At 66.7% G+C, this 113,383-nt stretch carries 102 protein-coding genes (1 of these 102 running past the window's edge); 54 read left to right on the top strand and 48 right to left on the bottom strand.

The genetic code is table 11. The annotated features are described in order from the left end of the window. Positions 1-169: 169 nt before the first annotated feature. The 4 genes from BJP62_RS13775 to BJP62_RS13760 all read right to left on the bottom strand — a co-directional run bounded on the left by BJP62_RS13775 (position 170) and on the right by BJP62_RS13760 (position 4,292). Complete coding sequence (locus BJP62_RS13775) at positions 170-727, bottom strand: YqgE/AlgH family protein (RefSeq protein WP_083300926.1); 558 nt, start codon at positions 725-727, stop codon at positions 170-172. Between the two features lie 103 nt (positions 728-830). Beyond that, positions 831-1,862, bottom strand: a complete 1,032-nt coding sequence (gene fba / locus BJP62_RS13770; protein WP_070530456.1) for a class II fructose-bisphosphate aldolase — start codon at positions 1,860-1,862, stop codon at positions 831-833. A 221-nt stretch (positions 1,863-2,083) separates the two neighbouring features. Continuing rightward, positions 2,084-2,968, bottom strand: coding sequence for a hypothetical protein (locus tag BJP62_RS13765; protein WP_070530454.1), 885 nt, complete (start codon positions 2,966-2,968; stop codon positions 2,084-2,086). Positions 2,969-3,071: 103 nt separating this feature from the next. Beyond that, entirely contained in the window at positions 3,072-4,292 is a 1,221-nt protein-coding gene (locus BJP62_RS13760) for a carbohydrate-binding protein (RefSeq protein ID WP_070530453.1), read from the bottom strand. Positions 4,293-4,551: 259 nt separating this feature from the next. Here BJP62_RS13760 and BJP62_RS13755 point away from each other — a divergent pair, with 259 nt between their 5' ends. From BJP62_RS13755 to BJP62_RS18120, 5 genes are all read left to right on the top strand, one after another. After that, positions 4,552-5,766 (top strand): MFS transporter, encoded by a 1,215-nt coding sequence (locus tag BJP62_RS13755; protein ID WP_070530452.1) that lies wholly within the window; start codon positions 4,552-4,554, stop codon positions 5,764-5,766. Between the two features lie 106 nt (positions 5,767-5,872). Beyond that, on the top strand, positions 5,873-6,907 hold the full coding sequence (locus BJP62_RS13750) for a hypothetical protein (RefSeq protein ID WP_070530450.1): 1,035 nt from the start codon (positions 5,873-5,875) through the stop codon (positions 6,905-6,907). A 32-nt stretch (positions 6,908-6,939) separates the two neighbouring features. Next, complete coding sequence (locus tag BJP62_RS13745) at positions 6,940-7,458, top strand: GNAT family N-acetyltransferase (protein ID WP_070530448.1); 519 nt, start codon at positions 6,940-6,942, stop codon at positions 7,456-7,458. 132 nt (positions 7,459-7,590) lie between these two features. Further along, a complete protein-coding gene (locus BJP62_RS13740; protein WP_070530446.1) occupies positions 7,591-7,923 on the top strand; it encodes a hypothetical protein in 333 nt (110 codons plus the stop codon). Positions 7,924-8,162: 239 nt separating this feature from the next. Next, the gene (locus tag BJP62_RS18120; RefSeq protein ID WP_083300925.1) at positions 8,163-8,867 is read left to right on the top strand and encodes an HNH endonuclease; all 705 of its coding nucleotides are present in this window, start codon (positions 8,163-8,165) and stop codon (positions 8,865-8,867) included. Here the strand turns inward: BJP62_RS18120 and BJP62_RS13735 are convergent. The 3 genes from BJP62_RS13735 to BJP62_RS18730 are packed head-to-tail and all read right to left on the bottom strand — an operon-like array spanning position 8,860 to position 14,073. Further along, the gene (locus BJP62_RS13735; protein ID WP_070530444.1) at positions 8,860-10,053 is read right to left on the bottom strand and encodes an AGE family epimerase/isomerase; all 1,194 of its coding nucleotides are present in this window, start codon (positions 10,051-10,053) and stop codon (positions 8,860-8,862) included. The genes BJP62_RS18120 and BJP62_RS13735 overlap by 8 nt on opposite strands. A 4-nt stretch (positions 10,054-10,057) precedes the next feature. Further along, the gene (locus tag BJP62_RS13730) at positions 10,058-11,038 is read right to left on the bottom strand and encodes a LacI family DNA-binding transcriptional regulator (RefSeq protein ID WP_070530442.1); all 981 of its coding nucleotides are present in this window, start codon (positions 11,036-11,038) and stop codon (positions 10,058-10,060) included. Then, positions 11,035-14,073 carry a hypothetical protein gene (locus BJP62_RS18730; RefSeq protein WP_070530440.1) on the bottom strand — a complete coding sequence of 1,013 codons (3,039 nt, stop codon included), beginning with the start codon at positions 14,071-14,073 and terminating at the stop codon, positions 11,035-11,037. The genes BJP62_RS13730 and BJP62_RS18730 overlap by 4 nt, the downstream gene beginning before the upstream one ends. Before the next feature lie 210 nt (positions 14,074-14,283). Here BJP62_RS18730 and BJP62_RS18725 point away from each other — a divergent pair, with 210 nt between their 5' ends. Beyond that, complete coding sequence (locus BJP62_RS18725; protein WP_070530439.1) at positions 14,284-16,452, top strand: glycosyl hydrolase family 18 protein; 2,169 nt, start codon at positions 14,284-14,286, stop codon at positions 16,450-16,452. A 175-nt stretch (positions 16,453-16,627) separates the two neighbouring features. Then, positions 16,628-17,887 carry a carbohydrate-binding protein gene (locus BJP62_RS13715; protein ID WP_070530437.1) on the top strand — a complete coding sequence of 420 codons (1,260 nt, stop codon included), beginning with the start codon at positions 16,628-16,630 and terminating at the stop codon, positions 17,885-17,887. A 141-nt stretch (positions 17,888-18,028) separates the two neighbouring features. Here BJP62_RS13715 and BJP62_RS13710 read toward each other — a convergent pair whose 3' ends face one another. Genes BJP62_RS13710 through BJP62_RS13700 form a run of 3 tightly spaced genes read right to left on the bottom strand, consistent with a single transcriptional unit; the run spans position 18,029 to position 21,482 of the window. After that, complete coding sequence (locus BJP62_RS13710) at positions 18,029-19,519, bottom strand: ATP-binding protein (RefSeq protein WP_070530435.1); 1,491 nt, start codon at positions 19,517-19,519, stop codon at positions 18,029-18,031. Further along, the gene (locus tag BJP62_RS13705; protein ID WP_070530433.1) at positions 19,519-20,220 is read right to left on the bottom strand and encodes a response regulator; all 702 of its coding nucleotides are present in this window, start codon (positions 20,218-20,220) and stop codon (positions 19,519-19,521) included. Before BJP62_RS13705 ends, BJP62_RS13710 begins: the two co-directional genes overlap by 1 nt. Next, a complete protein-coding gene (locus tag BJP62_RS13700) occupies positions 20,217-21,482 on the bottom strand; it encodes an ABC transporter substrate-binding protein (RefSeq protein WP_083300922.1) in 1,266 nt (421 codons plus the stop codon). The genes BJP62_RS13705 and BJP62_RS13700 overlap by 4 nt, the downstream gene beginning before the upstream one ends. A 356-nt stretch (positions 21,483-21,838) precedes the next feature. On the opposite strand from BJP62_RS13700, the gene BJP62_RS13695 reads away from it, so the two are divergent. From BJP62_RS13695 to BJP62_RS13680, 4 genes are all read left to right on the top strand, one after another. Then, positions 21,839-23,089: an ABC transporter substrate-binding protein gene (locus BJP62_RS13695; protein ID WP_070530432.1), complete on the top strand. Its 1,251-nt coding sequence runs from the start codon at positions 21,839-21,841 to the stop codon at positions 23,087-23,089. Between the two features lie 248 nt (positions 23,090-23,337). Then, the gene (locus tag BJP62_RS13690; RefSeq protein WP_070530430.1) at positions 23,338-24,252 is read left to right on the top strand and encodes a carbohydrate ABC transporter permease; all 915 of its coding nucleotides are present in this window, start codon (positions 23,338-23,340) and stop codon (positions 24,250-24,252) included. A 10-nt stretch (positions 24,253-24,262) separates the two neighbouring features. Continuing rightward, a complete protein-coding gene (locus tag BJP62_RS13685) occupies positions 24,263-25,102 on the top strand; it encodes a carbohydrate ABC transporter permease (RefSeq protein ID WP_070530428.1) in 840 nt (279 codons plus the stop codon). Positions 25,103-25,259: 157 nt separating this feature from the next. Beyond that, the gene (locus tag BJP62_RS13680) at positions 25,260-26,393 is read left to right on the top strand and encodes an ABC transporter ATP-binding protein (protein ID WP_070530426.1); all 1,134 of its coding nucleotides are present in this window, start codon (positions 25,260-25,262) and stop codon (positions 26,391-26,393) included. Positions 26,394-26,487: 94 nt separating this feature from the next. Here the strand turns inward: BJP62_RS13680 and BJP62_RS13675 are convergent, their stop codons facing one another. The 5 genes from BJP62_RS13675 to BJP62_RS13655 form a co-directional block, all read right to left on the bottom strand. Next, positions 26,488-26,898 carry a GNAT family N-acetyltransferase gene (locus BJP62_RS13675; RefSeq protein ID WP_205700904.1) on the bottom strand — a complete coding sequence of 137 codons (411 nt, stop codon included), beginning with the start codon at positions 26,896-26,898 and terminating at the stop codon, positions 26,488-26,490. Positions 26,899-26,973: 75 nt separating this feature from the next. Further along, positions 26,974-27,324 carry a DUF6404 family protein gene (locus BJP62_RS13670; protein ID WP_070530425.1) on the bottom strand — a complete coding sequence of 117 codons (351 nt, stop codon included), beginning with the start codon at positions 27,322-27,324 and terminating at the stop codon, positions 26,974-26,976. A gap of 20 nt (positions 27,325-27,344) precedes the next feature. Beyond that, on the bottom strand, positions 27,345-27,650 hold the full coding sequence (locus BJP62_RS13665; RefSeq protein WP_070530423.1) for a hypothetical protein: 306 nt from the start codon (positions 27,648-27,650) through the stop codon (positions 27,345-27,347). After that, a complete protein-coding gene (locus tag BJP62_RS13660) occupies positions 27,647-28,030 on the bottom strand; it encodes a phage holin family protein (protein WP_070530418.1) in 384 nt (127 codons plus the stop codon). The genes BJP62_RS13665 and BJP62_RS13660 overlap by 4 nt, the downstream gene beginning before the upstream one ends. Positions 28,031-28,250: 220 nt before the next feature. Next, positions 28,251-28,568, bottom strand: a complete 318-nt coding sequence (locus BJP62_RS13655) for a YqjD family protein (protein ID WP_070530417.1) — start codon at positions 28,566-28,568, stop codon at positions 28,251-28,253. 305 nt (positions 28,569-28,873) lie between these two features. Here BJP62_RS13655 and BJP62_RS13650 point away from each other — a divergent pair, with 305 nt between their 5' ends. Together BJP62_RS13650 and BJP62_RS13645 are read left to right on the top strand one after the other, a co-directional pair. Further along, positions 28,874-31,708 (top strand): valine--tRNA ligase, encoded by a 2,835-nt coding sequence (locus BJP62_RS13650; RefSeq protein ID WP_070530415.1) that lies wholly within the window; start codon positions 28,874-28,876, stop codon positions 31,706-31,708. 99 nt (positions 31,709-31,807) lie between these two features. After that, on the top strand, positions 31,808-32,299 hold the full coding sequence (locus tag BJP62_RS13645) for an outer membrane protein assembly factor BamE (protein WP_070530413.1): 492 nt from the start codon (positions 31,808-31,810) through the stop codon (positions 32,297-32,299). Here the strand turns inward: BJP62_RS13645 and BJP62_RS13640 are convergent, their stop codons facing one another. Both BJP62_RS13640 and BJP62_RS13635 read right to left on the bottom strand, forming a co-directional pair. Beyond that, positions 32,300-32,839 (bottom strand): carbohydrate-binding protein, encoded by a 540-nt coding sequence (locus BJP62_RS13640; RefSeq protein ID WP_145927210.1) that lies wholly within the window; start codon positions 32,837-32,839, stop codon positions 32,300-32,302. It lies immediately after the preceding gene. Between the two features lie 70 nt (positions 32,840-32,909). Next, complete coding sequence (locus tag BJP62_RS13635; RefSeq protein ID WP_070530410.1) at positions 32,910-33,191, bottom strand: hypothetical protein; 282 nt, start codon at positions 33,189-33,191, stop codon at positions 32,910-32,912. A 103-nt stretch (positions 33,192-33,294) separates the two neighbouring features. Between BJP62_RS13635 and gcvA the strand changes: the two genes are divergently transcribed. Beyond that, on the top strand, positions 33,295-34,218 hold the full coding sequence (gene gcvA, locus BJP62_RS13630; RefSeq protein ID WP_070530408.1) for a transcriptional regulator GcvA: 924 nt from the start codon (positions 33,295-33,297) through the stop codon (positions 34,216-34,218). Next, entirely contained in the window at positions 34,215-34,667 is a 453-nt protein-coding gene (locus BJP62_RS13625) for an MEKHLA domain-containing protein (protein WP_070530406.1), read from the top strand. Before gcvA ends, BJP62_RS13625 begins: the two co-directional genes overlap by 4 nt. Positions 34,668-34,672: 5 nt before the next feature. On the opposite strand, the gene BJP62_RS13620 is transcribed toward BJP62_RS13625, so the two are convergent. Further along, the gene (locus tag BJP62_RS13620) at positions 34,673-35,767 is read right to left on the bottom strand and encodes an AI-2E family transporter (RefSeq protein ID WP_070530404.1); all 1,095 of its coding nucleotides are present in this window, start codon (positions 35,765-35,767) and stop codon (positions 34,673-34,675) included. A gap of 207 nt (positions 35,768-35,974) precedes the next feature. Here BJP62_RS13620 and BJP62_RS13615 point away from each other — a divergent pair, with 207 nt between their 5' ends. Together BJP62_RS13615 and BJP62_RS13610 are read left to right on the top strand one after the other, a co-directional pair. Then, the gene (locus tag BJP62_RS13615) at positions 35,975-37,594 is read left to right on the top strand and encodes a methyl-accepting chemotaxis protein (protein ID WP_070530403.1); all 1,620 of its coding nucleotides are present in this window, start codon (positions 35,975-35,977) and stop codon (positions 37,592-37,594) included. 111 nt (positions 37,595-37,705) lie between these two features. Continuing rightward, on the top strand, positions 37,706-39,361 hold the full coding sequence (locus BJP62_RS13610; RefSeq protein ID WP_070530401.1) for a DUF2813 domain-containing protein: 1,656 nt from the start codon (positions 37,706-37,708) through the stop codon (positions 39,359-39,361). Here the strand turns inward: BJP62_RS13610 and BJP62_RS19075 are convergent. Both BJP62_RS19075 and BJP62_RS19070 read right to left on the bottom strand, forming a co-directional pair. Continuing rightward, entirely contained in the window at positions 39,331-39,786 is a 456-nt protein-coding gene (locus tag BJP62_RS19075) for a helix-turn-helix transcriptional regulator (protein WP_236943609.1), read from the bottom strand. The genes BJP62_RS13610 and BJP62_RS19075 overlap by 31 nt on opposite strands. Before the next feature lie 27 nt (positions 39,787-39,813). Beyond that, the gene (locus tag BJP62_RS19070; RefSeq protein WP_236943608.1) at positions 39,814-40,038 is read right to left on the bottom strand and encodes a hypothetical protein; all 225 of its coding nucleotides are present in this window, start codon (positions 40,036-40,038) and stop codon (positions 39,814-39,816) included. Between the two features lie 142 nt (positions 40,039-40,180). On the opposite strand from BJP62_RS19070, the gene BJP62_RS13600 reads away from it, so the two are divergent. From BJP62_RS13600 to BJP62_RS13590, 3 genes are all read left to right on the top strand, one after another. Next, positions 40,181-41,170 (top strand): phytanoyl-CoA dioxygenase family protein, encoded by a 990-nt coding sequence (locus tag BJP62_RS13600; RefSeq protein WP_070530399.1) that lies wholly within the window; start codon positions 40,181-40,183, stop codon positions 41,168-41,170. Positions 41,171-41,280: 110 nt separating this feature from the next. Then, positions 41,281-41,955, top strand: coding sequence for a glycine zipper 2TM domain-containing protein (locus BJP62_RS19220; protein WP_070530394.1), 675 nt, complete (start codon positions 41,281-41,283; stop codon positions 41,953-41,955). Positions 41,956-42,089: 134 nt separating this feature from the next. Then, positions 42,090-43,625 (top strand): BCCT family transporter, encoded by a 1,536-nt coding sequence (locus tag BJP62_RS13590; protein WP_070530392.1) that lies wholly within the window; start codon positions 42,090-42,092, stop codon positions 43,623-43,625. 49 nt (positions 43,626-43,674) lie between these two features. Here BJP62_RS13590 and BJP62_RS13585 read toward each other — a convergent pair whose 3' ends face one another. Beyond that, positions 43,675-43,965, bottom strand: a complete 291-nt coding sequence (locus BJP62_RS13585; protein ID WP_070530390.1) for a hypothetical protein — start codon at positions 43,963-43,965, stop codon at positions 43,675-43,677. 196 nt (positions 43,966-44,161) lie between these two features. On the opposite strand from BJP62_RS13585, the gene glmS reads away from it, so the two are divergent. Then, positions 44,162-45,988 carry a glutamine--fructose-6-phosphate transaminase (isomerizing) gene (glmS, locus tag BJP62_RS13580; RefSeq protein WP_070530388.1) on the top strand — a complete coding sequence of 609 codons (1,827 nt, stop codon included), beginning with the start codon at positions 44,162-44,164 and terminating at the stop codon, positions 45,986-45,988. Positions 45,989-46,096: 108 nt separating this feature from the next. Here glmS and BJP62_RS13575 read toward each other — a convergent pair whose 3' ends face one another. From BJP62_RS13575 to BJP62_RS13560, 4 genes are all read right to left on the bottom strand, one after another. Further along, complete coding sequence (locus BJP62_RS13575) at positions 46,097-47,194, bottom strand: DUF3616 domain-containing protein (RefSeq protein WP_070530386.1); 1,098 nt, start codon at positions 47,192-47,194, stop codon at positions 46,097-46,099. 9 nt (positions 47,195-47,203) lie between these two features. Beyond that, entirely contained in the window at positions 47,204-47,941 is a 738-nt protein-coding gene (locus tag BJP62_RS13570; protein ID WP_070530384.1) for a sporulation protein, read from the bottom strand. Between the two features lie 253 nt (positions 47,942-48,194). Beyond that, positions 48,195-49,412, bottom strand: coding sequence for a serine/threonine transporter SstT (gene sstT, locus BJP62_RS13565; protein ID WP_070530383.1), 1,218 nt, complete (start codon positions 49,410-49,412; stop codon positions 48,195-48,197). Between the two features lie 174 nt (positions 49,413-49,586). After that, a complete protein-coding gene (locus BJP62_RS13560) occupies positions 49,587-50,177 on the bottom strand; it encodes a TetR/AcrR family transcriptional regulator (RefSeq protein WP_168163838.1) in 591 nt (196 codons plus the stop codon). A 215-nt stretch (positions 50,178-50,392) separates the two neighbouring features. Here BJP62_RS13560 and BJP62_RS13555 point away from each other — a divergent pair, with 215 nt between their 5' ends. The 3 genes from BJP62_RS13555 to adeC are packed head-to-tail and all read left to right on the top strand — an operon-like array spanning position 50,393 to position 56,188. Then, complete coding sequence (locus BJP62_RS13555; RefSeq protein WP_070530379.1) at positions 50,393-51,568, top strand: efflux RND transporter periplasmic adaptor subunit; 1,176 nt, start codon at positions 50,393-50,395, stop codon at positions 51,566-51,568. 14 nt (positions 51,569-51,582) lie between these two features. Further along, positions 51,583-54,741 (top strand): efflux RND transporter permease subunit, encoded by a 3,159-nt coding sequence (locus BJP62_RS13550; RefSeq protein ID WP_070530377.1) that lies wholly within the window; start codon positions 51,583-51,585, stop codon positions 54,739-54,741. Next, the gene (gene adeC, locus BJP62_RS13545) at positions 54,734-56,188 is read left to right on the top strand and encodes an AdeC/AdeK/OprM family multidrug efflux complex outer membrane factor (RefSeq protein ID WP_070530375.1); all 1,455 of its coding nucleotides are present in this window, start codon (positions 54,734-54,736) and stop codon (positions 56,186-56,188) included. Before BJP62_RS13550 ends, adeC begins: the two co-directional genes overlap by 8 nt. 763 nt (positions 56,189-56,951) lie before the next feature. Here adeC and BJP62_RS13540 read toward each other — a convergent pair. Next, positions 56,952-57,773: a ChaN family lipoprotein gene (locus BJP62_RS13540; RefSeq protein WP_070532745.1), complete on the bottom strand. Its 822-nt coding sequence runs from the start codon at positions 57,771-57,773 to the stop codon at positions 56,952-56,954. 82 nt (positions 57,774-57,855) lie between these two features. Here BJP62_RS13540 and BJP62_RS13535 point away from each other — a divergent pair, with 82 nt between their 5' ends. The 7 genes from BJP62_RS13535 to BJP62_RS13505 all read left to right on the top strand — a co-directional run bounded on the left by BJP62_RS13535 (position 57,856) and on the right by BJP62_RS13505 (position 68,333). After that, on the top strand, positions 57,856-58,449 hold the full coding sequence (locus BJP62_RS13535) for a YigZ family protein (RefSeq protein ID WP_070530373.1): 594 nt from the start codon (positions 57,856-57,858) through the stop codon (positions 58,447-58,449). Positions 58,450-58,610: 161 nt separating this feature from the next. Continuing rightward, on the top strand, positions 58,611-59,618 hold the full coding sequence (locus BJP62_RS13530) for a lipopolysaccharide assembly protein LapB (protein WP_070530372.1): 1,008 nt from the start codon (positions 58,611-58,613) through the stop codon (positions 59,616-59,618). Positions 59,619-59,787: 169 nt separating this feature from the next. Beyond that, positions 59,788-61,017, top strand: coding sequence for a nucleoside recognition domain-containing protein (locus BJP62_RS13525; protein ID WP_070530370.1), 1,230 nt, complete (start codon positions 59,788-59,790; stop codon positions 61,015-61,017). Positions 61,018-61,123: 106 nt separating this feature from the next. Beyond that, a complete protein-coding gene (locus BJP62_RS13520; protein WP_070530368.1) occupies positions 61,124-62,131 on the top strand; it encodes a tetratricopeptide repeat protein in 1,008 nt (335 codons plus the stop codon). 163 nt (positions 62,132-62,294) lie between these two features. Beyond that, positions 62,295-66,176, top strand: a complete 3,882-nt coding sequence (locus tag BJP62_RS13515) for an FAD/FMN-binding oxidoreductase (protein WP_070530366.1) — start codon at positions 62,295-62,297, stop codon at positions 66,174-66,176. A gap of 97 nt (positions 66,177-66,273) precedes the next feature. Then, positions 66,274-66,699, top strand: a complete 426-nt coding sequence (locus BJP62_RS13510) for an HIT family protein (RefSeq protein ID WP_070530365.1) — start codon at positions 66,274-66,276, stop codon at positions 66,697-66,699. Between the two features lie 8 nt (positions 66,700-66,707). Beyond that, positions 66,708-68,333 carry a hypothetical protein gene (locus BJP62_RS13505; protein WP_070530363.1) on the top strand — a complete coding sequence of 542 codons (1,626 nt, stop codon included), beginning with the start codon at positions 66,708-66,710 and terminating at the stop codon, positions 68,331-68,333. 45 nt (positions 68,334-68,378) lie between these two features. Here the strand turns inward: BJP62_RS13505 and BJP62_RS13500 are convergent, their stop codons facing one another. The 6 genes from BJP62_RS13500 to BJP62_RS13475 all read right to left on the bottom strand — a co-directional run bounded on the left by BJP62_RS13500 (position 68,379) and on the right by BJP62_RS13475 (position 73,174). After that, on the bottom strand, positions 68,379-69,137 hold the full coding sequence (locus tag BJP62_RS13500) for a 3',5'-cyclic-nucleotide phosphodiesterase (RefSeq protein ID WP_070530358.1): 759 nt from the start codon (positions 69,135-69,137) through the stop codon (positions 68,379-68,381). 269 nt (positions 69,138-69,406) lie between these two features. Next, positions 69,407-70,015 carry an FHA domain-containing protein gene (locus BJP62_RS13495; RefSeq protein ID WP_070530356.1) on the bottom strand — a complete coding sequence of 203 codons (609 nt, stop codon included), beginning with the start codon at positions 70,013-70,015 and terminating at the stop codon, positions 69,407-69,409. A 36-nt stretch (positions 70,016-70,051) separates the two neighbouring features. Continuing rightward, the gene (locus tag BJP62_RS13490; RefSeq protein ID WP_205700903.1) at positions 70,052-70,867 is read right to left on the bottom strand and encodes a Stp1/IreP family PP2C-type Ser/Thr phosphatase; all 816 of its coding nucleotides are present in this window, start codon (positions 70,865-70,867) and stop codon (positions 70,052-70,054) included. A gap of 177 nt (positions 70,868-71,044) precedes the next feature. Continuing rightward, positions 71,045-71,737, bottom strand: a complete 693-nt coding sequence (gene mtgA / locus BJP62_RS13485) for a monofunctional biosynthetic peptidoglycan transglycosylase (RefSeq protein WP_070532742.1) — start codon at positions 71,735-71,737, stop codon at positions 71,045-71,047. A gap of 35 nt (positions 71,738-71,772) precedes the next feature. Next, on the bottom strand, positions 71,773-72,657 hold the full coding sequence (gene aroE / locus BJP62_RS13480) for a shikimate dehydrogenase (protein ID WP_070530353.1): 885 nt from the start codon (positions 72,655-72,657) through the stop codon (positions 71,773-71,775). Between the two features lie 64 nt (positions 72,658-72,721). Continuing rightward, positions 72,722-73,174, bottom strand: coding sequence for a rhodanese-like domain-containing protein (locus tag BJP62_RS13475; protein ID WP_070530352.1), 453 nt, complete (start codon positions 73,172-73,174; stop codon positions 72,722-72,724). Between the two features lie 311 nt (positions 73,175-73,485). Here BJP62_RS13475 and glnA point away from each other — a divergent pair, with 311 nt between their 5' ends. The 10 genes from glnA (at position 73,486) to ntrC (ending at position 83,074) form a co-directional block, all read left to right on the top strand. After that, on the top strand, positions 73,486-74,895 hold the full coding sequence (gene glnA, locus BJP62_RS13470; RefSeq protein WP_070530351.1) for a glutamate--ammonia ligase: 1,410 nt from the start codon (positions 73,486-73,488) through the stop codon (positions 74,893-74,895). A 126-nt stretch (positions 74,896-75,021) separates the two neighbouring features. Beyond that, positions 75,022-76,047: an IS110 family transposase gene (locus tag BJP62_RS13465; protein WP_070530350.1), complete on the top strand. Its 1,026-nt coding sequence runs from the start codon at positions 75,022-75,024 to the stop codon at positions 76,045-76,047. A gap of 406 nt (positions 76,048-76,453) precedes the next feature. After that, positions 76,454-76,798, top strand: coding sequence for a hypothetical protein (locus BJP62_RS13460; RefSeq protein ID WP_070530349.1), 345 nt, complete (start codon positions 76,454-76,456; stop codon positions 76,796-76,798). A 110-nt stretch (positions 76,799-76,908) separates the two neighbouring features. Beyond that, positions 76,909-77,385: an SgcJ/EcaC family oxidoreductase gene (locus tag BJP62_RS13455; protein ID WP_070530348.1), complete on the top strand. Its 477-nt coding sequence runs from the start codon at positions 76,909-76,911 to the stop codon at positions 77,383-77,385. A 109-nt stretch (positions 77,386-77,494) separates the two neighbouring features. Next, positions 77,495-78,973, top strand: coding sequence for a diguanylate cyclase (locus BJP62_RS13450; protein ID WP_070530346.1), 1,479 nt, complete (start codon positions 77,495-77,497; stop codon positions 78,971-78,973). Between the two features lie 34 nt (positions 78,974-79,007). After that, on the top strand, positions 79,008-79,631 hold the full coding sequence (locus tag BJP62_RS13445; protein WP_070530345.1) for an HAD family phosphatase: 624 nt from the start codon (positions 79,008-79,010) through the stop codon (positions 79,629-79,631). A gap of 23 nt (positions 79,632-79,654) precedes the next feature. Beyond that, complete coding sequence (locus BJP62_RS13440) at positions 79,655-79,939, top strand: SelT/SelW/SelH family protein (protein WP_070532739.1); 285 nt, start codon at positions 79,655-79,657, stop codon at positions 79,937-79,939. A gap of 32 nt (positions 79,940-79,971) precedes the next feature. Further along, positions 79,972-80,454, top strand: coding sequence for a DUF4124 domain-containing protein (locus tag BJP62_RS13435; RefSeq protein ID WP_070530343.1), 483 nt, complete (start codon positions 79,972-79,974; stop codon positions 80,452-80,454). Positions 80,455-80,606: 152 nt separating this feature from the next. After that, positions 80,607-81,677, top strand: a complete 1,071-nt coding sequence (glnL, locus tag BJP62_RS13430; protein WP_070530341.1) for a nitrogen regulation protein NR(II) — start codon at positions 80,607-80,609, stop codon at positions 81,675-81,677. After that, a complete protein-coding gene (ntrC, locus tag BJP62_RS13425) occupies positions 81,674-83,074 on the top strand; it encodes a nitrogen regulation protein NR(I) (RefSeq protein WP_070530339.1) in 1,401 nt (466 codons plus the stop codon). Before glnL ends, ntrC begins: the two co-directional genes overlap by 4 nt. Before the next feature lie 240 nt (positions 83,075-83,314). Here the strand turns inward: ntrC and tal are convergent, their stop codons facing one another. From tal to phoB, 3 genes are all read right to left on the bottom strand, one after another. Beyond that, positions 83,315-84,394: a transaldolase gene (gene tal, locus BJP62_RS13420; protein WP_070530337.1), complete on the bottom strand. Its 1,080-nt coding sequence runs from the start codon at positions 84,392-84,394 to the stop codon at positions 83,315-83,317. Positions 84,395-84,574: 180 nt separating this feature from the next. Then, positions 84,575-85,867, bottom strand: coding sequence for a phosphate regulon sensor histidine kinase PhoR (gene phoR, locus BJP62_RS13415; protein WP_070530336.1), 1,293 nt, complete (start codon positions 85,865-85,867; stop codon positions 84,575-84,577). A gap of 101 nt (positions 85,868-85,968) precedes the next feature. Continuing rightward, positions 85,969-86,661 carry a phosphate regulon transcriptional regulator PhoB gene (phoB, locus tag BJP62_RS13410; RefSeq protein ID WP_374749754.1) on the bottom strand — a complete coding sequence of 231 codons (693 nt, stop codon included), beginning with the start codon at positions 86,659-86,661 and terminating at the stop codon, positions 85,969-85,971. 163 nt (positions 86,662-86,824) lie between these two features. Between phoB and BJP62_RS13405 the strand changes: the two genes are divergently transcribed. The 5 genes from BJP62_RS13405 to BJP62_RS13385 all read left to right on the top strand — a co-directional run bounded on the left by BJP62_RS13405 (position 86,825) and on the right by BJP62_RS13385 (position 91,089). Continuing rightward, positions 86,825-87,259 (top strand): gamma-butyrobetaine hydroxylase-like domain-containing protein, encoded by a 435-nt coding sequence (locus BJP62_RS13405; RefSeq protein WP_083300917.1) that lies wholly within the window; start codon positions 86,825-86,827, stop codon positions 87,257-87,259. 20 nt (positions 87,260-87,279) lie between these two features. Beyond that, entirely contained in the window at positions 87,280-88,017 is a 738-nt protein-coding gene (ubiE, locus tag BJP62_RS13400) for a bifunctional demethylmenaquinone methyltransferase/2-methoxy-6-polyprenyl-1,4-benzoquinol methylase UbiE (RefSeq protein ID WP_070530332.1), read from the top strand. A 292-nt stretch (positions 88,018-88,309) separates the two neighbouring features. Beyond that, positions 88,310-88,873, top strand: coding sequence for an SCP2 domain-containing protein (locus tag BJP62_RS13395; RefSeq protein ID WP_070530330.1), 564 nt, complete (start codon positions 88,310-88,312; stop codon positions 88,871-88,873). Next, on the top strand, positions 88,873-90,387 hold the full coding sequence (gene ubiB / locus BJP62_RS13390) for a ubiquinone biosynthesis regulatory protein kinase UbiB (RefSeq protein WP_070530329.1): 1,515 nt from the start codon (positions 88,873-88,875) through the stop codon (positions 90,385-90,387). Before BJP62_RS13395 ends, ubiB begins: the two co-directional genes overlap by 1 nt. 21 nt (positions 90,388-90,408) lie before the next feature. After that, positions 90,409-91,089 (top strand): DUF502 domain-containing protein, encoded by a 681-nt coding sequence (locus BJP62_RS13385; RefSeq protein ID WP_070530327.1) that lies wholly within the window; start codon positions 90,409-90,411, stop codon positions 91,087-91,089. Positions 91,090-91,255: 166 nt separating this feature from the next. Here BJP62_RS13385 and BJP62_RS18720 read toward each other — a convergent pair whose 3' ends face one another. After that, a complete protein-coding gene (locus tag BJP62_RS18720) occupies positions 91,256-91,405 on the bottom strand; it encodes a hypothetical protein (protein ID WP_168163837.1) in 150 nt (49 codons plus the stop codon). Between the two features lie 171 nt (positions 91,406-91,576). Then, positions 91,577-94,387 carry a chitinase C-terminal domain-containing protein gene (locus tag BJP62_RS13380; protein ID WP_083300916.1) on the bottom strand — a complete coding sequence of 937 codons (2,811 nt, stop codon included), beginning with the start codon at positions 94,385-94,387 and terminating at the stop codon, positions 91,577-91,579. Positions 94,388-94,791: 404 nt separating this feature from the next. Between BJP62_RS13380 and BJP62_RS18495 the strand changes: the two genes are divergently transcribed. Then, positions 94,792-95,025, top strand: coding sequence for a hypothetical protein (locus BJP62_RS18495; RefSeq protein WP_145927207.1), 234 nt, complete (start codon positions 94,792-94,794; stop codon positions 95,023-95,025). A 33-nt stretch (positions 95,026-95,058) separates the two neighbouring features. After that, on the top strand, positions 95,059-95,655 hold the full coding sequence (locus tag BJP62_RS13375; RefSeq protein ID WP_070530326.1) for a 6-carboxytetrahydropterin synthase: 597 nt from the start codon (positions 95,059-95,061) through the stop codon (positions 95,653-95,655). Between the two features lie 43 nt (positions 95,656-95,698). On the opposite strand, the gene BJP62_RS13370 is transcribed toward BJP62_RS13375, so the two are convergent. The 6 genes from BJP62_RS13370 to BJP62_RS13345 all read right to left on the bottom strand — a co-directional run bounded on the left by BJP62_RS13370 (position 95,699) and on the right by BJP62_RS13345 (position 102,231). Beyond that, the gene (locus BJP62_RS13370; RefSeq protein WP_070530324.1) at positions 95,699-96,808 is read right to left on the bottom strand and encodes a VanZ family protein; all 1,110 of its coding nucleotides are present in this window, start codon (positions 96,806-96,808) and stop codon (positions 95,699-95,701) included. A 36-nt stretch (positions 96,809-96,844) separates the two neighbouring features. Further along, on the bottom strand, positions 96,845-97,903 hold the full coding sequence (locus BJP62_RS13365; protein WP_070530323.1) for a spermidine/putrescine ABC transporter substrate-binding protein: 1,059 nt from the start codon (positions 97,901-97,903) through the stop codon (positions 96,845-96,847). 248 nt (positions 97,904-98,151) lie between these two features. Next, positions 98,152-99,150, bottom strand: a complete 999-nt coding sequence (locus BJP62_RS13360) for a spermidine/putrescine ABC transporter substrate-binding protein (protein ID WP_308417866.1) — start codon at positions 99,148-99,150, stop codon at positions 98,152-98,154. A gap of 208 nt (positions 99,151-99,358) precedes the next feature. Then, on the bottom strand, positions 99,359-100,138 hold the full coding sequence (locus BJP62_RS13355; RefSeq protein ID WP_070532730.1) for an ABC transporter permease: 780 nt from the start codon (positions 100,136-100,138) through the stop codon (positions 99,359-99,361). Between the two features lie 65 nt (positions 100,139-100,203). Further along, complete coding sequence (locus tag BJP62_RS13350; RefSeq protein ID WP_070530321.1) at positions 100,204-101,130, bottom strand: ABC transporter permease; 927 nt, start codon at positions 101,128-101,130, stop codon at positions 100,204-100,206. 12 nt (positions 101,131-101,142) lie between these two features. Then, positions 101,143-102,231 (bottom strand): ABC transporter ATP-binding protein, encoded by a 1,089-nt coding sequence (locus BJP62_RS13345; RefSeq protein ID WP_070530320.1) that lies wholly within the window; start codon positions 102,229-102,231, stop codon positions 101,143-101,145. Between the two features lie 184 nt (positions 102,232-102,415). On the opposite strand from BJP62_RS13345, the gene BJP62_RS13340 reads away from it, so the two are divergent. The 6 genes from BJP62_RS13340 (at position 102,416) to BJP62_RS13315 (ending at position 107,349) form a co-directional block, all read left to right on the top strand. After that, positions 102,416-103,735, top strand: coding sequence for a deoxyguanosinetriphosphate triphosphohydrolase (locus BJP62_RS13340; RefSeq protein ID WP_070530318.1), 1,320 nt, complete (start codon positions 102,416-102,418; stop codon positions 103,733-103,735). Positions 103,736-103,985: 250 nt separating this feature from the next. After that, positions 103,986-104,564, top strand: coding sequence for a hypothetical protein (locus BJP62_RS13335; protein ID WP_070530316.1), 579 nt, complete (start codon positions 103,986-103,988; stop codon positions 104,562-104,564). A 46-nt stretch (positions 104,565-104,610) separates the two neighbouring features. Then, positions 104,611-105,366 (top strand): DeoR/GlpR family DNA-binding transcription regulator, encoded by a 756-nt coding sequence (locus BJP62_RS13330; RefSeq protein WP_070530314.1) that lies wholly within the window; start codon positions 104,611-104,613, stop codon positions 105,364-105,366. Then, positions 105,359-106,399 (top strand): oxidoreductase, encoded by a 1,041-nt coding sequence (locus BJP62_RS13325; protein ID WP_070530312.1) that lies wholly within the window; start codon positions 105,359-105,361, stop codon positions 106,397-106,399. Before BJP62_RS13330 ends, BJP62_RS13325 begins: the two co-directional genes overlap by 8 nt. Then, positions 106,396-106,920, top strand: a complete 525-nt coding sequence (locus BJP62_RS13320) for a heme-degrading domain-containing protein (protein WP_070530310.1) — start codon at positions 106,396-106,398, stop codon at positions 106,918-106,920. The genes BJP62_RS13325 and BJP62_RS13320 overlap by 4 nt, the downstream gene beginning before the upstream one ends. Before the next feature lie 177 nt (positions 106,921-107,097). After that, positions 107,098-107,349: a DUF2798 domain-containing protein gene (locus tag BJP62_RS13315; protein ID WP_070530308.1), complete on the top strand. Its 252-nt coding sequence runs from the start codon at positions 107,098-107,100 to the stop codon at positions 107,347-107,349. Positions 107,350-107,455: 106 nt separating this feature from the next. Here the strand turns inward: BJP62_RS13315 and BJP62_RS13310 are convergent, their stop codons facing one another. From BJP62_RS13310 to glyS, 5 genes are all read right to left on the bottom strand, one after another. Further along, complete coding sequence (locus BJP62_RS13310) at positions 107,456-110,119, bottom strand: family 20 glycosylhydrolase (RefSeq protein WP_070530306.1); 2,664 nt, start codon at positions 110,117-110,119, stop codon at positions 107,456-107,458. A 184-nt stretch (positions 110,120-110,303) separates the two neighbouring features. Further along, the gene (locus BJP62_RS13305; RefSeq protein WP_083300915.1) at positions 110,304-110,990 is read right to left on the bottom strand and encodes a M48 family metallopeptidase; all 687 of its coding nucleotides are present in this window, start codon (positions 110,988-110,990) and stop codon (positions 110,304-110,306) included. Next, positions 110,987-111,715 carry a 1-acyl-sn-glycerol-3-phosphate acyltransferase gene (locus tag BJP62_RS13300; protein WP_070530304.1) on the bottom strand — a complete coding sequence of 243 codons (729 nt, stop codon included), beginning with the start codon at positions 111,713-111,715 and terminating at the stop codon, positions 110,987-110,989. Before BJP62_RS13300 ends, BJP62_RS13305 begins: the two co-directional genes overlap by 4 nt. Positions 111,716-111,931: 216 nt before the next feature. Continuing rightward, positions 111,932-112,471, bottom strand: a complete 540-nt coding sequence (gene gmhB, locus BJP62_RS13295; protein WP_070530302.1) for a D-glycero-beta-D-manno-heptose 1,7-bisphosphate 7-phosphatase — start codon at positions 112,469-112,471, stop codon at positions 111,932-111,934. A 64-nt stretch (positions 112,472-112,535) separates the two neighbouring features. Then, a protein-coding gene (glyS, locus tag BJP62_RS13290; RefSeq protein WP_070532724.1) for a glycine--tRNA ligase subunit beta crosses the window boundary here: on the bottom strand, positions 112,536-113,383 show its 3' portion. The gene runs 1,228 nt beyond the window's last position; only the last 848 of its 2,076 coding nucleotides appear in the window; its start codon lies beyond the right edge, outside the window; the stop codon is at positions 112,536-112,538.

Raw genomic sequence — 113,383 nt, 5'->3', positions numbered from 1 at the left:
CTCATCCGGACGGGCCGGTCGGACTCAAAATTCGTCGAGCCGACGTAGCGAGCGGGCGAAGGGCAAGGCGCAGCAGCGCAGCAACCGGAATGGGCATATGGCCCATGAGGATTGCGAGCAGCGCACGACGCGGGCCATTCGTCCGCGCAGTAGTCGGATCGGCGAATTTTCATGCGTGCCCGGCTTCGTCTGACAGCATCGCCACATCGATGCCCAGCAGTTTCAGCGCAGCGTCGTAGCGCTCCTCGGCCGGCAGGCCGAAGATGATTTCCGGATCGGCTTCGACCGAAATCCAGCTGTTCTGCGCCATCTCGGCCTCGAGCTGGCCGGCTTCCCAGCCGGCATAGCCGAGCGTGACGAACATTTTTTCCGGGCCGCCGCCTTCGCCGACGGCGAGCAGGATGTCCTTCGAGGTCGTCAGGCCGATCTCGTCCGACACCGACAGCGTCGACTGCCACTCGCCGAGCGGCGTGTGCAGCACGAAGCCGCGGTCGGTCTGCACCGGGCCGCCGAAGCACACCGGCAGTTCGGCGACATCCGGGCGGTGCAGCTCGACCTCGATCTGCTCGAACAGCGTCGTCAGCGACATGCCGACCGGGCGGTTGACGATCACGCCCATCGCGCCCTTGTCGTTGTGGTCGCAGACGTAGGTCAGCGTCCGGGCAAAGATCGGGTCTGCCAGCGAGGGCATCGCGATGAGGAAATGGCGGGACAGGTCGAGGCTCATGCTGTCGATTATCGCACAGCACGTAAGGACACGCAGTCCGCAAGCGGCGAATGGCCGCCGCGCCGGCGCGGGCTTGCACCCGCGCTGCGCTATCCGGCGACGGTCAGGCGGCCAGCTGGATCACGTTGTGCTTTTGCAGAAATCGCGACGCCTGGCCGGCCGCGCCGAAGGCGACGTAGCGGTCTTCGCAAACCTTGCGCATTGCGGCGATTGCCGGCTTGAGGTAGGCGCGCGGGTCGAAATCGGCCGGATTCAACGCGAAGTGCTTGCGGATCGCGCCGGTCATCGCCAGCCGCAGGTCGGTGTCGATATTGATCTTGCGGACGCCGAAATAGATCGCTTTCTGGATTTCCTCGACCGGCACGCCCCAGGTCGGCTTCAGCTCGCCGCCGAACTCGCGCACTTCGGCGAGCAGCTCCTGCGGCACGCTCGAGCTGCCGTGCATCACCAGATGAGTGTTCGGAATCGCGATATGGATCGCGCGGACGCGGTCGATCGCCAGCACGTCGCCGGTCGGCGGCCTGGAGAACTTGTACGCGCCGTGGCTGGTGCCGATGGCGATCGCCAGTGCGTCGACGCCGGTCGCGGCGACGAAGTCGCGCGCCTGCTTCGGGTCGGTCAGCAATTCGTCGTGCGAGAGCTTGCGGTCGGCGCCGACGCCGTCCTCGGCTTCGCCCATGCCGGTGTCGAGGCGGCCCAGGCAACCGAGCTCGCCTTCGACCGAGACGCCGCAGGCGTGGGCCATTTCGACGACCTGGCGGGTGACGCCGACGTTGTAGTCGTAGTCGGCCGGGGTCTTGCCGTCGGCCATCAGCGAGCCATCCATCATCACGCTCGAGAAACCGAGCTTGATCGCGGTCATGCACACGGCCGGGCTGACGCCGTGGTCCTGGTGCATCACGATCGGCAGATTCGGGTAGCTGGCGACGGCGCCCTCGATCAGTTGCTTGAGGAAGGTCTCGCCGGCGTACTTGCGGGCACCGGCGCTCGCCTGCAGGATCACCGGGCTGTCGGTCGCGGCGGCGGCCTGCAGGATCGCCTGCACCTGTTCGAGGTTGTTGACGTTGAACGCCGGGACGCCGTAACCGTTTTCGGCGGCGTGATCGAGCAGGGGGCGTAATGCGACGAGGGGCATGGGGTCTCTCCGGTGGCGGCGGCTGGCGCCGTGTTGCATTGCATCACACGCACTTTAGCCTTCCGTCCGCCGCGCTCCCAATCGGGATATTCGGCATTCGGGATACGCCCATTCGGGAAAGCACTGAAACCAGTCGTTGGGTTTACGACCGGTTTCTCCGCGAGAAAATCCCCGTCTGATCAATGCCTTGCCGCGGCCACGCCGCGACCGGAGCAGACCAGCTACTGCGCCCTTGCCGGCATCACCTCGTAGCGCGCACCGCCCATGCCGTCGGCGGTGAAGGCGATATCGACCGGGAAGGTCTTGCCGCAGGCGGCGAACTGCCATGTCTCCTGCCAGTGGCCGGTGATCAGCTTGTAGCGCACCGGCGGCTTGAATCCGAGCGTCAGGTACTGCGCGCCGGCGAGCGGCGCGGCAATGCGCACGTCCTTGAGCGCCAGGTTCTCGTCGATGCACTTGGCCTTGCGCGCCGCCGCTTCGAGCTGCTGGCCCAGCGTTGCATCGCGGATCACGTCGCGGCGCAGCTTGAGCGAGGTCAGCGAGTCGGTGGCCTTGAGCGGCACCAGCCAGTCCTTCTTGTCGGCCTTTTCGAACCACATCGCCACTTCCTCGCGCGGCACGCCGTTGACGCTGCCGGCGAGCTCCTGCGCCACCGCCTGCACCGCTTCGGGCTGGCCGGCCTCGGCCGCGCGCCACAGCCATTCGGCCGCGCGACGGTCATCGCTGCGCGCCGACATCGGCCGCGCCGCCAGCGCCTTGTAGCGCTCCGGGTCCAGCTTGCCGTCGGGCTGCACCAGCCCGGCGGTCACCCGCGCCGCGAGCGTCGCCGACAGCAGCAGCTGCGCATCGACATTGTCCTTTTCGGCCAGCGGCGTCAGCAGCCGGATGGCCGCGTTGCTGTCGGCCTGCGTACCGAGGCCGCGCTGGTAGAGCTGCGCCAGTTGCAGCCGCGTCCAGTCGCTTGCGCTGCCGTCCTTGACGTCGGCGCTGGCCGACGCGAACGCCAAGGCGTAATCCTGCTTGGCCAGCGCTGCTTCGATGACGCTTTCGGCGGCCTGCGCCGTGACGCTCGCGCAGCACAGTGCCGCGATGATCCATTTCTTCATGCCCCATCCTTGCTCGGCGACCGCGGGAGCGGTCCGATGAAAAACGCCGGTCCGGGCGCCCGTTCAAGGCGTCGGACCGGCGTCGATCATAACCGAGCCGCTCCTACTGCGTGACCAGCGGCAGAGAGACGCGCATCGGCGCCGGATAGACGCGACCGTCGGCGTAGGTGATCTTCACGTCGATGCTGTTGTTGCCGTCGGGCAGCGGCGGCAGGATGACCGCGCCGTAGCGCTTGCCGTCGAGATCGTGCCGGACGCGCAGGATCCGGTGGACGACGACGCACTGGTTGCTCGGATTGCCCCAGTCGCACGGCTCCATCTCCGCGGAAGCATCGAACACTTCGCCATCGAAATACGGCTGGCCGTTGATCGTCACGGTCACCCGCTTCATCCATGCATCCGGGTGGTCGACCCGCTGCTGCAGGTAGACGGACGTCGGCCGCTTCTGGTCGTCGAACAGCAGGTCGATGATCGGCCGCTGGCCGGGAATGGCCATGAAGTCGCCCTGCGCTTTCAGTTGCTCGTCGATCCCGCCGGCGATCTCGACCTCGACCGGCTCGCTCAGCCGGCAGTCGCCGGTGTTGAGCGGCGTGATGCTGCACAGTTCGACGCGGAAACGGTGCTTGCCGGTCCACAGGCCGCGGAAGGTGTTGGCGTGGCGATAGAACGGCGGCTGGTGCACCGCCAGCCACTCGGGATTGCCGCCGGCGATCGCGTAACCGTCGTCGTAGACGTGCCAGTCCTGCGGGGTCTGCCAGTTGGTCGACTGCCAGTTGAAGCTGACGCTGTCGCCGCTGACGACCGGCGCCTCCAGCACCGCCAGATTGGTCGGCACGGGCGCCGGCGTCGGTGTGAGCTGGCAATCGCCGGGGATCGACGGATACGGTGTCGGTGCCGGGACCGGCGTCACCGAACCGGTCTTCTCCCACGCGCCCCATTCGCTGCCGCCCGGCACCTCGTTCTGCGTCCACCACTTGGCGCGGTAGCGGTGGCCGGCATGCACCACTTCGTCGCCCTGCTGGTAGACGTTGCTGGCCGACCATTCGAGCCCGCGGTTCTCGAGCCGCCATGCGCCGCTGGTCCCGCCGGGCGGATCGTTCTGGGTCCACCAGTTGGCGACGTAGACCTTCCACTGATAGCTGACACGCGCGCCGGCCTGGTAGGCGACATCCGGATACCAGTTGGCCTGGACCGGTGCCGGTGCCGGCGCAGCGAGCGGCACCGGCGTCGTCTGGCCGGGGGGCGGTGGCGAACACGCCAGCGCCGGCGGTGCGCCGAGCATCAAGGCCAGTAACGCCGGCGACACTAGCGATTGCGGTTTCATTTCGTCTCCTCGTTGTTATCCGGCCGTCATGGCCGCAATCAATCTCGGATGGCGGAAATCCGCAGCGCAAAAAAAAGCCGGCGCGCGGCCGGCGCGGGCCGAGGGACGGCGGCGGCCGGATCGCGGACCATCGCGCAAGGGCGGCGACGCCGCGGCCGGCGGGCACTTTGCCGACCTTGTCGCACGGCACGGGCGGACCATTGCGCCGGGCCGGTCAGGTTTAGAATCCGCGCTTTGAAACGCCCGCTTTCCCTTTTCCATGACCGACGCTCCGCCGCTGCTGCGCAACCGCAACTTCCTCTTCGTCTGGCTGGCCAGCATCCTCGGCAACCTCGCGCTCGCCGTGGCGATGCTCGCCGAGACCTGGTACGTGGTCAAAACGCTCGGCGCCAAGGAGCAGCTCGGGCTGGTGATGATCGCCGGCTCGGTACCGCGGATCGCGCTGATGGCGATCGGCGGCGTCGTCGCCGACCGGATGCGCCGCAGCCGGATCATCTCGTACTCGCTCGGCCTGCGCGTGATCGCCGTGCTGTCGCTGGTCGTCCTGCTGCACCTGGGCATGCTCGACATCTGGGCGATGACGCTGTTCGCCTTCGCCTACGGCGCGCTCGACGCGTTCTTCTGGCCGGCGCGCGATGCGCTGCTGCCAGGCATCGTCGCCGAGCGCGACCTGATGCGCGCCAACTCGATCATGCTCACCACCAACCAGATCGGCCTCGTCTTCGGCCCGGTGCTCGGCGGCGTCCTGCTGGCCACGCTCAGCTACGAATGGGTGTTCACGCTGACCGCCGCGCTGCTTGCCGCCGGCGTGTCCTTCACCGTGCTGGTGCGCGAGGCGCCGGTGATACCGCACGGCGTGCGCCGCCATGTGCTGACCGAGCTGAAGGAAGGACTGCAGTACGCGCTCAAGACACCGGCGCTGCGCTCGCTGATGATCATCTATGCGATCGCCAACCTGCTGTTCATGGGGCCGCTGGGCCTCGGCATCCCGATCGTCGTCACCGACCATCTCGACGGCCAGGCCAGCACGCTGTCCTACCTGCAGAGCGCGATGGCCGCCGGCATGGTCGTCGGCGGCACCGTGCTGACGCTGTTTCCGCCGACGAAGAAGCGGCTGATGATCATCGTCGTCGTGATCGTGCTCGAAGGCATCGTGCTCGGCGCGCAGGCGTTCACCGGCTGGGTGCCGCTGGCGATCGCGCTGCAGTTTGCGCTCGGCATGGGCGTGGTCGCCAACAACGTGCCGATGATGTCGGTGCTGCAGCAGTACACCGAGCGCAGCAAGATCGGCCGGGTGATGAGCCTGAACACCATCGCGTCGATGGGGCTCTCGCCGATCTCGTACGCAATGGTGACCGCGCTGCTGGCGCTGCACGTCGACATCCGCATCATCATGCCGGCGTTCGGCCTGACCATGGCCGTGCTGATGATCGTCATCGCCGCGCGCACGCCAACGGTACGGACGCTCGACTGACGGCCCGACGGCATGGCCGCGCGGGCGCCGGCGGCAGGCATGCTGCACTGACGCCGGCCGGCGCAGTGGGTATGCTGACCGTTTTCTGTCACGGAACGCTTAACCCATGTATACCGACGACGATCTGGCCGATGCCGTTTCGGCCGGCATCCTGAGCGACGAAACGGTCGCCGCCTTCCGCGACCACGTTGCCGCCCGCCGGCAGACGCCGGTGGCCGACGAGGAACAGTTCCGGCTGATCACCGGCTTCAACGACATCTTCGTCGTCATCGCCTGCGTGCTGTTGCTGGTGTCGGTGTCGTGGATCGGCGGCGCCGCCGCGCCTGTGCTCGGCTCGCTCGCCGCCGCGGCCACCGCGTGGGGGCTGGCCGAGTACTTCGTGCGCCAGCGGCGGATGGCGCTGCCGGCGATCGTGCTGCTGCTCGCGTTTGCCGGCAGCGTGTTCTCGGCCGGATTGAACCTCGCCGTCCCGGCGCTTGCCGGCAATACCGTCGAAGGGATGATGCGCCACGCGCCGGCCACCGCCGTCGCCCTGGCCAGCCTGCTCACCGGCGTGGCAACGTGGCTGCACTGGCGGCGCTTTCAGGTGCCGATCACCATCGCCTGCGTCGCCGCGGCTGCGGTCGGCTGCGTGCTGTCGCTGCTCGGCACCGTACTGCCCGACACCGGCCACTGGTTCACGCCGATGCTGCTGCTTGCCGGCGTTGCCGTCTTCGCCTTCGCGATGCGCTGGGACGCCAGCGACACCACCCGCCAGACCCGCCGTTCCGACGTCGCCTTCTGGCTGCACCTGCTCGCCGCGCCGCTGCTGGTCCACCCGATCTTCCTGTCGCTCGGCGTCACCGACGGCGACGTCGGCGCACCGCAGGCGATCGCCGTCGTCGTGCTCTACGTCGGCATCGCGCTGGTGTCGCTGTGCATCGACCGCCGCGCGCTGATGGTCTCGGCACTCGGCTACGTGCTGTACGCATTCAGCTCGCTGCTCGAACAGTACGGCGTCGTCAGCCTCGGCTTCGCCACCACCGCACTGTTCATCGGTTCGGCCCTGCTGATGCTGTCGGCGTTCTGGCAGCCGAGCCGGGCTGCGTTGATCGCGCGACTGCCGGCATCGCTGCAAGGCTGGCTGGCGCCGGTCCGTTAACCCTTTTCACCTTTCCCACCCGGAACCATGCCATGACCACGACGATTCGCCGCCTGACTCCCGCCGATGCGCCGCGCTATCAGGCACTCGGGCTCGCCGCGCTGCGCGACACGCCCTCGGCCTTCGGTTCAAGCTACGAAGCGGAAAAGGACCGGCCGATCTCGGAAGTCGAAACCCGGCTCGCACCGGCCCCCGATCGGGGTCTGTTCGGCGCCTTCGACGGTGACGCGCTGGTCGGCACCGCCGGGCTGGGCCGGGAAAGCATGACCAAACTACGCCACAAGGCCATCCTCTGGGGCATGTACGTTGCCCCCGGCTACCGCCAGCGCGGTCTGGCCGGCGCACTCGTCCACGAAGCGATTGCGCTGGCAAAGTCGGTCGACGGTCTTCGCCAGATCAACCTGAGCGTCAACGCCGGCAATGCCGCAGCGCTTCGGTTGTACGAATCGGCCGGGTTCGAACGCTATGGACTCGAGCCGGATGCCTTGCTGGTCGATGGTGAACGGCACGACGAGATTCTGATGCGGCTCGCCTTGCATAGCGACGCATAGCAGCATGTTGGGCTTCGTTCATCCAGCCCGACGACACGCAGCCGACTGGTGCCGGTCAGACAGCATTTCATTCGCTCATGAAACGGAAAGCGAGCAACCCTCTCCATAACCATCAATCCAGATGGATGAATCATGAAAAAAGAATTTATTGAAATCGGGGCTATGCGGATTGATCTGGCTGACATTAGCGCCGTGTGGGTTGATCAGAAATCAACCGGGCTGAAAAGTGAAACCAGCTCCGAGGATCACTATATTGGCAGCGCGTTTTCCTTGTTGATTGCCGGCTTGGTGAGTGCTTATTTAAAGAGGCGAGAAGACAGGAAAAACGCGGGGAAGAACATATACATATTGAATGTAGTGGTAAACAATGGCACGACGTATCGATTTGATTCGAAGGGCATCGATATTCCGGAAATACTGAAGAACTTGGCCTTGAAGTCGCGACTCGCTCTCTCTGCCCGGTGATTGACTCGATCCATGGTTCTGCGGAGTAAATTCAAAACGCATTCCGCCTGGGCCGAGCTTGCGAACTCCGACCTAACGGCTTGAATCGGACGCACAGTAGATTGAGCTTCATTTCACCCAACCCAATTTACGTGCTGCATAATCAGGCTAACAACGGTGGGCGCGCCAATGCACAATCAATGCGCAAAGGGTAAAAACGGAACAATTCAAAATCGTTCCGTCTAGTGGAGGACTAGGAAATGACGTTTCGTGATTGGTTAGCACAAATCGGGCTATCTGAATCTTCAATTCAAAAATATTCAGGCGCACTCAATGGAGCAATTAGCGAATGGGCCATTCAAAACGGAATACTTTTTGGCCCATTTTGTTCCTTAAACAACAAATCCACATTCGACAAAAAAGCTGAAGAAATTTCTGCATTGCCTATTTTTATTGAGCGTAACAAGCGCGGCAACAATATGTACAGCAGTGCACTCAATAAGTACTCAACGTATCTTGAAGCGGGCTTTGAAAATGACGTCGAATCGGACATAGATCAGATCATTTCCGACGCATCCACGACCGCAACAGAAAAAACGAGCCTCATCAAATCAAGGGTCGGCCAGGGGATTTTTAGACAAAAATTAATTGGCTACTGGGGCTCCTGCGCCGTAACCAAAATGAAAGATACAAACTTTCTCATTGCGTCTCATATCAAGCCATGGCGAAGCTCTGCCAACGATGAACGTTTAGATGTATTCAACGGTCTATTGCTGACACCCAATTTAGATCGAGCCTTTGACAACGGATTTATTACTTTTGACAAAAATGGCTACATCTTAATTTCACCGCAACTAACCAAACCGGAACAACTGGGAATTAATTCAAATTTACATATACAACTTGCGGAAGGTCACGAGAAGTACATGACCTTCCACCGTAATTTCGTTTTCCGGACTAATTAATCACGGAATTCAACACCTCGTAACACGCCCCCATCGTGTGGTAATCAACCTTCCCGGCCGGGCTTTTCTCGTCGCTGTATTTGCCGTTGTCGGCACGCAATATCCGGTACCAGCCGCCGTAGCGGTGGTCGACGAAGTGCTCCCACGAATACGCCCACAGCCGCTGATAATCGTTCCAGTAACGCGCATTGCCGGTGCGCGCGCCGAGCAGCGCGGCGGCGGCGAGGCTTTCGGCCTGGACCCAGAAGTACTTGTCGCTGTCGCAGATTTCGTTGTCCGGGCCGAAGCCGTAGAACAGACCGCCGTGCTCGGCATCCCACGCGCGGTTCATCGCCGCGTCGAACAGTGCTTCGGCGCGCGGCAGCAGCCAGTGCTGCGGGCGGTGGCGTTCGAGGATCAGCAGCAGCTTGGCCCATTCGGTCAGGTGGCCGGGCTGGTAGCCCCAGGGGCGGAAGATGTTGGTCTTGTCGTCGCGGTTGTAGTCCCAGTCGACCTGCCAGCCGGCGTCGTAGTGCTCCCACATCAGCCCGTGCGCCAGCGCGGCCTGCCGCTCGGTGATGTTGTGCGCCAGCAGCTCGGCCCGGTCTAGATAGCGCGTTTCGCCGGTGGCTTCGAACGCGGCCAGCATCGCTTCGCAGGCGTGCATGTTCGCGTTCTGGCCGCGATAGGGCTTGAGCTGCCAGTCCGGGCTCGCCTCGTCGGCGTACAGGCCGTGCTGCGGCTCCCAGAAGCGCGCCTCCATCAGATCCCACGTCTCATTCAACCAAGCGCGTGCCTCGGTCACGCCGGCCATCAGCGCGTGCGAGTACGCGAGCAGCACGAAGGCGAGGCCGTAGCAGTGGTTGGTCGCGTCGTCGACAGCCTTGGCACCGCTCCGCCACTGCAGCTGCCAGGCGTAGCCGCCGGTGGCCGGATCACGGTGCGCGTCGCGCAGGAAGGCGACGCCGTGGCGCACGCCATCCAGATACGCCGGATCGCCAAACTGCCGGTAAGCCATCGCGTAGTTGAAGACGAAGCGCGTGCTGCTGACCAGATGGCGTGTGTGCGCGTCGTAGACGCTGCCGTCGTCGCGGAAGAAATGGTAGAAGCCGCCGGACGGGTCGATGGCGCGCGGGTGGTAGAACGCCATGGTGTGGCGCACGTGGTCGAGCAGGACGGCAGGATCGCGGAAATCGGGCAGGTTCATCACGTCACTCCGGGGTGGATGCGGTGGTCGTGCGGACGATCAGCGACACCGGCTGCAGCCGGTTGCCCTCGCCCGCCTGGTTCAGCAAGAGTTCGATACCGGCGCGGCCGAGTGCGGCCTTGTCGACGGCCAGCGTCGTCAGCCCGGCGGCTGCGGCTGCGGCGATGTCGTCGAAACCGATGACGGCAATGTCGTCGGGTACGCGCAGGCCGGCGTCGCGGCAGACCTGCAGCGCGACCAGCGCCGCCGTGTCGTTGTAGGCGAATACCGCGTCGGGCGGCATGGGCAGCGCCAGCAGCTCGCGCATCGCTTGCGCCGCGCCGGTGGCGACGTCCAGCCCCGGCGCGATCAGCGCTTCAAGGCCCGGATCGGCGAGCACGCCGGCGTCGAACAGTGCCTGCCGGTAACCGCGTTCGCGCAGCCGGATCGAGTAATGCGCGAGCGGGCCGGACAGGAAGGCGATGCGCTTGCGGCCGGCAGCGAGCAGATGCTGGGTCGCGACATAAGCGCCCTGCTGGTTGTCCGGGTTCACCGCCGCCAGCCCCGGCGCGCACAGGTCGGCCAGTGCCAGCGGCTTGCCGAGCCGGGCGATCGCGTGGATCAGTTCGGGCTCGAAAAAGCCGACGCACAGCAGCGCGTCGGGCTCGCATTCGAGCACCTGCCGCCGCACCGGCCGGCTCAAGCCGAGCGAGCGCACCTGCAGCGCGATGCCTGCCTGCGCGCAACGGGCGCGGGCGCCGTCGAGCAGCGCGGCATAGAACGGGCTGTCGGCCGGATGCTGGCTGTGCAGCAGCACGAGGATGCGGCGAACCGGCTCGCGCTTGAGCCGGCCTGTGTCGTAGCCCAGCTCGGCAGCCAGTTGCAGCACCCGGTCGCGCGTTTCGGCGCTCAGCCCCTGCTGGTGCTTGAGCGCCCGCGACGCCGTGCCGACCGACACACCGGCGGCAGCGGCGAGTTCGCGGATACTGATGCTGCGACGGCTCATGCCACCACGACCGGATGATTGCGCAGGCTGCCGACGACCGCGCCATCGTCGTCGGTGATGAAGAGCTGCGCCCGGCCGGCGGCCAGCGTGCTGCGGTAATCGCGGCCGGTCGCAAGGTCGTGCCACGCCAGTTGGTGATCGCGCGCCGCTTCGGATACGGCGATCCACAGCACCCGATCAGCAAACGCCTGACGGTGCAGCGCAACGCCCTCGGGCGCGCTACCTTGCCAGCGCCACGGCAGCGCGACGCCGGCACGGGATAGCGCGTGCAGGTACAGCGCGTCGAGCGCGTCGCTGCGCTGGTTCAGTTCCAGCGGCAGCGGGCACCACAGCAGCCGGCCGCGGCCCATGGGCCGTTCGACCAGCGCATCGCCGTCGCCGCGGCTGAGCCGCGCGATCGCTTCGCCGCCGAAGCTCGCGCGCCAGCGCTGCTCGTCCAGCAGCAGCGTTTCCTCGCGATTCAGGTTGCGCGTGGCCGCACCGGCGAGGCGGTCCGTCGACCGCCAGTATTCGTCCAGATCGGCCGGGCCGGTCAGCAGCACGGTGATGTCGTGTTGCGCCAGCAGCGATTCGAGCGCCGCCCACGTCTGGCGGTTGAGGTTGTGCGGGCTGGGCAGCAGGATCAGCTTCGGCGGGTTGGCAAACAGGTCCGACAGGTCGTGATCGCCGACGGCGCGTAGCGGCAGGCCGAGTTCGAACAGCGTGCTGCGCACCAGCGCCTGCGTCGCGTCGAGCGTCGAGCGCCGGTTGCTGTAGTCGTTGCTGAACGGGTAGACCACCGCGACGTCGGGCAGCTGACGCTCGGTCAGCTGCGCGCCGTGGGCGCCGAACAGCGCGCCGAAGGCGGCGGTGACTTCGGCCTCGGGCTTCATCGAGCCGTCGGCACGGCAGGCGCCGATGTGCGACTCGTTGATGTTGTCCATGTGGTAGTTGATGTTCCAGATCCAGTGCACCGCACCGGCGTTGCCGAAGGCGTAAGACCACGCGTACTTGCGTTCGAGCAGCGCGAAGAGCTCGGCCTCGCTGCGGCGCGAGCGGCCGTCCGGACGCTCGACGTGCATGATCCCGGTCTCCTGCACCACGTTAGCCTTGTTCGGCGTCTTGCTGAACAGGCTGTCCCAGCCCAGTGCATCGTTCAGCCACCAGCTGTGCACCGTGGTGTAGTCGACCGCGTCGGCATAGAAGAACGGCGACGGCCGCTGCTGGCCCAGCGCCTCGTCCTGGCCGACACAGACCAGCGCGCCCGGTGCGGCGTGACGGATCGTCTGCGCCAGATCGGCCGCCCATTCGGCATGGGCGTGCTGGGTGAACAGCGCGTAGTCGAGCCAGATGCCATGCTGCTTCGGCAGGATTTCGGTGGTGTTGAAGCCGACCTCGTCCGGTTGCGGCGGCCGCAGCGCCGACCAGTCAGGCAACGCTGCCGGACTGACGTCCCACGCGGCCTGCCAGTGGGCGAGGTCCGGATTGCGCGCCTGCAGGTAGCGGCGGAACGCCCCGGCTTCGAACGCGTCACCGAGCGAGCGCGGGCCGACGAAGATGCGTGCCGGGTCGAATAGCGACGGTTCGTTGATCAGGTCCCAGTGCACCCGGCGGGTTTCGGCGTGGCGGCCGACGATGGCGCGGATGAAGCGCTTCTGCGCCGCGCGCGAACGCGGGTCGAGGTAGGGGTTCTTGCCTTCCCACGCCTCGGGCGTGAATGCGAAGAAGGTGAAGCAGCATTCCAGATCGTGCTGCGCGGCAGTGTGGATGAAGGCGTCGATCGCGCGCAGTGCGGCCTCGTTGGCGTGACCGTCGACGAACATCAGCTGCCGCCATGCGCTCCACACCCCGGTGCGCAGGTAGTTGACGCCCATGCCGGCCAGCGTCGCCATGTCGGCATCCCAGACGGCGACATTGGGCAGTTGCAGGAACTTGCGGTGCACGTCGCTCGCCATGTACGTCATGCCGACCACCGGCATGGGCTTGCCATCACGCATCAGGTAGTCGCGGCCGGCGGCGAGGCGTTCGCCGCGCGCCAGCAGCGCGTCGTCGCGCCCCCAGAAGCCCTGCTGCAGGTGGACGGTGCCGCCGCCGTCGTGATGCAGCGCGGCGCCGATCCGGTACAGGCCCGGCCGCACGGTGTCGGGCAGCGAAATGCGCAGCGACGCAGCGCCGTCGTGCATATCGAGATCGAAGCGGCCGCCGAACACCGGTTCGTCGCCCAGCGACACCTGCAGCGCCAGTTGCCAGTGCCGCGACGGCGTTGCGCCGAGCGCCTCGCCCTGCACGGTCAGGCTGACGGTTTCGCCGGGGTAGTAGCACGCGTAGTCGGGCTTGATCCACCACTCGGTGACGCCGAGCGCCGCATGCGCGACCAGCGCCAGCAGCGCCGCCACACCGCCGTTGTCCCAGAACGCCGCGTCGGGCTCGATGTTCGCGAACACCTGCCGCGAACCGGCCGCCGGGCCGCGCAGGCGTTCGATCAGCACCACCGGGCTGGCGATCGCATGGCCGTCCGCATTGCGCGCGCTCAGCAGCGGGTAGATCCGCGCATCCATCGGCCCGGCCGAGCCCGAATCGAGCGGCTGGTCCTTGTCCCTGGTCGGCATCAACACGAAGCCGTCGGTCGACGCCGCCGGCGAGAACGCGGCCAGATGGTCGGCGAGCCAGCGGTACTCGGTGCCGGCAGCGAGCGACACCGCGCCGCCCGCATCGACGGCGAGCATTTCGTGGATGTCGAGATCACGGAACAGCGCCGCCTGCTCGACCACCGTGCCGTCGGCGTCGACCGGGCGCGAGAACGGCTGCCGGCCCAGCGTCACCAGATGACCGCCACGCGCGACGAAGCCGCACAGCGCCGGCCACGCCGCGCGCGGCACGTGGGCACCGTGCAGGTGCAGCAGCACGTCGCCGGCGCCGGCCGCCGCCAGCGCCGCGGCAAGACCGCCGGCCGCCGTCGTCGCGCCGAGCGCGGCCAGGCTGCCGCTGTCGGGCCGGGAGCCGGGTCCGCTTCCGGAAAAGGGAAACGACGGGTCGTAGAAGACGATATGGGCCATGGCAACCTCGCTGGTGGCGGCCGGGCCGGACCTGCTGCGCGCCCGGCCGCCTTGTTTACTCAAATTTATTTTTTGCTAAACATCGTTCGCCATTGTGACGCCGAAACCGCGCCGCGGGCAAGCCGGTTGTCGGCTGCCGGCCGGCAGCGGCGGATGCTGCAGCGCACCCTAGAATCGCCCCCCGGTCGGCCGGTGCCGACGGAGTCCGCCATGCGTCTGTGCCTTGCGATCCTTGCCCTACTGACTGCCGCGTTGGCCCACGCGGGGCCGCGGCTGGCCGGCCCGCGGCTGATCGGCTACTTCCCGTTCTGGGCCAGCTACAGCCACGGCGCCAGCCTGGCCGACGCCCCGGCCGAGCGGCTGACCGACCTGATCTACGCCTACGCCCGCCTCGGCGCCGACGGCAGCGTGTCGCCCGGCGATTTTTTCGCCGACCAGGTCAAGATCCATCAGGGCGATGCGCTGTACCGCGGCAACTATGCACTGGTGCCGCTGTTGCACAAGCGCAACCCGGCACTGAACGTGCTGATCTCGGTCGGCGGCTGGAACTGGTCGACGCACCTGTCCGCCGTCGCCGCCGATCCGGCCAAGCGCCGGCGTTTCGTCGCGACGGCACTGGCGCTGTTCGACCGCTACGGCTTCGACGGCATCGAGATCGACTGGCGCTTCCCGGTCGTCGGCGGCCACCCCGATTCAGGCCGGCGCGCCGACGACGCGGTCAACCTGCAGCGGCTGACGCGCGAACTGCGCGACGGCTGCGCCCGCCGGCCGCGCTGCGTGATCGCGCTGACGGTCAGCCCGCTGGCCGGACAGCGCACCGGCTGGGTGTTTCCGGCGATGCTCGCCGACGTCGATTTCGTCTCGCTGATCGCGACCGACTTTCACGGCAGCTGGAGTCCGCGCACCGGCCACAAGTCGCCGCTGTACGCGCCGGCCGGCGAGCCGAGCATCGCCGCCGCCGTCGCCGCGCTCAAGGCCGGCGGCGTTCCCGCCGGCAAGCTGGTGCTGGCGCTGCCGGCGCAGGGGGTCGCCTGGCAGGGCGTGGCGCCGGCCGGGCTGGGCCAGCCGCACCGCGGCGTGCCGCTCGGCACCTGGGACAACGAACAGACCGGGCCGACCGGCACCTTTACCGGCCGCGAGATCGGCCGGCTGATCGCCAGCGGCGAGTTCGAACGCCGCTGGGACGACGTGGCGAAGGCGGAGACGCTGTACCGGGCCGGCGACGGCCTGCTGCTGTCGTTCGAAAGCCCGCGCGCGCTGGCGGCCAAGCTCGCCTTCGCCGACCGCGAAGGGCTGGCCGGCATCAGCCTGTGGGAACTCGGCAGCGACGCCCAAGACGGCCTGCTCGCCCAGGCGTACGCCCACCACCATCCGTGGGCGGCGCGCTGGCAGGCGCTCTGCCGGGCCGCCGGCACCGCCCTGCCCTGGCTGGCCGGCGTGACGTTCGGCGGCCTGCTCGGCGCGCTGCTGCTGGCCTGGCGCCTGCACCGGCGGCGGCATCGCGAGCAGGCACGCCACGGCGAGATCGCCCGCGTGATCAACGCGCTGCCTGCACAGCTGGACGCAACCATCGCCGCGGTCGATGCCGGCAAACGCCGCCTTGCCGCACGGCCGATCGACGTGACCGCGCTCGACCTCGCGGCACTCGACACGCTGGCCGAGCGCAGCGACGCGCTGCGCACCCAGCTGCTGCCGCTGACGCAGCGTGCCGCGCCGCTGCGCGAACTCGAACGCTTCAGCGGCGCGATCGCCGGCGAACGCAGTCTCGAATGCATGCTCGACGCGATGGTGCGCTTCCTCGGCGACGATCCGCGCATCGCCGACGCCGAAATCCGCGACGACGAAAGCGCCGGCGCCGATGTGCTGTGCGTCGACGCCGACCGCTGCGGCGCGCGCTTCAGCCACGACACGCTCGCCGACTACAGCCTGGTGCTGCGTTTCCGCTCGCCGCTGTCGCTCGATGACGAAGCCTACTTCCGCAGCCTTGCCAGCCAGGTCGTGCTGATCCGCCGCCAGCTGCACGAGCTGGCGCGCCAGCCGCAACTGCTGGCCGAACTGCACGAAGTCGCCAGCCGGCGCGAGCGGCTGCACTACATCCGTGCCGAACGCGGTTACAGCGGCATCCACGCCGGCGGCCTGGCCGCGCCGGTCTACATCACGCTGCGGCTGCGGGCGATCCGTCTCTACTTCGACGAGCTGGTCCAGGTCCATCGCTCCTACCTCGTGCGGCCGCAGGCGGTCAGCGGCTGCCGCCGTACCGGGGGCGGCGTCGAGCTGATCGTCGCCGGCCACGGCATACCGGTCGCCCGCGGCCAGCTGTCGCGGCTCAAGGCGCGCTTTCCGCACTGGTTTGTCGCGGAAAGCGCATGCAGTTCGTGAAGGCGGCAGCGCGGAACATCATTTCAAATCATTGATTTGAAACGCTTAATTTACGTTTATACCGCCATTCGTGAAATCGCCCCGTCCCGCGGCACCGGCCGCGCCATGCCGCTGCCATAGTGGCCCGGCCCGGCCGACGAGCCGGCGCACAAAACACAATAGGATGGAGAAGACGATGAACAAGCTGTTGATGGCACTCCTCGCCGTGGCCGCCGGTCACGCCGGCGCCGCCGCCCTGCCCGTCTGGGCCGACGGTGCCGACTACGCGGTCGGCAATGTCGTGCAGTACCAGGGCCAGCGCTACGAGACGATGATCGCCCACACCGCCTGGACCGGCGCCGGCTGGAACCCGGTCGATGCGGTCTCGCTGTGGAAGCCGATCGGCCCGTGCGCCACCGGTGCCGGCGACGCCTGCAACCCGGTCGGCGTCACGTCGAGCGCGTACACGACCTGGGCTGGCGGCGCCAAGGGCGCGTACAGCCTGGTCCACGACGACCTGTGCGGCTACACGACCGACGGCCAGATCCACTACGCCGATCCGGAACTGGCCAAGCGCGGCCTGCGTGCGGCATTCGGCGTGATCAGCGGCAACTGCGCACCGTACCACTGGCAGGCGGCCAAGCAGTTCCTTGCCCGCGGCCACGAGATCTTCAGCCACAGCCGCAACCACATGAACGCCAACACCGCGGCGTGGAACAGCGAGGCGCAGATCAACGGCTCGCTGGAGGACATCGCCGCCAATCTGGGCGGCTACCGGCCGACGTTCTTCGCCTGGCCGTCGAACATCAGCCCCGATGCACCGATGGCCCACCTGCGCAGCCAGCCGGGCTACCTCGGCGGGCGTGCCGCCAACCGCGTCGACGAGAACGGCAATATCCAGTGGGGAATGGCCGCCGGCGTCAACGCGGCCGGCTTTGCCGATCCGTTCATGATCAAGGCCGACGACTTCACCCAGTCGGGCATCTGGTCGCTGTACCCGCAGGGCAGCGAAATCCTCAACCTGCACGTCGACGCCGCGATCGCCCAGGGCGGCTGGTCGCTGCGCACCGCGCACGGCGTCAACGACGCCTCGTGGGAGACGATTCCGCTGGCGCGCTACCAGGGCCACCTCGACTACGTGAAGGCCAAGGTCGATTCGGGCGAGCTGTGGATGGCACCGCCGTCCGACGTGATCCGCTACCGCTTCGCGCGCCAGCACTGCGCGCCGGCGATCGTCACCGACGGCAACGGCCAGGCGGCGGTCCGCTTCGACGCCGGCGCCGAATGCCAGCGCTATGCAACGACGCTGACACTCGACATCGCCACCGACCGCGCCATCACCCACGCCGGCGCAACGCAGGGCGGCAATGCCGTTGCGCTGACCCGGCTCGACGCCAGCCACTACCGGCTGAGCGTGAATCCCGTCGGCGGCGACGTCAGCCTGCAACTGCGCTGATCGGTTCGGCGGCTGCGCCTTCGCATCTCGACCTCATCCGATGCTCGAAATCCTCATGGACTCCACGTCCATTCCGGTTTCTGCGCTTCGGGTGAGGCCGGCCCGGCTCGCTCGCCGACCGGGCGCATCTTTCCCTTGAGCCTATTGGGGGGGATTGTTCGCTTCGCCCGGTTTCGCCAGACCGGCCGGCAGCACGATGGTCGCGACCAGCCCGCCTTCGGGGTGGTTCGCCAGCCTGAGTTCGCCGCCGTGCGCCTGGACGATGTCGCGGGCGATGCCGAGGCCGAGGCCGGAGCCGGCCTGGTTGCTCTGCCTGCCGTGTTCGAGCCGCACATAGGGCTGGAACAGCCGGCCCAGCATCTCCCCGGGCACGCCGGGGCCGTGGTCGCGGATCGTCAGCTCGACCTGGCCGTCGAGCCTTGCGAGCACGATCTCGGCACGTTCGCCGTAGAACAGCGCATTGTCGACGAGGTTGACGATGGCACGCTTGAGCGCCAGCGGCTTGGCAACGACCGTGGTCTCGGTCGCGGCCAGCGCAACGCTGCGGCCCGAAAGCTGCGCGTCGGCGGCGATCTTCTCGAGCAGGCTGTCGAGCCGGATCGCGGTGCGGTTCTCGTGGATGTCCGAATCCTTGACGCTCTGCAATGCACCCTTGACCATCATGTCGAGCTCGTCGAGGTCCTCGTGGAACTCGGCGCGGGTCGTGTCGTCGTCGAGCATCTCGGTGCGCAGCTTGAGCCGGGTGATCGGCGTTTTCAGGTCGTGCGAGATTGCCGCGAACAGCCGCTCGCGATCGATCAGGTAACGCTGGATGCGCTCGCGCATCGCGATGAAGGCCTTGGCGGTCTTGCGGTATTCGAGGCTGCCGGTTTCGGGCAGTTGCGGCTCGCCACCCTGGCCGAAGACCTCGGCCGCGTCGGCGAGCTGCTTGAGCGGCCGCGTCAGCCAGCGCACCACCCACAAGGAGAGCAGCAGCACCGCGGCCAGTGTCGCCAGCTGCAGCGCCAGCCGGTCTTTTGAGAGCGGGTCGGCCTTGTCGAGGAAGTACGGGTCCGGCATCAGCGTCGCCAGATAGAGCCAGCCCCCCTGCTCGATCTCGGCCTGGATCACGAGGATGGGCGCCGGGCGCGGCTTGACGATCAGCGAATGCTGGACCCAGTTGTCGGGCAGGTCCTCGAGCGTGGCGCCGTCGTCGGAGACCGGCAGCCCGTCGGGCCAGGCGAAGCCGACGCGGATGTCGGCCACGCGCGGCACCGCGCGCGCGATCTCGGTGCTGACCGTCGTGGTGACCGCATCGGCCAGCGGCGACGGCGCGATCGGCCGGATCGCGACGGCCTCGCGGTTGAAGGCGACGAAGAAGCGCGTCCCGCCCATCTCGCGCAGCTGCTCGATCAGGATCGGCCGGTAGTTGGTCGGCAGGCTCTGGAAAAAGCGGATCGCGCTTGCCGCGCCGTAGGCGATGTACTGCGCGGCACTGCGCGCCTCGTCGCTGGCGCGGGTCTTGAGCTGGTTGGCCCAGATCCAGTTGCCCAGCGCCTGGGCGCCGAGCACGCCGAGCACCATCACCAGCGACAGCCGCGCCGTCAGCGAGCCCGGCAGCAGCCGCTCGACCCAGCGCTTAAAGCGGCCCATCAGTCCGCCGTCACCGGCGCCGAGAACACGTAGCCACTGCCGCGCACGGTCTTGATCAGCTGCGCGTCGCGGTCGCCGAGGCGCTGGCGCAACCGGCTGATCTGCACGTCGAGCGAGCGGTCGAGCGGGCCGAGGTCACGGCCGCGCGTCGCTTCGGCCAGCCAGTTGCGGTCGAGGATTTCGCCGGGGCGCTCGACCAGCAGCTTGAGCAGCTGGAAATCGAGCCCGGTCAGCTTCACCGTCTCGCCATCGGGGCCGGTCAGCGTGCGCTCGAGCGTGTCGAGCGTGAAGCCGGCAAAGCGCAGCGCCCGCGGGGCACTCGGCGTCGCCTCGCCCATCCGGCGGTGGATCGCCTTGATCCGCGCCAGTAGCTCGCGTGGGTTGTACGGCTTGCCGATGTAGTCGTCGGCGCCGAGTTCGAGGCCGACGATCTTGTCGGTGTCGTCGGCACTGGCGGTGAGCATGATGATCGGCACCGCCGAGCTCTTGCGCACGCGCGCGCACAGCGCGAAACCGTCGGTATCGGGCAGCATCACGTCGAGGATCACCAGCGACAGCTCGGCGCGGCTGCGCTCGAACTCGGCGAGAAAGCTCGCGCCGTCGTGCGCCAGCAGCACCTCGTACTGGTTCTTCTCGAGGTAGGTCTTGAGCAGCGTGCGGATTTTCTGGTCGTCGTCGACGAGCAGGATCTTGCGGGTCATTTGTCTTCTCCTCCTTGCGCCGCCAGCGTGCGCACCAGTCCGGCGATGCGGCGCTGCGCCTCGCTCACCGGCACCTGCTCGTCGGTATAGAAGCGGTGCAGCTGGGCGATGATCGCATCCTTGAGCGTCTCGTCGGTCGCCATCCGGTGCACCATGCTCGGCGCCTGCACGCCGGCGCCGCGGGCGAAGGTGCGCCACGACGCCGTGGCGCAGGCGTCCATGCCGCTCGTATCGGCGTCGCGCCGCACCGGCACCGAGCCCTTGATCCGGTTGTACGCGCCCTGCACCGACGGGCTCATCATCATCCGCGCCAGCTTTTCCTGCACCGGCTGCGCGCCGTAGTCGCCGGCAAACATCACGAAGCTGTCGACGCTGTACAGGTGCATGTGCTCGGTGCCCGGCACCGCAACGCAGCCGAAGTCGGCATCGACGCTCTTGCCCAGTGCCAAGAGCTCGCCCTTGACCCAGTCGCCCATGATGAACATCGCCGCGTCGCCGCGCGCCAGCGACCGGGCCAGCGTGTCCCACGCCGGCTCGCCCTGCGGCGCATGGCGGCGCATCTCGCGCAGCCGGCCCAGCGCCCGGGTCACCCTGAGGTCGAACCACAGGTTGGCGTTGCGCCGCGCATACAGCGAACGATAAAACGCCGGCCCGCCTTCGGACAGCGCCAGCGTCTCGAACAGCGTCGCCACCTGCCAGGGCTGGCTGGAGAGCGCCAGCGGCGCCACGCCGCGACGGGCGAGGACGGCGGCGGCACGGTCGAATTCGGCCCAGGTCTTCGGCGGCGACAGGCCGGCGTCGGCGAATACCTTGCGGTTGTAGAACAGCACGTTGATCCGGTGGATGCCGAGCGGTGCGGCGACCACATGGCCCCGCTGCCGGACCAGCGTCCAGATCGTCGGGAACAGCCGGGTGTTCCAGTTGCCGGCAGCGGCGACGTCGTCGAGCTCGAGCAGCAGGCCCAGATCGGCCCATTCGGTGATCGCCGGGCCGATCAGCTGCGCCGCGTCGGGCGCCCGCCCGGCGAGCACGCGGGCCTTGAGCACCTTCATCGCGCCGATGCCGGCACCGCCGGCAATCGCCGCATTGCGCCACGCCACGCCCTCGCCGGCCGCGCGTTCGGCCAGCGCGTCGACGGCACGGCGCTCGCTCACCGACGTCCACCAGTGCAGCACGTCGAAGCTGTCGTCGGCGCGCGCGAGTGCCGCCGCACACAGCACGGCACAGACGCAGCAGAGGTGGCGGATCGGGATCAAGGGCATGGCCGGTCGGGGGTTTCGCCGCAGCTTATCAGTAAGGCTGGCCGGCATTTTGTAAAGAAAGCTTGCGTTTGTTGAACTTGCGTTAGCACCGCTGCGGCGGGCAAACGGCGTTCATGATCCGCGAATTCGGCCCTCCGGCCGCATCGGCGCACGAGCAACGTAAAGAAACGTAACGACCCAGCCGGAGCAACAATCATGAAAATCGTTAAAATTCATTGACTTGCATCAATTCGTAGTCGCCGTATGCGCACTACTGGTTGTCACAAAAACGCCGATGCTACTGTGCGGCCACGGTCGGTAGAAACCGGCCCTGACTACAGATACGGGCACCACCCCAGACCTGAGGAGGTCGATACATGCAAGGCAACCGCTTCACCCGCACGGCACTCTGTGCCGCGCTGCTCGCCGCCGGCGCTGCACAAGCCGGCAACCTGACCATCGAATCGTGGCGTACCGACGACAAGGCACTGTGGGAAGACGTGCTGATCCCGGCGTTCAACAAGAAGCATCCGGACGTGAAGGTGAAGTTCGCACCGACCGCGCCGACCGAGTACGACTCGAGCCTGCAGACCCGCCTGACCGGCGGCACCGCCGGCGACCTGATCACCTGCCGCCCGTTCGACAAGTCGCTCGACCTCTTCAAGAAGGGCTACCTCGAAAACCTGAACGGCAAGCAGGGGATGCAGAACTTCCCGGATTCGGCCAAGGTGGCGTGGCAGTCCGACGACGGCAAGAACGCGTTCTGCATGCCGATGGGCGCGGTGATGCACGGCTTCCTCTACAACAAGAAGATTTTCGCCGAAATCGGCGCCCAGCCGCCGAAGACCGTGGCCGAGTTCCACAAGGTGCTCGAAGCCGCCAAGAAGGCCGGCAAGGTGCCGATGGCGCTGGGTACCGCCGACCAGTGGGAAGCCAACCAGATCGTGTTCACCTCGATCGGTGCGCCGTACTGGAAGGGCGAGGAAGGCCGCAAGGCGCTGATCGCCGGCAAGGCCAGGTTCACCGACCCGCAGTTCGTCGCCGCCTGGGACGAAATGAGCAAGTGGGGTCCGTATCTGGCCAAGGGTTACTCGGCGCAGACCTATGCCGACACGCAGAACCTGTTCGCCGCCGGCAAGGCCGCCGTCGTCGCCGTCGGCTCGTGGGACATCTCGTACTACAACCAGAACGCCAAGTTCGAGTACGGCGCGTTCCCGCCGCCGGTGCCCAAGGCCGGCGACAAGTGCTACATCTCGGACCATCCGGACATCGGCATGGGCGTGAACCCGAAGTCCAAGAACAAGGACGACGCGTACAAGTTCCTGACCTGGCTGGGTTCGCAGGAATTCGCCGACCTGTACACCAACAAGGTCACCGGCTTCTACTCGCTGTCGAACCACCTGATCTCGGTGAAGGACCCGGTTGCCAAGCAGATGCTCGACTGGCGCAAGAGCTGCGCGTCGACGATCCGCCTGAACGCCCAGATCATGAACCGCGGCGAGCCGAACATGGAAAACGAGCTGTGGAACGTCAACAGCCAGGTCCTGAACGGCAAGATGACGCCGAAGGACGCGGCAACCCGCATCCAGACCGGTTTCGCCAAGTGGTACAAGCCGCAACAGAAGTAAGAACCTGAGTTCAGCAGGCGATCGAGCCAAAGCAGTTCGTGGCCGCCCGAAGCGCAGGGCCCGGAATGGACATGAAGTCCATGAGGACCCGAGCACCGGACGGGAACGAAATGCGCAGGCGCAGACGCCTGATGGAACAGGTTCGGAGTCTTCCTCTGCAATCGACTGTGTAGCTGTTGGGCCGGCCCAGGGTCTAGCCATGACCTTGCCGCCGGCCATTTTTTTGCCTGTTTTCTCGGAGTAAGGCCATGAAACGCGCCTTTCCCTGGCACATCGCCGTCTTTCTCGCCCCGGCCTTCCTGATCTACACCGCGTTCAGCGCGCTGCCGCTGCTCGACACGCTCAGGCTGGGGTTCTTCACCACGCACGACTCGGGCCACCAGAGCTTCGTCGGCCTGGCCAACTACATCAAGCTCCTCACCGATCCGGACTGGTCGGCGTCGTTCTGGAACGCGATGAACAACAACATCAAGTTCTTCCTGATCGTGATGTTCGTGCAGAACCCGATCGCGCTGCTGCTCGCCGCGCTGCTGTCGATGCACGGCGTGCGCGGCGCCAAGGGTTACCAGACGCTGATCTTCCTGCCGACGCTGCTGTCGGTGGTGATCATCGGCTTCATCTGGCAACTGATCCTCTCGCCGCTGTGGGGCGTTTCGGAAAAGCTGATGGGCTTCGTCGGCCTGGCCGACTACTTCCACCCTTGGCTCGGCGACGAAGCCACCGCGCTGATCACGCTGTCGCTGATCTCGGTGTGGCAGTTCGTCGGCGTGCCGATGATGCTGATCTACGCATCGCTGATCGCGATTCCGGATGAAATCATCGAAGCCGCGCGTATCGAAGGCGCCAGCTCGTGGCACATCTTCTGGACGATCCGCCTGCCGCTGATCCTCCCGACCCTGGGCCTCGTCACCATCCTGACCTTCGTCGGCAATTTCAACGCGTTCGACCTGATCTACGCGGTCAAGGGCGCGATCGCCGGGCCGAACTACAGTACCGACCTCTTGGGCACCTTCTTCTACCGCACCTTCTTCGGCTACCAGAGCCAGATCGGCAGCCCGACGATGGGCGCGGCGGTGGCGACGACGATGTTCCTGATCATCCTCTCCGGCGTCGGCGTCTACTTCTACTTCATCCAGCGCAAGCTGCAACGGTTCAGTTTCTGAGGAGCCCGCCATGAAACACAAAGTCACCCGCGCGGCCGGCACCGGCTTCACCCATCTGGTGCTCGGCGGCTACACGCTGCTAGCGCTGTTCCCGATCCTGCTGGTGATCATCAACTCGGTGAAGAGCAAGGACGGCATTTTCGACTCGCCGCTGTCGCTGCCGACCGCTGAAACGTGGTCGCTGATCGGCTTCGAGAAGGTGCTCGCCAAGTCGCCGTTCATCCACTTCTTCGGCAACAGCCTGACGGTGACGCTGGTGTCGCTGGTGCTGATCCTCGTGCTTGGCGCCATGGCGGCATGGGCGCTGTCCGAGTACAAGTTCCGCGGCAGCAAGCTGCTGGCGATCTACATGGCCTTCGGCATCATGGTGCCGATCCGCCTTGGCACCGTGTCGATCCTGGAACTGATCGTCAAACTCGACCTGACCAACACGCTGACCGCGCTGATCCTCGTCTATGTGGCGCAGGGGCTGCCGCTGGCGATCATGATTCTTGGCGAGTTCATCCAGCAGGTGCCCAAGGAACTGAAGGAAGCGGCGCGCTGCGATGGCGTCGGCGAGTTCAAGATCTTCTTCCAGATCATCCTGCCGCTGATCCGCCCGGCCGTCGCCACCGTCGCCGTGTTCACCATGGTGCCGATCTGGAACGACCTGTGGTTCCCGCTGATCCTCGCCCCCGGCGAGGAAACCCAGACCGTCACCCTCGGCGTGCAGCAGTTCATCGGCCAGTACGTGACCGACTGGAACGCCGTGCTCGCCTCGCTCTCGCTCGCCGTCCTGCCTGTCCTCGTGATGTACGTGTTCGCATCGCGACAACTGATCCGCGGCATCACCGCCGGCGCAGTGAAATGACCGCCTCGCCTGCTGCACCGGTGCAGGGCGGGCGCTGCTCGCACGGCTTTCGGGTTCTCGCCCATTGCGTGCACCGCGGCCGTCTTGCCCTGCCCCGGTTCGCGACGGCGATCCGGCATCTCGCGCTCATTTGATCCAAGAATTCGGAGTGACCTCCATGTCCCAAGTTGCACTGAAGAACCTGACCAAATCCTACGACGGCAAGAACAACGTGCTGTCCGGCATCAACCTCGACATCAACGATGGCGAGTTTGTCGTCCTCGTCGGCCCGTCGGGCTGCGGCAAGTCGACGCTGCTCCGGATGCTGTCGGGCCTCGAATCGATCAGCGGCGGCGATCTGGAAATCGACCACACCCGCGTCAACGAGCTGCCGCCAGCCGAACGCGGCATCGCCATGGTGTTCCAGAGCTACGCGCTCTACCCGCACATGAATGTCTACAAGAACATGGCGTTCGGGCTGAAGATTGCCGGCGCCAGGAAGGACGAAATCGACCGCCGCATCCGCCACGCCGCCGGCATCCTCAAGATCGACCACCTGCTCGAACGGCTGCCGCGCGAACTCTCGGGCGGCCAGCGCCAGCGCGTCGCGATCGGCCGCGCCATCGTCCGCGAGCCCAAGCTGTTCCTGTTCGACGAGCCGCTCTCGAACCTCGACGCCGCACTGCGCGTGCAGACCCGGCTCGAGATCGCCAAGCTGCACAAGGATCTGGCCGCAACCATCGTCTACGTGACCCACGATCAGGTCGAAGCGATGACGCTGGGCGACAAGATCGTCGTGATGCACGACGGCCACATCCAGCAGGCCGGCAGCCCGCTCGAGCTGTACCAGCAGCCGGCCAACCTGTTCGTCGCGACCTTCATCGGCTCGCCGAGAATGAACCTGATCGACGGCATCGTCGCCGAAGCGTCGGCCACCGGCGTCGCGGTCAAGGTCGCCGGCGACCAGATCGTCCGCACCGAAGTCGACGGCAGCAGCCTCGCCGTCGGCGACAAGGTCAGCATCGGCATCCGCTCCGAACACCTGTGGGAAGGCGACGCCGGCAGCGAGCGCTTCCGCGGCAGGGTCAACCTGGTCGAACACCTCGGCGAAGCCAACTACCTGTATTTGACGCTGGCAAACGGTCAAGACGTCGTGGTGCGCGGTGACGGCGAGCGCGCCGTGCACATCGGCGACCAGATCGACCTCTCCGCCCCGGCCGCGGCCTTCCATGTGTTCAACCGCAACGGGATCGCGCTGCGGCGGTTGAAGCCGGGGAATATGGTTGCGGCGAGGCATCGGGCGGCGGCCTGATTCACGGGCCTATGACAAAACAAAAAGCGCGGCTTCGACCGCGCTTTTTCATTTGGCTCCAAGAGCCCGCCACCACCAGAACGACGAAACACTGCTACGCCCGATTTGCCGCCGCAGAAAAATGGCGCCGATATTTCACGAAACCGCGTTTCGTCGCCCCCACAAACCCGACACGTTCGAAAAAACGATGTGCGTCGACCCGTTCGGCAGAACTCAGCAACATGATCTTGGAACAATCTGCAGCGAGGCAGAAGGCCTCGATCTGCTCAAACAGCGAACGACCAACACCGGCATTCCGACAGGCCGAAGTGACGACGACGTTTTCCACCACCGCGAACGGTTGTGAATCGAACATGACGTCATTGCACAGCGACACCAGCGCCGTACAGCAAATGCAGCCACGCATTTCGGCGACAAAAAGCGCCGTGTTGGTATCGTCGGCAATACGGGCAATCCGCTCAGGCCGAACCGAGACTTCCGGATTGCCGACGAGCTCGGCGTACAAGGAACTGGATACGCTCCGCGTCTGCGGGCACGGCATGCCGAATACACACCGTCATTGGTATTTCACCCTTATTGTTCATCCCAGTGTTTGCCACGGTGGCAGGTGGTGCTTTTTCCTGCCGTAGGCATAGTAAAGCCCCATCACTAGGCCGAAGAGAGCGCCGGTCGCGCCGGCAAAGCTCACTGCAGACATCGCGGACATGCCACTACTCCGCCAGACAACAAACCACATGAACCCGCCCCATATGCAGGCAAACTCCAGTCCGGACAGCAAGACTGCGGTACCAAAACCGGCGAAGTGGGGCGGCGGCACATTGAAGCCCAGGCGCCAGAGCAGGCGAAACAACAGGGGCTGATAGTTGCCGGACCAGATGCCGGTCTTGGCCAGCAAGGCCAAGGCTCGATCACGCTGAGAAACGCTCGACATCAGCAAACTCCGGGCAACGATCAGCTACGCTTGAACAACCGCCGCACCAGCAGCGCCACCTTCCACGCGCCGAGCGCCACCGGGATCATCTGCGCAATGCCGCGGACGCGGTACTTCTTCGAGAACAGCCTGCTCGCCAGCATCAGCACGCCGGCGTTGCCCTGCAGCTTCTTGAAGACCGACAGCCACAGCAAGCCCCGCTGCCCCTTGGCGAGTGGCGCGCGGATTTCGGTCAGGCAGACGGCGATCTGCAGCCGGTGCGTTTCCGCCTCGAGCTGCAGCAACTGCTTGCGGGCCTCGCGGCCTTTGAGGCGCGGATCGCTCATCGCAGGAAGTGCTCCTTGTCGCGGCGCAGCTCTTCGATCGTCAGCGCAAACGGCGTCTTGGCGTAGCGGATGCCGCTCCACGCAAACCACAGGCAGCCGGCACCAACCAGCAGGAAGACCAGCACCAGCACGACCACGGTGTACACGCGCCAAGGCTCGGGCACGAGCAGGATGGCGCCGAGGGTGATCGCCAGCAGCGCAAGTAGCAACAGGCCGGCACCGAGGACGCCAAGAACCAGCGTTTTCAGCACACGCTCGCGCGCTTCCTCAAGCTCGATCGACAGGATGCCCAGATGCGCATGCAACAGCCCGAGCGCACTGCCGGCCAGCCGTTTGAGGACATTGGTGTGGCCGTTGCCGGCCGGTTCGGTTTCGCTCATGTATGCGACACGGGCTCAGGAAAAAGGGACGGGCAAGATGCCCGAAACGCCGTCCTGCACGCAAGCCGACGGGAACATGGCTAGTGCGGCAGACAAAATCCGGTGCAACGGCGCTGGCAAGGCGTGCGAAAAGCCCCGTTGGGGTTCCTTTCGGTCACAGCAGTACCAGGCAGTACGGCAAGTGGGCTCAACGCCGCCAGCAGGATTTTGTCAGCCGCGCTCAGCGGCGCGAGACCAGGAGGCCGAGCAGGAAACCCACGCCGGCGGCAATGCCGACCGAGGCCCACGGGTTCTCGTGCACGTATTCGTCGGTGGCTTTGGCAGCGACCTTGGCCTTGCCGGCGACGAGGCGCTCGGTTTCGATCAGCTTGGCCTTGGCAACCGTGAGGTTGGCGGCGATCTTCTCGCGCAGCGCCTTGCCCTGCTCGGAGCCGTCGGCAACGACTTCCTTGAGCATCGATTCGGTTTCTGCCAGCACGTTGCGCAGATCGCCGATCAGTTCTTCCTGATTCAGGTTCGCTTCGCCATCTTGGGACATGGGCACTACCTCCTGGGACACGGTGAACAAGAGAATTACTCTTTTATCATTGTGGCTGACTGCGCGGGAAATCCCAACCAGTACGATTACCGGCTCGCCCCGCCCCGGCGCGGCTGGCAAAGCCCGGTGCAATGGCGCTGCCGGTGCGTGCGCACCGCGGCCACACCGGGGCGGTACGGCCCGCGAGCGCAGCCCGGCCGGCCGGATTTCGTCGGCCGCGCCGGAACCGGGAGGCGGCCCCCGCCGCCGCATAGGCCGCCACCCTGTATAATCGACCGTTTTCACCGATTTTCCGTCGCCCGCCCATGAGCACTGCACTCGACCAACTCGCCAAGAGTTTTGAACCGGCCGCCATCGAAGCCAGCTGGTACCCGCGCTGGGAAGGCGCGAACTACTTCAGCCCGAGCATGGACATGGCCGCGCCGTCGTTCTGCATCCAGCTGCCGCCGCCGAACGTCACCGGCACGCTGCACATGGGCCATGCGTTCAACCAGACCATCATGGACGGGCTGACCCGCTACCACCGGATGCGCGGCGACAATACGCTGTGGCTGCCGGGCACCGACCACGCCGGCATCGCGACGCAGATCGTCGTCGAACGGCAGCTCGACGCGCAGGGCACCAGCCGCCACGAACTCGGCCGCCCGGCCTTCATCGAGAAGGTCTGGGACTGGAAGAAACAATCGGGCGACACCATCACCGGCCAGATGCGCCGGATGGGCGCGTCGGTCGACTGGGGCCGCGAGTACTTCACGATGGACGACAAGATGTCGACCTGCGTGTCCGAGGTCTTCGTTCGTCTCTATGAACAGGGCCTGATCTACCGCGGCAAGCGGCTGGTGAACTGGGACCCGGTGCTCGGCACCGCCGTGTCCGACCTCGAAGTGGTCAGCGAGGAAGAAGACGGCCACATGTGGCACATCAAGTACCCGGTGGTCGGTTCGGACGAGTTCATCACCGTCGCCACCACCCGGCCGGAAACCCTGCTCGGCGACGTCGCGGTGGCGATCAACCCCGAGGACGAGCGCTACCGGCACCTGCTGGGCAAGCAGCTCGAACTGCCGCTGACCGGCCGTACCATTCCGGTGATTGCCGACGAATACGTCGACAAGGAATTCGGCACCGGCTTCGTCAAGATCACCCCGGCGCACGACTTCAACGACTATCAGGTCGGCAAGCGCCACGACACCAAGCTGATCAACGTGATGAGCCTGACGGCGACCATCCTGCCGAACGCGCAGGTGTTCGGTTTCGACGGCACCGCCTTCGAGTCCATCGCGCTGCCGGCCGCCTACGCCGGCCTGTCGACCCGCGACGCCCGCAAGGCGATGCTCGCCGACCTCGAAGCACAGGGTCTGCTGGTCGAAGCCAAGAAGCACAAGCTGATGGTGCCGCGCGGCGATCGCACCGGCACGGTGATCGAGCCGATGCTGACCGACCAGTGGTTTGTCGCGATGAGCAAGCCGGACGAAGCCACCGGCAAGAGCATCACCCAGAAGGCGCTCGAAGTCGTCCAAAACGGTGAAGTGCAGTTCGTGCCGGGCGACTGGGTCAATACCTATTACGCGTGGCTCAACAACATCCAGGACTGGTGCATCAGCCGCCAGCTGTGGTGGGGCCACCAGATTCCGGCGTGGTACGACGCCGACGGCAAGGTTTACGTTGCCCGCACCGAGGAAGAGGCGCTGAAGCAGTCGGGCGGCAAGCCCCTGAGCCGCGACAACGACGTGCTCGACACCTGGTTCTCTTCGGCCTTGGTGCCGTTCTCGAGCATGGGCTGGCCGAATGACACCAATGAGCTGAAGGCCTTCCTCCCTTCGTCGGTGCTGGTCACCGGCTACGACATCATCTTCTTCTGGGTGGCCCGGATGATCATGATGACGACGCACTTCACCGGCAAGGTGCCGTTCACCCACGTCTACGTGCACGGCCTCGTGCGCGACGGCGAGGGCAAGAAGATGTCCAAGTCCGAAGGCAACGTGCTCGACCCGGTCGACCTGATCGACGGCATCGCGCTGGCACCGCTCTTGGAAAAGCGCACCACCGGCCTGCGCCGCCCGGAAAAGGCGCCGCAAGTCGCCAAGAAGACCGAGAAGGAATTCCCGGACGGCATTCCGGCCTACGGCGTCGACGCGCTGCGTTTCACCTTTGCGTCGCTGGCATCGCTGGGCCGCTCGATCAACTTCGACCAGAAGCGCTGCGAGGGTTATCGCAACTTCTGCAACAAGCTGTGGAACGCCACCCGCTTCGTGCTGATGAACGTCGAAGGCAAGGACTGCGGTCTCGAAGTTGGCTCGAATGGGGGGGCCGAACTCGACTACGGCTTCGCCGACCGCTGGATCATCGGCAAGCTGCAGGAAGCCGAGAAGGCGGTGACGCTGGCGCTCGACACCTTCCGCTTCGACCTCGCCGCACAGGCGATCTACGAGTTCGTCTGGAACGAGTACTGCGACTGGTATCTCGAACTGGCCAAGGTGGCGGTACAGACCGGCACCGAGGCGCAGCAGCGCGCCACCCGCCGCACCCTGATCCGCGTGCTCGAAACGATCCTGCGGCTCGTCCATCCGATCATGCCGTTCATTTCCGAGGAGCTGTGGCAGATCGTTGCGCCGCTGGCCGGCAAGAAGGACACCGAGTCGCTGATGATCGCCAAGTGGCCGGTCGCCGACGAGAGCAAGATCGACCCGGCCGCCTACGCCGACGTCGATGCGCTGAAGGCGATCGCCTTTGCCGCGCGCAATCTGCGCGGTGAAATGGGCCTGCCGCCGTCAACCAGGGTGCCGATGTTCATCGAAGGCGATGCGACGCTCGTGCGCTACGCCGAGTACCTGAAGTCGCTGGCCAAGCTGTCCGAAGTCAACGTCGTCGCCAAGCTGCCCGAAGACGATGCCCCGGTCGCCGTCGCCGGTACCACGCGGCTGATGCTCAAGGTCGAAGTCGACAAGGCCGCCGAAACCGCGCGGCTGACCAAGGAGATCGCCAAGACCGAAGAAGGCCTCGGCAAGATGACCGCCAAGCTCGAAAAGCCGGGCTATGTCGACAAGGCGCCGGCGCATCTGGTCGAGAAGGACCGCGCGCAGATCGCCGAACTGGCTGACAAGCTGGCAAAACTGCAACAGCAGCTTGCAAAGCTCAAGTAAGATTTGTAACGCTTTGTTAATATGACAACAGGCTGCTCCGGCAGCCTGTTTTCGTTTCTGCGCTGACGCCATTGCGGCAGCCTTGCCCCGGAGATCCAGATGTTCCGTCGCCCCCGCCTCGCCCTGCTCGCCGCCGCCCTGCTGCTGGCCGCCTGCGCCAACCAGCCCGGCACGACCGCATCGTCGTCCACGGCGTCGAACGGCGGCAAAGCCGCTGCAGCCAACGGCAAGGCGGCGGCGCAACAGCCGCAGCCCGACGCACCGACGCCGGGCGGCCGCAAGGTGATGTCCAAGGACGGCACCTTCGAGGGCGAGATCGTCGGCACGCCGGCGAAGAAGAGCAAGTTCGGCAAGCTGCAGATCGGCATGTCGCAGCGCCAGGTCGACGACCTGATCGGCACGCCGAGCGATACCAAGACCTACACCACCGGCAAGGCCTGGGTGCCGTTCTACTTCGGCAAGGACGCCTACCGCTTCGAGACCTACTACAAGAAGGAAGGCCGGCTGACCTTCGTCGGCGGCGGCGTCACCGGCACCAGCGGCAAGCTGCTGCGCATCACCGTCGATACCAAGGAAGACGGCTACCAGTAATCAGCGCAGCGTGGCCGTGATGTCGAGCCACAGTCCCGGCTGCTGCAGCGGATTCATCCACAGCTCCGCCTCGCTCGCCGGCCGCCGCGCCTCGTAAGCCCGGCCGCGATACCAGACCCATTCGCCGCCGCCGTAGCGGTGGCCGTCGCGCCAGCCGTCCGGCCGGCGGCGACCTATTTCTTCCCAATGGCGGCGGCGCCACTCGTCGCTGCGCACGTCGGGCCGCCAGCGGCCGTCGTCGTAACGCGGGTCGGGGTGATACTGGCCGTCGTCATAGCGCGGGTCCGGGCGGTAGCGGCCGTCGTCGTGCCAGCCGCGGCGACCATCGAGCGGCTGCCACAGCGACGCCGCATCGCGCGGATTCCAGTTGGCCCCGCGGTGCGCATCGTGGCCCTGAATCGCCCGGTACTGCCGCCCCTGATAGCTGACGACCTCGCCCGGCGAGTAATGACGGCCTTCACGCCAGCCCTGCGCACTCGCCAGCGCCGCACTGCCGGCGAGCAGCAGCGCCAGCATTCCGTTGATGACCGATCGTTTCACAAGTCCATCCCCCCGTTTCATCGCAATGAATGCATCGTGCCAGCAGCGGGGGGCGGGCGCTGTGAGCCGCTTAACGTATCACCCACCGTCCGGCGGCCGCCGGACGGCGCAGGCGGTTCAGGGCCTGCCGCAGTGCGACCCGCCAGCCGCGCGGCGTCCAGTGGATTCGCGACGGCAGCAGCGCCTCGACCAGCCACTCGCCGCCGGGCAGGCGATCGCCGGTCGTCAGCAGCAGGTCCCGGCCGCGGTCGTCGGTCACCCAGACAAAGCCCGAGGTGATCGTCAGCGCCGATACATGAATGCGGATCACCTCTCCGCGCACGAGTCTCCGGTGTTCCAGTTCACCCAGCATGGTGTCTTCCCTCGCGCCGCTTGCGCCGATTCAATTGTCATGCGAGCATTTTCGGCAGCGGCCCCGGCCGCGACAAACCATCATTTCTCGCCAGACATGTGAAATGGATTCACCATTCAAGGCACCGGGCCGCCTGCCCTCCCTCCCGGCGCTGCGCGCGTTCGAGGCAGCGGCGCGGCATGGCCATTTCGGCCGTGCCGCCGACGAACTCTTCGTCACCCACGGCGCGGTCAGTCACCAGATCCGCGCGCTCGAGGAGACGCTGGGCTTCGCGCTGTTCGTCCGCGACGGCCGCGGCGTCAGGCTGACCAGCGAGGGCCGGCGGCTGGCGGCAACGCTCAACGCCAGCCTGTGCGAGATCGGCGAGACGATCGCCGGGCTGCAGCACGAGCGCGCCCGGCCGCGCGTGGTGCTGACCTGCCTGCCGTCGTTCGCCGCCAAATGGCTGACACCGCGGCTGGGAAGCTTTATCGACCGGCACCCGGAAATCGAGATCTGGATCCGATCGACCAAGGCCCGCGAGGATCTGGCCGCCGAAGGCATCGACCTCGGCCTGCGCGTCGGTCCCGGCGGCTGGCCCGGCGTGCATTGCGAACCGCTGATGCGCGACGCCTTCGTCGTCGTCGCCAGCCCGGACCTGCCCGGCGGCCTGCCGGCGACCCCGGCCGATCTGGCGCGCTGGCCGCTGCTGCGCTCGTCGACCGAGCCCTGGCACGACTGGTTCGTTGCCGCCGGACTCGACTGGCCGGAACCGCAACAAGGGCTGGTGTTCAGTGATTCGGGGCTGCTGGTGCAGTCGATCCTCGACCGGCAGGGCATCGGCCTGGCGCGTGAGGTGCTGGTCCACGACGATCTGGCCGCCGGACGGCTGGTCCGGGTGTTCCCGGTCAGCGTGCCGATGCCCGGCGCGTACTGGCTGGTCTCGCCGGCACCGCCGCCGTACCGCCCCGCCGTCGCGACCTTCGTCGACTGGCTGCGCGGCGAGATCGGCCGGTCCGGCTACGCCTATGGAGAGACGCCAAGATGATCATCAGCCCCGACGACGCGGCTTTCGCCGCGCTGCTGTGCGACAGCCACCTGCGCCTGACCGGCCGCGAGCTCGTCGATCCGGCACAGCCCGATCCCGCACGCTGGCTGTACGAGGCGGCGCCGTTCTGCGTGCTCGCGCACGACACGCAAGCCGATCCGCGCTTCGTCTACGCCAACCGTGCGGCGCAGGCGTGCTTCGAGTACGGCTGGGACGAATTCGTCGGCCTGCCGTCGCGGCTGTCGGCCGAGGCACCGGACCGTGCCGAGCGCGACCGCCTGCTCGCCGACGTCACCCGCCACGGCTACGCCAGCGGCTACCGCGGGCTGCGCATCGCCAGATCGGGCCGGCGCTTCTGGATCGAGGACGTCACCGTCTGGAACCTGATCGACGCCGCCGGCGTGTGCCATGGCCAGGCGGCGACGTACCGGCGCATCACGCCGGCCTGAGCGGTTTACCGCGCCTGGTCGTCCGGCCCGGTCACAGCAGCCTGATCATCCGACTCCATCTGCCTTGCCGCCCAGTTGTGCAGCAGCGCGTAGCTGACCGCCAGCAGCGTCGGGCCGAGGAAGACGCCGAGCACGCCCCACGCCAGCGCGCCGCCGAGCACGCCGACGAGGATCAGCACGAAGGGCAGATTGCTTTCCTTGCCGATGAACAGCGGCTTGACGACGTTGTCGGCCATGCTGACGACCGCGACCATCCAGATGCCGAGAAAGACCGCCCAGCCGGTATCGCCCTGCTGGTAGAGCCAGAACGCCACCGGCAGCCCCAGCAGACTCGGGCCGCCCGGGATCAGCGACAGGAAGCAGCTGACCAGGCCGAAGGCCGCGGCATTCTCGACGCCGACCAGCCAGTAGCCGAACCACGCCAGCGCACCCTGCACCAGCGCGGTGCCGATGAAACCGTAGACCACGCCGCGCACGGTGCCGGCGGCGATCATCAGCAGTTCTTCGGCGCGCTTGCCGCCGATCCGGTTCAGTACGCGGATGAACCAGCGGACGATCTCGTGGCCGCCGACATAGAAGAAGAACGCGAACGCCAGACTCATCAGCATCAGCATCAGCCCGCTGCCGATCGCCTTGCCGAACAGCAGCAGCATGCTGCCGAGCGGCTTCATCCATTCCTTGAGCCGGTTGATGACTTCCGGATCGCCCTGCGACAGGCCGGACCAGAATTCGTTGAGCTTCGGCCCGGCCCACGGCATCGACGACAGCCATTGCGGCAGCGGCGGCAGCCCCGCTTCGATGTGCACCTGCAGCCAGTGCGAAATGCCGTCCATGTTCGACGCCAGCTCGACGCCGGCGATCACCAGCGGCAGCACGATCACCAGCGCAAAGATGCCGAGCAGCAGCAGCGCCGGCAGCAAGCGGTTGCCGCGCATCAATTTTGACAGCTTTTCGTAAGGTTTCCAGCTGGCGTAGACCAGGATCCCGGCCCAGGCGAGCGCCGCAATGAACGGTGCCAGTATCTGGTACGACAGCGCCAGCAGCAGCACGACCGCGCAGGTCGCGATCGCCGGCTCGATCCATTGATTTTCCTTTTTCATACAATACCTTGTGTTGTTTTTCTTCCTGGACTTTCCGGGCCGACCGGACCGAAGGTTCCGATGCGCCCGGCCGTCACCGCCGGGCGCCGGTGTTGCGCGGCCACCACGCGTTGCATGCCATTGAACTGCGTCTGTCCTAAATCAGTCTTTTCTGATTTATTTCACTGTATGCTTACAACGTTCTCGTCGTTTTAAACGGAGTTTCCGATGTCTTTGCGTCTAAAGGCCTGGAGCCTGTCAGCCTTGGTACTGGTGGCGCTGCTCGGCGTCACGCTCGCCGGCCTGTTCACCATGCGCCATGCCGCCAACCTCGACAACCGTGCCCGCATCGAGCAGCTGATGAAGAGCACGTACAACACGATCGCCCAGCTCGAAAGCGCCGCGGCGAGCGGCAGCATCAGCGACGACGACGCCAAGAAACTGGCGACGCAGATCCTGCGCGAGAACAAATACCACAAATCCGAGTACGTCTACGTTACTGACGACAAATTGACGTTCGTCGCCACGCCACTCGACCCGCAGCTGCACGGCACCAGCTTCAACGAATTCAAGGACGCGCAGGGCAAGAGCGTCGGCGCCATCGCCATCGCCGCGCTCGACAAGTCCGGCGGCGCACTGACCGAATACCCGTGGACCAGCGAGCGCGAAGGCAAGGTCGTCGACCTCGTCTCGGTCGCCCAGCGCACGCCGCGCTGGCACTGGATCGTCGGCACCGGCGTCAGCTCGGCCGAGGCCGATGCGCGCTTCTGGGCCAGCGCCCGCTGGCAGGTCATCGCCTGCCTGATCGTCGCCGGCATCGTCGCCGGCCTGATGCTGACCGCCGTCGCCCGGCTGCTGCGCGACCTCGGCGGCGAGCCCGGCGAAGTGCTCAAGCTGGTCCAGCGCGTTGCCGACGGCGACCTTGCCGCCGGCAACAGCCGCCGCGATGTCGCGCCGAACAGCATCTACGGCTCGGTACTGAAGATGCGCGACGCACTGCGCAGCGTGATGCAGGAGCTGCAGACCGCCGTCGGCACCCTGCACCGGACCAGCGACGACATCGTCGGCAAGGCCGAAGGCAGCAACCGTCTGGTCGAGGCGCAGGGCGAAGCGGCCCGCCGGATCGCCCAGACCGCCGAACGTTTTGCCGAGCAGACCCAGAGCGCCGAAACGGAAGCCGATACCGCGCGCCGTCAGAGCGAATCGGCGACCGGTATTTCGGCCAAGGGCCAGCAGGTGATCTCGGCTGCCGTCGCGCGGCTGAGCGAGACCGAGCAGTCGGTCGGCGACACCCAGGGCAGCATCGACGAGCTTGCCGCGCGGGTCGGCAGCATTTCGGCGGTGATCGCGGTGATCCGCGACGTTGCCGACCAGACCAACCTGCTGGCGCTGAACGCGGCGATCGAGGCCGCCCGCGCCGGCGAACAGGGCCGCGGCTTTGCCGTCGTCGCCGACGAGGTCCGCAAGCTCGCCGAGCGCACCAGCACGGCGACGCAGGAAATCGGCAACACGATCAGCGCGGTACAGACCAGCAGCCAGAACGCCAAGACGCGGATGGACGACATGGTCGAGCAGCTCAAGCAGGGCATCCTGCAGGCCAAGGAAGGCGGCGAGGCGGTCAAGGCGATCCGCGCCGAGACCGAGGCGACCGCCCTGGTCGTCGACGGCATCGGCCGCACGCTCGCCGACCAGGTCGGCGCCAGCCGGGCGATCCGCAACGACGTCGACGAGGTCGCGCAGTCGTCGAACGGCACGCTGGCCGCCGCGCGCGGCACCGTCGACGCGGCGCAGTCGATCAAGTCGGTCTCCGAACAGCTGGCCGGGCAGATCCGCCGCTTCAAGCTCTAACAACAAAGCTGCACTCGCCTGAAACCCGGCCCCGGCCGGGTTTTTTTACGCCGGTACCGGTTGCCTGCCGCAACGGCACGCGCCATGCTTGGGGCTGGTACGGAGTACGCCATGCGCCTTATCCACCTGCAGATCGACAATTTCCGCGGCATCAGCCGGATCGCGGTTGCGCTCGACGCCGACCGCACGGTGCTGTTCGGCGAGAACAACTGGGGCAAGACCAGCCTGATCGAAGCGCTGGCCCGCTGCCTCGGCCCGGCCGCCGTGGCCGGCCCGCACTTCGACCTCGACGACTTCCACCACGATGCGGACGGTATCCCCGCCAACTGGCTGGCGATCACGCTGACTTTCGGCGACGACGAACCGACGCAGCCCTCGCCGACCCTGGTCCCGCTGGCCTGGCGCGACCGCAGGGGCCGCTGGCGCGTCAGCCTGCGCATTGCCGCACGCCGCCATGGCGACGGCATCTCGGTGCGGCGCGAGCTGCTGGGCCCGAGCGGCAAGGTCCGCCGTCACCCGGATACCGAGGCGCTGGCCGGCGAACTCGTCGCGCGCCACCCGGTGCTGCGGCTCCGCGAAATGCAGCTGGCCCAGTGGCTGGGGCCGGCCGTGCCCGACGACGGGCCGATCGCGCTCGAACCCGGCGATGCGCCGGCAGAAACGGTGCAGCGCACCTTCGAGGCACTGCTGCAGCAGCCGCACCGCGTCAGCCCGCACGTGCTGCAGCAGGGTATCGCCGCGATGCGCGAGCTGCTGTGCCGCCACGCCGACCGGCTGCATCCGCCGGCGACGCAGCGCTTCTCCGACGACATCGCCGCCGCGCCGGTCACTTTCCGCGACCACGCCAGCCTGCTCGAGATCGCCAACCGCGCCGGCAGCAGCACCCAGCAACTGGCGCTGCTGTTCCTGCTCGGCGCGCTGCTCGAAGCGCGGGGCACCGAGGCGCTGCACGACGGCGAAATGCCGCTGCTGCTGGTCGAAGACCCCGAAACCCACCTGCATCCGACCCAGCTGGTCCAGCTGTGGGGGCTGATCGAGCAGTTGCCGGTGCAGAAGCTCGTCACCACCAACAGCGGCGAGCTGCTGGCGAGCTTTCCGCACCACAGCCTGCGGCGGCTGGTGCGCGGCGACGACAAGGTGTTCGTCTACCAGCTGGGCCGCAATGCGCTGTCCAGACAGGATGCGCGCAAGGTCGGCTTCCACGTCCGCGCCAACCGGCCGAACAGCCTGTTCGCGCGCACCTGGCTGCTGGTCGAGGGCGAAACCGAATTCTGGCTGCTGCCCGAGCTGGCACGGCGCTACGGCGTCAACCTCGGCGTGCTCGGCATCCGCACGGTCGAATTCGCCCAGGCCGGGCTGGCGCCGCTGATCAAGTTCGCCGACGCCTTCGGCATCCGCTGGCACCTGATCACCGACGGCGACGACGCCGGCAGGCTCTACGCGAACAAGACGCGCGGCCTGCTGCACGGCCGCGACGAAGCGCGCCACCTGACGGTGCTGCCGTCGCGGGACATCGAGCATTACCTGTTCGAGAACGGCTTCGCCGACGTCTACCGCGATGCCGCGCACTGGACCCGCGGGCCGGTGCCGGGGACGGCCGAGCTGATCCATCGCGCGATCCGCCGCGAGGCCAAGCCCGGCATGGCGCTGGCGATTGCCGAAGCCGCCGAGCGGCGCGGCCGGGCGAGCATTCCGCCGCTGCTGGCGCGGCTGTTCGACACGCTGGCCGAGCTGGCTCAGGACGAGGACGCGCGCGGCTCGCGATAGCGCTGCCGGAACGCCCGCGGCGTTTCCCCTTTGGCGGCGCGGAACTGGCGGTTGAAATGCGCCAGCGTGGCATAGCCGGCGGCTTCGGCGATCACGCCGATGGCACGGTCGGTCTGGATCAGTTGCTGGCAGGCGTAGCCGATGCGCAAGCGGGCAAGATAGGCAGTCACCGTCGTTTCGGTGTGGCGCCTGAAAAAGCGGTGGAAGGCACCGACCGACATCGCCGCCAGCGCCGCCAGCCGAAGGGCCGGCGTCTTGTCGTGCAGCGACGCCAGCAGCGGCCGGACCTGCGCGGCGGCCTCGCGCGAAAACGCCAGCCCGCGGCCGGCGGCATCGGCCAGCCGCGCGATCGGCGCGCACTCGGGGAAGGTCTGCGCCAGCGCGGTGATCCAGTCGCTGCGGAACCAGACGACCACCGCGAGCACCGGCCTGTCCGGATCGAGCCGTTCGGCCTACGCCCAGCTGTGCGGCAGCTCGGGGCCGAGCAGCACCAGATCACCGTCGTCGAAGTCGTCGATCCGGTCGGCAATGAAACGCTGACCGCGCGCGTTCAGCGTCAGCGTCAGCTCGAACTCCGGATGATAGTGCCAGGCGAACGGCAGGGTCGGCAGCTCGCGCCACAACAGCGCCCAGGACTGCCCGGCGGGAACCGTGATGTGTTCGAATTGTGGACGCATTCGGCGCTCATGCCCGACCAGATGGTCAGAATCGTATCAATAGAAGCCAGCCGGCGCGCATTGCCGGCGACGGACGTTGTGAAAATCACCGGACTACATGCACGGGCCCGCAGCCCGGCCCACCACGATCCGGAGATCACTCATGAAAGACCGCTACGACTATGGCAACGCCCGCCCGGGCAACCCGTCCGTCTCCTACCGCGCCGAAGACCGCCAGTTGCACACGCTGCAGAAGAAGCTGCCGCTGCGCGTGCTGTCCGACGCCGACTTCGCGCACTGGCAGCAGTACGGTTACGTGATCGTCAGGCAGGCCGTCGATGCCGGCGCCGTCCGGCGTACGGCCGACTTCCTCTGGGACTTCCAGCAGCTCGACCCGGCCGATCCGGCCAGCTGGAACGCACCGCAGCTGCGCGAGAACGACATGCGCGAGCTCAACGGCTCGGGCATGGTCGAGGCCTACCAGAACCAGACGCTGTGGGACAACCGCCAGACGCCGCGCGTCTACGATGCCTTCGTCGACATCTGGGACCGCGAGGATCTGTGGGTGACGATCGACCGCGCCAACCTGAATACGCCGAATGCCGGCGTGCGCAAGTTCGGCGGCTTCATCCACTGGGACGCCGACACCTCGCTCGATCCGCGCCCGGTCAACGTCCAGGGCGTGCTGGCGCTGTCGGACACCAGCGAGGACGGCGGCGGCTTCCAGTGCATTCCCGAGCTGTTCGCCAATTTCGACCGGTGGTGCGAAACGGCGCCGTTGGAGCGCAACCCGTGGCAGCCGGACCTCGCCAGCGTGCCGTACCCGGTGCGTTTCATCCCGATGCAGGCCGGCGAACTGCTGATCTTCAACAGCCTGCTCGCACACGGCATCCGGCCGAACACCTCGGCCGACAAGGTCAGGCTGGCGCAGTACATCTCGTTCACGCCGGCCGACGAGGCCAATGCCGAGCTGCGCGACTGGCGCATCCGCAGCTGGCAGCAGCGCGAACCGGCGCGCGGCCATGCCTTTCCGGGCGATCCGCGCCGCTGGGAGCAGTCGCGTTATCCGCGCGCCGAACTGTCGGCACTCGGCGAGCGCATCCTCGGCCTGCGCAGCTGGCGCGACGGCAGCGGCCGGTCCGGCATCGGTTGACATCGCGTAAAAAGTGCCGGGCCGGCGTGTGGCCGGGGTCACTGACGCTAGACTGGGCGCTGCTTCATGATTGACGCATATCGACGCATAGCCCGAAGGAGGCCCTCCGCATGTCGAACGCCCCGAAAACCCACCCGGTGTTTCTCGCCGCCGCCGGCGCCGTGATCCTCGCGGCCGGCGTCGGCATCGCCAAGATGATGGGCTGGGTCGGTGTCGCGCCGGCGCCGGTCGCCAGCGAGCCGGTGATGATCATCGCCAGCCAGCCGGCCGTTGCATCGGCCGTCGCGTCGGCGCCGGCCGTGCTCGCCCCGGTGGTGACACCGACGCCGGTCGCCACCCCGGCACCGACGCCGCGCCCTAGCCCCAGGCCGACCCCGCGGCCGAAGCCGAAACCGACGCCGGCCCCGCATCATGAACAGGCCGAAACCCGTCCGGCGCCGGTTCAGCAGGTCTGCGCCAGCTGCGGCCGCGTCGTCGCGGTGCAGACGCGCGAAGAGGCCGGCCAGGCCAGCGGCGGCGGCGCCGTCGCCGGCGGCGTCGTCGGCGGCGTGCTCGGCCATCAGGTCGGCAGCGGTCGCGGCAACACCGTCGCGACGGTCGTCGGCGCGATCGGCGGCGCACTGGCCGGCAACGCGATCGAGAAAAACGTCCGCAAGACGGTCTATTACGACGTGGTCGTGTCGTTCGAGGACGGCAGTCAGCGCAGCTTCAGCTACCAGCAACAGCCGCCGTTCGCCGTCGGCGACCGGGTACGCGACGCCGGCGGACAGCTGGTCGCCAACTGACGCCCGCAGCCGCGCCTGCAACGCCCCCGCCCGTGCGGGGGCGTTTTGCTGTCCGGCGTCAACGAATTGCGTTGACGCACTTCGGCGGCCGCTACCGGTGTTAGCCTAAAAAGAACGGAACACGGGAGATTTGCATGGTCTTTGTCGTCTCGCTCGCGGTTGCACTCGCCTTCGTCGCCTGGGGAGCGCTCGCGCCGGCCAGCATGAGTGCCGCCACCCAGACGCTGCTGTCGGGCACGATCGGCGGTTTCGGCTGGTTCTACCTGCTGTCGGTTTTCGGCTTTCTGCTGTTCGCGCTCTACCTCGCCTTCGGCCGTTTCGGCGCGATCCGCCTCGGCGGCGACGATGCCGAGCCGGAGTTCTCGCGCGTCAGCTGGTTCGCGATGCTGTTCTCGGCCGGCATGGGCATCGGCCTGGTGTTCTGGGGCGCTGCCGAACCGCTGGCGCACTTTGCCACGCCGCCGTCGGGCGAAGCGCTGACCGCCGACGCCGCGCGTACCGCATTGCGCTACACCTTTTTCCACTGGGGGCTGCACCCGTGGGCGATCTACAGCGTGATGGGGCTGGCGATCGGCTACTTCAGCTTCAACCGCGGGCTGCCGGCGCTGGTGTCCGAGGCGTTCCGGCCGTTGTTCGGCGACCGGGTCAACGGCAATCTCGGCAAGCTGGTCGACGTCCTTGCGGTGATCGCCACCGCCTGCGGCGTCGTCACCTCGCTCGGCCTCGGCACGCTGCAGATCGGCGGCGGCCTGACCTATACGCTCGGCGTGCCCGATACCGATTCGCTGCACATCATCATCATCGTCGTTGCGATGGGGCTGGCGATCGCCTCCTCGCTGTCGGGCGTCGGCCGCGGCATCCAGTGGCTGTCGAACCTGAACATCGGCATCGCCGCGCTGCTGCTGGCCGCACTGCTCGTCTTCGGGCCGACGCTGTTCATTTTCGAGTCGTTCACCACGACGCTCGGCGGCTACATCAACAATCTCTCGTTCATGAGCCTGCGGCTGACGCCGTTCAGCAAGGGCTCGTGGGTCGCCGACTGGACGCTGTTCTACTGGGCGTGGTGGATCACCTGGGCGCCATTCGTCGGGCTGTTCATCGCCCGTGTCTCCAAGGGCCGGACGATCCGCGAATTCGTCGTCGGCGTGCTGCTGGCGCCGAGCCTGGTCAGCTTCCTGTGGTTTTCGGCCTTCGGCGGCACGGCCATCCACCAGCAGCTGATGGAAGGCATCAACCTGCTGGCGGTGCAGCAGCAGGACTACGCCAAAACGCTGTTCGCGCTGCTCGGCGCGCTGCCGCTCGGCCACGTGCTGTCGGTGCTGGCACTGGCGCTGATCGCGAGTTTCTTCGTCACCTCGGCCGACTCGGCCAACCTTGTGCTCGGCATGCTGTCGACCAAGGGGCGCCACGATCCGCCGGCATGGATCAAGCTCGTCTGGGGCGTAGTGATCGCGGCGATGGCGATCGTGCTGCTGTTCACCGGCGGGCTCAAGGCGCTGCAGACGCTGTCCATCGTCTCGGCGCTGCCGTTCGCGCTGATCATGGTCGGGCTGTGCGTATCGCTGTACAAGGCGCTGGCCGACGACGACCGCAAACGCCAGCACAGGGAGAAGGCCCGCCGGCACGCGGTCGATGCAATGCTCGCACGCGATCCGCACCTCGGCGATTGAGCGCGGCGGGCCCGGCTGGCGGCGTTGCATTCACCAACCGCGCCAGGCTTCAGCCCTCGGGCTGCGGGTCGCGCGCCAGCAGCGCGTCGATCAGGGCCACCGCCCTGCGCCGCGCCGCCATGCCGTCGACGCGGGTGAACGCCTCGCCGAGCGCCTCGTGCAGTTCGCACGCGAGCTGGAACAGCAGGCGCTGCTCGCGCCCGTACGTGCACGGCAGGTAATAGTTGATTTCGTCGACCAGATCGTCGGCGAGCTCGTGCGGAAGGACGGCGGGCGCGGTGAGGATGCGGTCCAGCAGACGCACTCCGAACATCCCGAGCGACAGCAGCCGAGTAGCCATGCGTGCTCCTGCCCCGAGAACAACGGCGGGGCGCCGGGGCGAGCCTTGCTTCGCCCTTCTCCTACTCTAGTCGGCCAATTCCGACCACCCATCGGCCAGGCTGCGAAGCCGACGGCCGGTTTGCGGGTTTTTCTGTAAAGACAAGGCTGCCCGGATCGCATAAATTTTGTGCAACGCAAAAATTCTGGAGTTGCCTATGTGCGGTATTGTCGGTGCGATTTCGTCGCGCAATGTGGTCCCGGCGCTGATCGAGGGGCTGGCGCGGCTTGAGTACCGCGGCTACGACTCGGCCGGCATCGCGGTGCTCGACGGCGAAATCCGCCGCGTGCGCCGGGTCGGCCGCGTCGCCGAACTCGATGCTGCAACGCGCGAAACCGCACTGAGCGGCGAGCTCGGCATCGGCCACACCCGCTGGGCGACGCACGGCGGCGTCACCGAGCCGAACGCCCACCCGCACGTCTCCGGCGGCCTGGTCGCCGTCGTCCACAACGGCATCATCGAGAACCACGACGAAAAACGCGACCAGCTCGAGGCGCGCGGCTATGTGTTCGAATCGCAGACCGACACCGAAGTCATCGCCCACCTCGTCCACGCCTACTACCGCGAGTCCGGCAACCTGCTCGGCGCGGTGCAGCAGGCGGCACGCGAGCTGACCGGCGCGTACGCGATCGCCGTGATCGCGCGCGATGCGCCCGACCAGATGGTCGTCGCCCGCATGGGCTGCCCGCTCCTGATCGGCCTCGGCGACGGCGAGAACCTGATCGCCTCGGACGTGTCGGCGGTGCTGTCGGCAACGCGCCGGGTGATCTTCATGGAAGAAGGCGATACCGCGCGCGTACGCCGCGAAGGCATCGAGCTGTTCGACCGCAACGGCGTCGCGATCAGCCGCGACGTGCACCTGTCGGACGTGTCGCTCGCCTCGCTCGAGCTCGGACCGTACAGCCACTACATGCAGAAGGAAATCCACGAGCAGCCGAAGGCGATCGCCGACACGATCGCCCCGCTGCTCGACGCCGGCTTCGTGCCGGCGCTGTTCGGCGAAAAGGCCGCCGGGCTGCTGCCGCAGGTGCAGGGCGTGCAGATCCTAGCTTGCGGCACCAGCTATTACGCAGCGTCGGTCGCGCGTTACTGGATCGAGGCGATCGCCGGTGTGCCGTGCAATGTCGAGGTGGCCAGCGAATACCGCTACCGCGCCGCCGTCGCCAACCCGTCGCACCTTATCGTCACGATCAGCCAGTCCGGCGAAACGCTCGACACGATGGAAGCGCTGAAATACGCGAAATCGCTCGGCCACGACAAGACGCTGTCGATCTGCAACGTGCGAGAAAGCGCGATCCCGCGCGCATCGGACCTGGTGTTCTACACCCGCGCCGGCGCCGAAATCGGCGTCGCGTCGACCAAGGCGTTCACCACCCAGCTGATCGCGCTGTTCGCGCTCGCCGGCACGCTCGCCAGGCTGCGCGGCCGGCTCGATGCGGCAACCGAGCACGACTACATGGAAGGGCTGCGCCACCTGCCCGGCTCGGTGCAGCACGCGCTCAACCTCGAGCCGCAGATCACCGCCTGGGCGCAGAAGTTCGCCACCAAGGACCACGCGCTCTTCCTCGGCCGCGGCGTGCATTACCCGATCGCGCTCGAAGGCGCGCTCAAGCTCAAGGAAATCAGCTACATCCATGCCGAGGCCTATCCGGCCGGCGAACTCAAGCACGGCCCGCTGGCGCTGGTCGACGCCAATATGCCGGTGGTGGTGATCGCGCCGAACGACAGCCTGCTCGAGAAGGTGAAGTCGAACATGCAGGAAGTCCGCGCCCGCGGCGGCGAGCTGTTCGTGTTCGCCGACCTCGACAGCCACTTCAGCGAATCGGACGGCGTCCACGTGATCCGCACGCCGCGACATATCGGCGTGCTCAGCCCGGTCGTCCATGCGGTGCCGGTGCAGCTGCTCGCCTACCACGCGGCGCTGCAGCGCGGTACCGACGTCGACAAGCCGCGCAACCTGGCCAAGTCGGTCACGGTCGAATAGGCGGCCGAACCACGGACTGCGCACGTGAAAACGGGATCGGGGCACAGGCCGTCGATCCCGTTTTTCCATCCACCGTGCCGGAGGTCATTCCGGCCGGCGGCCCGACGATTACTTGGGTGCCGCGCTCAGCAACAGATCACCGGTCACCGACTGAGCGCCGCGCTTGCGCGACGCCGACGGGGCGTCGTACAGCACCAGCCAGCGGCGCGGGCCGGCCCAGTCGGCCGGCAGCGCACACAGCGCTTCGGCGCGGTCCTCGCCAGTGCCGTGCGGCAGCGCCAGCTGTTCGACCGCAGCGTCCCACCACATCGCCGCAGCGTCGCCGTCCGGCAAGGCCGCGAGCGCCTGCGCCGCGCCCGGCCAGCGGAACACCCGGATCGCGCCGTCGAGCACCATGGTCGGGCCGGCCAGGATCAGCAGGTCGTCGCCATCCATGTGCAGGTCGCGGACGCCGAGCCCGGCCAGCCGCAGGAAGTGCTTGCGGTAGAGCGACCCGCCCTTGCCCAGCGGGCGCAGTCGCAGCCTGCCCTTGCGCTCCTCGACGGCGATTTCGAGCACGCACGACCAGCCGCGCAATACCGGCCCGCGCAGGCCGAGCAGCAGCCGGTCACCGTGCAGCGCCAGCCCCTCGATGTCGAGGCCGTTGTCCTTGCCCGGAATCGCCAGGAACGGCGCCAGCTGCGCATCATCGGCCAGCAGTTCGGTCAGTTCGTTGCGGCGCTTGCTTCCCTTGAGCACCGCCGCGCAGCGGCCGTCCGGCGCTTCGCGCGCCAGCGCCGGCAGGCCGTCATCGCCGGTGACGACCGGGATGCGCGCCAGCAGGCAGCGGTTGCCGTCGTAGCTCAGCGTCGCCAGCCGTTCGAGGTTGTCGTCGCGGCCGGGCTTGGGGCTCTTGCGCTTGAGTCCGTGCGAGCCGACCAGCCACAGATAGCCGTCGGTGCAGGCGAGTCCCTCGATATCGGCCTCGACATCGGCGGCATCGGGCAAATCGAGATAGTCGGCCAGCGGGAAATGCCGGGCATCGCCGAAGCGCAGCGTCTCGCCGTCGACCGGCATCAGCCTGCGCAGTCGGTCGAGCCCGCACGCCTCGTCGCCGGCGACCCACAGCGCATCGCCGGTGACGCAGGCGCCCGACAGGTTGTCGTGGACCAGATGGTCGCCGTCGAGCTCGAGCCGCACGGCGTGTTGTTGCAGCTGACGCGGCATGGCGGCGCCTCAGTAGAACAGCGGCGCCAGCTGGCGCTGTACGGCGTCGACCGACAGGCCCGCGTGCGCGATGCTGACGAAACGGTAGCTGTCGCCGCGGAAGCGCCGGTCGATCTCGACCAGCACGTGCGTCACGCCGGTGCCGGGCAGGAAGGAAATCTCGACCTCGGCCAGCCCGCCGACACCGGCCAGACGGAACTCGAGTTCCTGGTAGCAGCCGCTCTGGCTGCGGCCGACCGGGGTGTTCAGGTAGCCCGCCTCGACGTCGGCACGTGCCAGCGTGAAGCCGAGCCGGCCCATCGCCGTGATCACGCACTGCATCGCCTCGGTCGGCCCGACCGCCAGCGGGTCGCGGTCCGATGCGTCGACGGCGCTGGCGATCGCCAGTCGCGTTTCGAGCCAGACGCGCGTGCGGTTGTCGCGGCACGGCAGCGCGGTCACCGGCGTTTCGCCCGGCAGCACGGTGCTGACCGGAATCGACATCGTCTCGCCGGCACGCAGCACGAAACGCTCGTTCAGCGGCCAGTGCGCCAGCACGTGACCGGTGGTGTATTCGCCGTTGTCGCTCTCGACTTCGACCTCGGTGCACAGCGCCAGCTGCAGGCCCTCGACCGTCTGGTCGACCGCGCCGCCCTTGAGCACGACCGCGCCGGCCAGTGGCCCGCCGGGGACGAGCGCGGTCGTGGTGATGCGGGTATCGACCTGGGCGCCACCGAAACCGGCGGCGGCAAGCAGGGAACGGAACATGGGGACTCCTGACAGGGGTGGGCGGGGGGACAGACGGCGTGGCCGGACAGGCAGGGGCCGGTTCACGGCCAAAGCTTTCGTCAACCAGCTGGAAGCTGACGCCGCTTCGTAAATATTAACAAAGCGCCACTATCAACCACGTCCCCCCGGGCGTCAACGGCCGCCGCCACCGCCCGGGGCGGTGCCGCAACGGCAGTCCACCCGGGGCCGGCGACTACCGGATGCGGCGCGAGATCGAGCCGGAGAACTGGCGTCAGCGCCGCGGCTCGCGCGCGATGCACGCGGCGGCGGTGAACAGCACGTCGGTCGAGCTGTTGAGCGCGGTCTCGGCCGAATCCTGAATCACGCTGATGATGAAGCCGATCGCGACGATCTGCATCGCCACGTCGTTGCCGATGCCGAACAGGCCGGACGCCATCGGGATCAGCAGCAGCGAGCCGCCGGCCACGCCCGACGCGCCGCAGGCGGCGATGCTGGCGACCACGCTGAGCAGCAGCGCCGTCGGCAGGTCGACGACGATGCCGAGCGTGTGCGCCGCAGCCAGCGTCAGCACGGTGATGGTGATCGCCGCGCCGGCCATATTGATCGTCGCGCCGAGCGGGATCGACACCGAGTAGGTGTCCTCGTTGAGCCCCAGCCGCTCGCACAGCTGCATGTTGACCGGAATGTTCGCCGCCGAGCTGCGGGTGAAGAACGCGGTCAGGCCGCTTTCGCGCAGGCAGGTGAACACCAGCGGATACGGGTTGCGCCGGGTGACGACGGCAACGATCAGCGGATTGACGACCAGCGCGACGAAGGCCATCGCGCCGAGCAGCACCAGCAGCAGGTGCGAGTAGGAGCGCAGCGCGTCGAACCCCGTCGTCGCGACCGATTCGGCGACCAGACCGAACACGCCCAGCGGTGCGAAGCGGATGACGATCTGCACGATGCGCGATACCGCGTGCGCGACGTCGGCGAGGATCTGGCGCGTCGGCTCGCTGCCGTGGTGCAGCGCGAAGCCGAGTGCCGCGCCCCAGGCGAGCACGCCGATGTAGTTGGCGTTGGCGACCGCGTGGACTGGGTTGTCGAACACTTGGAACAGCAGGCCGCGCAGCACCCCGGTGATCCCGGCCGGCGGCGCATTCGCGCTTGCCGCGGTCACCAGCGTCAGCGACGACGGGAACAGGAAACTCGCGCAGACGGCGACCAGCGCCGCCGCGAACGTGCCGAGCAGGTAGAGGCCGAGGATCGCCTGCATCCCGGTCGCACTGCCGCGGCGCTTGTTGGCGATCGACGACGCGACCAGCAGCAGGACCAGCAGCGGCGCGATCGCCTTGAGCGCGCTGACGAACATCGCACCGAGCAGCGCCGCGCTCTGGCCGGCGGCGGGCCAGGCCAGCCCGAGCAGCGTACCGGCGATCATGCCGGCGAGGATCAGCAGGACCAGGTTGCCGGTCAGGAACAGGGACAGCCATTTGGATGCGAATCGCATGGGCTTCTCGATATCGGGGACAAGGGGGCGGGCACGGCGCGGTGACGACCGCGGGCGCACCGGGATTCGGCAGCGCTTTTACACGGAGGGCCGCCCCCGGGACAATTGCCGCGATCGCCGATTGCCGGGGTGCCCTTGATCGATCTTAGCCGCCGCGGCGCCCGGCCGTCCCGCTCAGGTCTCGAGCAGGTGCTGCAGCGTGCTGCGCAGCAGCTTGGCGATCGCCTCGATCGGGACGCCCGGATTGCGGATGTTGCGGCACGACAGCCCCTCGAACAGGGCGATGACGATCTCGGTGCGCGCCTCGAGGTCGGCCAGCGGCGGCAGGCCGCGCATCGCCCTGCCCTTGGTGATCGTTTCGGCAAGCCGTTCGCGGGCGAGCCGGTCGCCGTCGCGGACCATCGCCAGCACCTTGGGATTGCGCGTCGCCTCGGCGAGCACCTCGATCTGCAAGGCGTCGTCGTAGCCGCAGCTCGCCTCTTCGAGATTGTTGCCGGCCTCGCGGACCAGCGCCTGCAGCAGGTCGTCCTCGCTCTGCAGCGATTCGAGCAGCGCGAGGATTTCGGCGACGTCGCGCTCGACGATCGCCGAGATGATCGCTTCCTTGTTCGCAAAGTAGTGATAGATGTGGCCGACGCTCATGCCGGCGGCACGCGCGACCTCGGCCATGCTGGCGCCGTGGAAGCCGCGCTGGCGGAAGCAGTCGGCCGCCGCATCGAGCACCTGATTGCAGCGGGCCTCGCCGCGGTCTTGTTCGCTGGTCATGCAGTTCCTCGAATCAGGCATGCGCTCGTCATGATTTGGTTTTAAAGTAGCCGCTTGCCAAATGATTACGCTCTTAATTAGAATGTTCATTCTAGAATGATCGTTCATTCTATTGCGAACCAAGGTGTCTGAATAGTGTCAGTCACCCTTGCCCGCCCGGCGTATCCGCCCGGCGGCCGTTTTCCGTTGAATCGACATCCAAAGAAGAGGCTCCCATGCACCTGACCCCGAGACGCGCACTGGCGGCCGCCAGCCTGATCGCCGGCAGCCTGGCGCTGATCGGCTGCGGCGAACCCAACGCAGCCGACCACGCCGCGCAACCCGAACCGGTCGTCGGTGTGGTCACCGTCGCCGGCCAGTCGCTGCCGATGACGACCGAACTCGCCGGCCGCACCTCGCCCTACCAGGTTTCCGACGTCCGCCCGCAGGTCGGCGGCATCATCCAGAAACGGCTGTTCACCGAAGGCGGCGAGATCAAGGCCGGTCAGGTGCTGTACCAGATCGACCCGGCAACCTATCAGGCCGCGTACGACAGCGCCAAGGCGACGCTCGCCAAGGCCGAAGCCAATGTACTCAGCGCGAAGAACAAGGCCGACCGTTACGCCGAACTCGTCAAGATCAACGCCGTCAGCAAGCAGGACTACGACGACGCCTACGCCGCGCTGAAGCAGACCGAAGCCGACGTTGCTGCCGGCCGCGCCGCGGTCGAGACCGCGCGCATCAACCTCGCGTACACCAAGGTCACGTCGCCGGTCGACGGCCGCATCGGCCGCTCGTCGGTCACGCCGGGCGCGCTGGTCACCGCCAACCAGGCCGATGCACTGGCGACGGTGCAGACGCTCGACCCGATCTACGTCGACGTCACCCAGTCGAGCAACGAGCTCTTGCGCCTGCAGCGCGAACTCGCCAGCGGCAGCCTCAAGCGCGCCGGCGCCGATGCCGCCAAGGTCAGGCTGGTGCTCGACGACGGCAGCACCTATCCGCTCGAAGGCAAGCTCGAGTTCTCCGAAGTCACCGTCGAGCAGAGCACCGGCACGGTGACGATGCGCGCGGTGTTCCCGAATCCGAAGCACCAGCTGCTGCCGGGCATGTACGTGCGCGCGGTGATCGAGGAAGGCGTCAACGACAACGCGATCCTCGCGCCGCAGCAGGCGGTGAGCCGCGATGCGCGCGGCAATGCGACCGCGATGGTCGTCGGCAAGGACGACAAGGTCGAACCGCGCATGCTCAAGACCGCCCGCACCATCGGCGACAACTGGCTCGTCACCGACGGCCTCAGGAGCGGCGACAAGCTGATCGTCGACGGTCTGCAGAAAATCCACCCAGGCGCCAAGGTCAAGACCGTGGCCGCCAGCGGTGTGGCCAGCGCGCCGACCGTCGCGGCCAAGTAAGGGAGAGAACCTAAATGGCTCGTTTCTTCATCGACCGCCCGATTTTCGCGTGGGTGGTCGCCATCATCATCATGCTCGCGGGGCTGCTGGCGATCCGGACCCTGCCGATCGCCCAGTACCCGAGCATTGCGCCGCCGACCGTCGCGATCAATGCCACCTACCCGGGTGCATCGGCCAAGACGCTCGAGGACACCGTCACCCAGGTCATCGAACAGAACATGAAGGGCCTCGACGGCCTGCTCTACATGTCGGCGACCAGTGAATCGACCGGTGCGGTCGCGATCACGCTGACCTTCGCGGCCGGCACCGATCCCGACATCGCCCAGGTGCAGGTGCAGAACAAGCTGCAGCTGGCGACGCCGCTGCTGCCCGAGGCCGTCCAGCGCCAGGGCATCTCGGTGTCGAAGTCGTCGGCCAGCTTCCTGATGGTGCTCGGCTTCGTCTCGACCGACGGCAGCATGAGCGACATCGACCTGTCCGACTACGTCGCCGCCAACGTGCAGGACCCGCTGAGCCGCGTCAACGGCGTCGGCAACATCCAGCTCTTCGGCTCGCAGTACGCGATGCGGATCTGGCTCGACCCGAGCAAGCTCAACAACTACAAGCTGACGCCGAGCGACGTGGCGCAGGCCATCCGTGCGCAGAACATCCAGGTCTCGGCCGGCCAGCTCGGCGGCACGCCGTCGGTCTCGGGCCAGCGGCTGAACGCGACCGTGTCGGCGCAGACGATGCTGCAGACGCCCGAGCAGTTCGGTGCGATCCAGCTGCGCATCAATAGCGACGGCTCGACCGTCTACCTGCGCGACGTCGCTCGCGTCGAGCTGGGCGCCCAGAGCTACGACAGCGTCGCGCGCTTCAACGGCAAGCCAGCCGCCGGTATCGGCATCCAGCTCTCCACCGGCGCCAACGCACTCGAAACCCGCGCGGCCGTCGAGAAGAGTGTCGAGGAGATGTCGAAGTTCTTCCCGCCGGGCATGAAGGCCGTCACCCCGTACGACACGACGCCGTTCGTGAAGATCTCGATCCACGAAGTGGTCAAGACGCTGGCCGAAGCCATCGTCCTCGTCTTCCTGGTGATGTACCTGTTCCTGCAGAACTTCCGCGCCACGCTGATCCCGACGATCGCGGTGCCGGTGGTGCTGCTGGGGACGTTCGGCATCCTCGCGGCGTTCGGCTTCTCGATCAACACGCTGACGATGTTCGCGATGGTGCTGGCGATCGGCCTCTTGGTCGACGACGCGATCGTCGTCGTCGAGAACGTCGAGCGGGTGATGAGCGAGGAAGGCCTGTCGCCGAAGGAAGCCACCAAGAAGTCGATGGGCCAGATCACCGGCGCACTCGTCGGCATCGCCATGGTGCTGTCGGCGGTGTTCATCCCGATGGCGTTCTTCGGCGGCTCGACCGGTGTCATCTATCGGCAGTTCTCGCTCACCATCGTCTCGGCGATGGCGCTGTCGGTGCTCGTCGCGCTGGTACTGACGCCGGCGCTGTGCGCAACCATGCTCAAGCCGATCGAGAAGGGCCACCACGCGTCCGACAAGGGCTTCTTCGGCTGGTTCAACAACAAGTTCGACGCGACCAACGCCCGCTACCAGGGCCTGGTCGGCGGCATCCTGCGCCGCAGCGGCCGTTTCATGATCATCTATGTGCTGATCGCCGCGGCCATGGCGGTGCTGTTCATGCGCCTGCCGACGTCGTTCCTGCCGGACGAGGACCAGGGCATCCTGTTCTCGCAGATCATGCTGCCGGCCGGCGCCACCCAGGAGCAGACGCTCGAGGTGATCAAGAAGGTCGAGCACCACTTCCTCGTCGACGAGAAGAAGAACGTCAACTCGGTGTTCTCGGTCGCCGGCTTCAGTTTCGGCGGCAGCGGCCAGAACAACGGTATCGCCTTCGTCAGCCTCAAGGACTGGGACCAGCGCAAGGCCGCGGAAGACCACGTCAACGCGATCGCCGGCCGTGCCATGGGCGCGTTCTCGCAGATCCGCGAGGCCTTCGCGTTCGCGTTCGCGCCGCCGGCGGTGATCGAGCTCGGCAACGCGACCGGTTTCGACTTCTTCCTGCAGGACCGTGCCGGCATCGGCCACGAGAAGCTGATCGAAGCGCGCAACATGCTGCTCGGCATGGCCGCCAAGGATCCGACCCTCGTCGGCGTCCGCCCGAACGGCCAGGAAGACACGCCGCAGCTGCAGCTCGACATCGACCAGGAGAAGGCCGGCGCGCTCGGCGTCGCGATCGCCGACATCAACACGACGATCTCGACCGCGTGGGGCTCGTCCTACGTCAACGACTTCCTCGACCGCGGCCGGATCAAGAAGGTCTACATGCAGGCCGACGCATCGTCGCGGATGCAGCCGGAAGACCTGAACAAGTGGTACGTGCGCAATGTACAGGGCGAAATGGTGCCGTTCTCGTCGTTCGCCAGCGCGCACTGGGACTACGGTTCGCCGCGTCTGGAGCGCTACAACGGCCTGTCGGCGGTCGAGATCATGGGCGCCGCCGCACCGGGCAAGAGCTCGGGCGAGGCCATGAAGGCGATCGAGGACATCGTCGCCAAGCTGCCGCCGGGCGTCGGCATCGAATGGACCGGCCAGTCGTACCAGGAACGGATGTCGGGCTCGCAGGCGCCGGCGCTGTACGCGATCTCGCTGTTGATCGTGTTCCTCTGCCTTGCCGCGCTGTACGAAAGCTGGTCGATCCCGTTCTCGGTGATGCTGGTTGTGCCGCTGGGCGTGCTCGGCGCAGTGCTGGCGACCACGGTGCGCGGGCTGTCGAACGACGTGTACTTCCAGGTCGGCCTGCTGACGACGATCGGCCTGTCGGCGAAGAACGCGATCCTGATCGTCGAGTTCGCCAAGGAGCACATGGAGGCCGGCGCCAGCATGATCGACGCGACGCTGACCGCGGTGCGCGAACGGTTGCGGCCGATCCTGATGACCTCGCTGGCGTTCGCGCTCGGCGTGCTGCCGATGGTGCTGAACAGCGGCGCCGGCTCGGGCGCGCAGAACGCGATCGGCACCGGCGTGCTCGGCGGGATGATCTCGGCAACGCTGCTGGCGATCTTCTTCGTGCCGCTGTTCTTCGTCGTCGTGCACAAGATCTTCGACCGCTTCACCAAGTCCAAGGCGCACGCCGCCCCCGCCAAACTCACGGAGAGCCAACAAGATGCGTAACACCCTCCTGAGCCTGGCGCTGTCCAGCGCCTTCCTCGCCGGCTGCACCAGCATGGCGCCGACCTACCAGCGCCCCGCCGCACCGGTCGACACCAGCTGGCCGCAGGGCGCGGCCTACCCGGCCGCCAGCGCCGACGGCCGCGCGTTCGCCGATACCGCATGGCGCGACTACTTCAGCGATCCGAAGCTGCAACAGGTGATTTCGCTGGCGCTGGCCAACAACCGCGACCTGCGGGTTGCGGCGCTGAACATCGAGAAGGCGCGCGCGCAGTACCAGATCAGCCGCGCCGACCTGTTCCCGTCGATCCGCGCCAGCGGCAGCGGTCAGGGCCAGCGCACGCCGGGCAGCCTGTCCGGCACCGGATCGCCGACGATCAGCCACCAGTACAGCGCCGGCCTCGGCTTCGCGTCGTACGAAATCGACCTGTTCGGCCGCGTCCAGAGCCTCAAGGACGCCGCGCTCGAACAGTACTTCGCCACCGAGGAAGCACGGCGCAGTGCGCAGATCAGCCTGATCGCCGAAGTCGCCAACGCCTACCTGACGCTGGCGGCCGACAACGACCGGCTGCGGCTGGCGCAGGAAACGCTCAAGAGCCAGCGCGAATCGTTCGAGCTGACCAGGAAGCGCTTCGACCTTGGCGTCGCGTCCGAACTCGACGTGCGCCAGGCGCAGACCAGCGTCGAATCGGCGCGCGTCGATGTCGCCAAGTACACCGGCCTGATCGCGCAGGATGCCAACGCGCTGACGCTGCTGCTCGGTGCCCGGCTGCCGGCCGAGCTGCAGCCGTCGACGTCGGTCGAATCGGTCTCCGCGCTGCGCGACGTGCCGGGCGGCCTGCCGTCCGACGTGCTGCTGGCGCGGCCGGACATCGTCCGGGCCGAGCACCAGCTCAAGTCGGCCAACGCCAATATCGGCGCGGCGCGTGCGGCGTTCTTCCCGAGCATCACGCTGACCGCCAGCGCCGGCAGCGCCAGCGCCAGCCTCGGCGACCTGTTCAAGGCCGGCTCGGGCGCGTGGAGCTTCATGCCGCAGATCAGCATCCCGATCTTCGAGGGCGGCCGCAACATCGCCAACCTCGACGCGGCCAAGGCCGACGAGAAGATCGCCGTCGCGCAGTACGAGAAGGCGATCCAGAGCGCGTTCCGCGAAGTCTCGGACGCACTGGCCGACCGCGGCACGCTCGACGAACAGGTCGACGCGCAGCAGGCGCTGGTCGACGCAACGGCGAAGAGCTACACGCTGTCGCAGGCGCGTTACGGCAAGGGCGTCGACAGCTACCTGAATGTGCTCGATTCGCAGCGCTCGCTCTACAGCGCCCAGCAGCAGCTGATCTCGATCCGCCTGTCGCGCCAGGCCAACCTCGTCACGCTGTACAAGGTGTTCGGCGGGGGCGGTCAGGAAGAGACCACGACGGCCAGCGCCTCGGCGCCGGCGAAGGCGTCGTAAGCCTGATCTCAATGAAAAACGCCCCTTTCGAGGGGCGTTTTTATTGGGTGGCGGTTGCGGAGAACGTTGCTGCGTTAAGCGCCGGCGGCGCAGGGTAAAAGCGTTGACGCCGGTTCCGCCCGGCGGACGTGATACTTTCTTTTGCTTCGCCAAAAGAAAGTATCCAAAGAAAAGGCGACCCCGCATCCGCGCCTGCTTCGCAGGTGCCCTGCGCTGCTCGGCGCTACTGAGGGGATCGGGGCGGTATACAACCGTCAACGAACGAGTTAGTAGCAGCTAAACAGGTAGGGGTGCGCATAAGCGAAACCCAACACGACATCACTTGCAGTTGTTGGCACTCAGCGGTTCGGAACGGGATGAACAGGCACACTTTTCAGCTGCTGCGCTTGGCACGCGGCGGTCTTGAGAAGGCCTGATAACTCAACTCAAGGATCAATACTCCCAATCCGCCGATTGCGCCATTTTGGTCTCAGGGCGTCGCATACCGCCCGAGTCCCCTCAGAAGCGCCGAGCAGCACAAGCCGCCACGGGGCTGTCGGGGATCGCTGTTTGAGCGCAGCGAGTTTGCGATTCCCGCCGTGGCGGCTGAGCAGCACAGGGCACCCGCAAAGCGGGCGCGAATGCGGGGTCGCCTTTTCTTTGGATACTTTCTTTTGGCGAAGCAAAAGAAAGTATCACGTCCGCCGGGCGGAACCGGCAGTCAATGCCTTTGATGCCGCGCCGCAGGCGCTAAACCCCGGGAATGCCTAACCCGCCAAGCTGATCATAGCGTCGCGCACGGATCCGGCCGCTCTGCCGCCGGAATCTCCACCACTTCATCGAACGCCTTCGCGTCCCTGCCGCTCTCGAGGTAGCCGACGCTGAGCACCTGCGCCGCCGGCACGCCTGCCAGCCAGCGCGGTACGCCGATGTCGCGGCGCACGTGGCCGTTGCCGGCGATCAGCACCACGCCGCGTTGCGCGTTGTCGCGCAGCACCTGCGCCATGAACGCATCGCGGGCGATCTGCGCCTGCGCCATGCCCGGCACCATCGCCTGCGGCAGCTTGCCGCAATGGCCGACTTCGACCTCGTGCTGCTGGCCGGCGACGATGTCGGCGGCCGGCGCCGCATCGAGCCGCGCGGCCTTCAGCGCTGCCGGGTCGAACGCCGCCGTGTAACCGCCGCGGACGACCTTGCCGGCGTCGGCGCGCGAAACGTTGGCGGCAATCAGCGGCAGGTCGTACTGCAGCGCCAGCGCGATCACCGGCTTGTAGAACGCCCAGTTCCAGCTCGACTTCGCCGGCGCGGCGGCCTTGATCAGCGCATCGGCATCGCCGCCCTTGCGTGCCGCATCGAGATCGCCCTGCCGCTCGCGGTCGAACTGCTCCATCGCGATCGCCGGACGCCAGCCGGCGTCGACGGCGGCCTTGAGCGCGGCAAACCGTGCCTCGTGGCCGGCGGCGTTGTCGTGGACCTCGCCGAGCAGCACGACGCGCTTGCCGGCGAACTGCGCGGCCACCGCCGGCGATTGCGGCGCTGATGCGCACGCACCCAGCAAGGTGGCGGACAGCAGGGCAAGGACCAGAGGGCGGATGGTGCGGGACATGACGGCTCCGAACAAAAAGAGAATCATTCTCATCATTATCTTTCACGCTGACAAGCGCGACCGCCGCCGTAATAATCCCCCGATGCCGTTCACCCTCGCCGCCACCGTCGAACACGAAGTCGACATCAAGAAAAGCCGCTTCCTCGGCCGGGTCGAACCCGTCGCCAGCCGCGCCGACGCACTCGCCGTGGTCGACGCGCTGCGCGCCGCCCATCCGGACGCCGCTCACGTCTGCTGGGCGCTGCTCGCCGGCGGCGATTCGGGCATGAGCGACGACGGCGAACCGTCGGGTACCGCCGGCCGGCCGATGCTCGAGGTGCTGCGTCACCACGACCTCGACGGCGTGCTCGCGACCGTGGTGCGCTACTACGGCGGCGTCAAGCTCGGTGCCGGCGGGCTGGTCCGCGCGTATACCGACGCCATCGCCGGTGCACTGGTCCATGCGGACAAGGTCGAACGGATCGCGATGGTGCAACTGGCGCTGACGCTGCCTTACGCCGATGAAAACCGTGTCCGCCACTGGCTGCAGCAGCAAGGCCACGAGGTACTGTCGGCCGACCACGATGCGCTGGTGACGCTGCATGTCTCGCTGCCGCAGGCCTCGGTCGCCCCGGCGCTTGCCGCGCTGACCGACCTGACCGCCGGACGGCTGGGCTGGCCGGGAAAGCCGGGCTGACGACGGCCTCCCGCCATCGCCGCCACGACACTGCGCGGCCGTTCTCCAGACAGGCAGTCAATCTTCTGTAATAAATGCTTACCAACTATCGGTCTGCGCTTGAAAGCAGGAAAACAAGCGTTTAGGCTGTCCGCCATCCGCTCACGACTGCCACCCATCCCATGCATCCCGGCGAGCCCGCCACGATTGCGCAACTGATCGACGAAAGCAATCGGCTCACGTATATCGACCCGCACGAAGCCCTGCGCCTTGCCGAAGCCGCAACCCGGCTCGTCCCCGGCTGCGACGACACGCTGCTGGCGATCGCCGCATGGCGCCGTTGCGGCACGATGCTGTTCGCCTTCGGCCGCATCCCGGACGGGCAGCACGCGATGTTCAAGGCACTGACGATCGCCGACGCCGAAGACCTCGTCGCCGAGCGCGGCGAGCTGATCCAGGACCTCGCCAGCGCCTACTACACGCAGGGCGACTACGACGAGGCGATCGCCTACTGGGCCGACTGCATCGACACCGAAGGTTTCACGCTCAATACCCGCATCCACGCCTACATCGGCCTCGGCCAGGTCTATTACGCGCACGAACGCTACGACATGGCGCTGCAGAACCACCTCGACGCCAAGGCGCTGGTCGTCGAAACGTCCGACGCCGACCTGCATTGCCGGGTGCTGATCAACCTCGCCGCCGACTACACCAAGCTCGGGCGCTTCGAGGACGTCGCGCTCGAACTCGATCAGGCCCTGCCGCTGGCCGAAGCGGCCGGCAACCCCGAGTACGTCGGCGAGATCCTCGTCTACCGTAGCGCCGTCGCGCTGGCGCGCGGCAATCCGGCCGACGCCCACGCCGCCCTTGATCAGGCGGTCGCGATGCGGCGGGTCTGGGCCTGGGGTGAAATCTCGCAGAACCTCGCCCGGGGTCGCGTCTACCTGTCCGAAGGCCGGCTGGCCGAAGCGCTGGCCGCGGTGCATACCGCGCTCGAGCGCGCCGACGAAATGGGCACCTGTCACAAGACCTTCCAGGCCCACCATCTGCTCGCGCAGATCTATCAGCGCATGGGCGATGCCGGGCAGGCCGAGTACTACCACCGCCGCTACCAGGAAGCGTTCAGCCGTATCGTCCGCTCCGGCACCTACGCTAAACTCCAGGCGCTCGAAGCCAGGCTGAAGCACTAAGCGCAGCCAGCAAAAATCCTCTGGCGTTGTTGTGCAAACCTGTCGCATCGGCTTGTACTGTTGCGACCGAAGGCAGTCCCCGTGGGACGTTTTGCACGCCGAACCAGAGCCGCTGCGCTGTTTCTTGCTAGCCGCTCCAAGGCCCGGCACGTCAGGAGTACCACTTCCCATGCTCAACCGTATCTGGGCCGGCTTCATCCTGCTGGCCTTCGCCGCCGCCTGCATCCAGGGCTTCGCACTCGGCCGGCACGAGGTGTTCGCGGCAATGACGCGGGCGATGTTCGACGCCGCCCGGCTCGGTTTCGAAGTCGCACTCGGGCTCACCGGCGTGATGACCCTGTGGCTCGGCATCATGAAGATCGGCGAAGCCGCCGGGCTGATCGCGCTGCTCGCGCGCCTGCTCGGGCCGCTGTTCGCCCGGCTGTTCCCGGGCGTGCCGGCCGGCCACCCGGCGCTCGGCGCGATGACGATGAACATCGCCGCCAACATGCTCGGCCTCGACAACGCCGCGACGCCGCTCGGGCTCAAGGCGATGAAGGAGCTGCAGACGCTCAACCCCAGCCCCGATACCGCAACCGACGCGCAGATCCTGTTTCTGGTCATCAACACCGCCGCGGTCACGCTGTTCCCGGTGACGATCTTCGCCTACCGCGCCCAGCTCGGCGCGGCCGACCCGACCGACATCTTCGTGCCGCTGCTGATCGCCAGCTTCACCGCCACGATCGCCGGCGTGCTGCTGGTCGGCATCCGACAGCGGCTGCGGCTCTACGACCCGGTCGTACTCGCCTATCTCGGTGGCCTTTCTGCGCTGATCTTTGGCGTCGCCGCCTGGTTCCTGCACCTGCCGGCCGCCGAGCGCGCCGCGCAATCGGCGCTGGTCAGCAACTTCCTGCTGCTCGCCATCGTCGTCGGCTTTATCGCCACCGCCCTCGTTCGCCGTGTCGACGTCTACGAAACCTTCATTGACGGCGCCAAGGAAGGCTTCAAGGTCGCGATCGGCATCGTTCCCTACCTGGTCGCGATGCTGGTCGCAATCGCGCTGCTGCGTGCCAGCGGCGCGCTCGAACTGCTGCTGGCGGGGCTGCGCCACCTCGTGGTCATGCTCGGCTACGACAGCCGCTGGGTCGACGGCCTGCCGATCGGCATCATGAAGTCGCTGTCGGGCAGCGGCGCCCGGGCGCTGATGATCGACACGATGAAGACCGCCGGTGCCGACTCGTTCGCCGGCCGGCTGGTATCGATCCTGCAGGGCAGCAGCGAAACGACCTTCTACGTGCTGGCGGTATATTTCGGCTCGATCGGCATCACCCGGACGCGCTACGCGGTCGCTTGCGGGCTGTTCGCCGATGTGGCCGGCTTTATCGCGTCGGTCTGGGTTGCCTACCTGTTTTTTGCGTAAATACTTTCATACCAGTGAAGCCTTCTTGTAACAAAACCTCACAAACATAAGGCGACAGGTAAGCTTATCGACTAGGGTTATCCCTAATCCATTGATGCCGCACGCCATGACCGACCTCCGCCCCCTGCTCGACCGCATCCGCCGCATCATCCTGTCGCAAACCGTCGAAGCGATGGCGCAGGCGGGGCAGGCTCGCGAACTGGCGCGCCAGCAGGCACGGCCGCGCGACGAAGCCGAGGCGCTGCTGCTGCACGGCCAGGCGATGCTGGCGTTCGGCCGCTTCGAAAAAGGCCGGACGGCGCTGCTGGCGGCGCTCGAGATCGGCCGCAGCGTCGAGATCGGCATCTTGCACGGCGAGACGCTGCAACAAATCGCCCGCTCGTACTACGCCCAGGGCGACTACGACCGGACCGCCGAATGCTGGCTCGCCTGCCTCGACCTGCCGGACACGCTCGCCGGCGAGGAAGTGCGCTGTCAGGCCCATATCGGCCTCGGCCAGTTGCTGTACGCGCAGGAGCAGTTCGAGGCCGCACTCGCGCACCACCACCATGCGGTGCGGCTGACGACCGAACAGAGCACACTAGTGCTGTACCACGCGGCCGCGCTGATCAACGTCGGCGCCGACCTGCTGCAACTGGGCCGCTACGACGAAGCCGAGGCCGCGTTCGACCGGGCGCTGCCGCTGACCCGGCACTCGCAGCACGTCGAACACGAAGCGGAAATCTACGGCCTGCAGGCGCAGCTCCGCCTCGCCCGCGGCGACGCCGAGCGCGCGCAGCAGCAGCTGCGCGTCGCGCTCAAGCTCAGCCGCCTGCACGGCAACGATTGGGGCGAGGCGTTCAACCTGATCACGCTCGGACGCTGCAACCTCGCCGGCGGCGACTACGACCACGCCCGCGAGGCGCTCGAACAGGCGCTCGCGCTGTCCGAGGCGATGGGCACCGCCAGCCTCGCCGCCCGCGCGCATCAGGGCCTGGCCGAACTCGCCGAACGCCTTGGCCATGCGGCCGACGCACAACGCCACCTCGAGCGCTTCCGCACGCTGCGCGAACAGCTGCTCGGCCAGCTCTCGGCCGCGCGCTTCGCGACGATGGAGCTGCGGCTGGCAAGTTGAGCACCGCCGGGTTACCCCGGGCCGACGCGGATCCGAATGTAGTCTGACACCGCACAATACAAGCGCCGTCTCGCCAATCCCCCAAGAAAAATGGGGGCTTCAAGGGGAATTTTTCCGATAAAATTCCATCTTTGAATCACAGCCTTAGCGAGATCGTCCTGTCATGGCCGAGCCGACCGCCGCTTCCCCGCAACTCGCAGCCGAACGACTACGCGAGATTCCGTACAACTACACCTCGTTCTCCGATCGCGAAATCGTGATCCGCCTGCTCGGTGCCGACGCCTGGGACACGCTCGAGGCGCTGCGCGCCGAACGCGTCACCGGCCGCTCGGCACGGATGCTGTTCGAGGTGCTCGGCGATGTCTGGGCGGTCAAGCGCAATCCCTACCTCGAGGACGATCTGCTCGAGAATCCGAAGCGGCTCAGGATGCTGGTCGACGCGATGCACCACCGGCTGTCCGAGATCGACAAGCGCCGTGAAGGCAACGACCGCGTCGGCATGCTCGCCGAACGCGCCCGCCACGCCGTCGACGCGTTCGAGCACGATTTCCGCGACGTCGCCAACCTGCGCAAGAAGGTGCTGCGCCGCATGGGCGGGCTGACCCGCCGCGACAACATCTGCTTCGACGGCCTTGCCCGCGTCTCGCACGTCACCGACGCGACCGACTGGCGCGTCGAGTACCCGTTCGTCGTGCTCTCGCCCGATACCGAGGCCGAGATGGCGCCGCTGGTCGCCGCCTGTATCGAGCTGGGGCTGACCGTCATCCCGCGCGGCGGCGGCACCGGCTACACCGGCGGCGCCGTGCCGCTGACCCCGATGAGCGCGGTCATCAACACCGAGAAGCTGGACCGCCACAACGGCGTCGAGCGGATGATGATTCCCGGCGTCGACCACGAGATCGCGACGATCCAGTGCGGCGCCGGCGTCGTCACCCGCCGGGTGATGGAAGCCGCCGAAGCGGCGGGCCTCGCCTTCGCGGTCGACCCGACCTCGGCCGACGCCTCGTGCATCGGCGGCAACGTCGCGATGAACGCCGGCGGCAAGAAGGCCGTGCTGTGGGGCACCGCGCTCGACAACCTCGTCAGCTGGAAGATGGTCGACCCGGACGGCAACTGGAAATTCATCGAGCGGCTCGACCACAACCTCGGCAAGATCCACGACGCGCCGCAGGCCACGTTCAAGGTCACCACCTACAAGCCCGACGGCAAGAGCGTGCTGGGCGAAGAGACGCTGGTGATCCCGGGCCGGCGCTTCCGCAAGGAAGGCCTGGGCAAGGACGTCACCGACAAGTTCCTCGCCGGCCTGCCCGGCGTGCAGAAGGAAGGCACCGACGGGCTGATCACCAGCGCGCGCTTCGTGCTGCACCGGATGCCGGCGCACGTGCGCACCGTCTGTCTCGAGTTCTTCGGCGAGGTCAGCCTCGCCGTGCCGTCGATCGTCGAGATCAAGGACTACCTCGACGCGCATCCGAAGGTGCAGCTCGCCGGCCTCGAACACCTCGACTGGCGCTATGTGCGCGCCGTCGGCTACGCCAGCAAGGCCAAGAGCCGCGGCCGGCCGAAGATGGTGCTGATCGCCGACCTGGTGTCCGACGACGAGACCGCCGTCGGCGAGGCCGCGTCGCACGTCGTCAAGCTGGCCAACGCGCGCAGCGGCGAGGGCTTCATCGCCGTCACCGCCGAAACGCGCAAGAAGTTCTGGCTCGACCGCGCCCGCACCGCCGCAATCTCGAAGCACACCAACGCATTCAAGATCAACGAGGACGTGGTGATTCCGCTGCCGCGCCTCGGCGAATACTCGGATGCGATCGAGCGGATCAACATCGAGCTGTCGATCGACAACAAGCTCGAACTGCTCGAGCGCCTGACCGACTTCTTCGAGCAGGGCATCCTGCCGGTCGACTTCGCCGACTCGCCGCTGAGCCGCGACGCGCTGATCGGCGACCGCCGCGCCGCGGCGCTCGAACTGATCGGCCGTGCCCGCGCGCACTGGGGCTGGATCCGCGAGCACCTCGACGACGCCTTCGAGGCCTATCTCGCCGCGTTCCCGGACCAGCCGCTCGAGCGCGAGCTCGCCGCCGGCGAAATGCCGCAGAGCGTCTTCCTTGCGCTGCGCGACTTCGTGCTGCGCGTGTCGTACAAGCGCGAGCTGCTGACCGATTTCGAGTCGATGTTCTCGAGCCGCAACGACAAGCCGCTGCTCGACGCGGTGATCGCGATCCAGCAGCAGGTGCTCAAGGGCCGGACCTGGGTCGCCCTGCACATGCACGCCGGCGACGGCAACGTCCACACCAACATCCCGGTGAACTCGGACGACTACGCAATGCTGCAGCGGGCGCACCATGCCGTCGCACGGATCATGGACGTCGCACGCGAGCTCAACGGCGTGATCTCGGGCGAGCACGGCATCGGCATCACCAAGTACGAGTTCCTGACCCGCGACGAACTCGCACCGTTCGAGGCGTACAAGCAGAAGATCGACCCTCAGGGCCACTTCAACAAGGGCAAGCTCTTGCCCGGCGCCGACCTGACCAACGCGTACACGCCGTCGTTCAGCCTGCTCGGCGCCGAATCGCTGATCCTCGAACAGTCGGACATCGGCGCGATCGCCGACTCGATCAAGGACTGCCTGCGCTGCGGCAAGTGCAAGCCGGTCTGTACCACCCATGTGCCGCGCGCCAACCTGCTGTACAGCCCGCGCAACAAGATCCTCGCCACCGGCCTCTTGACCGAGGCCTTCCTCTACGAGGAGCAGACGCGCCGTGGCGTGTCGCTGAAGCACTTCGAGGAACTCGGCGACGTCGCCGACCATTGCACCGTGTGCCACCGCTGCGTCAACCCGTGTCCGGTGAAGATCGACTTCGGTGACGTGTCGGTTGCGATGCGCAACTTCCTCAGGAAGGAAGGCAAGAAGAAGTTCAACCCGGGCACCGCGCTCGGCATGACCTTCCTGACCGTCAAGGATCCGGCGACGATCAAGGCGATGCGCGCCGGCATGATCGGCATGGGCTACAAGGCGCAGCGCCTCGGCCATACGCTGGCCAAGCGCTTCGGCCTGATCAAGGGCATCACCAAGCAGCCGCCGTCGACGCTCGGCAAGCCGCCGGTCAAGACGCAGATCATCCACTTCGTCAACAAGCCGCTGCCGGCCAAGGTGCCGGCCAAGACGGCCAGGGCGATGCTCGACGCCGAGGACGCCAGCGTGATTCCGGTGATCCGCGATCCGGAAATCCGCCAGGACGAACGCGAGTCGGTGTTCTACTTCCCGGGCTGCGGCTCGGAGCGGCTGTTCTCGCAGGTCGGCCTCGCAACCCAGGCGATGCTCTGGCATGTCGGCGCAACCACGGTGCTGCCGCCGGGCTATCTGTGCTGCGGCTATCCGCAGGCCTCGGCCGGCTACGGCGACAAGGGCGAGAAGATCACCACCGAGAACCGCGTGCTGTTCCACCGCGTCGCCAACACGCTGAACTACCTCGACATCAAGACCGTGATCGTCTCGTGCGGCACCTGCATGGACCAGTTGATGAAGTACCAGTTCGAGCAGATCTTCCCGGGCTGCCGGCTGCTCGACATCCACGAGTACCTGCTCGAGAAGGGCGTAAAGCTCGACGGTGTCGGCGGCGAGCGCTACATGTACCACGAGCCCTGCCACACGCCGATGAAGCAGTACAAGGGCATCGATGTCGCCAACCAGCTGATGGGCACGCGCGTCGACCTGAACGACCGCTGCTGCGGCGAATCGGGCACGTTCGCGGTATCCCGGCCGGACATCGCCACCCAGGTGCGCTTCCGCAAGCAGGAGGAAATGCAGCAGGGGGCCGACAAGCTGCGTGCCGAGGTGGCCGTCGCCGAAGCCAAGGCGCCGGTCAAGGTGCTGACGAGCTGCCCGTCGTGCCTGCAGGGCCTGCAACGCTACGATGACGACGCCGGAACCAAGGCCGATTACATCGTCGTCGAAATGGCGAAAAAGATCCTCGGCGACGACTGGCTCAGCGAATACGTCGACAAGGCGCGCAACGGCGGGATCGAGCGCGTGCTGCTCTGATCCGTCACCGCACCGCAACGGGGCATGCCGCCAAGGGCATGCCCCGTTGTTTATGCGCGCCGCTTCCGGTAATAATGCGCTGCATAAGGAAAGGATAATGGAACGCGATTGCGTATTCTGCCGGGACACCGGTGGCGAACTCTTGTGGCAGGACGCGCTGTGCCGGGTCGTGCTGGCCGACGAGCCCGATTACCCGGGCTTTTGCCGCGTGATCCTCGCGCGCCACGTCGCCGAAATGAGCGATCTGGTTCCCTCCGATCGTCAGCGACTAATGGCCGTCACCTTTGCGGTCGAAGCGACGCTGCGTGCGGTACTCTCGCCGGACAAGATCAACCTCGCCAGCCTTGGCAACGTCGTGCCGCATCTGCACTGGCATGTGATTCCGCGCTGGCGCGACGACGCCACCTTCCCCGCGCCGGTCTGGGCGACGCCGTCGCGCCCCGGTGCGCGACACGCGATCGACGCCGAAACGCTGGCCCGGCTGCGCCACACCCTGCAACACCTGAACCCCGAGGCTGTCTGACGCCCGCCATGACCGACCTGTCGATGACCCCCAATATGTCCGGCGCCGCGCCGTTCAGCGACGCCCGCTCCGCCAAGGCGTGGCTGCAGCTGCTGCCACTGATCAACACCCAGGTCGCCCATGCCGAACTGACCGAAGCGATCTCGCTGCTCGGCGACAGCGGCATCGCACCGTACGAAACGCTGAAGATCCTCGAACTGCTGCGCGAACCGCTGCACGTCGTCCAGGATGCGCTGGCCGAACGCTTCCTCGGCCGGGCGCTGCCGCTGGGGCCGGACGAAGCCGAAGCCCGCGATGCGACGGTCCTGCTGTGGGAAAAGCTCGCCGCGCTCTACGGCACCGGGCTCGACGCCGCGCTCGCCGGCGAACCCGAGCTTGCCGACCACACCGCGCTGCTCGCGCAACGGCGGATGCGCTACCTGGCACTGGCGGCACGCGAAAACCTGCTGAGCTACCGGCCGATCCCGGCCGCGCTGTGGCAGCAGCTGTTCGACAGCTACCGCAAGATCGAAGCGCACGGCCTCGCCGAGAAGTCGGCCAAGGACAGCCTGCTCAAGGTCGCCGGCGTCGCGACGCCGCAGCACGCCTTCGTCCACCTGCTGCTGCTCGCCGCGGCAACGCCATTCCATTTCACCGGCCGGCAGATCCGCTGGCTCGACGAGCACTTGCCCAGCCTGGCGCAGCGTGCGCCGCTCGAACGCGAAGCCGCCGCCCTGCCCGGTCGCGGCAGCCTGCAGATCGACTTCGACCAGCCCGGCGCGCCGCGACGAACCGAACCCCGGCTGACCGGCGACAGTGTCCGCGAACTCGACACGCTGCAGCTGGCGCAGGCGCTGTCGCGGCGGATCAAGCTGCTGCGTCAGGGCGAGAACCCGGAAAAGCTCGGCCTCGGCAGCCAGTTCGCCGCCGCCCAGGTCGAAACGCTGCTGGTCGAGCTCTACCGCACCTGGTGCGAGCAGCTGAGCGAGCGTGCGCTGCCGCGCCACGACAGCCAGCGCGAACTCGACGCGGTGTTCGGCCTGGCGCGCCAGCACGCGCTGATCGGCCACCAGCGGTTCGCCCTGCCCGACGACGGCCCGGCGCCGCTCGGCAGCCAGGATCTGGTCCGGCTGCAGCTGTTCGGCCAGTCGGGCGCTGCGGCCGCCGCAGCGGCCGGCGGCGCAACGACACCACCGGCGGGCGAACGCTGGCTGGTACGCAACGAATCGGCTCAGGGACTGAGACTGTCGCGCCCGAGCGGCGACGGCGGACGCATTGCGCTGCAGCAGCTGCTGTCGGTCCAGCTCGAAGGCAACCACTACCTTGGCGTGGTACGCTGGCTGCAGGAGCACGACGACAGCGTCGAGGTCGGCGTCCGGCTGATGCCGGGTCTGCCTGCGGCGGCGGCGATCCGGCCGGTCGAACTCGCGTACTCGGACCGGCGCGGCTGGATCGAGTGCCTGTCGCTGCCGGCGGTCGCCGCGCTGCGCGCGCCGCTGACGCTGATCCTGCCGGTCGGCTGGTACCGGCGCGGCCGGCTGATCGAATGGTGGGACGGCGGCACGCTGCGCAAGATGCGCGTCGAAGCACTGGTCGAGCGCGGCATCGACTTCGAGCGGATGCACGTCGTTCCGGCCGGCCAGCAGCGCCGCTGAGGCGCCCCGACCACGACGCCGCGTTCCGACGCGGCGTCGCCGTTTCTAGAACGCCAGCACCTGGCCGCCGGCCAGCGCGGCGATCCGGTGCACGCCGTTGCGGGTCTCGGCGATGATGCGTTCGGCGTCGAGCGGCTTCAGATGGGTCAGCCAGACATCGACCGCCGGATCGAGCCGGTCCAGCACGGCGAGCAGCGCAGCCGGCGAGAAATGCTGCGAGCGCCGGGCGAGTTCGGCCTCGCGGTTGCTGAACGCCGTTTCGACGATCAGCGCGCGCAGGTCCGGCACGCCGGCCAGGGCATCCCAGAACGCCGGGCAATCGGCGCTGTCGCCGGAAAACGCCACGGCGCCGTTGCCGCTGTCAATCAGGTAGCCCAGCGCCGGCACCGTGTGCTCGGCCGGTAGCGCCGTCACGGTCGCCCCCGCCACCGCGCACGCTTCGCCGACCCGGATCGGCGCCCATTGCAGCAGGCCGTTGCCGGCACTGGGGATTTCGCCGAAGTCGGGCCAGATCTGCCAGTTGAACACGTGGGTGCGCAGCGCCGCGATCGTCTCGGGCAGCGCATGCACGGTCACCGGCGCACTGCGCGCGCTGACGACGGTGTCGAGCAGCATCGGCAGGCAGGCGATATGGTCGAAATGCGCATGGGTCAGGAAGACGTGGTCGATCTTGCACAGCGCGTCGAGCGACAGCTCGCCGACACCGGTCCCGGCGTCGATCAGCACGCGCTCGCCGACGAGCAGCGCCGTCGTGCGGGCCGGGCCGCCGATGCCGCCGCTGCAGCCGAGAACGGTCAAACGCATTTCAGAGCCTGTCTACGATCTTTTCGCGGCAGCGTTCGGGGCAGTGCCGGTGAAGGGCAAGGCGCACGCCACGCCGCGGTACGAGTACCGCAAGCGGCTTGTAACGCAGCCATCCGCCGGCAATGCCCCGAACCCGCAGGGCCGTGGCGGAAAAAGTGCATTCACTACGTTGTGCTCCTTGCCAATAACCAGTTATTGCCTGCGTCGTACGCCTTGCGACTGCACTTTCTTCGCCACGGCGCTGACGTGAAAAGACCGTAGGCAGGCTCTCAGCCCCGGAAGAAGAACGCCAGGCGCACGCCGACGAGTTCGATCAGGTCTTCTTCGTTCAGCGGATGCGGTTCGGCGCCGACTTCGCTGCCGTTGACGCGCGGGCGGATCGTCCCTTCGGCATGCGACAGGAAATAGCCTTGCGGCCGGCGCGCGATCGTCGCGACCTGCACGCCGGGTTTGCCGAGTGAAGTCACCGGCTTGTCGAGCGCGATCTCGCGGCCGCTGCTGCCGCCGGTGAGCACCTTGATCACGCCGACCCTGGCCGATGTCGCCGGCTCGCGCAGCACCAGGGTCTCGGCGTAACCGCCGGCCGACGCCGGTTCGCACCAGAAGCGCAGCCGGTAACGGCCGATACCGATCTCGTCGCCGTTGTTCAGCGCGACGCGCTGCACCGGCGCACCGTTGACGACGGTGCCGTTGGTACTGCCGAGATCCTCGACCGCGTAGTCGTCGCCCTCGCGGACGATGCGCGCGTGCTCGCCCGAGACCGCGAGGTTTTCGATCTGCAGATCGTTGTTCGGCCGCCGGCCGATCGCGAACACGTCGCGGTGGATCCGGTATTCCTTGATGACGTTGCCGTCGAGGCTAAGCAGCAGTTTCGCCATGGTTTTGAACGTGGGGCGGCGCCGGGGCGCACGGGATCAACTCAACCAGGCGGTCAGCCTGGACCAGAAGCCGGCATCGGCCGGGTACGGGCGGCGAACCGCCACCAGAATCACCGATATATTGTCATGGCCGCCGCGCTGATTGGCAGTCTGCACCAGTTGCATCGCTGCCAGCGACGGATTGTCCTTTAAAGTCAGTAAAATGTCAGCTATTTGAACGTCGTCGACCATGTCGGTCAGGCCGTCCGAACACAGCAGGTACAGGTCGCCGGGCAGCGTGTCGAACTCGCCGATATCGGGCTGGACCTCAGTATCGATGCCGACTGCGCGGGTCAGCAGGTTGCGCTGTACCGCGCGGTCGGGGGCATCGGCGTCGACCAGCCCGAGGTCGATCTGCTCCTGCAGCAGCGAGTGATCGCGGGTCAGCCGTGTAAGCTCGGCGTTGCGCAAACGGTACATGCGCGAATCGCCGACATGCGCGACCAGCGCGCGGTTGTCGTAGAACAGCCCGGCAACCAGCGTCGTCCCCATGCCGGCGCACTGGGGCTGGGCCAGCGCGGTGTCGTAGATCACCCGGTTGGCCTCGTCGATCGCCCGCTCGACCCAGCCGGAAACCGATAGCCGGGTACTCTGCGACAGCGGCGACGACGGCAGCGGCTGGGCCAGCCGGCGCGCCATCACCTCGACCGCGATGGCGCTCGCGACCTCGCCGGCGTTGTAGCCGCCCATGCCGTCGGCCAGCACGACGAGGCCGGCATCGGCATCCCAGACGATGGCATCCTCGTTCTGCGCACGCACCAGCCCCGGATCGGTCTGGCCGACCATTTCCAGCGCCTGCGATAGCCTTGCCATGCCGAGCCCCTTGTGTCCGTCTGATTACATCGTAAACCGGCCAACGCAGTCGGGCGGGAGATCGTTGAAAAAAGACCATTGCCATCATTGAATCGGCAACAGGCTCGCCCGTGTACAAGGGCCGCCGCGCTGAGTACGACTCACGGGCGGCAGCGCCGTCGGCGCGAAACGGGGACGCTAGGGAATGTCGGCGTACGGCATGCGGCGGACGATGATCGCCGCCTTGCGCGCCAGACGCCGGTCGCCGCGGTGTGCATCGTAGTAGCGCGGGTTGGTCACCATCGCGGCCAGCTTCGCCGACTGCGACGGCGTGAGGCGGCCGGCGCCGGTCCGGTAGTAGTGCCGCGCCGCGGCTTCGGCACCATAGACGCCGTTCCCCCATTCGATCACGTTCAGGTAGATCTCGAAGATCCGCCGCTTGTCGAGCAGCGCTTCGAGCATCACCGTGATCACCGCTTCCTCGGCCTTGCGCCACGGCTTGCGCCCCGACGACAGGAACAGGTTCTTCGCCAGCTGCTGGCTGATCGTCGAGCCGCCGGCGACGATGCGGCCCTTCCTGAGGTTCTTTTCCCATGCGGTCTGGATGCCTTCCCAGTCGAACCCGTCGTGGTCGAGGAACTTGGCGTCCTCGGACGCGACCAGCGCGCGCTTGAGATGCGTCGAAATCTGCCCGTAGTCGACCCAGCGGTAACGCAGCTCGGCGTCCGGATTGCTCGCCTCGAGCCGCGCCAGCCCTTCGGACATGAACGCGGTGTTCGACGGATTGATCCAGCGCCACGCCAGCACGTGGGCGAAGATCCACAGGTTCCACAGCAGCAGCAGTCCGAGCAGCAGCAGGATGATGCGACCGATCCAGCCCGCGACCGAAATGCGCCGCCTGACCGGCGGGCGGTTTGCGGCCCGGCTCACAGCGCGTTGCGCAACTGTACGAGTACCGGTTCGACATCGGGCCGGCGGCCGGTCCAGAGCGCGAACGCCTCGGCCGCCTGGCCGACGAGCATGCCGAGACCGTCGACGCGCGCCAGCACGCCGGCAGCGCGCGCCTGCGCGAGGAACGGGGTTTCGTCGCGACCGTACATCATGTCGTAGGCGAGCGCGCCGGGCGCGAAGACACTTGCAGGGATCGGCAATGCCTCTCCCGCCAGGCTGGCCGAGGTCGCGTTGATGACGACATCGAAGCTCAGTTCGTCGGCCTTTAGGTCGCGTCCCTCAACCCCGACAGGAACGCCGTCGACAAGATCATTGAACCCCAAGGCGAAATATTCGCTGGGCACCCTGGCGCGGTCCACCTTCCAAGATTCGAGGACATTGTCCAGCACCATTTTTGCTTTTTCGGCGGTGCGGTTCGCAATCACCATGTACGCAGGCTTGGACTCGAGCAAGGGGAGCAACACGCCTCGGGCCGCACCGCCGGCCCCGAGCAGCAGCACGCGCTTGCCCGCCAGCTCGCCATGGCGCAGCAGGTCGGCCACCAGCCCTGCACCGTCGGTGTTGTCGCCTTCGATGCGGCCGTCGTCGTGGCGGATCAGCGTGTTGACCGCGCCGGCGGCGGCGGCACGGTCGCTCAGGCCAGCGGCAAAGCGGAACGCCTCTTCCTTGAACGGCACGGTGACGTTGGCACCGCCGGCGCCGGCGTCGAACAGCGCCCGCGCGGTCGCGGCAAAACCGTCGAGCGGCGCCAGCAGCCGCTCGTAGCTGAAATCGGCCAGCCCGAACTGCGCGGCGAAGGCGGCGTGGATCTGCGGGGACTTGCTGTGGGCAATCGGATTGCCGATGACGACGTAACGCATTCAGGGAACCGGAAAACGGGTTGAGACTGGCCGTCCCGGATGCGGGGCGGCCGGGATGAAACGATCAGCCCTGCACCCACGGCAGGCCGGCGGCCTTCCAGCCGTTGAGATGGCCGCGGTGCTGTTCACCGTCCTTGTCGCCCTCGAAGCCTTCGAGCACGTTCAGCGCCGTCGCGAAACCGTGCGCCGCGGCCAGCTGCGCCGCGTCGTGGCTGCGCGCACCGCTGCGGCACAGGAACAGCACCACCGATTCGGGGTCGACCACGGCCCTGAGCTGGGTCAGGAAGTCCGGGTTCGGCGCCATGCCCGGATAGCGTTTCCATTCGATCAGCTCGGCGCCGGGCACCACGCCGACGAAGGCCCACTCTGCGTGGGTGCGCACATCGACCAGCCTGGCGTTGGGCAGGCTGGTCAGGAGCAATTGCGCCTCTGCCGGCGTCACCGCGCCGGTATAGGGCAGCCCCTGGGCCGCACCGCGCTGGCGGGCGGCGTCGAGAATTCGGGCGGCGTCACTCATGGCATTCCTCGGCCCGGGCACCGGGCGATCATCGTGGCTGATATCCGATTTTCATGCGTCTGCGTTTTCGATGCAATACAGCACCAATATGGTGCACTCATGACAAACAGGCACCAAGACGGAGCCGATAGATGCCCGCTTCCGGGGCCGCAATACGGGATTGCTCTTAGCGCACCTGATTGTGGCACAATGGATCGACACTTCCACCGGGCTGGCACGGTTCATGCTTTATTGATCGCCATCCCGGTCGCGGCAACGCGATTGGTCACCTCAAAATTTCAACACTCTCTCGCACCCTAAGGAGCGTAAAGATGGCGGTAGCCGACGTTCTCAAGCTGATCCAGGACAACGACATCAAGTTCGTCGACCTGCGTTTCACCGACACCATTGGTAAAGAGCAGCACGTGACCGTGCCGGCGCACGTCGTCGACGAAGAGTGGTTCGAAAACGGCCACGCCTTCGACGGTTCGTCGATCGCCGGCTGGAAGGGCATTCAGGCGTCGGACATGCTGCTGATGCCGGATCCGTCGACCGCCAACATCGACCCGTTCTTCGACGAGCCGACCGTCATCATCACCTGCGACGTGATCGAGCCGGCCACCGGCAAGGGCTACGACCGCGACCCGCGCTCGCTCGCCAAGCGCGCCGAAGCGTATCTGAAGACCACCGGCATCGGCGACACCGCCTACTTCGGTCCGGAACCCGAATTCTTCATCTTCGACAACATCCGCTGGAACACGGACATGTCGGGCTGCTTCGTCAAGATCGGCTCGGAAGAAGGCGCCTGGGCGACCAGCGAGAAGTTCGAAGGCGGCAACCTCGGTCACCGTCCGCGCGTCAAGGGCGGCTACTTCCCGGTTCCGCCGGTCGACAGCCACCAGGACATCCGCGCCTCGATGGTGCTGGTGCTCGAAGAGCTGGGCGTGCCGGTCGAAGTGTTCCACCACGAAGTGGCGAACGCCGGCCAGAACGAAATCGGTACCAAGTTCAGCACGCTGACCCAGCGCGCCGACTGGACCCAGATCCTCAAGTACGTGGTCCACAACGTGGCCAACCAGTACGGCAAGACCGCGACCTTCATGCCCAAGCCCATCGTTGGCGACAACGGCTCGGGCATGCACGTCCACCAGTCGATCTGGAAGGACGGCAAGAACCTGTTTGCAGGCAACGGCTACGCCGGCCTGTCGGAAACCGCGCTGTTCTACATCGGCGGCATCATCAAGCACGCCAAGGCGCTGAACGCGATCACCAACCCGGGTACCAACTCGTACAAGCGTCTGGTGCCGCACTTCGAAGCCCCGGTGAAGCTGGCCTACTCGGCCAAGAACCGCTCGGCGTCGATCCGCATCCCGCACGTGGCATCGGACAAGGGTCGCCGTATCGAAGCGCGCTTCCCGGATCCGTTGGCCAACCCGTACCTGTGCTTTGCCGCGCTGCTGATGGCCGGTCTGGATGGCGTGCAGAACAAGATCCACCCGGGCGATCCGGCCGACAAGAACCTGTACGACCTGCCGCCGGAAGAAGACAAGCTGATCCCGACCGTCTGCGCCTCGCTCGACGAAGCACTGGACGCGCTCGACAAGGATCGCGAGTTCCTGACCCGCGGTGGCGTGTTCACCGACGAGTGGATCGATTCGTACATCGAGCTGAAGATGCAGGACGTCAACCGCACCCGCATGAACGTGCACCCGGTTGAATTCGACATGTACTACTCGCTGTAACCAGCGATACACCTGTCGTCCCCAAGCCCCGCAGCGATGCGGGGCTAATGAGATGGTCAGCCTGACCACCCTAAAGCCCAGCAGGTTCACACTTGTTGGGCTTTTCTCATTTCGGGAGTACGCGCCATGACCTCCGTCGCACTGCTCGGTATCGATATCGGCAAACATACCTTCTACCTCCACGGCCAGGATCAGCACGGCCATCAGGTGCTGCGCAAGAAGTACAGCCGACGGCAACTGATCGACGTGCTGGCCAACACCCCGGTCTGCACCGTGGTGATGGAATCCTGCGCCGGGGCCCACTGGCTGGCGCGCAAGCTCGCCGAGTCCGGTCACCAGGTCAAGCTGATCGCGCCGCAATACGTGAAGCCCTTTCTCAAGGGCAACAAGAACGATTACAACGATGCCGAAGCAATCTGCGAGGCCGCTGCCCGGCCGTCGATGCGTTTCGTCGCCGTCAAGACGCCGGAGCAGCAAACGCTCTCGGCGCTGCACCGGCTGCGCGAATCACTGATCGCCCACCGCACCGCCGCGATCAACCAGGTGCACGGCTTCCTGCTGGAATTCGGCGTGAGCCTGCCGATCGGCATGGCGAGCATCCAGCGCCTGCCGGCACTGCTGGATGATCCGGTTCACGCACTGCCGCCCCGGCTGGTGCAGGTGTTGCTGCGGCTGCACGCCCGGATCAAGGGGCTAAGCGCCGAGATCAAGGACATCGAGGCGGAGCTGGCTCGGCAACTGCAGGATGACGACGCTGGCCGCCGGCTGTTGAGCATTCCCGGCATCGGCCCGATCAGCGCCAGTGCGCTGGCCGCCGAGGCGGGTGACGCCTCGCAGTTCAAGTGCGGTCGCGATTTCGCTGCGTCACTGGGGCTGGTGCCGCGGCAATACTCGACCGGCGGTAAACAGACCCTGCTCGGGATCAGCAAGCGCGGTGACAAGCACCTCCGCCGGCTGCTGGTGCAAGGCGCCCGCGCAGTGATGCAACGCGCCGACCGGCGTGACGATGCGCTGGGCACATGGCTGCGTGGCTTGCTCGGCCGCCGGCACAGCAACGTCGTGGCCTGCGCCTTGGCCAACAAGCTGGCGCGGATCGTCTGGGCAGTGCTGGCCAAGGGCGGGCAATACCAGCCCCACCCGCACGCAGTTTGATGTTCTAACCGTTCAGACCTGCTTTTGCGATGCCAAACCATGATGGCGGTAAACGGCACACTGCCTGGCTGAGAACCTGGCCAAAAATCCAGCATTCAATGCTGTGGGGCTTTTAAGGACAGTCAGGCGCGACGACTCATCGAGGGCCGGGCGCGTATCCGCGCCCATACGGAGCCCGGATACATTAGCGCAAGCATGCTTTACCAACACCACGGCCTGGGCCTTGCAGAAGGAAGGCTGACCATTCATTTTTTTGTTGTCGCCGCCGCAACAACTACAAATTTTCCATAAGGTGAATTACCTAGTCAGTCTAAAGTGGCCCTTTGCCCTTGCGGAGACCATGGTGATCCTCGCCGACGCAGCCCAACTCCCCCCTTCCCGGCACCCGCCCCGGCGAGGTGCGCGCATGATCAAGGCGTTCGTGCTTGATACCCTGCTGCCGGCGCTGGTCACCGGCAGTCTGGGCGGTTTTCTGCTGTTCACGCTGCTCGCACGGCTGGTCTACGACCATCTGGAAACGCATTACCGTGATGTGCTGTCTCCCTCGGCATCACACTCCTTTCTCGAGACCGATTCGCTCGGCGGCTATATGGCCGACGTCTGGCGCATCGGCCGCAGCGGCGAATGGCGGCGGATCGAGTCGGCGCTCTGGCGCGGCTGCTTCTGGCTGGCGATGACCTCGGGCGGCGTCATGATCCTCAGCCTGGCCGGCCTGGTCGCGATCTTCATGTTCCCGCGCTGGTGGCGCTGAACCGCGAGACGGCGCAAAGCAGCCGCCCATCCTGTCGCGACGAACTTTATGTCATTGGCACATGCCGAGCGTGGGCGCAATCCGCGCACCGTCATGTTTCGGAACCCTTCATGAAATCACTTACCTTCGCCCTGTTCGCCGCCAGCCTGACGCTGTCCGGCGCCGCTTTCGCCAAGGCGCCCGTCTGCGCCAAGACCGGCGACGCCGCCGTTGCCTCGCTGTTCGACCAGTGGAATGCCGCGCTGGCGACGAACAACCCCGACAAGGTCGCCGACCGCTACTGGCCCGATGCGGTGCTGCTGCCGACGGTGTCGAATACGCCGCGCACCGACCGTGCCGGCATCCGCGCCTATTTCGTCGAATTCCTGCAAAAGCACCCGCAGGGCAGGATCGACACCCGGACGATCAGGATCAACTGCAATACCGCCGTCGATATGGGCACGTACACGTTCACGCTGAAGGACAAGGACGGCCAGACCAAGCAGGTCGCCGCGCGCTACACCTACGTGTACGAGAACCGCGGTGGTGCGTGGAAGATCCTCCACCACCACTCGTCGGCGATGCCCGAACCGATCGCAAAGCAGTAAGTCCGGGGCGCCAGCCGGGCTGGCGGTTTTGCACCGGAAGCCCGACAGGCGGCGGCAGCCCGACGATGGGCAGGAATATGCTAAGTGAATCGATTGCCTGGCATTGCCCATGCGCTTGCTACGCTCCCTCGCCGGCACGCCAAACCGGCTTGCGCTGACGCTCACCGCGCTGTACGCGCTGTGCGGCTATGCCAGCGCCTTGCTGGCGCGGCTGGCGGTCGGGCCGCTGCCGGTGTTCGAATTCGCGTCGGGCGCCGGACTGGTCTGCCTGCTGCTGGCCGGCCGGCGCGGCTATGCGGCGGTCTGGCTCGGCGGCACGCTGGTCCACCTGGCACCGCTGACGATCACGCTCGGCTTCCGCCTGGCGCTGCCGCTCGCCGCCGCGCTGGCGGTCATCAACGTCGCCGAGGCGCACCTCGCCAAAACCGGCTGGCGCCGCGGCGAAGCGCGCTTCCGGCACCCGCTGCTGCGCGAGCCGCGCGAGCTCGGCTACTTCTGGCTGCACGTGGCGATGCTGCCGCCGCTGCTGACGCTGCCGCTGCAGATCGTCCTGCTGAACGCCGCCGACATCGGCAGCCAGCTGTCGCTGATGGAAACCGGCTGGCGCACGCTGCTGCTGATCCTCGGCCACGCGTCGGGGCTGTTCCTGCTCGGGCCGTGCTACGCAAGCTGGCGCGACCGCGGCCGCTGGCCGCGGCTGGTGTCGCTGCCGTGGTGGTGGATCGGCGCCTTCGTCACCGTACTGCTGTTCGCCTTCCTGATCTACCGCCACACGCTGATGCTGGTGCTGCCGCTGCTGCTGGTGATGGCAATCCAGTACGGGCTGCCCGGCACCAGCCTGGCGGTGCTGCTGCTCGCGCTCGCCAGCGTCGTCGGCACCACGCACGGACTCGGGATCTTCGTCGGCGCAACGCCGGAGCTGTCCTACCTCAACCTGCAGATCTTCCTGTTCTCGACCGGCTTCATGCTGCACTACCTTGCGCTGGCGCAGACGCTGCTGCTGCGGCACCGGATGCGGCTCGAGGCCGAGGTGATCGCCCGCACCGAGGCGCTCGCGGCAAGCAATGCCAAGCTTGCCGAGCTGGCGACGATCGACGAGCTGACCGGCGCGCGCAACCGTCGCGAATGGCTGCGCCGCGCCACCGAGCACCTGCTGCATGCACGGCGCTATCCGGCGCCGCTGAGCGTGCTGATCCTCGACCTCGACCACTTCAAGCACATCAACGACCGGCACGGCCACCATGCCGGCGACCTGGCGCTGCGCGCCGCCTGCGACGCCTGTACCGCGACGCTGCGCGCCAGCGACAGCTTCGGCCGCTGGGGCGGCGAGGAGTTCGTCGTGCTGCTGCCGGCGACCAGCGAGGACGAATCGCGCCGGGTCGCCGAGAAGCTGCGCGAGGCGATCGCCGAAATCCGCCTGCCGCTCGAGAATGATCACGTCATCCGGATCACCGTCAGCATCGGCATGGCGTCGATGCGCAGCCACGAGGACACGCTCGACCGGCTGATCCGCCGTGCCGACGAAGCGCTGTACCGGGCCAAGCGTGGCGGGCGCGATTGCGTCGTCTGCGACGGCAGCGGCGGGTAGAATGGCCGGCATCCTTTCCCAACGGTCCTGCGCCATGAGCATCCGTGCCGTCGTTTTCGATTTCGGTGGTGTCCTGTTCGACTGGAACCCCGACTACCTGTACCGCAAGCTGATTCCCGACGAGGACGAACGCCGCTGGTTCCTCGAACACGTCTGCAGCCCGGCGTGGAATTTGCAGCAGGACGGCGGACGGCCGTTCAGCGAGGCGACCGCGATACTGATCGCCGAGCATCCGCAACACGCGGACAACATCCGCGCGTTTTCCGAGCGCTGGCCCGAAACGCTGAACGGCACGCTGGCCGACGGCGTCGCGCTGATGGATGCGCTCGAGGCCGCCGGCATCCCGCTGTACGGGCTGACCAACTGGTCGGCCGAAACCTTCCCGTACGCGTGGCAGCATTACCCGCTGCTGCACCGCTTCCGCGACATCGTCGTCTCCGGCCGGCTCAAGCTGATCAAGCCCGACCCGGCGATCTACCGTGAAATGCACGCGCGCATCGACCGCGCGCTGCCCGGCGTCGCCGCGCACGAACTCGCCTTCATCGACGACAGCGCCAGAAACGCCGACGCCGCGACCGCGCTCGGCTGGCACGGCATCCACCATGTGAGCGCCGCGGCCACCGCCGAGCGGCTGCGCGGGCTCGGGCTCGCGTTCTGATGACGCGGCGGATCGACGACACCATGGCCAAGCCCCGCATCACCATCCTCTACTGCACCCAGTGCCAGTGGCTGCTGCGCGCCGCCTGGCTGGCGCAGGAGCTGCTGACGACCTTCGTCGACGAACTCGGCGAGGTCGCACTGCAACCGGGCAGCGGCGGCGTGTTCGAGATCCGCGTCGATGACGCACTGGTCTGGGAGCGCAAGCAGGACGGCGGCTTTCCCGAAGCCAAGGTGCTCAAGCAGCGCGTGCGCGACGTGATCGCGCCGGACAAACCGCTGGGCCACAGTGACCGGCCGGCAAACTGACGGGCCGGCGAGGCTGTGTTAGCGTTTCACCCATGAAACCGCTTTACCCGCTGCTCGCCGCCCTGCTCGTCCCGCTCGCTCACGCCGACATCTACAAGTATGTCGACGAGAACGGCCACGTCACCTTCACCAACACGCCCATGAAGGGCGCGCAGCGCATCTATATCGACTCGGTCTCGGTGATTCCGGCGCCGGGCGGCAGCAAGCCGCGCACCAAACCGGCCACGCCGCGCGTCAGTTCGCCGTCACCGGCCGATTTTCCCAAGGTCGATGCGGCAACGCAGAAGAGCCGCGACAGCAACCGCAAGCAGATCCTGCAGAACGAGCTCGACAGCGAGAAGACCGCGCTCGCCTCGGCCCGCCAGGCGCTTGCCGACGCCGAGGGCAACCGCAGCGCCGAGGAAAAGGCCAACCCGCAGCGCTATGTCGAGCGTCTCGGCCGGCTGCGCGACGCCGTGGTCACGCACGAGAAAAACGTCCAGGCGCTGAACAGTGAACTCGGCCGCGTGCGCTGAACCGCTGCATTCCGGCCCACGCGCACGGCATCTGCACTAAGATGGTGCGCATGACGAACGACGATGGCGCTGCCCGCCAGACAAACCGTGCAGGCTAGGCTGGCCCGGTAATTGCTTGGCAACGGCATGTCATCGATGCCACGGTGTCCAGCATGCACGACCCCCATTTCTGCGGCCTCGACTACCTCGATGCGGCGATGCTCGCCGTCTCGCCCGAAGGTGCGCTGAGCTATTTCAACCCCGCCGCAGGCGACCTGTTCGGGCTCAAGGACGATCAGCTCGGCCTGCCGCTGGCCGCGTGCCTGGCGCCGGATACCGCCGTGTTCGCCGCGGTCGGCACCGCGCTCTCGCGCAATGTCAGCATCACCGAATACGAGCTGCTGCTGCCGGTCGCCCAGGGCGACGCCTATGTCTCGCTGACCGTCGCACCGATCGAGTGCGCCGGGCGGACGCTGGCGCTGGTCGAAATCCGCCAGATCGACCAGCAGCGCCGGATCGCCAACGAAGAGCGCCTGCATGCGCAGCAGCAGGCCAACCGCGAGCTGATCCGCAATCTGGCGCACGAGATCAAGAACCCGCTCGGCGGCATCCGCGGCGCGGCGCAGCTGCTGTCGAGCGAGCTGCCGAACCCGCAGCTGAAGGAATACACACAGGTCATCATCGAGGAGTCGCAGCGGCTGCAGAGTCTGCTCGACCGGCTGCTGACGCCGCACCGGCTGCCGCAGCTGTCCGAGCTGTCGATCCACGAAGTGCTCGAGCGCGTGCGCAGCGTCGTACTCGCCGAAACGCCGAACGGGCTGGCGGTGCGGCGCGACTACGACACCAGCCTGCCCAACCTGATCGGCGACCGCGAACAGCTGATCCAGGCGCTGCTCAACATCGTCCGCAACGCGGTACAGGCGATGGCCGGTGTCGGCGAGATCGTGCTGCGCACCCGCGTCGCCCGGCAGGTCACGCTCAACCGCAAGCGCTACCCGCTGGCGATCCAGGTCCAGATCCACGACAACGGCCCGGGCATTCCCGAAGCGCTCAAGGACACGCTGTTCTACCCGCTGGTATCGGGCCGCCCCGGCGGCACCGGCATCGGCCTGCATCTGGCGCACACCTTCGTCAGCCAGCACCACGGCACGATCGAATTCGACAGCCGGCCCGGCGACACCTGCTTCACGCTGCACCTGCCGCTGAACGCCTGGCACAAAAAACCACAGGGGAATACACCGTGAGTACCGTCTGGATCATCGACGACGACCGCTCGATCCGCTGGGTCTTCGAGAAAGCGCTGACGCGCGACGGCATCGCCCACGCGACGTTCAGTTCGGCCACCGAAGCGATCGACGCGCTGGCGCGCTCGACGCCGGCGGCGATCGTCAGCGACATCCGCATGCCCGGCGAATCGGGGCTGACCTTTCTCGAGCGCGTCAAGCAGGACCACCCCGGCCTGCCGGTCATCATCATGACCGCGCATTCGGACCTCGAGAGCGCCGTCTCGGCGTTCCAGGGCGGCGCGTTCGAATACCTGCCCAAGCCGTTCGACGTCGACGCGGCGGTCGCGCTGATCCGCCGTGCGATGCAGGAGGGCGAGCGCCAGCTCGGCGACGACATCGCCCCGGCCACCGCGCCGGACATCCTCGGTCAGGCGCCGGCGATGCAGGACGTGTTCCGCGCGATCGGCCGGCTCAGCCAGTCGGCCGCGACGGTACTGATCACCGGTGAATCGGGCTCGGGCAAGGAGCTGGTCGCCCGCGCGCTGCACCGGCACAGCCCGCGCGCGGCCAAGCCCTTCATCGCGATCAACTCGGCGGCGATTCCGAAGGACCTGCTCGAGTCCGAGCTGTTCGGCCACGAGCGCGGCGCGTTCACCGGCGCCGACGCGCGCCGGACCGGCCGCTTCGAACAGGCCGAGGGCGGCACGCTGTTCCTCGACGAAATCGGCGACATGCCGTTCGACCTGCAGACGCGGCTGCTGCGGGTGCTGTCGGACGGCTTCTTCTACCGCGTCGGCGGCCATTCGCCGATCAAGGCCAACGTCCGCGTCATTGCCGCGACGCACCAGAACCTCGAAACCCGGGTCAAGGACGGCGTGTTCCGCGAAGACCTCTACCACCGGCTCAACGTGATCCGGCTGCGGCTGCCGGCGCTGCGCGAACGGCGCGAGGACATCCCGCTCTTGGCGCGCTACTTCCTCGGCCGCTCGGCCTCCGAGCTCGGCGTCGAGCCCAAGCGGCTTGCCGACGACGCGATGGCCCGGCTCGGCGGCTTTGCCTTCCCCGGCAACGTGCGCCAGCTCGAGAACCTCTGTCACTGGATCACCGTGATGGCGCCCGGCGCCGTCGTCACCGTCAACGACCTGCCGCCCGAGCTGTTCGACGACGCCGGTGACACCGAAACCGGCACCGGCGGCGACTGGCGCCGGCAGCTCGCGCAGGAGATCGCGCTGCGGCTGGCGCGCGGCGACGCGCGCGTGCTCGACGACATCGTCCCGGCATTCGAGCGCACCGTCATCGTCCAGGCGCTGACCCACACCGGCGGCAAGCGCATCGAGGCGGCCGAGCTGCTCGGCTGGGGCCGCAACACGCTGACGCGCAAGATCCAGGAGCTGGGGATGGACGACGCGATCTGAGTGCCTATCCCATTAAGCGGCTACGCCTGCACATTTTGCCCCGGTCCGATGCGCGCAACCCCGCAAGGGGGCTACCTTCGGGTCGTCCCCATGGACCTCGTGTCCGTTCCAGTTCCCGTGCTTCGGGCGACGACAAACTGTTTTGGCTCGCTCGCTTACCGGAATAGGCGCCAAACGTCGGTCTCGGAAAAGCAAAAAGGCCCGTCCTAGGACGGGCCTTTTTACTGACGATTCAGCCAATCAGGCAGTCAGTTCGAGCAGCTTGTCGAACGCGTCGTCAAACAGCTTCAGACCTTCGGACTGCAGTTGCTCGCCGACGAGGTTGAAGTCGACGCCGAGCTTGCGCAGCGCCGCCAGCGTCTGCACCGCTTCGTCGATCTTGGTGTCGAGGCGGTCGGCGGCAACGCCGTGGTCGCGGAAGGCATCGAGCGTGCCGTCCGGCACGGTGTTGACGGTTTCGGCGCCGATCAGTTCTTCGACGTAGAGCACGTCCGAATAGGCGGCATTCTTGGTACCGGTCGACGCCCACAGCAGGCGTTGCGGATGCGCGCCGAGTGCCTTGAGCTTTTCGAAACGGGTGCCGTGGAACAGCTGCTTGTAGTGCTGGTACGCGACCTTGACGAAGGCGATCGCGCTCTTGCCGCGCAGCGCCAGCGCTTCCGGGCTGCCGATGGTTTCGAGCTGCTTGTCGAGCAGCACGTCGACGCGCGACAGGAACACCGAGGCGACGGCCTGGACGTGATCGACCGGCAGGCCGGCGGCGGCACGCGCTTCAAGGCCGCGGATGTAGGCGGTCAGCACGTCGTCGGTCTGCTTGAGGCTGAACATCAGCGTGATGTTGACGTTGATGCCGGCGGCGATCAGCTGTTCGAACGCCAGCACGCCGGCGTGGGTGGCCGGCACCTTGATCATCGCGTTCGGGCGGTTGATCGCGGCCCACAGGCGCTTGGCCGCAGCAATGGTGCCGAGCGTGTCGTTGGCCAGATGCGGCGACACTTCGAGGCTGACGTAGCCGTCGAGGCCCTTGGAGTTGTCGTACAGCGGCCGGGTCAGGTCGCACGTCGCCTGGATGTCCGGCACCACCAGCGCTTCGTAGCGCTGTTCGGCGGAGAGGTCCTGCTTTTTCAGTTCGGCCAGGTCGCCGGTGTAGAGCGGGTCCGACGAGATCGACTTGTAGAAGATCGCCGGGTTCGAAGTCACGCCAGCGATGCCGTCGTCGTCGATCAGTTTCTGCAGGGCGCCGGACTTCAGCAGGCCGCGGGACAGGTTGTCCAGCCAGATGCGTTGACCGAAGGGCTTGATGGCAGCGATTTTGCTCATGACGTGAACCTCATACGATGAAGGAAGGGCCGCCAGCGCCGGCATGCCGGGCTGACTTCAGCAGACATTATCTGACAGCAGCACCGGTTTCGACATTGCGCTGGGGCAAAGTGCCCGGATTGCCGTTGTCATTTGATTGTGCCAGAAAACCACCGCCGCCAAGCCGTGCAAAGTGCCGCGTCAGACCTCGGCAAGCAGCCGCTGCATCGGGAAGCGCACCGAGAACTCGCTGCCGTGGCCGAGCCTGGACTGGATCGCCATCTGCGCCTGATGCCGCTGCAGGATGTGCTTGACGATCGCCAGCCCGAGCCCGGTGCCGCCGGTCGCGCGCGAGCGGCCGCGGTCGACGCGGTAGAAACGCTCGGTCAGCCGCGGCACGTGTTCGGGCGCGATGCCGATGCCGGTGTCCTGGACCGCGAACACCGGCTGGCCGTTGTCGATGCGCCAGTGCAGCGTGATCGTGCCGCCGGCCGGGGTATAGCGGATCGCGTTCGACACCAGGTTGCCGAAGGCCGAGTGCAGCTCGTCATGGTTGCCGATCAGCCGCGCCGGCACGATGCTGCCGATCGCGACCGTATGCCGGCCCTGCGACAGCCCTTCGGCCTCGACCGCCAGCAAGCGCATCAGCTGCGGCACGTCGACCTCCTCTTCCTTCATCTGCATGCCGTTCTCGAGCCGCGAGAGCGTCAGCAGGTCGTCGACGAGCCGCTGCATCCGCTGCGTCTGGTCGTACATCAGCTCGAGATGCTGGTTGCGCGTGCGCGCGTCGACGTCGGGCATGTCGAGCATCGTCTCGATGAAGCCGCCGACGACGGTCAGCGGCGTGCGCAGCTCGTGCGAGACATTGGCGATGAAATCGCGGTGGACGGTCTGGATCCGGTCGAGCTGGGTGATGTCGCGGCTCAGCAGCAGCTTGCGGGTCGAATCGAACGGCACCATCTGTACCGTCAGCACCTGGTCGACCGGCCGGTTGAGCCGCAGCATCAGCGGGTGGGCGAAATCCTGGCTGCGCAGGTAATCGCGCAGGCTGGGCTGGCGGATGATGTTGGTGATCACCTGCCAGACGTCGCCGACGCGGTCGATGCCCAGATGCTGCGTCGCCGCCTGGTTGCACCATTCGATCCGGTCGTGCTCGTCGAGGATCAGCACGCCGTCGGGCAGCGCCTCGCCGGCGCTGGTGAAGCGCTCGAGCGTCGCCGCCAGCCTGTCCTGCTGCTTCTTCTGCAACCGCACCTGGTCGTAGAGCTTGTCGAACAGGTCCTGCCACAGGAGGAAGCTCGACGGCACGCGGTCGACGTGCGGCGCCTGCAGCCAGCGGTGCAGGCGGCCGAGGTTGTAGAGGTGGAACAGCGCCGAGCACGCGACGACGACCAGGGCGAAAATCAGCCCCCATTCGGTGCCGGCAACCGCGCCGACGAAGAGCGCGACTAGCGCCACCGAGAGGTAGTAAATCAGCGAACGCAGCCAGAGCATGGATAGTGCCTGTTCAATTCTCAAAACGCCCAGCGCGTCTCGCGTAGTGTGATTGTGTCATCCCCGTATGGCAGCGGCGACGCCAAATCGTTACGGCGCGATTACTGCTGCGCCGAAAAACGGTAACCGGTGCCGCGCACGGTCTGGATCAGCGCGTCGAAACCCGACGATTCGAGCGCCGAGCGCAGCCGGCGAATATGCACGTCGACGGTGCGCTCCTCGACGAACACATGGTCGCCCCAGACCTGGTCGAGCAGTTGCGCGCGCGAATGCACGCGCTCGGCGTGGGTCATGAAAAAGTGCAGCAGCCGGAACTCGGTCGGGCCGAGATCGAGCGGCTTGCCGTGGCCGGTGACGCGATGCGTAGTCGGATCGAGCCGCAGCCCCTGCACCTCGACGACGTCGTCGGTCACCTGCGGCGAACGGCGGCGCAGCACCGCCTTGATCCGCGCCTGCAATTCGCGCGGCGAAAACGGTTTGGTGATGTAGTCGTCGGCGCCGGTCTCGAGGCCGATGATCTTGTCCTGCTCGTCCGAACGCGCGGTCAGCATGATCAGCGGGATCGTCTTGGTCCGCTCCTCGGCGCGCAGCTTCTTGGCGAAGTCGATGCCCGACATGCCCGGCAGCATCCAGTCGAGCAGGATCAGGTCGGGCAAGGCGTTGCGGACGATGCCCATCGCCGTTTCGACCGAATCGGCGCGCATCACGTGATGGCCGGCCTGGGTCAGATTGAATGCAATCAGCTCCTGGATGGCGGGTTCGTCTTCGACGAGCAGGATATTCGCAGGCATGATTAGTTCCCGTGGCATTGCGTGGTTTGTGGCGAGCGTAATGCCTTCTTGTGAATTTAATATTACAAGTCCCCACGGACTGACGTCTTTTGCAAGGCGCTTCGGGCGCGACGGGCGTCACCGGCTCGCGTTATCATTGCAGTCTGTATCCAGACCCCCTTTTCCGATGGCCGGACTCCAAGCCCATACGCCGCAACCGACGGCGCTGACCCTGCATCAGGGCGCCCGCATGCTCGACATCGCCTTCGACGACGGCGCGACGTTCTCGCTGCCGTGCGAGTACCTGCGTGTCCATTCGCCGAGCGCCGAAGTGCGCGGCCACGGCCAGCCGGTGCTGCAGGTCGGCAAGCGCGGCGTCAACATCGTCGCGATCGAGCCGGTCGGCAATTACGCGGTCAAGCTCGTCTTCGACGACGGCCACGATACCGGACTGTACTCATGGGACTGGCTGTACGAACTCGGCCGCGACCAGGCCAGACTGTGGCAGGACTACCTCGACCAGCTCGCCGCCAGCGGTGCCAGCCGCGATCAAACCGGCGCCAGCCGTGATCAAACCGGTGCCAGCCGCGATCCGGCCGATGACGCCGGTGGCAACCACTGATACCGAATACCGGGTGAACCATGACTGAACAGCAAACGCATTTCGGCTACAAGACCGTCAACGAATCGGACAAGGCGCAGAAGGTCGCCGAGGTGTTCCATTCGGTCGCACAGAAATACGACGTGATGAACGACCTGATGAGCGCCGGCCTGCACCGCGCCTGGAAGTTCTTCACCATCGAGACCAGCGGCGCACGCCCCGGCAACCGGGTGCTCGACATCGCCGGCGGCACCGGCGACCTCAGCAAGGCGTTCGCGAAAAAAGTCGGCAAGACCGGCCAGGTCTGGCTCACCGACATCAACAGCTCGATGCTCGGCGTCGGCCGCGACCGGCTGCTCGACGCCGGCTTCGCCGTGCCGGCCGCGCAGTGCGACGCCGAGAAGCTGCCGTTTCCGAACAACTACTTCGACATCGTTTCGGTTGCCTTCGGCCTGCGCAACATGACGCACAAGGACAAGGCACTGGCCGAGATGCACCGGGTGCTCAAGCCCGGCGGCCGGCTGCTGGTGCTCGAGTTCTCCAAGGTCTGGGCGCCGATCAAGCCGGTGTACGACCTGTACTCGTTCAAGCTGCTGCCGCTGATGGGCAAGCTGATCACCAACGACGCCGATTCCTACCAGTATCTGGCCGAGTCGATCCGCATGCACCCGGATCAGGAAACGCTGAAGGCACTGATGCAGGACGTCGGCTTCGGCCGGGTCGAGTACCACAATATGAGCGCCGGCATCGTCGCGCTGCACAAGGGCTACAAGTTCTAAGCGCCTGCTCACGGTCTTTTCACGTCAGCGCCGGGCCGGAAAAAGCTCGGACACAAGGCGTGCGATGCAGGCAATAACGGCTTATTGGCAAGGAGCACAACGCAGTGAACGAGTTTTTTCCGGCCCGGCCCTTCGGGTTCGAGGCATTGCCGGCAGGTGACGGCGTTGCAAACCGCTTGCGGTACCCGTACCGCGGCACGGCTTGTGACCGCAGGAAATCCCCGTGGGACGCCTTGTCCCCCATCCGGCACTGCTTCGAACGCTGCCGTGAAAAGACCGTGAGCAGGCGCTAATGCTGGCTTCCCTGCTCAACCGCCTGTTCGATCGCGACACCGCGGCCCGTGCCGAGCTGGCGCGCTTCGACGGCCGGGTGGTCAGACTGGTGTTCCCGGTCGTCGCGGCGACGCTGCAGATCGAAGCAGGCCGCTTCGTGCCCAGCCATGCAGAGCCCGAAGCGACGCTGGAACTCGGGCTGCGCTTCTTTGCCGCGCTGCCGTTCGACCGTACCGGCGCACAACGCCAATTGCTGCTCGGCGGCGATGCGCAGCTCGCCGCCGGCGTCGGCCGCGTACTCGGCCTGGTGCGCTGGGAGGCGGCCGATTCGCTGTCGTCCTTCGTCGGCGACGTCGCCGCCCGGCGCCTCGTCTGGCTCGCCGGCAAGGTCGGCGGCGTGCCAGGCGCCATCGGCGCGCGCATGGCCGCGCACCTGATCGAATACTGGCGCGACGAAGCGCCGCTGCTGGCGCACAGGCTCGAGGCCCAGCGCCACTTCAGCGCGGTCGACACGCTGCGTGACGATGTGGCCCGGCTGGAAAAACGCCTGGCCCGGTTCGACCAGGGACTCGCCCAGAAATAATGCGCCTCTTCCGCCTGATCAAGATCGCCCGCGTCGTCATCGGCCATGGGCTCGACGAATTCCTGCTCGGCCACCGGCGCACACACGGCCTGCAGCGGCTGGTCAACGCGCTGTGCTTCTGGCGCAGGCTCGACGCGCCGCGCGGCGAGCGCCTGCGCCTGGCGCTCGAGGACCTCGGGCCGATCTTCGTCAAGTTCGGCCAGGTGCTGTCAACCCGGCGCGACCTGCTGCCGACCGACATCGCCGACGAACTCGCCAAGCTGCAGGACCGCGTGCCGCCGTTCTCCGGCGACACCGCCGTCGCGGTGATCGAGGCGGGGCTCGGCAAGCCGCTGGACACCCTGTACACCGGCTTCGACCGGACGCCGGTCGCCAGCGCGTCGATCGCCCAGGTCCACCGTGCCACGCTGCCCGACGGCCGCGCCGTCGCGGTCAAGGTGCTGCGGCCGGACATCCTGCCGGTGATCGAATCCGACCTAGCGCTGATGCGCGTGATGGCCGGGCTGGTCGAGCGGCTGTTCGCCGACGGCAAGCGGCTGCGGCCGCGCGAGGTCGTCGCCGAGTTCGACAAGTACCTGCACGACGAACTCGACCTGATGATCGAGGCCGGCAATGCCAGCCAGCTGCGACGCAACTTCGCAGCTTCGACCCAGCTGATCGTCCCCGAGGTGTTCTACGACTGGACCTGCCGCGACGTGCTGACGCTCGAGTGGATGGACGGCACGCCGATCGGCCAGATCGATACGCTGCGCGCCGCCGGCATCGACCTGAAGAAGCTGAGCCGCTACGGCGTCGAGATCTTCTTCACCCAGGTGTTCCGCGACGGCTTCTTCCACGCCGACATGCACCCGGGCAACATCTTCGTCGCGGCGGACAACCGCTATATCGCGCTCGATTTCGGCATCGTCGGCAACCTCTCGGACGTCGACAAGCAGTATCTGGCGATCAACTTCCTCGCCTTCTTCAACCGCGATTACCGCCGTGTCGCCAGTGCGCACATCGAATCGGGCTGGGTGCCTGCGGACACGCGGGTCGAGGAACTCGAGGCCGCGGTGCGCACCGTGTGCGAGCCGATCTTCGACAAGCCGATCTCGCAGATCTCCTTCGGCCAGGTGCTGCTGCGGCTGTTCGAAACCAGCCGGCGCTTCAACGTCGAGATCCAGCCGCAACTGGTGCTGCTGCAGAAGACGCTGCTGAACATCGAAGGCCTCGGCCGCCAGCTCGATCCGGATCTGGACCTGTGGGATACGGCCAAGCCCTTCCTCGAGCGCTGGATGAACGAGCAGATCGGCTGGCGCGCGCTGGTGCGCCATCTCAAGCACGAAGCGCCGCAATGGGCGGCCATGCTGCCGACCCTGCCGCGCAAGCTCAACGAGCTCGCCAGCGCCAACCATGTCGAACTGATGGTCACCGGCTATCAGGGGCTGATGTGGGAACAGAAGAAGCGCAACTGGCTGCTCGGCGCGATCGCCGCGCTGCTCGGCGGCCTGCTGCTGACGCAGTGGCTGCACTGACCCTTTTCGAACGGTAGGACCATGATCAAGCGCAGTTTCAAGTCCGTCCTCACCACCTGGCTCGCCGGCCTGCTGGCGCTGCTGCCGCTGGCGCTGACACTGACGCTGCTCGGCTGGGTCGTCAGCCTGCTGAACCGCTTCATCGGTCCGGGCAGCTTCGTCGGCAAGCTGTTCTCGGCGGTCGGCCTGCAACTGGTCGACAACCCGATCCTCGCCTATCTGGCCGGTACGCTGCTGCTGATCGGGGCGATCTATCCGCTCGGCATTGCCGTACAGTCCGGGCTGAAGAAGCCGCTGGCCAAGCTCGTCGACCTCACGCTGCGGCGGATTCCGCTGTTCGGCAGCCTGTACAACCTCGCCGACCGCTTCGTCGGCCTGCTGGACCAGAAGCAGGAAGCCGACATCGGCGCGATGAGCCCGGTATGGTGTTTCTTCGGCGGCGACGGCGTTGCCGTGCTGGCGCTGATGCCGAACCCCGAACCGGTCGACCTCGACGGCCGGCTTTACTATGCGGTGCTGGTACCGACCGCGCCGGTACCGATCGGCGGCGGCCTGCTCTATGTGCCGGAGGACTGGATCCGCCCGGCCAATATCGGCGTCGACAAGCTCACCAGCGTCTACGTCTCGATGGGCATCACCCCGCCGCCGGCGCTGCGCAACGGCAAGATCACGCTGGGCGCCCCCCCTATCCGCCTGGGCTGATCGTCCGGCCGTTCCTCCCAAACCGGGTTCAAGCGCAGGGCCGCCGCAGCCGGAACGGGCCGACGGCGGCACTGCTCACGCATGCCCCTGCCCCGCTGCTTGTCGAAACGGTCATCCGACCGGCGGCCGCACCGGCAGGGCGCCCGGTACGGCCGTTGCTCGCCGCTCAGCCGACATTGCCCTCCGGCGTTTCGCCGGCAGCCTGCAGCAACGCACACAGCCGCGCATGGCCATCGTATTGCTGGACCAGCCCCGGGCCCGCGGTTTCAAAGGCGCTGCGCAGCGTTGCCGGATCAAGCGTTCGCATCGTTTCCATGGTGGTGTCCTCGATTTCGTTATCAACACCCTCATTTTATGTTGCGACGCAGCAAATTCCATAAAACTGTTAATTATGCCAAATGAAATTAAATCGGCGGCGCCCTATTGCCGCGCATAAAAAAACGGGCAAGCCCGAAGGCCTGCCCGTTCAAGGTCTACAACAGGATGCTTACTGGACCGTACCGGCCGGCAGCGACGGGTACTCCTGCTTCACCGCGAAGCTCTTGCCGCCGACAGTGACGACATAGTTCGACGGGCCGGTGATCGGCAGGTAGTAGTTCAGGGTGATGTCGATGCTCGCGCCCGGGGCCAGCGACTGCCAGCTCGGGGTCGAGAACTTGACGTGGTGGAAATCACCCTTGAAGCCGCCGACGTTGTTGCCGGTGTGCTCCGACGACACGACCTTCAGACCCGCGCCCGACTGGTCGGCCATATTGTTCGGCGCCGACACCGGGTAGTCGAACTCGATCACGGTACCGCCCGGCAGCGTCGCACCGGTGTTGTTGGTGATCTTCAGGTACGGGTTGATCGGGTAGTTCTGGTCACCCAGCTTGAAGTTGGTCAGGTCGAACTTCAGGTCGATCTGCTGCGCCGGCATCGCGGTCTTCGCACGCTTGTTGCCGTACGGCGAAGCGTTGCGGAAGTTGGTCGCCATCAGCTTGGTCAGGGTCGAACCCGGAACGTACTGGCCCTTCGTGCCGTTCAGGTTGGTCTTGTTGGCGTCATACGCGTAGTCGCCAGCAAATTCCCAGATCATCAGACCGCCAAGGCCCTTGCTGATCACCCACTCGGTCTTCTTCTGGATCGACTGCTCGTCCTCGGTCGAGATGAACACCTTCTTGCTGGCGTTCCACAGCCACGGCGCAACCAGGGTCGCGTCGTAGTGGCGGGCATAGCTGCCCACGAGGTCGGTCGCCTTCAGACCGAACTGCGGCAGGTAATCGCCGGCAATGCCGTTCTCGAGGTTCTTGGCGTGCCACATCGGGTTCGAGCCGGCGCCCATTTCGTTGCCGTTCTGATCCTTGTCGTGCCAGATGTTGTCGATGCCGACCGCACCCAGACCGCACTCGGTCAGGCCCGGACCGCAGTTGCTCGACTTCGGCGACGTACCCCACAGGCCGTTGGTGCCACCGGTCACGTCCTTGTGGCCGCGGGTGTAGTACGGCACACCGGCGTTGATGCGGCCGGCCGGCATTGCGCCGCGGAAGTACTGGAAGGCCCAGTCGGTGTTCAGGTAGCCGATGCCGCCGTACTGCGCGGCGCTGTAGACCGACCACTTGGCCAGCTCGGCGTCCTTGCCGTCGTCGAACAGCGCGGCGTTCGGACCGACGAACTCGTTCCATGCGCCGTGCAGGTCATACGTCATCATGTTGACGTAGTCGAGGTACTTGACGCTCTGGTACGACTCCATGCCGCGCAGCAGGTAAGCGGACGACGGCGAAGCGATCGTCAGCATGTAGTACTTGCCGTCGGCCACCGCAGCCTGGTCGAGCTTGGTACGCAGCGTTTCCAGCAGCGCACGGTACGACGCCTGCAGCCCCTTCAGACGCGGGCTCGACACGCTCCAGTCGAGCGGGTTGCCGGCCTTGTCCATCGTGGTCGGGTATTCGTAGTCGATGTCGGCACCGTCGAAGCCGTACTGGCGCAGGAAGGCGACGACCGAGTCGGCGAAGGTGTTGATGCCGGCCTGGTTGATCGAACCGTCGGCGTTGGTCGTCATCGTGTAGAAGCCGCCCGAAGCAACGCGGTTGCCGTCCGGACCGAAGTAGCCGCCGGTTTCAGCCCAGCCGCCGATCGAAACGAGGGTCCGCACGCCAGGGTGCTGCTTCTTGAACTTGTTCAGCTGGTTGAAGTGGCCCTTGTACGGCAGGCTCGGGTCCATTTCGTTGCCGGCAATCGCGGGCTTGCCGTCGGAACCGTCCCAGACCATGCCGGTCGATTCGTTGCCGGCGACACCGGCGTTGACCGAGACCTTGTTGGCGCTGTCGACATGCGCGAACGCATAGTTGATGTGGGTGATGTCGTTCCACGGAATGTCCGAAGCCAGATAGCTCGGCAGGCCGTTCTTGCCGGTACGCCAGTTGGTGAAGTAACCGATGATGCGGCGCTTCAGGCCATTGGCGAGGATTTCGCGGCCGTTGGTGTCGTAAACGGTGCAATACGGCACGTTGGCGACGCTGCTGACCAGACCGTCCGGACGGCACGCTTCCTGACCGCTCGGGGTCGGCGTCGGCGTCGGCGTCGGCGTCGGGGTCGGGGTCGGGGTCGGGGTCGGCGTCGGCGTCGGCGTCGGGGTCGGCGTCGGGGTCGGCGTCGGCGTCGGCGTCGGCGTCGGCGTCGGGGTCGGCGTCGGGGTCGGCGTCGGCGTCGGCGTCGGCGTCGGCGTCGGCGTCGGCGTCGGGGTCGGGGTCGGGGTCGGGGTCGGGGTCGGGGTCGGGGTCGGGGTCGGGGTCGGGGTCGGGGTCGGGGTCGGGGTCGGCGAAACGGCGCCTTGCAGCTCCCACGGACCGTACTGTTCGGTGCCCGGTACGTTGTTCTGCGTCCACCACTTGGCCTTGTAGGTTGCGCCGTTGTGGGTCACGCACTGGCCGGCGGTGTAGACGGCGGTGTTCGACCAGGCCGCGCAGCCGCTCGGCGTCGGCGCCGGGGTCGGTGCAGGCGTCGGGGCGGGGGTCGGCGTCGGAGCGGGCGTCGGCGCCGGGGTCGGCGTCGGAGCTGGCGTCGGTGCCGGAGTCGGGCTCGGCGTGCCGGTGCTGGCGCCGATCAGCTTCCACAGCGTCGGGCTGGCGGCCGGGTTCCAGTTGGCGCCGACGTAGGCGGTGTGGGTCACCAGCGCCTGGTAGTCATTGCCGCTGTACGACACATAGGTGCCGGCGGTGTAGGTATTGCCTTCCTGCCAGACCGGGTAGGCCGCATAGGCGTGCACCGCGATCAGCGCAGCCGGGATGGCTGCCAGGGTGAAACGGTTAAAACGGGACATGGACGCGTCTCCTCGTTATTGGTTTTGTTCAGGCCAACAAGTGGTATTAGCCATGAACGCCATCGCCGTCATTTTTGAGTAAGAAAACCCAAGGAAGGCGTTGCCGGACCCGTGCAGAATGCGAGCCCATGCATGGCGAAGCCTGATTACTCGCGAAGCCGTCCGGCCTGTCAAGGCACCGCCCGGCGGCAGGCTGAACGGCATGTAACCACGACGCAGAACGCGCCAAACCGACTACACATTGCGATCGGAGCGCCCAAAACGGCCTGCGTCGAGTAGATCACAACATCATGTTTTAGAATGTTTTTTTGCAATACCGCATTGGCGAAATGCAAAAATATCAGCAAATGCTCATGTAGTTTTCCGCTTGCTTCCGGGTAGTCGGTCCGGCGGAACGGGCGTGATTGCCGTTCGTCTCCGATCAACTGCAGCCTGTTTTTGGCACCTGCGCGACATCGGCCGACAACATTAATTTCACAAAACTTACTCACAAAAGCAAACAACGAAATATCAGCCCCCTAGCCTGCATCGATGCCGCCCAGTCCTTTTGCCGCCGGAATGGTATTGCCTCAGCGAACGTAGACATCCCTCCCGTTTGGCATGCCGGCATTCACCTTGCCGCCGGCAAGCGCATCTGATAAAACCCGAGTGAGTTACTCGGTTAATCCAATATGCTGATCCGCAAGCTGTTCAAGTTCGAAAACGCGCACATCGTGCGCAACTGTTCATCCGACCGCTGCCGCCGGTCGATCCACGGCCACAGCTACAAGGTCGAGGTGCTGCTCGAAGCGCATGCGCTCGATCACGGCCAGATGGTCTACGACTTCGGACTGATGAAGGGCACGATCAAGGACGTGATCGACGCGTTCGACCACGCGGTCTGCTTCTGGGACAAGGACGACCCCGACTACATCGCGCTGTGCCAGCGCTTCTCGGCGCGCTGGATCTCGCTGCCGGTATCGCCGTCGGCCGAACAGTTCGCCCGGCTGTTCTTCGTCGTCATCGACGCGCTGCTCAGGCAGACGACGATGGCCAACGGCGAAGGCGATGTGGTGCTGCACTCGGTGATCGCCCACGAAACCGATACCGGCTACGCGCAGGCGTTCCGCGACGACGCGTACAACCCGCGCATGGGCACGATCGCGCTGAACGACATCGTTTTCTCCGAGCAGGTCTGCGCCGAATGGCGCGACCCGGCGATGTACGACAAGCTGCTCGCCGGCGAGCTGTTCGCCAATCCGCCGGTCGAGCTTCAGGTCAGGCCCTGAACCGGTCCACGATGAAAAAAGCCGCGGCATGCCGCGGCTTTTTTCATGGCCAGCGCTCGCCCGAATCCGGCCGCGCCAGTACCGCGCCCAGCAGGATCAGCACCGCACCGTAGGGCCAGACGTCACCGATCACCGACGCCAGACCGTTGAAGTGCGTCAGGTGGCCGTAGTGCCAGCGGAACAGCGGCAGCGTCGCCGACAGCTGCGGACTCAATGGCCAGATCCAGCCCACCGCCACCGCAGCGGCCAGCGCCAGCGCACCGACCAGCGCCCGCAGGCGCCGGCGCAGTTGCCACAGCCCCCACAGCAGCAGCACGCCCACCAGGCCGCCGATGACGATGTTGCGGTTGATCCAGGCGAAGAACTGCGCCGGCTGCAGCAGCATGCCGGCGAAGGCGAGCTTGACGACGAGTCCGGCGAGCAGCGTCAGCCGGATCGCCGCCGGCACCTCGCGCACGTGCTTGACCAGTACCGAGACGAACAGCGCAACGCCGACGAGGTGCAGCATCATCCCGCCCGCCTCGAGCAGGGAAAGGAACAGCGCCGGATCGGCGAGCGGCGATTCGAACGGTTGCGGGATCCCGCGCGGCGCGACGACGACGCCAAGGAAAGGCACCGACGGATCGAACTGGGTGACGAACCACAGCCCGAGCCAGACCAGCCCCCACTCGGCCAGCGTGCTCTCGGCCAGATGGCTGTGCCGGAACACCTGCCATGCGCGCTGCCAGCGGCGGTTGGCAATGACCAGCGACATCAGCCCACCGATGCTGGCGCCGAAACCGTTGCTGAGCATGTCGAGGTTCGACGCGACCCGGTCGGGCAGGAACTGCTGGACGAACTCGATCGAGCCGGACAGCAAGGTGCCGACCAGCGCCGCCAGCGGCCACGCATACCAGCGGCGCCGCGCCATCAGCCCGACGGCGACGCCGAGCGGCACGTAGGCAAGCACGTTGACGAGGTTGTCGAACAGCGTGAAGTAGTACGGCAGCGGGTAGGTGTAGAAGGCGAAGATCGGCTCGCCGGTGTAGCGCCAGCCGCTGAACGGATAGAAGCTGATCGTCAGGATGACGAGCAGATAGCAGTAGAAGAAATACTGCGAGACGCGGGACTGCGCAACCTGGTGCGCAAGATAGCTGATCGGCGGAAAGCGCATGAATGAAACGGGGTGGGCGTGCCCACCCCGTTGCCCTTACTTGGACGTTTTCACTTCGGTCCACAGCCGGTTCAGGTCACGCAGCTGCTTGCCCTCGAGTGCGCCGAGCTGCTGCAGCTTCTTGATCGCGTTCGCGTCCGGGAACACCGCGCTGATCTTCTTGATCTCCGGCTTCACGAACGGCGCAGCCGCGGCGTTCGGGTTGCCGGTGCCGACCATATTGGTCAGCTCGGCGGCGTTCTTGCCATCGAGCATGAAGTTGACGAACTTGGCCGCCAGATCGGGGCGCGGCGCGGTCTTCAGGACCACCATATTGTCGACCGACAGCGTGTTGCCTTCCTTCTGCAGCGTGTAGTTGACGCTGAACGGACGTTTGGCCGCCTTGGCGTCCTGCGCCGCCTGGAACATGTCGCTCGAGTAGCCGTGGGCGACCCAGATGTTGCCGAGCGTCAGCTCCTTGATATAGCTCTGGCTGTTGAACGCGGCCCAGTACGGCTTGGCCGCCTTGATCGTTGCGGCGGCCTTCTTCAGTTCGTCGGGCTTGACCGAGTTCGCCGGGTAGCCGTTGTACATCAGCGCGGCGGCGAACACTTCGCGGCTGTCATCGAGCACGGTGACCTTGCCCTTGATCTTGGCGAGCACCTTCGGATCGAAAATCACCGACCACGAGGTCGGGTCGATGCCGGCTTCCTTCAGCCGCGTTTCGTTGTAGCCGACCAGCGTCGTCGTGAACGAGTACGGCAGCGAATACTGGTTGCCCTTGTCGAAGGACGCGTTCAGGAAGGCCGGATTGACGTTCTTGGCATTCGGCAGCTTGGCCTTGTCGAGCGGCTGCAGCAGGTTCTGCTTGACCAGCGGCTGGATCGCGAAGCCGGTCGGCACGATCACGTCGTAGCCCTTGGCGCCGGCGGCGAGCTTGGCGAGCATTTCTTCCATCGCGCCGTAATAATCCTGCACCACGCGGCATTTGCAGTCGGCCTCGAAGCGCTTCACCGTTTCCGGCGCGATGTAGTTGTTCCAGTTGTAGACGTGGAGGACGTCGTCGGCCTGGGCGACGCCGGCGGTCAGAAGCAAGCCCAGCAGCAGTTTTTTCATGTTTTTTCCGTGCTATCCGAAAAAAACGCGGTACCTGTGCACCGCGTCGACGAGGCAGATGATGCCGCAAGCCGCCGTGTTTGCAAATGTCACGACCGGGCTTGCGACAAGCCCTAATCCTTAGCTAGAGGAGCGGCCAAGCAAGCCCAGTGAAACGGTGCTGGCAAGGCGCGCGAAGCGCAGACAGTACAAACGAGTACGGCAAGCGAGCGCAACGCAGCCAGCAGGGCTTGATTGGCCGCGCTCGGTCAGCCGCCGACCTTGATGTCGGTCCACGCCCTGTTCCACGCACGGCGGGTCGTCGCATCGAGGTCGCTCAGCTGTTCGAGCTGCTTGACCTGGTCGGCATTCGGGTTGATCGCCGGAACGGCCAGCAGTTCCTTGTTGATGAACGGCTTGGCCGCGGCATTCGGGTTGCCGGCGCCGATGTTGTTGGTGATGCCGGCGGCGTTCTTGCCGTCGAGCATGAAGTTGATGAACTGGTGCGCCAGATCGGGGCGCGGCGCGCTCTTGTGGATGACGAAGGAGTCGGCGGTCATGCCGTTGCCTTCCTTCTGCAGCGTGTAGTCGACCTTGAACGCCCGCTTGGCCTTGACCGCGTCCTGCTTGGCCTGGAACAGGTCGTTCGAGTAGCCGAGCGCGACCCAGATGTTCCCGAGCGTCAGCTCCTTGATGTAGCTCTGGCTGTTGAACGCGGCCCAGTACGGCTTGGCAGCCTTGATCGTCGCGACGGCCTTCTTCAGCTCCTCGGGCTTTTGCGAGTTGGCCGAGTAACCGTTGTAGCGCAGCGCGGCGGCGATCACCTCGCGCGGGTCGTCGAGCACGGTGACCTTGCCCTTGATCCGGGCGAGCACTTTGGGATCGAACACCACCGCCCAGCTGCTCGGGTCGATGCCGAGCGACTTGAGCTTGTCGGCGTTGTAGCCGACCAGGGTCACGGTGAAGTCGTACGGCGCCGAGTACCGGTTGTTCGGATCGAGCGGGGTGTTGGCGAATGCCGGGTTCAGGTTCCTGATGTTCGGCAGCTTGCTCTTGTCGAGCGGCTGCAGCAGGCCGAGCTTGGCCAGCGGCGGGATGCCGTAGTTCGACGGGCCGATCACGTCGAAGCCCTTGGCACCGGCGGTCAGCTTGGCGAGCGCCTCTTCCATCGACCCGTAGTAGGTCTCCTGCACCGTGCACTTGCACTCGGCCTCGAAGCGCTTGATCGTGTCGCTCGAGACTGCGTTGTTCCAGTTGAAGAGGTGCATGACCCCCTCGGCATGAGCGGCAACACTGGACACAAGGAGAAGGGGAAGAAGCAGCTTTTTCATCAGCATTCGCCTTTAAAAAAGTGGCACGAGGCCGGTGCGGTTCATCCGCACGTGAGGGAAACCCCGCCCGCAGGCGGGGGCACGGTTCAATCCGGGCAGAAATCCACCCAGTGAAGTTCGAGCGGGTTGCGCATGGGTCTCTCGCTCAGGACTGCGCCTTGATCGCACCCGGTGCGACCTTGCTGGCAATGATGATCAGCGCCAGCGTCAGCAGCATCAGGAGCGTCGAGATCGCATTCACTTCCGGCGTCACCGCAATGCGAATCATCGAGTAGATCTGCAGCGGCAAGGTCGACGCGCCGGCGCCGGCGGTGAAGAAGGTGATGACGAAGTCGTCGATCGACAGCGTGAACGCCATCAGCGCGCCGGCGATGATACCGGGCATGATCAGCGGCAGGGTCACCAGCCGGAACGCCTGGATCGGCGTCGCGCCGAGGTCGCGCGCGGCCTCGACCAGCGACTCGTCCATCCCCTGCAGTCGCGAGCGCACGACGATGGCGACAAAGCCGATGCAGAACGCGATGTGCGCCAGCGCCACCGAGACCAGACCCAGCGTCATGTTGAGCATGACGAAGAAGATCAGCAGCGACACGCCCATGAGGATTTCGGGAATCGCGATCGGCGTCAGCACCAGCACCGGCAAGAGCCGCAGCTTGTACTTGTACATCGCCAGCCCGGCGAGCGTGCCGAGCACGGTGGCGCACAGCGACGTGACGAGGCCGATGATCAGCGTGTTGCGCGCCGCGGTGAGCATCTGCGCGTCGTTGAACAGGATCTCGTACCACTTGAACGTGAACCCGACCCACTCGGCGTTGAGCTTGGAGTCGTTGAACGAGTAGACGACGACGATGATCAGCGGCAGGTACAGGAACAGATAGACCAGCCCCGCCGCACCCCACAGCCATTTCGATTGCTTAGCGTGCATCGTGTTCATTTCCTCCACGGCTCATGGCTAGACCTTCCGCCGCGCAACGCGGCCGACCGGGTTGCTCAGAGTGCATTGCGCTTGCCTCCCCGGCCAATCAGCGTTGCCAGCCCGGCGAGCGCGAGCACCGCCAGCGTCAGCATGATCGACAGCACGGCACCGAACGGCCAGTCGCGGCTGTCGAGGAACTGCTGCTTGATCAGGTTGCCGATCATGATGCCGTCGGTGCCGCCGACGAGGTCGGGCACCGCGAACATCCCCAGTGCCGGAATGAACACCAGCGCCGCGCCGGCCCACACCCCGGGCAGCGACAGCGGCCAGGTGATGCGCCAGAAGCGCTGCCAGGCACTGGCGCCGAGGTCCTGCGCCGCGTCGAGCAGGTTCATGTCGTGCTTTTCGAGGTTGGCGTACAGCGGCAGCACCATGAAGGGCAGGTGCACGTAGACCAGCACCAGGATCACCGCGAAATGGCTGAACAGCAACTGCACCGGGCCGACGCCGACGACGCCGAGGATGGCGTTGATCGTCTTGGCGAAATAGCCCTGCGGCCCGAGGATGATCATCCACGAGTACACGCGGATCAGGAAGTTGCTCCAGAACGGCAGGATCACCAGCAGCACCAGCAGGTCGCGGTGCTTCTTCGGGCTGCGCGCGATCAGCCACGCCAGCGGATACGCGAGCACGAGGCAGATCACCGTCGTCAGCCCGGCGTACCAGAACGACTTGAGGAAGAGCTCGAAGAACACCGGCTCCTGGAAGAAGCGGGTGAAGTTCTCCAGCGTCAGGAAATCGGCGTAGTTGCCCGCGTTGATCAGCAGCTCGGTCTTGCCGGTGTCCGGGTTGACGTCCATCAGCGGCAGCAGGCCGCCGTAGTCGCCGGGAAAGCGGAACGCGGCGAACGCCATGATCGCCGACGGAATCGCGAAGAACAGCAGCAGGTAGAGCAGCGGCGGGCCGGAAATCAGCCAGCGCCCCAGGCGGTTGTTGCGCATCTCGGTATCCCGTCAGGCGAGGACGAAGTGGCCGGCGTCGAAACGCCACGCCAGTTCGACCTGGTCATTGTCGTCGAAGAAGCGCGCGCGGCCCGACGCGGCGTTCGGCAGCATCGTCTCGACCAGCATGCCGTTGTCCAGCTCGACGATGTAGATCGTCACGTCGCCGAGGAACAGGCAGTCGTGGACCTTGCCCTTGAAATGGACCTCGTGTTCGTCGCCGGCCGGCAGGCTGGCACCGAGCTTGATCTTCTCCGGCCGCAGCGTCAGCGTGCCCTTGGCGCCGACGCTCGCGCCGGCCACCGGCAGCGCTTCGGCGATGCCGACGCCTTCGATTTCGAGCTTCATCTTGTCGTCGGCCATGCCGACGACGGTCGCGTCGAGCAGGTTGCACTGGCCGATGAAGTCGGCGACGAAGCGGCTGTTCGGGTAGCTGTAGATCGTCTCGGGCACGTCGAGCTGGGCGACCTCGCCCTTGTTCATCACCGCGATCCGGTGCGACAGCGCCAGCGCTTCGCCCTGGTCGTGCGTCACGTAGACGAAGGTGATGCCGACTTCCTTCTGCAGGTTGATCAGCTCTATCTGCATGTCCTCGCGCAGCTTGGCGTCGAGCGCCGACAGCGGCTCGTCGAGCAGCAGCAGCCGCGGGCGGTTGACGAGCGCGCGGGCGATCGCGACACGCTGGCGCTGGCCGCCCGACAGTTCGTGCGGGAAGCGCGTGGCGAACTGGGTCAGCCGCACGTCGTCGAGCACCTCGTCGACGCGCGCCTTGATCTCGGCCGGCGACACCCTGGCCATTTTCAGCGGGAAGGCGATGTTCTGCGCGACGGTCATGTGCGGGAACAGCGCGTAGCTCTGGAACACCGTGTGCACCGGGCGCTTCTCGGGTGGCACGCCGGCGACGTTCTTGCCGTCGAGCAGGATCTCGCCCGAATCCGGCTGCTCGAAACCCGCGAGCATGCGCAGCAGGGTCGTCTTGCCGCAGCCGGACGGACCGAGCAGCGTGAAGAATTCGCCGGCCTCGACCGACAGGCTGACATGGTTGACCGCGGTGAAGTCACCGAAGGTCTTGACCACGTCGCGGATCTCCAAGAGCGCCATGTTGTTCCCCGAGAAAAAACGGCCCGTAGTTTAGCGGCTTTCCCCCCCGGGGACAGGCGTTTTTACCAACAAAGACAAGGGATTGCGCCGGATTCGCCGCCTGCGGCCACAATGCGCCGCCAAACGGGTTCGCACCGGGGTCGCAACCGTATAATCGGAGCCACATCGACGCGGACAAAACGACATGACAATGGACTGGCAGCGACTGCTTTCCGCCGACCGGCTCGGCACCGACCGGGCCACGCCGATCGAGGCCGGCCGCAGCAACTACCACAAGGACCACGACCGCATCGTGTTCTGCTCGCCGTTCCGGCGCATGGGCCGCAAGACGCAGGTCCACCCGATGACCGAGAACGACCACGTCCACACGCGGCTGACGCACAGTATCGAAGTCGCCTGCGTCGGCCGCAGCCTCGGCGTGCTGGTCGGCGAGGCGATCCGTGACCGGCTGCCCGCCCACGTCAACCCGTACGACCTCGGCGCCATCGTCCAGGCCGCGTGCCTGGCGCACGACATCGGCAATCCGCCTTTCGGCCATGCCGGCGAATACGCGATCCGCGACTGGTTCCGCCGCGACGAGCACGCCTACCTGCTGCAGAACCTCGCCCCCGACGAGCGCCGCGACCTGACCACCTACGAGGGCAACGCGCAGGGTTTCCGCATCATCACCCAGCTCGAGAACCACCGCTTCGAGGGCGGGCTGCGGCTGACCTACGCGACGCTCGGCGCGACGCTCAAATACCCGTGGACCAGCGAGCACGCCGGCCCCAAGGGCAAGTTCAGCTGTTATGCGAGCGAGCTGCCGCAGCTGCAGCAGGTGGCCTTCGAGCTCGGCCTGCCCGAGCTGGCACCGGGCCGCTGGGCGCGCCATCCGCTTTCCTACCTGATGGAAGCGGCCGACGACATCTGCTACGCGATCCTCGACCTCGAGGACGGCATCGAGATCGGCATGCTCGCGTACGAAACCGTCGAACCGATCCTGATGAAGATCGCCGGCGGCGACCGCGAACTGCTGGCGCTCGAGGTGGCCGCCGCGCCGAGCACCCGGCGCAAGATTTCGCTGCTGCGCGGCAAGGCGATCGACCGCTGCGTGCGCGACGTCGCCGCGACCTTCCTCGCCCGCTACGAGCGGCTGATGGACGGCAGCTACCAGGGCGACCTGCTCAATGACTGCCCGGCGACGATGCGCCACGGCATCCTTGAGGCCAAACAGCTGGCGCGCGAACGCATCTTCAACGAACGGCGCAAGATCGAGATCGAGGTCGGCTCGTTCACCTGCCTCGACATCCTGCTCGACGCCTTCTGCAACGCGGCCTACCAGCTCAAGGTCAGCCCCGAGCTGCCGTTCCGGATGCGCCGGGTGCTCGACCTGATGGACTACAACGCGCCGAAAAAGGAATGGCCGCTGTACGACGCCTACCAGCGCGTGCTCGACTTCATCGGCGGGATGACCGACAACTACGCGACCTATCTGGCGCAGCAGGTCGGCGGCATGGGGCGCTGAAACCTGTCCCATTCGGCGGCTGCGCCTGCGCATTTTGCCCCCGTCCGATGCTCGCAATCCTCATGGACCACATGTCCATTCCGGTTGCTGCGCTTCGGGCGGGAGCAAACGGGCTCGCTCACCGACTGGGACAGGTTTGGCACCATGTCGAGGCAGATCGGCAGTCCGTCGGCAAGCGGCCTTAGTGACGGGAACTCGCCCGGCCGCGAATGAGACCATCAAGGATCCCGTCCCTTGCGAGATCCACCGGATGATCCGCCTTCTGCTGGCCGCGCTCTGCAGCGTGGCCGCCCTCCCCGCACTGGCCGCGCCGCGCTGCGAAAGCGACGCGCTGGCCCTCAGCGCCCGCATCGACAACGCCGGCGCCACCGCCCGCCCGGTCGACACCGGCGACGACCGCAAGATCACCCGTGCCGGCAGCGACGCCGGCGAGCTGATCGTCGAAACCCGCGACGACGGCCGCACGACGATCCGCTACTACAGCAGCGGCGATACGCTGCGCTACGTGCGCAGCTTCGGCACCGTCCAGCAGGGCAAACGCGTCGTCGCCCACACCGCGCGGCTGTCGTGGAAGGCCGACGGCAGCCGCTGCGACGGCGCCCGCTACATCCGCGGCAAAACCGCACGGCTCGATGCCAGCGCGTACGCCGCCTTCCTGTCCGACTGGCGCAGCCTGCGCACTGGCGAGGTTGCATCGAGACCGGTGAAAAGCCAGCCGCCGACCCGCCCGGTCGCGGCCCCGGTCCGCAATGCGGTGCCGGCTTTCACCGCCCCGGACGCCGCCGCGACGATGCGCTCCGGCCTGCTGCCGGAGTACAACCGCAAATAAACGCACCATGTTTGCATAAAAACGCACACAAGCGCATAGTGGCCGCATGTTTACGCATGAACGCCAGCAACACATCGTGGCCCTGCTCGCCGACCGGGGCCGCGCCAGCGTCGCCGAACTCGCCGCGACGCTCGCCGTCTCCGACGACACGATACGCCGCGACCTGAACGCGCTCGCCGCACTCGGGCTGATCCAGAAGACCCACGGCGGCGCGCTGTCGCTCGACGTGCCGAACATGCGCCGCAGTGCCCGTGCCGCGGTGCTGCCCGAGGTCAAGCAGGCGCTCGGCCGCCGCGTTGCCGAACTGGTCGGGCCCGGCCAGACGCTGATGCTCGATGCCGGCAATTCGCTGCTCGCCGTCGCGCAGGCGCTGCCCGATGTGAAGCTGACGGTGATCACCCATTCGCTCGACATCGCCCAGTTGCTGTCCGAGCGAGCGCAGGTGAAGCTGATCCTGCTCGGCGGCGAGTGGGATGCCTCACAGCGGCTGTTCCGCGGCGCGACGATGCTCGCTATGGCGCAGCAGTACCGCGCCGATCTGGCGATCATGGGCGCCTGCGCGATCCACCCGTCACTCGGCGTCACCGCCAGCGACGAATCCGACGGCGCGATCAAGCGCGCCTTCATCGCCGGCAGCAGGCGGGCGTGGCTGGTGTCCGACCACAGCAAGTTCGGCGAGCACGCGCCGTACGCGGTCGCGCCGCTGGCGGCGTTCGAGCGCGTGTTCACCGACCGCGATCCGCAACTGCCGCTTTCCCCTTCGACGACCCTGACCCTGCTCACGGAGACCCACCATGGCTGAAACGCTCAACGTCGCCCTCGTCGGCTACGGCTACGCCGGCAAGACCTTCCACGCCCCGCTGATCGCCGCCGTGCCCGGCATGGCGCTCGCCGCCATCGTCTCGAGCGGCAAGGACAAGGTCGTTGCCGACTGGCCGCAGGTCGCGGTGCATGCCGGTGTGGACACCGTGCTCGCCGATCCGGCGATCGGCCTGATCGTGATCGCCACGCCGAACGACACCCACTTCGATCTCGCGCGCCGCGCGCTCGAGGCCGGCAAGCACGTCGTCGTCGACAAGCCATTCACCGTCACGGTTGCCGAGGCGCGCGAACTCGACGCGATCGCGCAGAAGGCCAGGCGCGTGCTGTCGGTGTTCCACAACCGCCGCTGGGACGCCGACTTCCTGACGCTGAAGGCGCTGATCGACACCGGCAAGCTCGGCGACGTCGTTCAGTTTGAGTCGCATTTCGACCGCTTCCGCCCGCAGGTGCGGTCACGCTGGCGCGAGGCCGACGTGCCGGGCGCCGGGCTGTGGTACGACCTCGGCCCGCACATCGTCGACCAGACGCTGCAGCTGTTCGGCAAGCCCGACGCCGTCTACGCCGATTTCGCCAAGCGCCGCAACGGCGCGCAGGCCACCGACTACTTCCACGTACTGCTGCGCTATCCGGCGACCCGCGTGATCCTGCACGGCAGCGTCCTCGTCCCCGGCGGCGGCCCGCGCTTTGCCGTCCACGGCACGCTCGCCAGCTATATCAAGCACGGACTCGACGTTCAGGAAGACCAGCTCAAGGCCGGCCGGCAACCCGGCTGCGACGGCTGGGGGGTCGATCACCAGCACGGCATCCGCTATGTCGGCGACGCCGACGTGCCCGGCGTCGAACCGGTCGCCACGCTGCCCGGCGACTACCGCCACTACTACGCCGGCGTGCGCGATGCCGTCACCGCCGGCGCCGCCAATCCGGTGCCGGCCGCCGAGGCGATCCTGGTGATGGAGATCATCGAACTGGCGATCCGCGCCGCCGAAGCACGCCGCGAACTGGCGCTGCCATGAGCGCCCAGCCCGACACCGACCACGACGCCCGTATCGAAGCGGACCTGGCGCTGATCGCCGAGCAGGAGGCACTGCTGCAGTTCGACCGCTTCGATGCCGATGCGGCATTCGAGCTCGGCAGCCGGCTGCGCGACGCCGCCACCGCGTACGGCACGCCGGTGGCGATCGAAATCTGGCAGAACGGCAGCCCGCTGTTCTTCTTCGCCATGCCCGGCACCGCGCCGAGCAATGCCGACTGGCTGCGTCGCAAGCGCAACACCGTCTGGCACTTCGGCCGCAGCTCGTACGCGATCGGCCTCAAGCTCGCCCACAGCGGCGACAGCCTCGCCGGCAAGCATGCGCTGGCCGAACGCGACTACGCCGCGCATGGCGGCGCCTTCCCGCTGGCGATTCGCGGCACCGGCATCGTCGGCAGCATTGCGATCTCCGGCCTGCCGCAGCGTGATGATCACGGCGTGGTGGTCGCGGTGATCGCCGAATACCTCGGCATCGATCCGGCCGCCGTCGCGCTGCCGGGCTGAACCACCGGCTTGCCACCCCGGCACCTTTGCCTTTAGCATCGGCATTGCGCTTCCCCACGGGAAGCCGCCGTAAGCGTTTACGTCAAGCAACGCGCCAACTTCTGCCGGCATTTGCCGGGGTTGTGTCCTTCCGCCCGCCGGAAGGGGCGCCTTGTCCTGCCGGCTTATGGAGCCTCCATGTCTTCCTCGCAATCCCCGTTCCGCAAACTCCCCGCCCGCTACGCCCCCATCGTCATGCCCTTGCTGCTGTCGCTGCTGATGACGTGCATCGTTTCGGTCATCAGCACGCTGCGCGGCATCGGCCCCGGCGGTTTTCCGCAGGTCTGGCTCGGCGCGTGGGGCCTGTCGTGGCTGGTGGCGTTTCCGGTGCTGCTGCTGGTGCTGCCGGTCGTGCGCCGGCTGACGATGCTGGTCGTGCGGGCCGATTGATGCGGCCCGGGCCTGGCGGTTGCCGCAGGGCGCCGGCCGATACGCCCGGTCCGGCCTGAAAAAAACGCCCCGGCATGCCGGGGCGTTTGTCGCTGGCGAGTGCCGCTTACTTGGCAATCAGCCCGGTAGCACGGCCGAAGCGCTTGCCGTCGAAGCTGACGGTGCGTACCTGCGCCGCGTTCGCGTCGGCGACGGCCGGCGCCTTGCCGGCGTCGTACGCCTGCCAGGTCTTGCCGGCGTCGAGCGAGTACTGGATCGCCACGCCCGGCAGCTCGGTCACCGCCGACAGCTTGCCGTCGACGACCTTGGCGCCGACCATCGGCAGGCGGTAGCCGATGCCGGCCTTGTCGAGCTTGGCGAGTTCGCGTTGGCCGACGACGTTGGCGAAGGCAACCCAGTCGCTGTTCAGCGCTTGCGCGTTGACGAGCTTGGTTTCGCCGGCCTTGTAGCGTTCGCCGACGGTGTACGGGCGTTCCCACGATGCCTGGTGCCATGCACGCTCGGCGACGGCGAGGATGCGCGGGAAGGCCATGTACTCCCAACGCGCGTCGGTGCGGATGACCTCGCTCCACAGCTGTGCCGACAGCCCCTCAACCGGCGGCATCGGCTTGCTGGCCTTGGCTTCGAACACGTTGCCGTCGCGGTCCGTCGACGTTTCGGCGTTCTGCGGCAGGTTGGCCGGCGCGAAACTGAAGACGCGCTTCATGGAATTGCCGCGCGAACCCCAGTAGTAGCCGCTCTCGTACGGATCAACCTCGCTCGGGAAGTCGAGGTAGACATAGTCCGGGTTCGAGATGATCACGCCGTAGCCCTTGTTGCTCCAGTCCGCGGCCGTGTCGGAACCGCCCCAGTACAGCGTGTCCCAGAAGTTGACGCGTACCTTCTTGGCGGCAAAGTCCTTGGCGCCCGGGGCGAACTTCAGGCCGTCCTGCCAGGCCTGGAAGTTGCTGATGCCGTATTTCGGCAGCAGGGTGCTGACTTCATGGGCGAAGTAACCCGGCAGGTGTTCGACATCGGCGATCTTGCCCGACTTGACCATGGCCTCGCACGCCGGCGACTTGGCCCACGGATGATCCTGCTTGGACATGTCGATCCAGCCCTTGCCGTCCTTGTCCTTGGCCGGGGCGTTCTTGTCGGCGTAGCCGGCGCCGAGGAAGATGTTCTTCGCTTCGTCGCCGCCAAAGTGCCAGGTCGTGAGCTTGAGGCCGGCGTCCTTGTACATCCTGGCGACCTCGCCGATCACCTTGTCGGTGAACTTCAGCGCACCCGGCTGGCACGGGTTCAGCGTCGACATCCGGTTGTAGAACTGCACGCCGGTGGTGTTCGTGGTTTCCTGCGGATCGACCAGGCGGTATTCGTTGGCGGCCTCGGTCTTGCCCTCGGCCATCAGGCGCTTGTAGCGCGCTTCCATCGAGACCACGGCGGCGCGGGCATGGCCCGGCATGTCGATTTCCGGGATCACCTCGATGTTGCGCGCCTTGGCGTACTTGAGGATCTCGATGAAATCGGCACGGGTCAGGTAGCCCGACCCCGGGGTGGACGAATCCGGACCCTGGCCCAGTTGCGGCAGCAGGCCCTTCGTTTCGCTCAGGTCGTGGACGCGCTTGCCGCCGACATCGGTCAGCTCCGGCAGGCCCGGAATCTGGATGCGCCAGCCCTCGTCGTCCGACAGGTGCATGTGCAGCTTGTTGAGCTTGTACGCGGCCATCTGGTCGATCGCCGCGATGATGGTTTCCTTGCTGTGGAAGTTGCGCGCGATGTCGATCATGAAGCCGCGGTAATCGAAGCGCGGCGCATCGGCGACTTCCATCGTCGGCACGATCTTGGCACCCTGCGCCGGCACCAGCGACAGCAGCGACTGCACGCCGTAGAACGCACCGGCGGCATCATGGCCGACGACCTGCGCGCCCTTCGGCGTGATCACCAGCGAGTAGCCTTCGGCCTTGGCCGCGGCGCCCTTGAGCGATTTCGGTGCAATGCGCACGGTCACCGGGTAGCTGCCGGCGGCAAGGCCGATTTCCTTGGCGCGGGCCCGCAGCGCGTCGGCGCTGGTCTTGTCGAGGCCACGGGTGTCGAGCTTGATGCCGTTTGACAGGTCGGCGGTCTTGCCGGTGAGCTTCTGTGCAACCGGCGACGGCAGGATGCGTGCGGCGACGTCACCGGCCGGCAGCAGCGGCGTGGTCTTGTAGGCGTCGTAACGGGTCGCCGTGGTCATGATGATGTTGTTGTCGGTGGCCGAACGCTTGGCGTCGGCGACCTTGAACGGCGTCACGAACTTGCCCAGGTCTTCGGTATCGGTACTGGCGATTACTTTCGGCGTCGCGTCGCCCGAGGTCACGTACCAGCGCGGCATCGTGTCGTAGATCGACACCTGCCAGTATTCGGCGATCATGCCCAGCTGCACCGGCTGGCCCTTGGTGAAGCCCTGGAACTTGTCGGTCGGCTCGAGCTTGTACAGGTCACCGGTCAGGTGGGTGACTTTGAACTGGTCGTTGTCGAGCTGCAGGACGCGGCGGATGCTGGAGAAATAGATCGTCCAGTCCTTGCCCTTGATGTCGCTGGCTGCGTCGAGCGTGAAGGTCAGCTTGTAGCACGACGCCCAGTCGGCACCGAGTGCCGAGCAGTCCTTGGCCGGCAGGTTGCCCTGCATGGTGAACTGGACACCCAGCTGGCTGGCGATGGTATCAACCTGCTGCTGCGCGCCGGAACCGGCGTACGCGAAGCCGGCGAGCGCCATGCTCGCCATCATCAGAGTCAGTTTCTTCTTCATCACGGATTCCTTGCTTGCATCCGGGCTTGTGGCCCGGACTGATCGACTGCAGCGGAGATGCATCGCCCCCGCCTCCCGCAAACAAGGTTGCACCCCGCAACGCTTCGCGTCGTTGCTCAAGATCAACGCAGCGGGAAAGCAAGCGGGCGCGGCAGGAATTAATTCCGTAATGATTGGGCCGGCACTACCACGCCAGCAGTGCATGGCCGTGGGTCTTCAACCAGGCCCGCGACCCGCGCCAATGCTGACAATGGCGCTCGACGACGGCCCAGAAGCGCGGCGAGTGATTGAGCTCGGCCAGATGGGCCAGCTCGTGAATAATCACGTAGTCGATCACATCGAACGGCGCCTGCACCAGCCGCCAGTTGAGCCGGACCACGCCGGCGGCGGTGCAGCTGCCCCAGCGCGTGCCGGCCGACGTCAGCCTGAGCTGCGACGGTTGCAGTCCCATCCGTCCGGCCCACAGCGGCACGCGCTCGGCAAAATAGGCCCGGGCAGTGCGCTGCAGAAAGCGCTGCAATGCCGGCGCCAGCGTCTCGCCCTCGCCGGCGATGTGCAGTGCGCCGTCGACGAGGGCGCTGCGCCTTGCGCCGGCGACGAGCCGGACCGGCTTGCCGAACCAGCCGACCATAGCGCCGTCGGCAAGCGACGGCGCCGGTTCGGGCCGGTTGGCGAGATGTTTGAGAATCCAGTCCAGCCGCTCGGCCACGACACGATCGGCGTCGAGCAGCGGCGCGCGTTCGGGCAGCGTGACCGACAGGCCGCCGGCGGCGATTTTCAGGCCGATCGAGCGGCGACGGGCGCTACGCTTCACCGTAAAGGCGATCTCGCCGCCCGGGTGGCGCATGCGCCGCTCGATCACCGTGCTCACCGGGGGAAGCAGGGCCCGCGGTCGGGCATCGCGGCGAGCTCGCCTTCGATCCACTCCTCGATTTCGCGGGTCAGCTCGAGCGCATCGCGCCCGGCCGTGTCGATCGCCTTGCCGATCTTCATCGTCACCGTGCCCGGGTGCTTGAGGAAGGAGTTGCGCGGCCAGTATTCGCCGGCATTGACCATCACCGGCACGACCGGAATGCCGAGCGCGATCGCCAGCCGGGCACCGCCCGGCTTGTACTTGCCGCGCTCGCCCGGTGCAACCCGCGTGCCTTCGGGGAAGATCGTGATCCAGAAACCGTGGCCGATCCGGTCCTGCCCCTGCTCCATTAGCAGCCGCTGCGCCTCGGAGCGGTTCGAGCGGTCGATCGCGATCGGCGACGTCGCCTTCAGCCCCCAGCCGAAGAACGGCAGCTTCAGCAGCTCGCGCTTGATCACGAACACCATCGGCGGAAACACCATCTGCAGCGCCATCGTTTCCCACGCCGACTGGTGCTTGCAGACGATCATCGCCGGCCCGGCCGGAATGTTCTCCTCGCCGACGATCCGCCCCCGGAGGCCGCAGGTCACGCCGAGCCACCACAGCAGCACCCGGCTCCAGCCGGTGATGATGCGCGTGCGCAGCACCGGCGGCAGCGGCAGGATCAGGATGCAGAAGATGGCATACGGCGGCGTGATGATCGCCATGCCGAGCCAGTAGAGAATGGAGCGAATCCAGATCATTGCCGGTCCGTATCAGGTATCAAAAGTTAATCGAGAGAACATCTATACAAAGCGTGCAATCGTAGGGCGCGGACGGCCGTTTCGGCTGGCGGGCGAGCCAAGGCAGACCGGGTTCGCCCGAAGCGCAGAAACCGGAATGGCCGTGCGGGCCATGAGGATTTCGAGCATCGGAGGAGCCCGGGATGCGAAGGCGCAGCCGCCAGACGGAATGGGCGATTAGCCGAGGCGCTGGAGCCAGTCGGCCACCGCCGCCAGATCGTCGAACACCCGCGTTCCCGGCGGCAGGCCGTTCTTGCCCTCGGTCTTGGCGCCGTTGCCGGTGCGCACCAGCAGCGGCTTGCCGCCGGCGGCGGCGATCGCCTCGAGGTCGCGCTGGCTGTCGCCGACCATCCACAGCTCGGTCGGCGAGACATGGAAGCGCTTGGCGATGTCGAGCACCATGCCCGGCGCCGGCTTGCGGCAGCGGCACTGCGCTTCCGACATGTGCGGGCAGAAGAAGACCGCGTCGATCTCGCCGCCGGCGTCGTGCACCAGCCGGTGCATCTTGGCGTGGATCCGGTTCAGCGTCGCCACGTCGTAATAGCCCCGACCGATGCCGCTCTGGTTGGTCGCGACGACCAGCGTCCAGCCGGCGCGGGTCAGCGCGCCGATCGCGTCGAGGCTGCCCTCGATCGGCATCCACTCGTCCGGCGACTTGATGTAGTCCGGGCTGTCGTGGTTGATCACGCCATCCCGGTCCAGAATCAGCAGCTTCATCGGCCCCTCCGTTGCGGGCATCCATGGCAGGGCGGCATGGTCGCTGCCCGTGTTCAATCGGCGCTTAATCGGCAAGCTGCGACAGCTCCGCGACGCGGTTCATCAGCCCGGCCAGCGCCGCGAGCAGCGCCAGACGGTTGCCGCGCACCGCAAGGTCGTCGGCCATCACCATCACGCCGTCGAAGAACGTATCGACCGGCGTCTTCAGCGCGGCCAGCGTCGTCAGCGCACCGGTGAAGTCCTGCCTGGCCAGCGCAGCCTCGGCCTGCGGCGCGACCGCTTCGAAGGCGGCAAACAGCGCCTTTTCGGCCTCGCTGTCGAACAGTGCCGGGCTCAGTGCCGGCAGCGCGGTGTCGACCTTCTTGAGGATGTTGCGGATGCGCTTGTTCGCCGCCGCCAGTGCAGCCGATTCCGGCAGCGCCTTGAACGCGGCGACCGCATCGAGGCGCTTGACCACGTCGTCGAAGCGCTCCGGATTCAGCGCCAGCACCGCGTCGATGTCGGCGGCCGGATAATCGGCGGCGAGGAAATTCTTCAGCCGGTCGAGCATGAAGCCCTGCACGCCGGCGACCGTGCCATCCTTGATCACGCCGTTGGGGAACGCCGCAGCGGTCGCGGTCAGCAGCGACTTCAGGTCGAGCGGCAGCACCAGCAGCTGGCGCAGTACGCCGAGCGCGGCGCGGCGCAGCGCGAACGGATCCTTGTCGCCGGTCGGGATCAGGCCGATGCCGTAGATGCCGACGATGGCTTCGAGCTTGTCGGCCAGCGCAACGGCCTGCGCCACCGGGCCTTCCGGCAGCGCGTCACCGGCGAAGCGCGGGCGGTAGTGCTGTTCGATCGCCTCAAACACCGCGGCGTTCTCGCCGTCGATCTGCGCGTAGTAGCGACCCATCGTGCCCTGCAGTTCCGGGA

Source organism: Jeongeupia sp. USM3, assembly GCF_001808185.1.
Taxonomy (GTDB): domain Bacteria; phylum Pseudomonadota; class Gammaproteobacteria; order Burkholderiales; family Chitinibacteraceae; genus Jeongeupia.
This window is presented reverse-complemented; position numbering and strand designations above follow the sequence as displayed.

Excerpts from the sequence above, each read along its gene's own strand:
- BJP62_RS13460 (WP_070530349.1), top strand. The coding sequence starts at position 76,454 with ATGATCAAGGCGTTCGTGCTTGATACCCTGCTGCCGGCGCTGGTCACC.
- BJP62_RS13730 (WP_070530442.1), bottom strand. The coding sequence starts at position 11,038 with ATGAGCCGTCGCAGCATCAGTATCCGCGAACTCGCCGCTGCCGCCGGT.
- fba (WP_070530456.1), bottom strand. The coding sequence starts at position 1,862 with ATGCCCCTCGTCGCATTACGCCCCCTGCTCGATCACGCCGCCGAAAAC.
- aroE (WP_070530353.1), bottom strand. The coding sequence starts at position 72,657 with ATGCGTTACGTCGTCATCGGCAATCCGATTGCCCACAGCAAGTCCCCG.
- BJP62_RS13570 (WP_070530384.1), bottom strand. The coding sequence starts at position 47,941 with ATGTTCCGTTCCCTGCTTGCCGCCGCCGGTTTCGGTGGCGCCCAGGTC.
- BJP62_RS13330 (WP_070530314.1), top strand. The coding sequence starts at position 104,611 with ATGTTTACGCATGAACGCCAGCAACACATCGTGGCCCTGCTCGCCGAC.
- BJP62_RS13445 (WP_070530345.1), top strand. The coding sequence starts at position 79,008 with ATGAGCATCCGTGCCGTCGTTTTCGATTTCGGTGGTGTCCTGTTCGAC.
- BJP62_RS13695 (WP_070530432.1), top strand. The coding sequence starts at position 21,839 with ATGCAAGGCAACCGCTTCACCCGCACGGCACTCTGTGCCGCGCTGCTC.
- ubiB (WP_070530329.1), top strand. The coding sequence starts at position 88,873 with ATGCGCCTCTTCCGCCTGATCAAGATCGCCCGCGTCGTCATCGGCCAT.
- BJP62_RS13385 (WP_070530327.1), top strand. The coding sequence starts at position 90,409 with ATGATCAAGCGCAGTTTCAAGTCCGTCCTCACCACCTGGCTCGCCGGC.
- BJP62_RS13355 (WP_070532730.1), bottom strand. The coding sequence starts at position 100,138 with ATGCACGCTAAGCAATCGAAATGGCTGTGGGGTGCGGCGGGGCTGGTC.
- BJP62_RS13440 (WP_070532739.1), top strand. The coding sequence starts at position 79,655 with ATGGCCAAGCCCCGCATCACCATCCTCTACTGCACCCAGTGCCAGTGG.
- glnL (WP_070530341.1), top strand. The coding sequence starts at position 80,607 with ATGCACGACCCCCATTTCTGCGGCCTCGACTACCTCGATGCGGCGATG.
- BJP62_RS13590 (WP_070530392.1), top strand. The coding sequence starts at position 42,090 with ATGGTCTTTGTCGTCTCGCTCGCGGTTGCACTCGCCTTCGTCGCCTGG.
- BJP62_RS13550 (WP_070530377.1), top strand. The coding sequence starts at position 51,583 with ATGGCTCGTTTCTTCATCGACCGCCCGATTTTCGCGTGGGTGGTCGCC.
- BJP62_RS13335 (WP_070530316.1), top strand. The coding sequence starts at position 103,986 with ATGATCCGCCTTCTGCTGGCCGCGCTCTGCAGCGTGGCCGCCCTCCCC.
- BJP62_RS13700 (WP_083300922.1), bottom strand. The coding sequence starts at position 21,482 with ATGCCCTTGATCCCGATCCGCCACCTCTGCTGCGTCTGTGCCGTGCTG.
- BJP62_RS13350 (WP_070530321.1), bottom strand. The coding sequence starts at position 101,130 with ATGCGCAACAACCGCCTGGGGCGCTGGCTGATTTCCGGCCCGCCGCTG.
- BJP62_RS13520 (WP_070530368.1), top strand. The coding sequence starts at position 61,124 with ATGACCGACCTCCGCCCCCTGCTCGACCGCATCCGCCGCATCATCCTG.
- BJP62_RS13320 (WP_070530310.1), top strand. The coding sequence starts at position 106,396 with ATGAGCGCCCAGCCCGACACCGACCACGACGCCCGTATCGAAGCGGAC.
- sstT (WP_070530383.1), bottom strand. The coding sequence starts at position 49,412 with ATGCGATTCGCATCCAAATGGCTGTCCCTGTTCCTGACCGGCAACCTG.
- BJP62_RS13750 (WP_070530450.1), top strand. The coding sequence starts at position 5,873 with ATGTATACCGACGACGATCTGGCCGATGCCGTTTCGGCCGGCATCCTG.
- glmS (WP_070530388.1), top strand. The coding sequence starts at position 44,162 with ATGTGCGGTATTGTCGGTGCGATTTCGTCGCGCAATGTGGTCCCGGCG.
- BJP62_RS13735 (WP_070530444.1), bottom strand. The coding sequence starts at position 10,053 with ATGAACCTGCCCGATTTCCGCGATCCTGCCGTCCTGCTCGACCACGTG.
- BJP62_RS13650 (WP_070530415.1), top strand. The coding sequence starts at position 28,874 with ATGAGCACTGCACTCGACCAACTCGCCAAGAGTTTTGAACCGGCCGCC.
- BJP62_RS13455 (WP_070530348.1), top strand. The coding sequence starts at position 76,909 with ATGAAATCACTTACCTTCGCCCTGTTCGCCGCCAGCCTGACGCTGTCC.
- BJP62_RS13765 (WP_070530454.1), bottom strand. The coding sequence starts at position 2,968 with ATGAAGAAATGGATCATCGCGGCACTGTGCTGCGCGAGCGTCACGGCG.
- BJP62_RS13635 (WP_070530410.1), bottom strand. The coding sequence starts at position 33,191 with ATGCTGGGTGAACTGGAACACCGGAGACTCGTGCGCGGAGAGGTGATC.
- BJP62_RS13515 (WP_070530366.1), top strand. The coding sequence starts at position 62,295 with ATGGCCGAGCCGACCGCCGCTTCCCCGCAACTCGCAGCCGAACGACTA.
- BJP62_RS13760 (WP_070530453.1), bottom strand. The coding sequence starts at position 4,292 with ATGAAACCGCAATCGCTAGTGTCGCCGGCGTTACTGGCCTTGATGCTC.
- BJP62_RS13490 (WP_205700903.1), bottom strand. The coding sequence starts at position 70,867 with ATGGCAAGGCTATCGCAGGCGCTGGAAATGGTCGGCCAGACCGATCCG.
- BJP62_RS13585 (WP_070530390.1), bottom strand. The coding sequence starts at position 43,965 with ATGGCTACTCGGCTGCTGTCGCTCGGGATGTTCGGAGTGCGTCTGCTG.
- BJP62_RS13450 (WP_070530346.1), top strand. The coding sequence starts at position 77,495 with ATGCGCTTGCTACGCTCCCTCGCCGGCACGCCAAACCGGCTTGCGCTG.
- BJP62_RS13300 (WP_070530304.1), bottom strand. The coding sequence starts at position 111,715 with ATGATCTGGATTCGCTCCATTCTCTACTGGCTCGGCATGGCGATCATC.
- BJP62_RS13665 (WP_070530423.1), bottom strand. The coding sequence starts at position 27,650 with ATGAGCGATCCGCGCCTCAAAGGCCGCGAGGCCCGCAAGCAGTTGCTG.
- BJP62_RS18725 (WP_070530439.1), top strand. The coding sequence starts at position 14,284 with ATGCGTCTGTGCCTTGCGATCCTTGCCCTACTGACTGCCGCGTTGGCC.
- BJP62_RS18120 (WP_083300925.1), top strand. The coding sequence starts at position 8,163 with ATGACGTTTCGTGATTGGTTAGCACAAATCGGGCTATCTGAATCTTCA.
- BJP62_RS13610 (WP_070530401.1), top strand. The coding sequence starts at position 37,706 with ATGCGCCTTATCCACCTGCAGATCGACAATTTCCGCGGCATCAGCCGG.
- BJP62_RS13690 (WP_070530430.1), top strand. The coding sequence starts at position 23,338 with ATGAAACGCGCCTTTCCCTGGCACATCGCCGTCTTTCTCGCCCCGGCC.
- BJP62_RS13475 (WP_070530352.1), bottom strand. The coding sequence starts at position 73,174 with ATGAGTGACGCCGCCCGAATTCTCGACGCCGCCCGCCAGCGCGGTGCG.
- gcvA (WP_070530408.1), top strand. The coding sequence starts at position 33,295 with ATGGATTCACCATTCAAGGCACCGGGCCGCCTGCCCTCCCTCCCGGCG.
- BJP62_RS13540 (WP_070532745.1), bottom strand. The coding sequence starts at position 57,773 with ATGTCCCGCACCATCCGCCCTCTGGTCCTTGCCCTGCTGTCCGCCACC.
- BJP62_RS13525 (WP_070530370.1), top strand. The coding sequence starts at position 59,788 with ATGCTCAACCGTATCTGGGCCGGCTTCATCCTGCTGGCCTTCGCCGCC.
- BJP62_RS18730 (WP_070530440.1), bottom strand. The coding sequence starts at position 14,073 with ATGGCCCATATCGTCTTCTACGACCCGTCGTTTCCCTTTTCCGGAAGC.
- BJP62_RS13395 (WP_070530330.1), top strand. The coding sequence starts at position 88,310 with ATGCTGGCTTCCCTGCTCAACCGCCTGTTCGATCGCGACACCGCGGCC.
- BJP62_RS13655 (WP_070530417.1), bottom strand. The coding sequence starts at position 28,568 with ATGTCCCAAGATGGCGAAGCGAACCTGAATCAGGAAGAACTGATCGGC.
- BJP62_RS13465 (WP_070530350.1), top strand. The coding sequence starts at position 75,022 with ATGACCTCCGTCGCACTGCTCGGTATCGATATCGGCAAACATACCTTC.
- BJP62_RS13340 (WP_070530318.1), top strand. The coding sequence starts at position 102,416 with ATGACAATGGACTGGCAGCGACTGCTTTCCGCCGACCGGCTCGGCACC.
- BJP62_RS13620 (WP_070530404.1), bottom strand. The coding sequence starts at position 35,767 with ATGAAAAAGGAAAATCAATGGATCGAGCCGGCGATCGCGACCTGCGCG.
- BJP62_RS13360 (WP_308417866.1), bottom strand. The coding sequence starts at position 99,150 with ATGCACCTCTTCAACTGGAACAACGCAGTCTCGAGCGACACGATCAAG.
- BJP62_RS13670 (WP_070530425.1), bottom strand. The coding sequence starts at position 27,324 with ATGTCGAGCGTTTCTCAGCGTGATCGAGCCTTGGCCTTGCTGGCCAAG.
- BJP62_RS13715 (WP_070530437.1), top strand. The coding sequence starts at position 16,628 with ATGAACAAGCTGTTGATGGCACTCCTCGCCGTGGCCGCCGGTCACGCC.
- gmhB (WP_070530302.1), bottom strand. The coding sequence starts at position 112,471 with ATGAAGCTGCTGATTCTGGACCGGGATGGCGTGATCAACCACGACAGC.
- BJP62_RS13740 (WP_070530446.1), top strand. The coding sequence starts at position 7,591 with ATGAAAAAAGAATTTATTGAAATCGGGGCTATGCGGATTGATCTGGCT.
- BJP62_RS13535 (WP_070530373.1), top strand. The coding sequence starts at position 57,856 with ATGCCGTTCACCCTCGCCGCCACCGTCGAACACGAAGTCGACATCAAG.
- BJP62_RS13505 (WP_070530363.1), top strand. The coding sequence starts at position 66,708 with ATGACCGACCTGTCGATGACCCCCAATATGTCCGGCGCCGCGCCGTTC.
- BJP62_RS19220 (WP_070530394.1), top strand. The coding sequence starts at position 41,281 with ATGTCGAACGCCCCGAAAACCCACCCGGTGTTTCTCGCCGCCGCCGGC.
- BJP62_RS13560 (WP_168163838.1), bottom strand. The coding sequence starts at position 50,177 with ATGACCAGCGAACAAGACCGCGGCGAGGCCCGCTGCAATCAGGTGCTC.
- BJP62_RS13435 (WP_070530343.1), top strand. The coding sequence starts at position 79,972 with ATGAAACCGCTTTACCCGCTGCTCGCCGCCCTGCTCGTCCCGCTCGCT.
- BJP62_RS13500 (WP_070530358.1), bottom strand. The coding sequence starts at position 69,137 with ATGCGTTTGACCGTTCTCGGCTGCAGCGGCGGCATCGGCGGCCCGGCC.
- BJP62_RS13405 (WP_083300917.1), top strand. The coding sequence starts at position 86,825 with ATGGCCGGACTCCAAGCCCATACGCCGCAACCGACGGCGCTGACCCTG.
- BJP62_RS13625 (WP_070530406.1), top strand. The coding sequence starts at position 34,215 with ATGATCATCAGCCCCGACGACGCGGCTTTCGCCGCGCTGCTGTGCGAC.
- BJP62_RS13310 (WP_070530306.1), bottom strand. The coding sequence starts at position 110,119 with ATGAAGAAGAAACTGACTCTGATGATGGCGAGCATGGCGCTCGCCGGC.
- BJP62_RS13380 (WP_083300916.1), bottom strand. The coding sequence starts at position 94,387 with ATGTCCCGTTTTAACCGTTTCACCCTGGCAGCCATCCCGGCTGCGCTG.
- BJP62_RS13345 (WP_070530320.1), bottom strand. The coding sequence starts at position 102,231 with ATGGCGCTCTTGGAGATCCGCGACGTGGTCAAGACCTTCGGTGACTTC.
- BJP62_RS13710 (WP_070530435.1), bottom strand. The coding sequence starts at position 19,519 with ATGGGCCGCTTTAAGCGCTGGGTCGAGCGGCTGCTGCCGGGCTCGCTG.
- BJP62_RS13575 (WP_070530386.1), bottom strand. The coding sequence starts at position 47,194 with ATGCCGCGTCAGCTGCAACAACACGCCGTGCGGCTCGAGCTCGACGGC.
- BJP62_RS13495 (WP_070530356.1), bottom strand. The coding sequence starts at position 70,015 with ATGGCGAAACTGCTGCTTAGCCTCGACGGCAACGTCATCAAGGAATAC.
- BJP62_RS19070 (WP_236943608.1), bottom strand. The coding sequence starts at position 40,038 with ATGCGTCCACAATTCGAACACATCACGGTTCCCGCCGGGCAGTCCTGG.
- BJP62_RS13680 (WP_070530426.1), top strand. The coding sequence starts at position 25,260 with ATGTCCCAAGTTGCACTGAAGAACCTGACCAAATCCTACGACGGCAAG.
- adeC (WP_070530375.1), top strand. The coding sequence starts at position 54,734 with ATGCGTAACACCCTCCTGAGCCTGGCGCTGTCCAGCGCCTTCCTCGCC.
- BJP62_RS13510 (WP_070530365.1), top strand. The coding sequence starts at position 66,274 with ATGGAACGCGATTGCGTATTCTGCCGGGACACCGGTGGCGAACTCTTG.
- BJP62_RS13600 (WP_070530399.1), top strand. The coding sequence starts at position 40,181 with ATGAAAGACCGCTACGACTATGGCAACGCCCGCCCGGGCAACCCGTCC.
- BJP62_RS13370 (WP_070530324.1), bottom strand. The coding sequence starts at position 96,808 with ATGCGCTTTCCGCCGATCAGCTATCTTGCGCACCAGGTTGCGCAGTCC.
- BJP62_RS18720 (WP_168163837.1), bottom strand. The coding sequence starts at position 91,405 with ATGGAAACGATGCGAACGCTTGATCCGGCAACGCTGCGCAGCGCCTTT.
- BJP62_RS13705 (WP_070530433.1), bottom strand. The coding sequence starts at position 20,220 with ATGACCCGCAAGATCCTGCTCGTCGACGACGACCAGAAAATCCGCACG.
- BJP62_RS13745 (WP_070530448.1), top strand. The coding sequence starts at position 6,940 with ATGACCACGACGATTCGCCGCCTGACTCCCGCCGATGCGCCGCGCTAT.
- BJP62_RS13685 (WP_070530428.1), top strand. The coding sequence starts at position 24,263 with ATGAAACACAAAGTCACCCGCGCGGCCGGCACCGGCTTCACCCATCTG.
- tal (WP_070530337.1), bottom strand. The coding sequence starts at position 84,394 with ATGAGCAAAATCGCTGCCATCAAGCCCTTCGGTCAACGCATCTGGCTG.
- phoR (WP_070530336.1), bottom strand. The coding sequence starts at position 85,867 with ATGCTCTGGCTGCGTTCGCTGATTTACTACCTCTCGGTGGCGCTAGTC.
- BJP62_RS13555 (WP_070530379.1), top strand. The coding sequence starts at position 50,393 with ATGCACCTGACCCCGAGACGCGCACTGGCGGCCGCCAGCCTGATCGCC.
- ubiE (WP_070530332.1), top strand. The coding sequence starts at position 87,280 with ATGACTGAACAGCAAACGCATTTCGGCTACAAGACCGTCAACGAATCG.
- BJP62_RS13365 (WP_070530323.1), bottom strand. The coding sequence starts at position 97,903 with ATGAAAAAACTGCTGCTGGGCTTGCTTCTGACCGCCGGCGTCGCCCAG.
- BJP62_RS13530 (WP_070530372.1), top strand. The coding sequence starts at position 58,611 with ATGCATCCCGGCGAGCCCGCCACGATTGCGCAACTGATCGACGAAAGC.
- glnA (WP_070530351.1), top strand. The coding sequence starts at position 73,486 with ATGGCGGTAGCCGACGTTCTCAAGCTGATCCAGGACAACGACATCAAG.
- BJP62_RS13315 (WP_070530308.1), top strand. The coding sequence starts at position 107,098 with ATGTCTTCCTCGCAATCCCCGTTCCGCAAACTCCCCGCCCGCTACGCC.
- BJP62_RS13660 (WP_070530418.1), bottom strand. The coding sequence starts at position 28,030 with ATGAGCGAAACCGAACCGGCCGGCAACGGCCACACCAATGTCCTCAAA.
- BJP62_RS13775 (WP_083300926.1), bottom strand. The coding sequence starts at position 727 with ATGAGCCTCGACCTGTCCCGCCATTTCCTCATCGCGATGCCCTCGCTG.
- BJP62_RS13375 (WP_070530326.1), top strand. The coding sequence starts at position 95,059 with ATGCTGATCCGCAAGCTGTTCAAGTTCGAAAACGCGCACATCGTGCGC.
- BJP62_RS13755 (WP_070530452.1), top strand. The coding sequence starts at position 4,552 with ATGACCGACGCTCCGCCGCTGCTGCGCAACCGCAACTTCCTCTTCGTC.
- BJP62_RS13645 (WP_070530413.1), top strand. The coding sequence starts at position 31,808 with ATGTTCCGTCGCCCCCGCCTCGCCCTGCTCGCCGCCGCCCTGCTGCTG.
- BJP62_RS13325 (WP_070530312.1), top strand. The coding sequence starts at position 105,359 with ATGGCTGAAACGCTCAACGTCGCCCTCGTCGGCTACGGCTACGCCGGC.
- BJP62_RS13615 (WP_070530403.1), top strand. The coding sequence starts at position 35,975 with ATGTCTTTGCGTCTAAAGGCCTGGAGCCTGTCAGCCTTGGTACTGGTG.